The 115,343-nt window shown below is 29.6% G+C and carries 116 protein-coding genes (2 of these 116 cut by a window edge); 79 read left to right on the top strand and 37 right to left on the bottom strand.

Features of this window, described 5'->3' with window-relative positions:
• The 6 genes in view from gyrB to JFY71_RS05080 are tightly spaced (at most 25 nt apart) and all read left to right on the top strand, a layout consistent with a single transcriptional unit that may run on beyond the window.
• Positions 1–1,068: the 3' portion of a DNA topoisomerase (ATP-hydrolyzing) subunit B gene (gene gyrB, locus JFY71_RS05105; protein ID WP_243661967.1), read on the top strand. It extends 846 nt beyond the left edge of the window; only the last 1,068 of its 1,914 coding nucleotides appear in the window; its start codon lies beyond the left edge, outside the window; the stop codon is at positions 1,066–1,068.
• A gap of 11 nt (positions 1,069–1,079) precedes the next feature.
• Positions 1,080–3,515, top strand: a complete 2,436-nt coding sequence (gene gyrA, locus JFY71_RS05100; RefSeq protein ID WP_243661966.1) for a DNA gyrase subunit A — start codon at positions 1,080–1,082, stop codon at positions 3,513–3,515.
• A gap of 17 nt (positions 3,516–3,532) precedes the next feature.
• Positions 3,533–3,841 carry an STAS domain-containing protein gene (locus JFY71_RS05095; protein WP_243661965.1) on the top strand — a complete coding sequence of 103 codons (309 nt, stop codon included), beginning with the start codon at positions 3,533–3,535 and terminating at the stop codon, positions 3,839–3,841.
• A gap of 3 nt (positions 3,842–3,844) precedes the next feature.
• Positions 3,845–4,198, top strand: a complete 354-nt coding sequence (locus tag JFY71_RS05090) for an ATP-binding protein (RefSeq protein WP_243661964.1) — start codon at positions 3,845–3,847, stop codon at positions 4,196–4,198.
• A gap of 4 nt (positions 4,199–4,202) precedes the next feature.
• Positions 4,203–4,973: a SigB/SigF/SigG family RNA polymerase sigma factor gene (locus JFY71_RS05085; protein WP_243661963.1), complete on the top strand. Its 771-nt coding sequence runs from the start codon at positions 4,203–4,205 to the stop codon at positions 4,971–4,973.
• Between the two features lie 25 nt (positions 4,974–4,998).
• Positions 4,999–6,024: a cell wall-binding repeat-containing protein gene (locus JFY71_RS05080; protein WP_243661962.1), complete on the top strand. Its 1,026-nt coding sequence runs from the start codon at positions 4,999–5,001 to the stop codon at positions 6,022–6,024.
• A gap of 40 nt (positions 6,025–6,064) precedes the next feature.
• Here JFY71_RS05080 and JFY71_RS05075 read toward each other — a convergent pair whose 3' ends face one another.
• Positions 6,065–6,760: a CPBP family intramembrane glutamic endopeptidase gene (locus JFY71_RS05075; protein WP_243661961.1), complete on the bottom strand. Its 696-nt coding sequence runs from the start codon at positions 6,758–6,760 to the stop codon at positions 6,065–6,067.
• A gap of 232 nt (positions 6,761–6,992) precedes the next feature.
• Between JFY71_RS05075 and JFY71_RS05070 the strand changes: the two genes are divergently transcribed.
• The 3 genes from JFY71_RS05070 (at position 6,993) to JFY71_RS05060 (ending at position 10,159) form a co-directional block, all read left to right on the top strand.
• Positions 6,993–7,853, top strand: a complete 861-nt coding sequence (locus JFY71_RS05070; protein ID WP_243661960.1) for a D-alanyl-D-alanine carboxypeptidase family protein — start codon at positions 6,993–6,995, stop codon at positions 7,851–7,853.
• Positions 7,854–7,999: 146 nt separating this feature from the next.
• Positions 8,000–8,902, top strand: a complete 903-nt coding sequence (locus JFY71_RS05065) for an ATP-binding cassette domain-containing protein (protein WP_243661959.1) — start codon at positions 8,000–8,002, stop codon at positions 8,900–8,902.
• Positions 8,903–10,159, top strand: coding sequence for a hypothetical protein (locus JFY71_RS05060; RefSeq protein WP_243661958.1), 1,257 nt, complete (start codon positions 8,903–8,905; stop codon positions 10,157–10,159).
• A gap of 147 nt (positions 10,160–10,306) precedes the next feature.
• Here JFY71_RS05060 and epsC read toward each other — a convergent pair whose 3' ends face one another.
• Positions 10,307–10,855, bottom strand: a complete 549-nt coding sequence (epsC, locus tag JFY71_RS05055; RefSeq protein WP_243661957.1) for a serine O-acetyltransferase EpsC — start codon at positions 10,853–10,855, stop codon at positions 10,307–10,309.
• 190 nt (positions 10,856–11,045) lie between these two features.
• Between epsC and yedE the strand changes: the two genes are divergently transcribed.
• From yedE to JFY71_RS05040, 3 genes are read left to right on the top strand one after another with little or no spacing between them, the layout of a single operon-like run.
• The gene (yedE, locus tag JFY71_RS05050; protein WP_243661956.1) at positions 11,046–12,113 is read left to right on the top strand and encodes a YedE family putative selenium transporter; all 1,068 of its coding nucleotides are present in this window, start codon (positions 11,046–11,048) and stop codon (positions 12,111–12,113) included.
• 1 nt (position 12,114) lies between these two features.
• Positions 12,115–12,327 carry a sulfurtransferase TusA family protein gene (locus tag JFY71_RS05045; protein ID WP_243661955.1) on the top strand — a complete coding sequence of 71 codons (213 nt, stop codon included), beginning with the start codon at positions 12,115–12,117 and terminating at the stop codon, positions 12,325–12,327.
• Positions 12,327–12,560, top strand: coding sequence for a putative Se/S carrier protein (locus tag JFY71_RS05040; RefSeq protein WP_243661954.1), 234 nt, complete (start codon positions 12,327–12,329; stop codon positions 12,558–12,560). The genes JFY71_RS05045 and JFY71_RS05040 overlap by 1 nt, the downstream gene beginning before the upstream one ends.
• Positions 12,561–12,589: 29 nt before the next feature.
• Here JFY71_RS05040 and JFY71_RS05035 read toward each other — a convergent pair whose 3' ends face one another.
• Both JFY71_RS05035 and JFY71_RS05030 read right to left on the bottom strand, forming a co-directional pair.
• The gene (locus tag JFY71_RS05035) at positions 12,590–13,975 is read right to left on the bottom strand and encodes an aminopeptidase (RefSeq protein WP_243661953.1); all 1,386 of its coding nucleotides are present in this window, start codon (positions 13,973–13,975) and stop codon (positions 12,590–12,592) included.
• 90 nt (positions 13,976–14,065) lie between these two features.
• On the bottom strand, positions 14,066–14,698 hold the full coding sequence (locus tag JFY71_RS05030) for an HAD family hydrolase (protein WP_243661952.1): 633 nt from the start codon (positions 14,696–14,698) through the stop codon (positions 14,066–14,068).
• A gap of 75 nt (positions 14,699–14,773) precedes the next feature.
• Between JFY71_RS05030 and JFY71_RS05025 the strand changes: the two genes are divergently transcribed.
• The gene (locus JFY71_RS05025) at positions 14,774–15,322 is read left to right on the top strand and encodes a DUF1697 domain-containing protein (protein ID WP_243661951.1); all 549 of its coding nucleotides are present in this window, start codon (positions 14,774–14,776) and stop codon (positions 15,320–15,322) included.
• A 46-nt stretch (positions 15,323–15,368) separates the two neighbouring features.
• Here the strand turns inward: JFY71_RS05025 and JFY71_RS05020 are convergent, their stop codons facing one another.
• Positions 15,369–18,098, bottom strand: coding sequence for a cation-translocating P-type ATPase (locus tag JFY71_RS05020; protein ID WP_243661950.1), 2,730 nt, complete (start codon positions 18,096–18,098; stop codon positions 15,369–15,371).
• A 332-nt stretch (positions 18,099–18,430) separates the two neighbouring features.
• Between JFY71_RS05020 and JFY71_RS05015 the strand changes: the two genes are divergently transcribed.
• The 12 genes from JFY71_RS05015 to JFY71_RS04960 all read left to right on the top strand — a co-directional run bounded on the left by JFY71_RS05015 (position 18,431) and on the right by JFY71_RS04960 (position 31,306).
• Complete coding sequence (locus tag JFY71_RS05015) at positions 18,431–19,813, top strand: NCS2 family permease (protein ID WP_243661949.1); 1,383 nt, start codon at positions 18,431–18,433, stop codon at positions 19,811–19,813.
• Between the two features lie 183 nt (positions 19,814–19,996).
• Complete coding sequence (locus JFY71_RS05010; RefSeq protein WP_243661948.1) at positions 19,997–21,628, top strand: glutathione ABC transporter substrate-binding protein; 1,632 nt, start codon at positions 19,997–19,999, stop codon at positions 21,626–21,628.
• Between the two features lie 69 nt (positions 21,629–21,697).
• Positions 21,698–22,618, top strand: coding sequence for an ABC transporter permease (locus JFY71_RS05005; RefSeq protein ID WP_243661947.1), 921 nt, complete (start codon positions 21,698–21,700; stop codon positions 22,616–22,618).
• Positions 22,619–22,628: 10 nt separating this feature from the next.
• A complete protein-coding gene (locus JFY71_RS05000; RefSeq protein WP_243661946.1) occupies positions 22,629–23,516 on the top strand; it encodes an ABC transporter permease in 888 nt (295 codons plus the stop codon).
• Between the two features lie 9 nt (positions 23,517–23,525).
• Positions 23,526–24,533 carry an ABC transporter ATP-binding protein gene (locus tag JFY71_RS04995; protein ID WP_243661945.1) on the top strand — a complete coding sequence of 336 codons (1,008 nt, stop codon included), beginning with the start codon at positions 23,526–23,528 and terminating at the stop codon, positions 24,531–24,533.
• Complete coding sequence (locus JFY71_RS04990; RefSeq protein ID WP_243661944.1) at positions 24,523–25,512, top strand: ABC transporter ATP-binding protein; 990 nt, start codon at positions 24,523–24,525, stop codon at positions 25,510–25,512. The genes JFY71_RS04995 and JFY71_RS04990 overlap by 11 nt, the downstream gene beginning before the upstream one ends.
• Positions 25,505–26,824 carry an alpha-L-fucosidase gene (locus tag JFY71_RS04985; RefSeq protein ID WP_243661943.1) on the top strand — a complete coding sequence of 440 codons (1,320 nt, stop codon included), beginning with the start codon at positions 25,505–25,507 and terminating at the stop codon, positions 26,822–26,824. The genes JFY71_RS04990 and JFY71_RS04985 overlap by 8 nt, the downstream gene beginning before the upstream one ends.
• 2 nt (positions 26,825–26,826) lie before the next feature.
• Positions 26,827–27,594: a DeoR/GlpR family DNA-binding transcription regulator gene (locus JFY71_RS04980; RefSeq protein ID WP_243661942.1), complete on the top strand. Its 768-nt coding sequence runs from the start codon at positions 26,827–26,829 to the stop codon at positions 27,592–27,594.
• 23 nt (positions 27,595–27,617) lie between these two features.
• Positions 27,618–28,571, top strand: coding sequence for a glycosylasparaginase (locus tag JFY71_RS04975; protein WP_243661941.1), 954 nt, complete (start codon positions 27,618–27,620; stop codon positions 28,569–28,571).
• Between the two features lie 9 nt (positions 28,572–28,580).
• Complete coding sequence (locus tag JFY71_RS04970; RefSeq protein ID WP_243661940.1) at positions 28,581–29,447, top strand: ROK family protein; 867 nt, start codon at positions 28,581–28,583, stop codon at positions 29,445–29,447.
• Position 29,448: 1 nt separating this feature from the next.
• On the top strand, positions 29,449–30,771 hold the full coding sequence (locus tag JFY71_RS04965; RefSeq protein WP_243661939.1) for a Sapep family Mn(2+)-dependent dipeptidase: 1,323 nt from the start codon (positions 29,449–29,451) through the stop codon (positions 30,769–30,771).
• A gap of 19 nt (positions 30,772–30,790) precedes the next feature.
• Positions 30,791–31,306 (top strand): NUDIX hydrolase, encoded by a 516-nt coding sequence (locus JFY71_RS04960; protein ID WP_243661938.1) that lies wholly within the window; start codon positions 30,791–30,793, stop codon positions 31,304–31,306.
• Positions 31,307–31,416: 110 nt separating this feature from the next.
• Here the strand turns inward: JFY71_RS04960 and JFY71_RS04955 are convergent, their stop codons facing one another.
• A complete protein-coding gene (locus tag JFY71_RS04955) occupies positions 31,417–33,441 on the bottom strand; it encodes a thioredoxin domain-containing protein (protein ID WP_243661937.1) in 2,025 nt (674 codons plus the stop codon).
• 197 nt (positions 33,442–33,638) lie between these two features.
• A complete protein-coding gene (locus JFY71_RS04950) occupies positions 33,639–34,745 on the bottom strand; it encodes an RtcB family protein (protein WP_243661936.1) in 1,107 nt (368 codons plus the stop codon).
• Between the two features lie 147 nt (positions 34,746–34,892).
• On the opposite strand from JFY71_RS04950, the gene amrA reads away from it, so the two are divergent.
• Genes amrA through JFY71_RS04935 form a run of 3 tightly spaced genes read left to right on the top strand, consistent with a single transcriptional unit; the run spans position 34,893 to position 38,536 of the window.
• A complete protein-coding gene (gene amrA, locus JFY71_RS04945) occupies positions 34,893–36,278 on the top strand; it encodes an AmmeMemoRadiSam system protein A (RefSeq protein WP_243661935.1) in 1,386 nt (461 codons plus the stop codon).
• On the top strand, positions 36,275–37,102 hold the full coding sequence (amrS, locus tag JFY71_RS04940) for an AmmeMemoRadiSam system radical SAM enzyme (RefSeq protein WP_243661934.1): 828 nt from the start codon (positions 36,275–36,277) through the stop codon (positions 37,100–37,102). Before amrA ends, amrS begins: the two co-directional genes overlap by 4 nt.
• 54 nt (positions 37,103–37,156) lie before the next feature.
• Complete coding sequence (locus JFY71_RS04935) at positions 37,157–38,536, top strand: MATE family efflux transporter (protein ID WP_243661933.1); 1,380 nt, start codon at positions 37,157–37,159, stop codon at positions 38,534–38,536.
• 18 nt (positions 38,537–38,554) lie between these two features.
• Here the strand turns inward: JFY71_RS04935 and JFY71_RS04930 are convergent, their stop codons facing one another.
• From JFY71_RS04930 to JFY71_RS04920, 3 genes are all read right to left on the bottom strand, one after another.
• Positions 38,555–38,782: a hypothetical protein gene (locus tag JFY71_RS04930; protein WP_243661932.1), complete on the bottom strand. Its 228-nt coding sequence runs from the start codon at positions 38,780–38,782 to the stop codon at positions 38,555–38,557.
• A 170-nt stretch (positions 38,783–38,952) separates the two neighbouring features.
• Positions 38,953–40,725: an FAD-dependent oxidoreductase gene (locus tag JFY71_RS04925; protein ID WP_243661931.1), complete on the bottom strand. Its 1,773-nt coding sequence runs from the start codon at positions 40,723–40,725 to the stop codon at positions 38,953–38,955.
• A 68-nt stretch (positions 40,726–40,793) separates the two neighbouring features.
• A complete protein-coding gene (locus JFY71_RS04920) occupies positions 40,794–41,576 on the bottom strand; it encodes an MBL fold metallo-hydrolase (RefSeq protein ID WP_243661930.1) in 783 nt (260 codons plus the stop codon).
• Between the two features lie 82 nt (positions 41,577–41,658).
• On the opposite strand from JFY71_RS04920, the gene ybaK reads away from it, so the two are divergent.
• The 4 genes from ybaK to JFY71_RS04900 are packed head-to-tail and all read left to right on the top strand — an operon-like array spanning position 41,659 to position 45,707.
• Positions 41,659–42,132 carry a Cys-tRNA(Pro) deacylase gene (gene ybaK, locus JFY71_RS04915; protein ID WP_243661929.1) on the top strand — a complete coding sequence of 158 codons (474 nt, stop codon included), beginning with the start codon at positions 41,659–41,661 and terminating at the stop codon, positions 42,130–42,132.
• A 10-nt stretch (positions 42,133–42,142) separates the two neighbouring features.
• Positions 42,143–43,438, top strand: coding sequence for a glutamate--cysteine ligase (locus JFY71_RS04910; RefSeq protein ID WP_243661928.1), 1,296 nt, complete (start codon positions 42,143–42,145; stop codon positions 43,436–43,438).
• Positions 43,439–44,764, top strand: coding sequence for a glutathionylspermidine synthase family protein (locus tag JFY71_RS04905; RefSeq protein WP_243661927.1), 1,326 nt, complete (start codon positions 43,439–43,441; stop codon positions 44,762–44,764).
• A gap of 16 nt (positions 44,765–44,780) precedes the next feature.
• Positions 44,781–45,707, top strand: coding sequence for an AEC family transporter (locus JFY71_RS04900; protein WP_243661926.1), 927 nt, complete (start codon positions 44,781–44,783; stop codon positions 45,705–45,707).
• 42 nt (positions 45,708–45,749) lie between these two features.
• On the opposite strand, the gene JFY71_RS04895 is transcribed toward JFY71_RS04900, so the two are convergent.
• The 3 genes from JFY71_RS04895 to JFY71_RS04885 all read right to left on the bottom strand — a co-directional run bounded on the left by JFY71_RS04895 (position 45,750) and on the right by JFY71_RS04885 (position 47,837).
• A complete protein-coding gene (locus JFY71_RS04895; RefSeq protein WP_243661925.1) occupies positions 45,750–46,640 on the bottom strand; it encodes a type III PLP-dependent enzyme domain-containing protein in 891 nt (296 codons plus the stop codon).
• Complete coding sequence (locus JFY71_RS04890; protein ID WP_243661924.1) at positions 46,576–46,992, bottom strand: type III PLP-dependent enzyme domain-containing protein; 417 nt, start codon at positions 46,990–46,992, stop codon at positions 46,576–46,578. Before JFY71_RS04890 ends, JFY71_RS04895 begins: the two co-directional genes overlap by 65 nt.
• Before the next feature lie 212 nt (positions 46,993–47,204).
• Positions 47,205–47,837, bottom strand: coding sequence for a DUF421 domain-containing protein (locus tag JFY71_RS04885; RefSeq protein WP_243661923.1), 633 nt, complete (start codon positions 47,835–47,837; stop codon positions 47,205–47,207).
• 97 nt (positions 47,838–47,934) lie between these two features.
• On the opposite strand from JFY71_RS04885, the gene JFY71_RS04880 reads away from it, so the two are divergent.
• Complete coding sequence (locus JFY71_RS04880) at positions 47,935–48,471, top strand: GNAT family N-acetyltransferase (protein WP_243661922.1); 537 nt, start codon at positions 47,935–47,937, stop codon at positions 48,469–48,471.
• 197 nt (positions 48,472–48,668) lie between these two features.
• A complete protein-coding gene (locus JFY71_RS04875; RefSeq protein ID WP_243661921.1) occupies positions 48,669–49,163 on the top strand; it encodes a hypothetical protein in 495 nt (164 codons plus the stop codon).
• A 68-nt stretch (positions 49,164–49,231) separates the two neighbouring features.
• On the opposite strand, the gene JFY71_RS04870 is transcribed toward JFY71_RS04875, so the two are convergent.
• From JFY71_RS04870 to JFY71_RS04845, 6 genes are all read right to left on the bottom strand, one after another.
• Entirely contained in the window at positions 49,232–50,083 is an 852-nt protein-coding gene (locus JFY71_RS04870; RefSeq protein WP_243661920.1) for an AraC family transcriptional regulator, read from the bottom strand.
• A 76-nt stretch (positions 50,084–50,159) separates the two neighbouring features.
• Positions 50,160–50,813 carry a DNA alkylation repair protein gene (locus tag JFY71_RS04865; RefSeq protein ID WP_243661919.1) on the bottom strand — a complete coding sequence of 218 codons (654 nt, stop codon included), beginning with the start codon at positions 50,811–50,813 and terminating at the stop codon, positions 50,160–50,162.
• Positions 50,779–52,059 carry a glycosyltransferase family 4 protein gene (locus tag JFY71_RS04860; protein ID WP_243661918.1) on the bottom strand — a complete coding sequence of 427 codons (1,281 nt, stop codon included), beginning with the start codon at positions 52,057–52,059 and terminating at the stop codon, positions 50,779–50,781. Before JFY71_RS04860 ends, JFY71_RS04865 begins: the two co-directional genes overlap by 35 nt.
• 9 nt (positions 52,060–52,068) lie before the next feature.
• Positions 52,069–53,013: an ABC transporter ATP-binding protein gene (locus tag JFY71_RS04855; protein ID WP_243661917.1), complete on the bottom strand. Its 945-nt coding sequence runs from the start codon at positions 53,011–53,013 to the stop codon at positions 52,069–52,071.
• The gene (locus tag JFY71_RS04850) at positions 53,013–54,632 is read right to left on the bottom strand and encodes an ABC transporter permease (protein WP_243661916.1); all 1,620 of its coding nucleotides are present in this window, start codon (positions 54,630–54,632) and stop codon (positions 53,013–53,015) included. Before JFY71_RS04850 ends, JFY71_RS04855 begins: the two co-directional genes overlap by 1 nt.
• 42 nt (positions 54,633–54,674) lie before the next feature.
• Positions 54,675–55,754: an ABC transporter substrate-binding protein gene (locus tag JFY71_RS04845; protein ID WP_243661915.1), complete on the bottom strand. Its 1,080-nt coding sequence runs from the start codon at positions 55,752–55,754 to the stop codon at positions 54,675–54,677.
• A gap of 687 nt (positions 55,755–56,441) precedes the next feature.
• Between JFY71_RS04845 and JFY71_RS04840 the strand changes: the two genes are divergently transcribed.
• The 3 genes from JFY71_RS04840 to JFY71_RS04830 all read left to right on the top strand — a co-directional run bounded on the left by JFY71_RS04840 (position 56,442) and on the right by JFY71_RS04830 (position 59,497).
• Complete coding sequence (locus JFY71_RS04840; RefSeq protein ID WP_243661914.1) at positions 56,442–57,923, top strand: DUF1538 domain-containing protein; 1,482 nt, start codon at positions 56,442–56,444, stop codon at positions 57,921–57,923.
• Entirely contained in the window at positions 57,916–58,575 is a 660-nt protein-coding gene (locus tag JFY71_RS04835) for a P-II family nitrogen regulator (protein ID WP_243661913.1), read from the top strand. Before JFY71_RS04840 ends, JFY71_RS04835 begins: the two co-directional genes overlap by 8 nt.
• A 136-nt stretch (positions 58,576–58,711) precedes the next feature.
• A complete protein-coding gene (locus JFY71_RS04830; RefSeq protein ID WP_243661912.1) occupies positions 58,712–59,497 on the top strand; it encodes a glucose 1-dehydrogenase in 786 nt (261 codons plus the stop codon).
• 42 nt (positions 59,498–59,539) lie between these two features.
• Here the strand turns inward: JFY71_RS04830 and JFY71_RS04825 are convergent, their stop codons facing one another.
• A complete protein-coding gene (locus JFY71_RS04825) occupies positions 59,540–59,950 on the bottom strand; it encodes a hypothetical protein (protein WP_243661911.1) in 411 nt (136 codons plus the stop codon).
• Positions 59,951–60,143: 193 nt separating this feature from the next.
• Between JFY71_RS04825 and JFY71_RS04820 the strand changes: the two genes are divergently transcribed.
• The 12 genes from JFY71_RS04820 to JFY71_RS04765 all read left to right on the top strand — a co-directional run bounded on the left by JFY71_RS04820 (position 60,144) and on the right by JFY71_RS04765 (position 72,154).
• Positions 60,144–60,971 carry an FAD binding domain-containing protein gene (locus JFY71_RS04820; RefSeq protein ID WP_243661910.1) on the top strand — a complete coding sequence of 276 codons (828 nt, stop codon included), beginning with the start codon at positions 60,144–60,146 and terminating at the stop codon, positions 60,969–60,971.
• Positions 60,949–61,395, top strand: a complete 447-nt coding sequence (locus tag JFY71_RS04815; protein WP_243661909.1) for a (2Fe-2S)-binding protein — start codon at positions 60,949–60,951, stop codon at positions 61,393–61,395. The genes JFY71_RS04820 and JFY71_RS04815 overlap by 23 nt, the downstream gene beginning before the upstream one ends.
• A 1-nt stretch (position 61,396) precedes the next feature.
• The gene (locus JFY71_RS04810) at positions 61,397–63,688 is read left to right on the top strand and encodes a xanthine dehydrogenase family protein molybdopterin-binding subunit (RefSeq protein ID WP_243661908.1); all 2,292 of its coding nucleotides are present in this window, start codon (positions 61,397–61,399) and stop codon (positions 63,686–63,688) included.
• 106 nt (positions 63,689–63,794) lie between these two features.
• Positions 63,795–64,271 carry a methylated-DNA--[protein]-cysteine S-methyltransferase gene (locus JFY71_RS04805; RefSeq protein ID WP_243661907.1) on the top strand — a complete coding sequence of 159 codons (477 nt, stop codon included), beginning with the start codon at positions 63,795–63,797 and terminating at the stop codon, positions 64,269–64,271.
• The gene (locus tag JFY71_RS04800; RefSeq protein ID WP_243661906.1) at positions 64,249–64,620 is read left to right on the top strand and encodes an ACT domain-containing protein; all 372 of its coding nucleotides are present in this window, start codon (positions 64,249–64,251) and stop codon (positions 64,618–64,620) included. The genes JFY71_RS04805 and JFY71_RS04800 overlap by 23 nt, the downstream gene beginning before the upstream one ends.
• Positions 64,621–64,624: 4 nt before the next feature.
• Complete coding sequence (locus JFY71_RS04795; RefSeq protein ID WP_243661905.1) at positions 64,625–65,434, top strand: metallophosphoesterase; 810 nt, start codon at positions 64,625–64,627, stop codon at positions 65,432–65,434.
• A 28-nt stretch (positions 65,435–65,462) separates the two neighbouring features.
• Entirely contained in the window at positions 65,463–66,989 is a 1,527-nt protein-coding gene (murJ, locus tag JFY71_RS04790) for a murein biosynthesis integral membrane protein MurJ (protein ID WP_243661904.1), read from the top strand.
• Between the two features lie 163 nt (positions 66,990–67,152).
• The gene (locus tag JFY71_RS04785) at positions 67,153–67,851 is read left to right on the top strand and encodes an ABC transporter ATP-binding protein (protein WP_243661903.1); all 699 of its coding nucleotides are present in this window, start codon (positions 67,153–67,155) and stop codon (positions 67,849–67,851) included.
• Positions 67,844–69,430: a putative ABC exporter domain-containing protein gene (locus tag JFY71_RS04780; RefSeq protein WP_243661902.1), complete on the top strand. Its 1,587-nt coding sequence runs from the start codon at positions 67,844–67,846 to the stop codon at positions 69,428–69,430. Before JFY71_RS04785 ends, JFY71_RS04780 begins: the two co-directional genes overlap by 8 nt.
• 110 nt (positions 69,431–69,540) lie before the next feature.
• Positions 69,541–70,860, top strand: coding sequence for a S41 family peptidase (locus JFY71_RS04775; RefSeq protein ID WP_243661901.1), 1,320 nt, complete (start codon positions 69,541–69,543; stop codon positions 70,858–70,860).
• 42 nt (positions 70,861–70,902) lie between these two features.
• A complete protein-coding gene (locus tag JFY71_RS04770) occupies positions 70,903–71,460 on the top strand; it encodes a GNAT family N-acetyltransferase (protein WP_243661900.1) in 558 nt (185 codons plus the stop codon).
• 100 nt (positions 71,461–71,560) lie between these two features.
• A complete protein-coding gene (locus JFY71_RS04765; protein ID WP_243661899.1) occupies positions 71,561–72,154 on the top strand; it encodes a hypothetical protein in 594 nt (197 codons plus the stop codon).
• 108 nt (positions 72,155–72,262) lie between these two features.
• On the opposite strand, the gene JFY71_RS04760 is transcribed toward JFY71_RS04765, so the two are convergent.
• From JFY71_RS04760 to JFY71_RS04730, 7 genes are all read right to left on the bottom strand, one after another.
• On the bottom strand, positions 72,263–74,305 hold the full coding sequence (locus JFY71_RS04760; RefSeq protein ID WP_243661898.1) for a heavy metal translocating P-type ATPase: 2,043 nt from the start codon (positions 74,303–74,305) through the stop codon (positions 72,263–72,265).
• A gap of 262 nt (positions 74,306–74,567) precedes the next feature.
• Positions 74,568–76,205, bottom strand: coding sequence for a recombinase family protein (locus tag JFY71_RS04755; protein WP_243661897.1), 1,638 nt, complete (start codon positions 76,203–76,205; stop codon positions 74,568–74,570).
• Between the two features lie 72 nt (positions 76,206–76,277).
• On the bottom strand, positions 76,278–76,454 hold the full coding sequence (locus JFY71_RS04750; RefSeq protein ID WP_243661896.1) for a hypothetical protein: 177 nt from the start codon (positions 76,452–76,454) through the stop codon (positions 76,278–76,280).
• Between the two features lie 5 nt (positions 76,455–76,459).
• Positions 76,460–77,407 carry a phage major capsid protein gene (locus tag JFY71_RS04745; RefSeq protein WP_243661895.1) on the bottom strand — a complete coding sequence of 316 codons (948 nt, stop codon included), beginning with the start codon at positions 77,405–77,407 and terminating at the stop codon, positions 76,460–76,462.
• A 141-nt stretch (positions 77,408–77,548) separates the two neighbouring features.
• Positions 77,549–77,749 carry a hypothetical protein gene (locus JFY71_RS04740; RefSeq protein WP_243661894.1) on the bottom strand — a complete coding sequence of 67 codons (201 nt, stop codon included), beginning with the start codon at positions 77,747–77,749 and terminating at the stop codon, positions 77,549–77,551.
• A gap of 111 nt (positions 77,750–77,860) precedes the next feature.
• Positions 77,861–78,262 carry a hypothetical protein gene (locus JFY71_RS04735; RefSeq protein ID WP_243661893.1) on the bottom strand — a complete coding sequence of 134 codons (402 nt, stop codon included), beginning with the start codon at positions 78,260–78,262 and terminating at the stop codon, positions 77,861–77,863.
• A 168-nt stretch (positions 78,263–78,430) separates the two neighbouring features.
• Entirely contained in the window at positions 78,431–80,728 is a 2,298-nt protein-coding gene (locus tag JFY71_RS04730; protein ID WP_243661892.1) for a phage/plasmid primase, P4 family, read from the bottom strand.
• Positions 80,729–81,367: 639 nt separating this feature from the next.
• Here JFY71_RS04730 and JFY71_RS04725 point away from each other — a divergent pair.
• The 4 genes from JFY71_RS04725 to JFY71_RS04710 are packed head-to-tail and all read left to right on the top strand — an operon-like array spanning position 81,368 to position 86,432.
• On the top strand, positions 81,368–81,583 hold the full coding sequence (locus JFY71_RS04725) for a helix-turn-helix domain-containing protein (protein ID WP_243661891.1): 216 nt from the start codon (positions 81,368–81,370) through the stop codon (positions 81,581–81,583).
• Complete coding sequence (locus JFY71_RS04720; RefSeq protein ID WP_243661890.1) at positions 81,576–83,312, top strand: site-specific DNA-methyltransferase; 1,737 nt, start codon at positions 81,576–81,578, stop codon at positions 83,310–83,312. The genes JFY71_RS04725 and JFY71_RS04720 overlap by 8 nt, the downstream gene beginning before the upstream one ends.
• A complete protein-coding gene (locus JFY71_RS04715; RefSeq protein WP_243661889.1) occupies positions 83,309–85,513 on the top strand; it encodes a DEAD/DEAH box helicase in 2,205 nt (734 codons plus the stop codon). Before JFY71_RS04720 ends, JFY71_RS04715 begins: the two co-directional genes overlap by 4 nt.
• Before the next feature lie 19 nt (positions 85,514–85,532).
• Positions 85,533–86,432, top strand: a complete 900-nt coding sequence (locus JFY71_RS04710) for an abortive infection family protein (RefSeq protein WP_243661888.1) — start codon at positions 85,533–85,535, stop codon at positions 86,430–86,432.
• A 372-nt stretch (positions 86,433–86,804) separates the two neighbouring features.
• On the opposite strand, the gene JFY71_RS04705 is transcribed toward JFY71_RS04710, so the two are convergent.
• Positions 86,805–87,380, bottom strand: a complete 576-nt coding sequence (locus tag JFY71_RS04705; protein WP_243661887.1) for a manganese efflux pump MntP — start codon at positions 87,378–87,380, stop codon at positions 86,805–86,807.
• A 157-nt stretch (positions 87,381–87,537) separates the two neighbouring features.
• On the opposite strand from JFY71_RS04705, the gene JFY71_RS04700 reads away from it, so the two are divergent.
• From JFY71_RS04700 to JFY71_RS12090, 3 genes are all read left to right on the top strand, one after another.
• Positions 87,538–89,268 carry a cell wall-binding repeat-containing protein gene (locus tag JFY71_RS04700; RefSeq protein WP_243661886.1) on the top strand — a complete coding sequence of 577 codons (1,731 nt, stop codon included), beginning with the start codon at positions 87,538–87,540 and terminating at the stop codon, positions 89,266–89,268.
• A 79-nt stretch (positions 89,269–89,347) separates the two neighbouring features.
• Complete coding sequence (locus JFY71_RS04695; RefSeq protein WP_243661885.1) at positions 89,348–89,920, top strand: hypothetical protein; 573 nt, start codon at positions 89,348–89,350, stop codon at positions 89,918–89,920.
• A 96-nt stretch (positions 89,921–90,016) separates the two neighbouring features.
• Positions 90,017–90,859: a patatin-like phospholipase family protein gene (locus tag JFY71_RS12090; RefSeq protein WP_275955197.1), complete on the top strand. Its 843-nt coding sequence runs from the start codon at positions 90,017–90,019 to the stop codon at positions 90,857–90,859.
• A gap of 136 nt (positions 90,860–90,995) precedes the next feature.
• Here JFY71_RS12090 and JFY71_RS04685 read toward each other — a convergent pair whose 3' ends face one another.
• Positions 90,996–91,505: a GNAT family N-acetyltransferase gene (locus tag JFY71_RS04685; RefSeq protein ID WP_243661884.1), complete on the bottom strand. Its 510-nt coding sequence runs from the start codon at positions 91,503–91,505 to the stop codon at positions 90,996–90,998.
• Positions 91,506–91,808: 303 nt separating this feature from the next.
• The gene (locus JFY71_RS04680; RefSeq protein ID WP_243661883.1) at positions 91,809–92,336 is read right to left on the bottom strand and encodes a GNAT family N-acetyltransferase; all 528 of its coding nucleotides are present in this window, start codon (positions 92,334–92,336) and stop codon (positions 91,809–91,811) included.
• Between the two features lie 64 nt (positions 92,337–92,400).
• Here JFY71_RS04680 and JFY71_RS04675 point away from each other — a divergent pair, with 64 nt between their 5' ends.
• Positions 92,401–93,672, top strand: coding sequence for a dihydroorotase (locus JFY71_RS04675; protein ID WP_338041872.1), 1,272 nt, complete (start codon positions 92,401–92,403; stop codon positions 93,670–93,672).
• Between the two features lie 10 nt (positions 93,673–93,682).
• Here the strand turns inward: JFY71_RS04675 and JFY71_RS04670 are convergent, their stop codons facing one another.
• Both JFY71_RS04670 and JFY71_RS04665 read right to left on the bottom strand, forming a co-directional pair.
• Positions 93,683–94,657, bottom strand: coding sequence for a biotin--[acetyl-CoA-carboxylase] ligase (locus JFY71_RS04670; RefSeq protein WP_243661882.1), 975 nt, complete (start codon positions 94,655–94,657; stop codon positions 93,683–93,685).
• A gap of 10 nt (positions 94,658–94,667) precedes the next feature.
• Positions 94,668–95,210: a biotin transporter BioY gene (locus JFY71_RS04665; protein WP_243661881.1), complete on the bottom strand. Its 543-nt coding sequence runs from the start codon at positions 95,208–95,210 to the stop codon at positions 94,668–94,670.
• A gap of 145 nt (positions 95,211–95,355) precedes the next feature.
• Here JFY71_RS04665 and JFY71_RS04660 point away from each other — a divergent pair, with 145 nt between their 5' ends.
• The 12 genes from JFY71_RS04660 to JFY71_RS04605 all read left to right on the top strand — a co-directional run bounded on the left by JFY71_RS04660 (position 95,356) and on the right by JFY71_RS04605 (position 104,587).
• On the top strand, positions 95,356–96,495 hold the full coding sequence (locus JFY71_RS04660; protein WP_243661880.1) for a VanZ family protein: 1,140 nt from the start codon (positions 95,356–95,358) through the stop codon (positions 96,493–96,495).
• 202 nt (positions 96,496–96,697) lie between these two features.
• On the top strand, positions 96,698–97,291 hold the full coding sequence (locus JFY71_RS04655; RefSeq protein ID WP_243661879.1) for a TetR/AcrR family transcriptional regulator: 594 nt from the start codon (positions 96,698–96,700) through the stop codon (positions 97,289–97,291).
• Positions 97,292–97,301: 10 nt separating this feature from the next.
• Positions 97,302–97,520 (top strand): hypothetical protein, encoded by a 219-nt coding sequence (locus JFY71_RS04650; protein WP_243661878.1) that lies wholly within the window; start codon positions 97,302–97,304, stop codon positions 97,518–97,520.
• 30 nt (positions 97,521–97,550) lie between these two features.
• Positions 97,551–97,799 (top strand): hypothetical protein, encoded by a 249-nt coding sequence (locus JFY71_RS04645; protein WP_243661877.1) that lies wholly within the window; start codon positions 97,551–97,553, stop codon positions 97,797–97,799.
• A 166-nt stretch (positions 97,800–97,965) separates the two neighbouring features.
• Positions 97,966–98,574, top strand: coding sequence for a sugar O-acetyltransferase (locus tag JFY71_RS04640; RefSeq protein WP_243661876.1), 609 nt, complete (start codon positions 97,966–97,968; stop codon positions 98,572–98,574).
• 1 nt (position 98,575) lies between these two features.
• On the top strand, positions 98,576–99,562 hold the full coding sequence (locus JFY71_RS04635; protein ID WP_243661875.1) for an aldo/keto reductase: 987 nt from the start codon (positions 98,576–98,578) through the stop codon (positions 99,560–99,562).
• Between the two features lie 94 nt (positions 99,563–99,656).
• Entirely contained in the window at positions 99,657–100,649 is a 993-nt protein-coding gene (locus JFY71_RS04630) for a C45 family autoproteolytic acyltransferase/hydrolase (protein ID WP_243661874.1), read from the top strand.
• 10 nt (positions 100,650–100,659) lie between these two features.
• Complete coding sequence (locus JFY71_RS04625) at positions 100,660–101,166, top strand: GNAT family N-acetyltransferase (protein ID WP_243661873.1); 507 nt, start codon at positions 100,660–100,662, stop codon at positions 101,164–101,166.
• A 42-nt stretch (positions 101,167–101,208) separates the two neighbouring features.
• Positions 101,209–102,114 (top strand): haloacid dehalogenase-like hydrolase, encoded by a 906-nt coding sequence (locus tag JFY71_RS04620; protein ID WP_243661872.1) that lies wholly within the window; start codon positions 101,209–101,211, stop codon positions 102,112–102,114.
• A 477-nt stretch (positions 102,115–102,591) separates the two neighbouring features.
• Complete coding sequence (locus JFY71_RS04615; RefSeq protein WP_243661871.1) at positions 102,592–103,554, top strand: P1 family peptidase; 963 nt, start codon at positions 102,592–102,594, stop codon at positions 103,552–103,554.
• Positions 103,555–103,633: 79 nt separating this feature from the next.
• Complete coding sequence (locus JFY71_RS04610; protein ID WP_243661870.1) at positions 103,634–103,993, top strand: VOC family protein; 360 nt, start codon at positions 103,634–103,636, stop codon at positions 103,991–103,993.
• A 222-nt stretch (positions 103,994–104,215) separates the two neighbouring features.
• Positions 104,216–104,587, top strand: coding sequence for a DsrE family protein (locus JFY71_RS04605; protein WP_243661869.1), 372 nt, complete (start codon positions 104,216–104,218; stop codon positions 104,585–104,587).
• Positions 104,588–104,638: 51 nt separating this feature from the next.
• Here JFY71_RS04605 and JFY71_RS04600 read toward each other — a convergent pair whose 3' ends face one another.
• A complete protein-coding gene (locus JFY71_RS04600; protein ID WP_243661868.1) occupies positions 104,639–106,102 on the bottom strand; it encodes a UbiD family decarboxylase in 1,464 nt (487 codons plus the stop codon).
• A gap of 11 nt (positions 106,103–106,113) precedes the next feature.
• Positions 106,114–107,007, bottom strand: a complete 894-nt coding sequence (locus tag JFY71_RS04595; protein ID WP_243661867.1) for a LysR family transcriptional regulator — start codon at positions 107,005–107,007, stop codon at positions 106,114–106,116.
• A 219-nt stretch (positions 107,008–107,226) separates the two neighbouring features.
• On the opposite strand from JFY71_RS04595, the gene JFY71_RS04590 reads away from it, so the two are divergent.
• Positions 107,227–107,787 carry a UbiX family flavin prenyltransferase gene (locus tag JFY71_RS04590; RefSeq protein ID WP_243661866.1) on the top strand — a complete coding sequence of 187 codons (561 nt, stop codon included), beginning with the start codon at positions 107,227–107,229 and terminating at the stop codon, positions 107,785–107,787.
• Between the two features lie 13 nt (positions 107,788–107,800).
• On the top strand, positions 107,801–108,178 hold the full coding sequence (lpdD, locus tag JFY71_RS04585; RefSeq protein ID WP_243661865.1) for a prenylated flavin chaperone LpdD: 378 nt from the start codon (positions 107,801–107,803) through the stop codon (positions 108,176–108,178).
• A 126-nt stretch (positions 108,179–108,304) separates the two neighbouring features.
• Here lpdD and JFY71_RS04580 read toward each other — a convergent pair whose 3' ends face one another.
• The 3 genes from JFY71_RS04580 to pcp form a co-directional block, all read right to left on the bottom strand.
• Positions 108,305–108,949, bottom strand: a complete 645-nt coding sequence (locus tag JFY71_RS04580; protein ID WP_243661864.1) for a hypothetical protein — start codon at positions 108,947–108,949, stop codon at positions 108,305–108,307.
• A 31-nt stretch (positions 108,950–108,980) separates the two neighbouring features.
• Positions 108,981–109,619, bottom strand: a complete 639-nt coding sequence (locus JFY71_RS04575) for a hypothetical protein (RefSeq protein ID WP_243661863.1) — start codon at positions 109,617–109,619, stop codon at positions 108,981–108,983.
• A 111-nt stretch (positions 109,620–109,730) separates the two neighbouring features.
• Positions 109,731–110,378 carry a pyroglutamyl-peptidase I gene (gene pcp / locus JFY71_RS04570; protein ID WP_243661862.1) on the bottom strand — a complete coding sequence of 216 codons (648 nt, stop codon included), beginning with the start codon at positions 110,376–110,378 and terminating at the stop codon, positions 109,731–109,733.
• A gap of 110 nt (positions 110,379–110,488) precedes the next feature.
• Here pcp and JFY71_RS04565 point away from each other — a divergent pair, with 110 nt between their 5' ends.
• The 8 genes from JFY71_RS04565 to JFY71_RS04530 form a co-directional block, all read left to right on the top strand.
• The gene (locus tag JFY71_RS04565) at positions 110,489–111,487 is read left to right on the top strand and encodes a S66 family peptidase (RefSeq protein WP_243661861.1); all 999 of its coding nucleotides are present in this window, start codon (positions 110,489–110,491) and stop codon (positions 111,485–111,487) included.
• A 100-nt stretch (positions 111,488–111,587) separates the two neighbouring features.
• Positions 111,588–111,782, top strand: coding sequence for a DUF4177 domain-containing protein (locus JFY71_RS04560; RefSeq protein ID WP_243661860.1), 195 nt, complete (start codon positions 111,588–111,590; stop codon positions 111,780–111,782).
• Between the two features lie 105 nt (positions 111,783–111,887).
• On the top strand, positions 111,888–112,574 hold the full coding sequence (locus tag JFY71_RS04555) for a CPBP family intramembrane glutamic endopeptidase (RefSeq protein ID WP_243661859.1): 687 nt from the start codon (positions 111,888–111,890) through the stop codon (positions 112,572–112,574).
• An 8-nt stretch (positions 112,575–112,582) separates the two neighbouring features.
• The gene (locus JFY71_RS04550; RefSeq protein ID WP_243661858.1) at positions 112,583–113,260 is read left to right on the top strand and encodes a CPBP family intramembrane glutamic endopeptidase; all 678 of its coding nucleotides are present in this window, start codon (positions 112,583–112,585) and stop codon (positions 113,258–113,260) included.
• Between the two features lie 224 nt (positions 113,261–113,484).
• Positions 113,485–113,817 carry a PadR family transcriptional regulator gene (locus tag JFY71_RS04545; protein WP_243661857.1) on the top strand — a complete coding sequence of 111 codons (333 nt, stop codon included), beginning with the start codon at positions 113,485–113,487 and terminating at the stop codon, positions 113,815–113,817.
• A 51-nt stretch (positions 113,818–113,868) separates the two neighbouring features.
• Positions 113,869–114,534 (top strand): DUF1048 domain-containing protein, encoded by a 666-nt coding sequence (locus tag JFY71_RS04540; RefSeq protein WP_243661856.1) that lies wholly within the window; start codon positions 113,869–113,871, stop codon positions 114,532–114,534.
• Between the two features lie 18 nt (positions 114,535–114,552).
• Positions 114,553–115,200, top strand: a complete 648-nt coding sequence (locus JFY71_RS04535) for a hypothetical protein (RefSeq protein ID WP_243661855.1) — start codon at positions 114,553–114,555, stop codon at positions 115,198–115,200.
• Between the two features lie 64 nt (positions 115,201–115,264).
• Positions 115,265–115,343 carry the start of a hypothetical protein gene (locus tag JFY71_RS04530; RefSeq protein WP_243661854.1) on the top strand. Its footprint extends 743 nt past the window's final position, so 79 of the gene's 822 nt are visible here — the first part of the coding sequence; the start codon lies at positions 115,265–115,267; its stop codon lies beyond the right edge, outside the window.

The raw sequence follows: 115,343 nt of genomic DNA, 5'->3' as shown, positions 1-115,343 counted from the left end.
GTAGGCTTTAGAACTGCTTTAACAAGAACTATTAATGATTATGGTAGAAAATATAATTTAATTAAAGAAAAAGATGATAATTTACAAGGCGAAGATGCCAGAGAAGGATTAACGGCTATTATATCTATAAAATTATCAGAACCTCAATTTGAGGGACAGACAAAGGCTAAATTAGGTAATAGTGAAAGTAGAGGAGTTGTTGAGTCAGCTTTAGGTGAAGGATTATCTACATTTTTAGAAGAAAATCCAAAAGTCGCTAAAATTATTATAGACAAGGCCCAAAGCTCAGCAAGGGCAAGAGAGGCAGCAAGAAAAGCCAGGGATTTAACAAGAAAAAGGTCCATACTGGACAATACTCCACTACCTGGTAAATTAGCTGACTGTATAGAAACGGATATAGGAATTAACGAAATATTCATAGTCGAAGGGGACTCAGCAGGTGGTTCAGCTAAAGGTGGTAGAGATAGTAATTTTCAAGCTATACTTCCACTTAGGGGTAAAATTTTAAATGTTGAAAAAGCAAGACTGGACAGAGCCTTAAGTTCAGACGAAATAAAAAATATGATTACAGCTTTTGGAACAGGAATAGGTTCTGAATTTAATATAGATAATTTAAGATATGGAAAAATTATAATAATGACCGATGCTGACGTTGACGGTGCTCATATTAGAACACTATTGTTAACATTTTTCTTTAGATATATGAGAGAATTAATTGAAAAAGGTCATATTTACATTGCTCAACCTCCATTATATGGTATTTTAAAGGGAACTAAAGTAGTTAGATACTGTTATGATGAAAAGGAACTTGAAAAATCCTTAGATGAATTAGGAAGAGGTAGCAATTTAAAAGTACAACGATACAAAGGTCTTGGAGAGATGAATGCTGAACAATTATGGGCAACTACAATGGACCCGGATAATCGAATTTTATTAAAGGTAACTTTAGACCAGGACGAAATGGTTGAAATAGATGAAACTTTTAATATTTTAATGGGCGATAAAGTAGAACCAAGACGTGAATTTATAGAAGAAAATGCAGTTTATGCAAAGAATATTGATGCTTAGGAGGTTTGGATATGTCAGATGAAATATTAGAACACAGTAATATACTTGATGCGGACATCAAGAAAGAAATGAAAGAATCATATCTAGATTATTCCATGAGCGTTATAGTGTCTCGTGCCTTACCGGATGTAAGGGATGGTTTAAAACCGGTTCATAGAAGAATTATTTATGGTATGCAAGAACAAGGATTATTTCCCGATAGAGGATTTAGTAAGTCAGCAAGACTAGTTGGGGATGTAATGGGTAAATTTCACCCCCATGGTGATACAGCAATATATGATGCTGTTGTAAGACTTGCTCAAGACTTTAATATGAGATATCCCCTTGTACAAGGACAAGGTAATTTTGGTTCAATAGATGGTGATGGTGCAGCTGCTCCAAGATACACTGAACTTAGAATGGCTAAGCTATGTTTGGAAATGTTAAGGGATATTAATAAAAATACTGTGGATTTTGAACCTAACTATGACGGTAGGGAAAAAGAACCAGTAGTACTTCCTTCAAGATTTCCGAACTTACTTGTAAATGGCTCATCGGGTATTGCTGTAGGTATGGCTACAAATATGGCGCCACATAATCTTAATGAGGTTATTGATGGAATAAATGAATATATAGACAACAGGGATATAACTATTGAAGAACTATCTCAAATAATAAAAGGTCCGGATTTCCCAACAGGTGCTCATATAATGGGAAAAGAAGGTATAAAAAATGCCTACAATACCGGTAGAGGAAAAGTAATATTAAGAGCTGTTGCAGAAATAGTAGAACATAAGAACAGAGAAAGAATAATAGTTACAGAAATTCCTTACCAAGTAAATAAATCCAATTTAATTATAAAAATAGCAGAATTGGTTAAGGAAAAAAGAATTGAAGGAATATCTGACTTAAGAGATGAATCAGGTAGAAAAGGCCTTAGAATTGTTATAGAATTAAAAAGAGATGCAAATGCTCAAATAGTTTTAAATAATTTATATAAATATACACAAATGCAGGTAACTTTTGGTATTATAAATTTAGCCTTAGTTAAGGGAGTACCAAAGGTATTAAATTTAAAAGAGTTAATTTCTTATTATGTTGAACATCAAGAAGAAGTTGTAACAAGAAGAACTCAATTTGATTTAGACAAGGCTGAAGCAAGAGCTCATATTGTAGAAGGTCTTTTAAAGGCCATTGACAATATAGATGAAATAATCCATATAATAAGAACATCTTATTCAGATGCCTTAGAAAAATTAATGGATAGATTTGAGTTTTCTGAAATTCAAGCCCAAGCTATTTTAGATATGAGACTTAGAAGGTTACAAGGACTTGAAAGAGAAAAATTACAGGAAGAATATAACGAGTTAATTAAAGAAATAGCCAGGTTAAAAGAAATTTTAGCCAATGAAGATCTTTTATTAAATATAATTAAAACTGAATTAACTGAAATTAAAGAAAAATTTGGTGATAAAAGAAGAACTAAAATAAAACCTGCCTATAATGAAATTAATTTAGAAGAACTAATAGAAGAAGAAGATGTATTAATTACAATAACTAAACATGGTTATGTAAAAAGAATACCTGCTGACTCCTACAAAGTACAAAATAGAGGTGGTAAAGGGGTAATAGGTCTTAACTTAAAAGATGAGGACTTTGTAGAAACCTTATTTATAACCTCAACCCATAGTACGATTTTATTCTTTACAAATAAAGGTAGAGTCTACAGTTTAAGGGCTTATGAAATACCGGAAGGAAAAAGACAGGCTAGAGGTCAGGCTATAATAAACCTACTTCAAATTTCAAAAGATGAAAAAGTTCAAGCAGCAATTCCATTTGATTCATTTGATAACAAGTCATATTTATTTATGGCTACAAAATATGGATTGGTTAAAAAAGTTAGATTGGATCTATTTAAAAATTTAAGAAAATCCGGTTTAATAGCCTTAACCTTGAAAAAAGATGATGAATTAATAGCTGTAAGATCTGTACTAAAAGAAGCTCAAGCTATGATGGTTACTAAAAATGGACTATCTATTAGATTTAAAGTAGACAATATTAGGCCAATAGGAAGATCGGCCCAAGGGGTAAGAGGAATTAGGCTAAACGAAGATGATTTTGTAGTTGCTATGGATATTATTGATGATAATAAATATTTATTGGTAGTATCTGAAAATGGTTATGGTAAAAAGACAAATATTGACAAATACAAGGTACAAAACAGAGGTGGAAAGGGAGTTAAAACCTATAAGATCTCTAAACGTACTGGAGATTTAATATCTGCTAGGTTGGTTAACTTAGAAGATGAAATTATATTAATGTCTGCAAAAGGTGATATAATTAGACTATCTGTAAAACAAGTTTCAACAAAGGGAAGAGACACAATGGGCGTAAAAATTAGAGACGTTCAAAGTGAAGATGATAAAATTGTAGCAGTAACAAAGTATATTGAAGATATTGAAGATTGATTAAATAGGAGGAAATTATGGGATTAAACTATAATATATCAAATAATACAGACAATTTAGTAATAGATCTAAATGGTGATTTAGACGCATATACTAGCGATGATTTAAAAACTGAGGTTATTAAAAGTCTAGATACTCCTAAAGATATAATTTTTGATGCTACTGGATTAGATTTTATTGATTCAACTGGTTTAGGTAGTTTGATTAGTATATATAATAAAATAAAAGAAGAGGAAAAAAACATAACTATAAAGAATATAAAATCAAATGTAAAAAAAATATTCGAAATAACAGAGTTAGATAAAGTTTTTAATATAGTGGAGTAGTAAATGAATAGAACTTATAAATTAATAGTCGATAATATTTCAGAAAATATTTCTTTAGTAAGGTTAAATACTTCCTTTATAGCAAGTAGATTGGATTTTAATATTGAAGAAATAGAGGATATTAAGGTTTCAGTAAGTGAGGCTGTAAATTACCAATTAAATATTTCTGAAAAAACTGAAATTGAATTTTTAATAACTAATAATGAAATACAAATAGATGTAATAAATGAAAACTTACACAAAAAAGAAATGAATGGTACTTCAGATAAATTCGCCAAAATGATACTTGAAACTTTAATGGATAAGGTTGTATTTGGAGAGAAAAAAATACATCTGTCAAAAAAACTTAAGGATTAGTTATATGAGCAATAATAACAGACAAGCAGAACAACAAGAGATTAAAAATCTGTTTAAAATATATAGTGAAACTAGAGATAAGGAAATTAGAGATACCTTAATTGAAAAAAATTTATATATAGCTGAAATATTGGCAAAAAAATATGTAAATAAAGGAATAGAGTATGACGATTTATTGCAAGTAGCCAGTATTGGCTTAATTCTTGCAATAGAAAGATACGATATTAGTAAGGGATTTGAGTTCTCTAGTTACGCTACTCCTACAATAGTAGGTGAAATAAAAAAATATTTTAGAGACAAGGGTTGGGTAATTAGAGTTCCTAGAAGAATTCAGGAATTATCTAAAAAAGTTAATAATGCTAAAACTACATTAAGTCAAAACCTTCAACGTTCTCCAACAATTAAGGATATTGCAGAGTATTTAGAAATAACAGAAGAGGAAGTTATAGAGGCAATGGAGGGAAGTAGAGTTTATGCTCCCCAGTCTTTAGATATTTCCTTTGATTCTCAAAATGATGATAAAGATGTAAATCTTCAAGATTTAATTGGAGAAGAAGACGATGACTTTGCAAAAATAGAGCTTAAGGATTTTATTGAAAAAACCATGGAGAAACTAAATGAAGTTGAAAAGAAAATATTAATAGATAGATATTTTGAAAAGAAAACTCAAGTTTCCATTGCAAAAGAATTAAAAATAAGTCAAATGACCGTTTCAAGAATGGAAAAGAAAATTATAGAAAAATTTAGAAAAGAACTTGAAGAAACCAATAGTTAATTTCTTCAAATTCAAGGAGATTTTTATGAAAAAGAAAATTTTAAGTTTTATTTTAATATTTACTATTTTTTTAGGTCTTACTCCTAAAAATACAAAAGCAGACTCTGAAGTATATCTTTATAGAATTTCCGGTAGTGATAGATTTGAAACATCTGTAGAAGTAAGTAATGTATCCTATAAAAAATCTGAAAATGCAATTCTTGTAAGTGGTAGAGATTATCCGGATGGCTTAACAGGTGGAGTATTAGCATCTGTTTTAAATGGACCGGTGTTACTAACAGATAAAAATTCCGTACCTACATCAGTAAAAAATGAATTAAGCAGACTTGGTGTAAAAAATGTATATATTGTAGGTGGTACAGGAACAGTATCCAAACAAGTTGAAAATTCATTAAGTGGCTATAATGTAAAGCGAGTAAGTGGTAGTAATAGAATTGAAACAGCTACAAATGTAGCTAAACTCATTAGAACATTAACAGATTATAATTCAAATACCAGATACTTTGCTCTAGCAAATGGATATGATTTTCCAGATGCCCTTGCTGTAGGCGGTTATTTAGCAAATACTAAAATACCATTACTATTGACGGATAATAAAACCCTTAGTGCAAATAATAAGAATTTCATAAGTAATTACAATATAGGTAGAGCTATATTAGTTGGAGGAACTTCTTCAGTTTCACCAAAATTATTACCTAGTAATGTAAATTATGCAAGCTATTCAGGTTCAGACAGATACAAGACATCTTTGGATATTGCTAAAAAGGGATTTAGTAATGTAAAAACCGTTGTATTAACAAGTGGTGAAGATTTTCCTGATGCACTAGCAGCATCTACATTGTCAAAATATGTAGATGGACCAATATTATTAACTAATTCTAAATCCATAGATTCAGAAATTGTTAAATATATAAAAAATGGAAATATTACAAGATTAATAGTTGTAGGTGGTAAGGGTAAATTACCTGATAGCCTGTTAGAAATAATAAACAAAGAGCAGATTAAAGGTCCAGAGGAAATAGGAGATATAAACGAACCACCTAAAGGTTAAAAATTTAAGGAGCTAAGGCTCCTTTTTTTTGTTTTAAACATTAAAGTATTAATAATTCTCCAATATAAGACAATAAATTTATAATAATATGATAGAAAATTACTGCTATTAAATTTTTATTTGTTTTTAAATATACAAATACTATACTTATTGTGGTTAACAAGTAAGTAAAAAACGATGTAGTTAATCCACTATGGAAATAGGTAAATATTAAGGAATTTATTATAATGGTTGTTCTATATGGAGTTATTGTTGATAATTTTTTTATCAATAAGTATCTAAAAGTAACTTCTTCTGCCATAGGAATTAATATAACTGAATTTATAAACCATAAAACCGGAAAATCATATATTAATTTAAATATATTCTGTCTGTTTATATCTATAGAGGTCTCTTTATATAAATCCAGTTCAAAAAAACTATTCATCATATACGCTAAGATGTTACTTAATATTATGTATATAAAGTATGTTGACAATATAGTAAAACAAATTTTTCTTAAATTTTGTCTAACCAGCTTTATATCTTTTAATAATTCAGTTTTATATAATATTAAAATTATAATTACGACTATTATATTCATTAATGTGTAAATTATTAAGTTATAATATAATTTTGGTGTAAAGTATTCTGTTAATAAATTTGATAATATGAATATAATAATATTGAGTATAAATAAATAAAAAATTAAAAATAATATATCTTGATATTTAAGACCATCTTTATGATTTTTCATATTATATATTCCCTTCCAGTATTAGAATGTCTTTACCCCTATTTATATAAATTATGCATTTATTTGATTATCTTATAAGAATATCCTTTTTTTGTTTTCAATAAAAACATGCAATTAGTTACGAAAAAGCTACAATTAGGATAAGAAGGTATTTTGCTAAAATAAATATGTTATTATGAAATTAAGAAATTATTTATTTTAATTTATTTAAAGGTAAAGGGGATAATATTTAATGAAGAAAAATAGAAAAATATTACTCATTATAGGAATTTTTTTAATAATAATAACATCATTAATATTAAATTTTAATGTATTTAGTAATAATAAATTTGAAGATTTAACTTTTGAAAGTAAGAATATTTATGTTTATAACATTACAGATGAAAAGGAAGTATTAAATATTAATGGAGAAGAGAAAGTAGCACCTGCTTCCCTTACTAAAATAATGACAGTAATAACATCAATAGAAAATATAGATGATATATCCAAAGTAGCTCCAGTGGATAAGAAAACTTATCAGGAAATGGTGGCGGTAAATGCCTCAATGACGGGTTTTTATGGAAATGAACAAACTACATATAGGGATTTATTATATGGGACAATGCTAGCTTCAGGTGGAGAAAGTGCAAATTCATTGGCTATTAATATTTCAAAAACCACTGAGGAATTTACGAAATTAATGAATGAAAAAGCCAAAGAAATAGGATTAAATAATACAAATTTTACAAATCCGGAAGGATTAGATGAAGAAAATAATTATTCCACAGCCAAGGATATTGCAGAATTAATAAAAAATTCATTAGATAACAGTGAATTTAGGGAAATTTTTACTAAGGAAGAATATGTTTCCACTTCTACCTTAGACCATCCGGAAGGAATAGAAATAAAAAGTACCGTCCTAACAGCTCTTTTTGATTATGAACAAAATGGCTTTAAAATAATTGGAGGAAAATCAGGTACAACAGAAAATGCAGGTTTTTGTTGGGCAACATTGTCAGAAAAAAACAATAGGGAATATATTTGTGTTGTTATGGGGGCTGAAACCAATGAAGGCAGAATAGAGGATACACTGAAAATTATGGGTGAAATTTAATATAAATTTCCATATTAAAAATCCTATTGAATTAATAAAAATGCCTCTATAATTTATAGTTTTAATGAAGAAAAATATTGTTTTTTCCTATTCCAATAAAAAGCATATTTGTAATTATAAAATAAGGTGGAAAGGGAGGAATTTTAATGAATGAACTTAAAATTGAAAATGTATCAAAGATTTTTGATGGAAAAGCAGTAGTTAAAAATATTTCTGCAAATCTATCAAATGGTATCTATGGCTTAATTGGTGCCAATGGTGCAGGTAAAACAACCTTAATGAATATCTTATGTAATTTTATAAATCCAAGTCAAGGAGAAGTTTATTATAATGGTGAATCCATTTTAAAACTAGGTGATAAATATCGAGATATTTTAGGATATTTACCTCAAAATTTTGGATGTGATTCTTCATTTACTGTTGAGCAATATTTAGAATATATTGCAACATTAAAAGGCTTATCTAAAGAACTTACTTACAATAGAATTGATGAAATAATAAGACAAACAGGCTTAATACCCTATAGAAATACAAAAATATCAAAGCTTTCCGGAGGAACAAGACAACGTGTAGGTATTTCACAAGCACTTTTAAATGATCCTAAGGTATTGATTTTAGACGAACCAACATCTGGTCTTGATCCGGGAGAAAGACTTTATTTTAGGAAGATTATTTTAAATATTTCCACAGATAAAATAATTTTGCTTTCAACCCATATCATTTCCGATATTGAAGTAATGCCTATTAAGGAAAATCTTATTATGAGTAATGGACAACTGCTAGCAAAGGGCTCAAATGAAGAGTTATTAAAAACATTATCCGGAAAAATATGGTCTACAATTATTTTTCAACATGACTACTCTTCTTTTTCGGAGAAATTTTATGTTTTAGATAGCCATAATATAGAACAAAATAGGATAAGTGTTCGTTTTTACTCTAAAGAGGATACGAATTTAAAAGATGGAAAAATAAAATCAGAAGAACCAACTCTTAATGATTATTATCAATTTGTATTTCATGAAAATTTGCGAGAGAGAGGTTATGTTTAAATGAAGAAATTATTTTCAATAGAACTTAAAAAAATATTGAGAAATAAACTAACGATTTTTATATTCATTCTTACTTTTTGTACTGCTTTGGCCTTTTCTTATCTTACAACAGGAGGTCTTTATTCTTCGAGAGTTCTCCCGGATGGAACTGTGGAGGATACACAGGGAATACTAGCCTTAAAATCCGCAAAGGAAATAGAGGATGTTGGTTTTAATGAACTTAGCCCAGAAAATTTAAAACCAATTGTTCATAAATATCAAGATATTTTAAATAAATATGGCACAGAAATACCAAATGATATATATGTTAAAGAAATTGATCCATACAGTAATATCCTAAAAATATTTCCACAAATTTACATAAATGAAGATGGAACATATAATTATGATATTTTTAAAACGATAACAGATGAACAAATCGATCAAATCTATGAAACAAGGGACAAGACAGTAGAGGATTATATTCGTTCTCAGCTACCGGGACAGCCTTTTGCTGTAGAGCATGTTTTAGCAATGAATGAAAAAGTAGATACCCCTTTTACATATTATCCTTTATTAAGTAGTTGGCATAATGTTTTGGCACAAATTTCGATAATGCTTTTAATTCTTTTTTTCTATAATAGCATTGTTATTGCTCCTATTTTTGCATCAGAATATCAGTCTGGGTCAATAATGATTACTAGGTCTACAAAACTTGGAAGAAAACCTTTAACAAATGTGAAGATAAAAGTTTCAATATTAATTTCAACTCTTATTTATTTTGTTTTTATGATGGTTTTTACAGCGGTTTTGTTAATTTTATATGGCATTGACGGTATGAAAATGCCTATTCAGATGATTGGAATTACTATTGCAACACCAATGAATTTAGGACAACTTTATATTATTTCAATAGTTGTAGGATATTTATCCATGATTGTCCTTAATTTGGTCACTCTATTGCTATCTTTAAAACTGAAAAATTCTTTTTATACTGTTATAGCTTTTATTGCAATACTTATATTACCAAATATAATATCTTCTTTTTCAGAAAATGGAAGTATATTTTCATTTTTAGTTGATATTTTTCCTACTGCAGGAGTAAATATATATACGGCTTTATGTAGATTAAATTTTTATAAACTTGGGTCAATAAGCCTATGGTCTCCTTGGATTATCATGCTATCTACTTTAATTTGGATACCAATTCTTATTGTTTTAATACAAAAAGATAGCTCAAATAAAGACAAAAGTAAATTCTCATATACAGGGAGATAGAAAATAAATTTACCAATATTGTAAAATGAAAGAGGACAAAGGCATTTACCAAATAGCTTGTAAATTAAGATTAAGAAAAGCATATACTCTATTTAATTTACAAAAATATCTAATAAAAATCCTAGGCTTAGTAAAACCTAGGATTTTTTAGTCTTCTTCAAAAACATAATCAGGACCATGAGGGATAATTCTAACAGGCATACCAACTGCAGTGCTATTTGCCGGAATATCTTGTAAAACCAAGGCACCGGCACCTATTTTACTGTGGCTACCTATTGTTACATCACCTAAAATAGTTGCCCCTGTTCCAATTAAAACATCATTTTCTACTGTAGGATGTCTTTTTCTATTTTTAACTTTTCCTGTACCACCTAAAGTAACTCCGTGGTAGATAGTAACCCTGTCTCCAACAATAGCAGTCTCGCCAATTACAACTCCTGTACCATGGTCTATAAAAACATTGTCACCAATTGTAGCACCGGGATGTATTTCAATACCTGTTTTATGTCTTGAACGTTGAGAAATCCATCTTGCTAATGTTGTATGTCCCTTGTCATAAAATAATTTAGCCCAACGATGAGACATAATTGCTCGTAGAGAGGGATATAAAAACATAGCTTCAAAAAGACTTTTACATGCAGGATCATTTTTTAATATATATTTAGCTTCAAAAATTCTTTTTTTAAAAAAATTCATTTTAATTACCTTTCTTAAAGTAAAAGATTAATGCTTTCACATAAACTTTTATTAGTATAAAATTATAACATAAATTTAGCTTTTTTAAAACAAGGCTAATATATAATTAATTTTAATTTCTCCTAAAATTAAAAAGATTTATTTAAATATGTTATAATTTATTTGAATATACAATAAAAAGGAGGAAAATATGAGAAAAGAAAATATTAAAATTTTCATTGGTGGATTTATAATAGGTATTGTTGGAATTTTATTAATGTACCTAGGAAATCCGGCTAATATGGGAATATGCATTGCCTGTTTTTGGAGGGATATAGCAGGAGCATTAGGCTTACATAGGGCGGAAGTGGTTCAATATATTAGGCCTGAAATAATTGGAATTATAGGTGGAGCCTTTATTTCATCAATAATCTTCAAGGATTTTAAAGGTAGAGGTGGCTCAAATCCTGCCATAAGATTTGTACTAGGTGTATTTATGTCCATAGGTGCCTTAGTATTTTTAGGATGTCCATTAAGAATGATTTTTAGAATTGCAGCTGGTGACTTAAATGCAGTTGTTGGACTTTTAGGATTTGTATTTGGAGTTTTAATTGGAATATTTTTCTTAAAAAGAGGTTACAGCCTTGGTAAATCAGTAAAGGAATCTAAGCTTGTAGGAACGATTATTCCGGCCTTAGGTGTAATTTTATTGATATTTTTATTGATTAAACCTGCATTTATATTTTTCTCAAAAGAAGGTCCAGGTTCAATGCATGCAAAAATAATATACTCACTAATTGGTGGTTTAATAGTAGGAGTAATATTACAAAGAACTAGAATTTGTACAGGTGGAGCCTTCAGAGATGTATTTTTAATTAAAGATATGCATTTTCTATGGGGAATAATAGGAATTTTTGTAGCTGCCTTATTAGGAAGTTTAATATTAACAAAGGGTCATTTAAATATTGGATTTGAAAATCAACCGGTAGCCCATAATAATACATTATGGAATTTTTTAGGAATGACTTTAGTAGGTTTAATAGCGGTATTACTTGGTGGTTGTCCAATTAGACAAACTGTTCTATCTTCAGAAGGAGACGGAGATGCTACAGTAACAATATTCGGGATTATTTTAGGTTCAGCTATTGCCCATAACTTCGGTTTAGCTTCCAGTGCTGAAGGAGCAACAGCAAATGGTAAAATTGCAGTATTAATTTGTTTAGTCTTAACGGTAATTATAGCCTTTACTATGACTAATTTTTCCAATAAGGAGGGATAATATGGCTAAAAAAGAAGTAGATGCAAGAGGACTTTCCTGTCCGGAACCGGTTATATTAACTATGAATGCAGTAAAGGGAAATACTGATGAAATAGAGGTAAAAGTAGACACAAATATAGCCAAAGAAAATGTTACTAGATTTTTAAAGGGAAAAAAATTCAAGGTAGAAATAAAAGAAAATAAGGGTGAATTTTCTATAAAGGGAAAAAAATAATGAAGGAAAAAAGTATTTTTACCTTCCACACTATAAGTCAGGTATTAAAGTTTGAAAAATTACTTAAAAAAAATAAGATAGATGTTCAATTAAGACCTGTACCAAGAAAAATTAGTTCTTCCTGTGGTAATTGTGCCTATGTTAATACAGAAGATGTAGAAATAATTAAAGATCTATCTGGAGAAAATAAAATAGAATTTGAAAATATATACAAGGAAGAAGATATAAAATAGAAAGTCGGAATTTCCGACTTTCTATTTTTCTATTTAAAAAATACATTATAGGCTTTACAGGTCATAAAGGCATCAGCCTTACTTAGTAGTTCTATAGGAGCGTGCATTGAAAGCATTCCTGTTCCCATATCTACAACCTCTGCACCATAGCCAGCTAAAATATAAGCTATAGTACCACCGCCGCCTTGGTCAACTTTTCCAAGTTCACCGGTTTGCCAAATTACATTTTCTTTATTAAATAAATCCCTTAATTCAGCAATAAACTCTGCATTAGCATCATTACAGCCACCTTTTCCACGTGAGCCTGTATATTTTGCCATAGAAACCCCATGTCCAAGTAAAGAAGCATTATTTTTTTCCAATACTTCCGGGAAATTTGAGTCATAAGCTACTGTAACATCTGCAGAAAGAACTTTGGAATTAGCCATGGCTCTTCTTACTAAAATATCGGAATAATCATTTCTTTGGTTGGATAATATTTCAGCTACCATGTTTTCTAAGAAAATTGCACCCATGGAGGTATTTCCAACAGAGCCTATTTCCTCCTTATCTACAAATAGAGCTACAGCAGTTCTACTAGGTGAATCTGTTTTTAAAATAGCTTCTAAAGCAGCATAGGAGCAAACTCTATCATCATGACCATGAGCTGCTATCATTGCTCTATCGAAACCAACATCCCTTGCTTTTGATGCTGGAACTATTTCTAATTCAGCAACTAGGAAATCCTCTTCTACTATTCCATATTTTTTATTTAAATATTTTAATAGATTATCCTTAATAGGATTTTTAGCATCTTTTTCCGGGAATTTTGAATTATGGGCTACAACTACATTAAGTTGTTCACCTGTAATTCCTTCAGCTAGGGTTTTTTTCATTTGGTCAGCTGAAAGATGAATTAATAGGTCGTTTATATAAAATACAGGATCATCTTCTTCATCGCCAATTCTAATATCTATTTTTTTTCCTTCTTTGGTAAATATAACTCCATGTAGAGCTAAAGGTATAGTAGTCCATTGATATTTTTTAACGCCACCATAGTAATGGGTTTTAAATAAAGCTAAATCACCATCTTCATAAAGAGGATTTTGCTTTAAATCCAGTCTAGGTACATCAATATGGGCTCCGACAATATTCATACCTTCAGATAAATCATCTCCAACAATCATCATAACAACTGATTTATCTTTATTGTTTAAATAGATTTTATCGCCCTTTTTTATTTTGTTTTTTAAAGCTTCGTCTAGACTTACATATCCATTTTCTTTAGCTTGTCTTACTATTTCGCTACAAGCTTCTCTTTCGGTTTTAGAACTGTCTAAAAATGATTTGTATCTTTCTCCATAATCATATATTTGGTCTAATTCTTCTTGATTTGCATTTTGCCAAATGTTCTTTTTTTCATAATTTAACTCCATTTTATCACCTCAACTATATTATAGCTTATTAAAATAATAATAATATAGTAATTGTAAAAAAATACATTAATTTTAACAATCTTTTAGAAATTATTTTATTAATTTTAAAATATCTGTAGGTTTATTAAAAGAATGGTCTAAATTTTTAAAGGCATTAGGTGTAGGAGTACCCCATTTAGCCAAACCGAAAGCTATACCTGCTGCTTTAGCAGATTTCATATCATAAATAGAATCACCAATATATATTGTTTTTTCTTTATTAGTAATATTTAAATTATCCATAGCCTTTAAAATAGGGTCCGGATTTGGTTTATGTAATTTCGTATCTGATGCAGTAACAATACTGCTAAAGTATTTGTCTATATTAAATGGGCTAAATTCATTTTTCATCTCTTCATCATTTTTTGAAGTAATTATAGCCAAATTAATTTTATTATTATATAGATTTTGTAAAACATATTCAATATCGTCAAATAATCTCATTTTACTTTGATTTAAAGATATTGTGTGAGACCATTTGTTAAGAATATAATCTAGTTTATCTTTAGGAATATTTAGTTTTTCTAAGGAGTATTTACCGGGAACACCTAAAACAAAAAGTAAGTCATTATAGGATTTTTTAATATTTAATTCTTCCTTTAAAACCTTTTGTAGAGAGTGTATAATTGGTTTTTCAGTATCTATTAAAGTGCCGTCTACATCAAATAATATATTTTTATACATAATATCCTCCATTCATATATAATTATATCAAAAGAATATTATAAAAATTTTAATTATGTAGAAAGAGAGTAAAATGTGAAAAATTATACTTGTTTAATTAGGGGAATAAATGTAGGTGGTAAAAATAAAATAGAAATGAAAAAATTAAAAGAGGTTTTCACGGATTTAGGATTTAAGAGTGTAGTAATTTTAGGAAATACCGGAGTTGTTATTTTTACCTCAGAAAGTAAGGTAAACACAGAAAACATACAGGCTAAGTTAATAAAAATATTTGAAAGGGATTTAAAGATTATTATACTTAGTAGTGAAAAAATAAAAAGACTAGTAGAAAACAAACCCTTATGGTGGAATAGTAATAAGGATTATTTACATAATGTAATTTTTGTATTAGATAATTATAATATAGAAAATATAGTTGATGATTTACAGCCTTTAAATGAAGAAATAGACAAAATAAAAGTAGTAGACAATGTTATTTTTTGGACTTCAATATATAAAGATGGAAGATTGTATAGTAAAAGTCTATATGCAAAACTAGCTAAAAGTAAAGGATACCCATATACTAGTTTAAGAAATGGAAATACTTTTAATAAGATTTATGAAAAAATAGAAAAACTAAAATAAAAAAATGTGTGAATTTTAATTCACACATTTTTCATAAGAATAATTATTATTTTCTTCTTCTAATTAATTTAGACACTTCTCCTATAATAAATGGTAAAAATGATAAAGGCAAGACTATTGCCCAGTCTTTTAAACCTAAAGGAAAAGTTTCAAACCAATCACGTAAGAAAGGTACATAAATTACTATTAAAGTAAGTAGGAAGGAGAATCCTACACCTTGAATTAAGCGTTTATTAGTAAAAATTCCCAATTCAAATACTGTATATTTTGTACTTCTTACAGAGAAGGACCTTAAGAGTTCTGCCATAATCAATGTTACAAAGGCAATAGATCTTGGCTCTCTTAATTCAAATTCAGGTAAAGCTCCTGCAGCATGTAATTCTTGCCAATTTCCTTCAATGTGTAAATTTAAAGAAAGGTAATAAGCAACAAGTACAGCAACGGTTATTCCTATAGATTGAATAGCTATTGAAATAGTTAGGTGTTTATCAATAATAGGTTCAGCAGGGTCTCTAGGCTCTTGCTCCATTATATCCTTCTCACCTTGTTCAACTCCAAGGGCTAAGGCAGGGAAGGAGTCAGTTACTAAATTCAACCATAGTAATTGAACAGCTAGAAGAGGAGTAGGCCAGTTGAAAATTATAGCTAAAAATATTACTAATATTTCTCCAACGTTACAACTTAATAGGAAGGAAACGAATTTTTTTATATTTGAATAAATAATTCTTCCTTCTTCTACAGCGTGAACAATTGTAGCAAAGTTATCGTCTGTTAATATAACATCAGCTGTGTTTTTAGCAACATCTGTACCTGTAATACCCATTGCAATACCAATGTCGGCCTTTTTAATAGCCGGTGCATCATTAACTCCATCACCGGTCATGGCAGTTATTTCTCCATTTTCTTTTAAGGCAGTTACAATTTGTACCTTGTTTTCAGGAGAAACTCTGGCAAATACGGTTTTTTCCTTAACCACTTGTCGAATTTCTTCTTCAGACATGTTGTTAAGTTCTTTACCCATTATAGCTTGGTCATCTCTTTCAGCAATACCTAAATCCTTGGCTATTGCTAAAGCTGTTTCTAAGTAGTCACCTGTAATCATAACCGGAACTATACCAGCAGATCTACATTCTTTTATTGCATCTTTTACTTCAGGTCTTGCAGGGTCAATCATACCGGCAAGTCCTACAAAAATCATTTCATTTTCAATATTTTCTGAATCAATACTATTTGGTAGACTGTCATGAGTTTTAAAAGCTAGGGCTAAAACTCTTAAGGCCTGTCTAGCAAATTTAATATTTTGCTCTAATAGATTTTGCTTTGTAGCCTCATCTAAATCCTTAATTTTACCATCTATTAATATTTTGCTACATTTGTCAATAATAATATCAGGTGCACCTTTTGTAAATGATACAACTTTTCCTTCTATGAATTTATCGTGGAAGGTCGTCATCATTTTTCTAGTAGAATCAAAAGGTATTTCTTCTATTCTAGGGTACATTTCATTAGCTGATTCTCTTGTAATATTTAATTTACCGGCTAAAGTTAAAAGAGAACCTTCAGTTGGATCTCCTGCTAATGAATAAACGCCATTTTCTTCAATAAGTCTGGCATCATTAGTCAAAGTACCAATATTTAAGAAAGTGTATAGACTTCCGGAATTATTTTCATCTACTTTTTTGCCATCAATTAAAAGTTCACCTTTAGGTTCATAACCTGTTCCGGTTATTTCAATTTCCTTATTATCTACAAAGGCTTTAACAACGGTCATTTCATTTTGTGTTAAAGTACCGGTTTTATCGGAACATATAAAAGTAGTTGTTCCTAAAGTTTCAACAGCCAGTAATTTCTTTACAATGGCATTTCTTTTAGCCATTCTAGTCATACCTAAAGAAAGAACAATTGTTACAATTGCAGGCAGTCCTTCAGGAATTGCAGCTACAGCTAGGGAAACAGATGTCATTACCATGCTTAATAATTCATGACCATATAATAAACCTGTAGCAAGAACTATTAAACAAACTACTACAACAATAATTCCTAAAACCTTACTAAGTTGAGCTAGTTTTTTCTGTAAAGGTGTTTGTTCATCGTCGAAAGACTGAATTCGGGTTGCAATTCTACCAATTTCAGTATGCTTTCCAGTACCTATAACTATACCTTTACCTCTACCATAGGAAACTATAGTAGAACTAAAAGACATATTATCCCTATCTCCAATTTCAACAACATCATCAAAAGTTATTTTAGCATCTTTTTCAACAGGAACGGATTCTCCTGTTAAAGAAGCCTCTTCGATTTTTAAATTGGAACTTTCCACAAGTCTTAAATCTGCAGGAACAATGTCTCCTGTTTCCAATTCAACAATATCTCCAGGAACTAGTTCTGAAGAAGGAATAGTTATTATTTCTCCATCTCTAAATACCTTAGCATTGGGAGATGCCATTTTTTGTAGGGCTTCAATAGCTTGTTCAGCCTTACCTTCTTGATAAATACTTAGTGCAGCGTTAAGAACTACTATTAAAATAATTATAATAGCATCTGATATTTCACTAATAACTGCAGAAAGTATTGCTGCAAAAACAAGAATTAATATCATTGGGTCTAATAATTGTTCAGCAAGTTTTGCCCATATGGTTTTTTTCTTACCTTCTTCTAAAGCATTAGGTCCATATTTTTCAAATCTCGCCTTAGCTTCACTAGAGCTTAAACCGTCTGAAAGATTGGAATCTAACTCTTTTTCAATATCTTCAGACTTTTTATTATACCACTCCATTTAATACCTCCTTTAAAATTAGGGTTGGAAGCTTAATAAAAAAAGACCTTTGCTTTCACTATAATGAAGGCAAAGGTCTTGCTACCACTTTGGGTGTTTAACCGGGAAAATTAATAGTAAAAATTCCGTATTGACGATTAAACTTTTATAGCTACTCCCCTTAATAACAAAAATTATAACGTAAAAAAAATAATAAATCAAGGAAATGCATTTTAAAAACATATAAAACTCAACTTTTAACCTATAATTTATTTAAAAGTTTGCTTGCTACATATAATTATAGAATATATAATAAAAGCAGGGAAAATAGTTTAAAAAGAAAGAAGGGATGTATGGAAAGTTTAGAAAGATTTTTTAAATTAAAAGAGAGAAATACCAATGTTAAAACAGAAATTATAGCTGGTATTACTACATTTGTTACTATGGCGTACATACTACCGGTTAATATGAATATACTTTCTGAATCCGGATTAGATTCAGGTGCTGTATTCATGGCAACTGCACTTTCAGCTGTTATAGGTACAATGTTAATGGGATTATTTGCAGGTTTACCTTTTGCTCAGGCTCCAGGCATGGGTTTAAATGCATTTTTCGCATATACAGTTGTACTAACAATGGGTTATGAACCATCCTTTGCACTAGCAGCTGTCTTAGTTGAAGGATTAATTTTTATTTTACTAAGTGTAACAAATGTAAGAACAAAATTAATGGAAGCAATTCCAAAACAGTTACGGTTAGCTATATCAGCAGGTATCGGATTATTTATAATGTTTATAGGTTTTCAAAATGCAAATATTATAGTTGGAGACCCGGCAACATTAGTAGCAGTTAATCCTAATTTAACAGAAGCGGCAACAGCATTAGCTATTATAGGTCTTGCTATTACAATTATTTTATGGATTAAAAAAGTAAAGGGTTCTTTATTAATAGGAATATTTGCTACATGGATTTTAGGTATGGTAGCTCAGGTAGCCGGTTGGTATCAAGTAATCCCAGATGCAGGATTATTTTCACTTTTCCCATCAGGAGTAGTAAGTTTACCACCAAGTCTAGCACCAACCTTTGGACTATGTTTTACAGGATTAAAAACTGCTTTTTCAAGTCCGGAAAATATACTACAATTTGCTATGGTAATACTAACATTTTTATATGTAGATATATTTGACACCTTAGGAACTTTTGCAGGTGTAGCAACAAAGGCTAAACTAGTTGATGAAAATGGAAACTTCCCGGGAGCAGGACGTGCCTTTACATCAGATGCAATAGCTACAACTTGTGGAGCTATACTAGGAACTTCAACAGTTACTACTTTCGTAGAATCTGCATCAGGAGTTGAAGAAGGCGGTAGAACTGGGTTAACAGCAGTTGTTACAGCAATATTATTTTTACTAGCTATACCATTTTTCCCAATAATTGGTGCTATTCCAGGATTTGCAACAGCCCCAGCCTTAATAATGGTAGGTATTATGATGTGTGAACCTATGAGAGATTTTGAGTGGGATAAAGCCGATGTAATAATTCCGGGAGTATTTGCTATTATATTTATGGTTGTAGGATATTCAATTTCAGCAGGTATAATGTGGGGAGTAATGTCCTATCTATTAGTAAAAGTAGTACAAGGAGAAGCTAACAAACCAGGAGCAGTAATGTGGGTACTTGGTGTATTATTTGTTATAAAACTATTTATTTTCCCTATAATTGAAAAATTATTATAAAGATTTAAAAAATAACATAAATTGTTATACATATAAATATAAATTATTAATTAGTATTAATCAATAATTTTTTACAACAAAACAATACAAAACAATTGACAATAATAATATTGGTATAGTATAATCAAGTCAACATAAGAAAACGATTTTATGTTTAAATTAGTACATACTAAGGAGGAAATTATGAAGTTAAAAAAGAGACTAATTTTTGTTCTATTAGCTAGTTTGCTTATATTAGGTTTAACAGCTTGTGGAAACAAAGATGATGGAAAGAAAGCTACAGACAGTGGAGACGGTAAATTAAGCACAGCATCTAATAGTGATGCAAAATCACCGGATAATGATTTAGTAATAGCAATAGAAGGAAGTATAAATTCACTAGATCCAGCAAATATTGGTGATACTAACTCTATAGCGACAACTAGGGGAATGTTTGAAAATCTTGTTAAATTTGATGAAAATCAAAAAATGGTTGGACAATTAGCTAAATCTTGGGAAATATCAGAAGATTCTTTAACCTATACCTTTAAATTAAATGAAGGTATAAAATTCCATGATGGTACAGATTTTAATGCAGAGGCTGTAAAAGCAAATTATGATAGGGTTATAGATAAGGATAATGAGCTACGTCAAAGACGTACATTTGTTGAAACTAAAGATGACGGTACAGAAAGTTTTAGAGTTGAAAGTATAGAAACACCAGATGATTATACAGTAGTATTTAAATTGACAGAACCTTGGTCACCATTTTTAAATAGACTAAGTCAATTTTGTATAGTAAGTCCAAAAGCTATTGAAGAATTTGGTAATGATATAATGAATAATCCAGTAGGAACAGGACCATTTAAATATGTTGAATGGGAACAAGGAAGTCACACTAAGATGGTTAAAAATGAAGATTATTGGGGAGAAAAGCCAGGTGTTGACTCAGTAACTGTAAAAGAAGTAGGAGAAGCCGGTTCAAGAACTGCAATGTTACAAACAGGAGAAGCAGACTTTGTTTACCCAATGACTTCAGACCAATTAGCAGCAGTTGAAGATGCAGAAGATATTAATATATTAAAGAATGACTCTAATATTATGAGGTTTGTTGCTTTAAATAAATTAATACCGGAATTAAGTGATGTAAGAGTTAGACAAGCTATGAATTATGCAATAGATAAAGAAGCATTTGTTCAACTTATGTATTCCGGATATGCAAAACCTGCAACTTCAGCAGTTCCTTCAATAATTGAAGGTTATGTGGAACAAGAAGGTTATGATTATGATTTAGAAAAAGCTAAAGAGTTGATGAAAGAAGCCGGATACGAAGATGGTTTCAAGTTAACTATTTGGGGAGATAATACTACTCAAGAAATTAAAGGAATGACATTTATTAAACAACAATTGGAACAAATTGGAATAGAAGTTGAAGTATTACCAATGGAAGAAGCAACAAGAAACGATAAAATATATGTTGAAAAAGAAGAAGCTGAAGTAAATATGTGGTATGTTAACTGGTCAGCATCAGATTTCACAATGGATAGTTCAATGAGAGCATTGTTATACAGTACTATGATACCTCCAACAAATGCAAACTCCGCATATTTCCAAAATGAAGAATTTGATAAATTACTAGATGAGGGATTGAAAACAGCTGATACAGAAAAACAAAATGAATTATACGCAAAAGCTCAAAAAATTGTATGGGATGAGGCACCTTGGTTATTTTTAGGAAATGATCAAATAATCTATGCAACAAAATCATATCTTTCTGGAGTTTATGTAGCACCAGATGGAGCGTTCAATTTTGCAAATGCAAAATTAGCACAATAATAGAAGATTGCCATCTAATTAATCCAGTATATAGGAAATTAGATGGCTTTTTATTTTTAGGAGGTAATAATGTTACGTTATAGTATAAAAAGAATTTTAAGTATTATCCCTTTATTATTAGTAATATCTTTTTTAATTTTTATGTTTGTACACATGATTCCGGGAGATCCGGCAAAAATGATTACCGGACCAGATGCTACTAAAGCTGAAGTTGAATTAGTGCGGGAACAATTAGGTTTAAATAAACCATTACTAACCCAATATAAAGAATATATGACAGGACTAGTAAAAGGTGATTTGGGAATGTCTGTTAAAAATAACAAAACAGTAGCAGATACAATAGTTCCAAGATTAAAACCAACTATTATGCTTACAATTTCATCAATGATATGGGCAACTATAATAGGAATAGGAATAGGGATAGTTTCAGCAATAAAACATGGGAAGACTTTAGATTATATTGGTATGATAATAGCTATTTCAGGAATATCCATACCGGGCTTCTGGTTAGGTCTTCAACTCATTCAAAAATTTTCAGTTGTTCTTGGTTGGTTTCCAACTGGTGGTCTTGAAAGTTGGCAAAGTTATGTTCTACCATCATTAACAATGGGAGCAGGAATTATGGCAGTTTTAGCTAGATTTACAAGGTCATCAATGTTGGAAACAATGAGAGAAGGTTACATAAGAACAGCAAGAGCAAAGGGACTAAGTGAAAAATTTGTTGTAATGAAACATGCTTTTAGAAATTCACTAATAGAAATTATTACAGTAGCAGGATTACAAATAGGAGGATTATTATCTGGTTCTGTAATGGCAGAAACAGTTTTCTCTATTCCAGGGCTAGGAAGATTATTGGTGGATTCAATTAACTTTAGGGATTATAAGGTAGTTCAAGCATTACTATTATTTTTTGCATTAGAATACATTGTTATAAACTTAGTAGTTGATTTATTATATGGTGTAATAAATCCTAAAGTTAGATACGATTAGGAGGGTTATTATGTCTGAAAATAAAAATGTAATATTATCTGAAAATGAATTACCTAAACCAAAAAGTAAAGCAAAGGAATTCATTAAAAAATTTTTAAGAAGAAAAACAGCGGTTATTTCTTTTGGTGTAATAATCTTTTTGTTTTTAATTGCAATTTTTGGTAAATATATAGCTCCTTATAATGCAGCTGAGGCTGATTATGCAAATATTTTACAAGGACCAAGTGCTAAACATTTATTTGGGACAGATGAATTTGGTAGAGATGTATTTAGTAGACTTGTAACAGGAACAAGATTGTCTCTTTCAAGTGCTTTAATAGCAACGATTATAGGAACAGTTTTTGGTGTAATATTAGGACTTATAGCTGGATTTTATGGTGGTTTAATAGATGGATTTATAATGAGATGTTGTGATGTTTTGTTTTCATTTCCAGATATATTGTTAGCAATAGCAGTTGTAGCAATAATTGGACCGGGAATGGTAAATGTAATGATTGCAATAGCTGTCTTTACAGTACCATCTTTTGCCAGAATAGTCAGAAGTGCAGTTATTTCAGTAAAGGGACAAACTTATGTTGAAGTAGCAAGATCAATAGGGTGTTCAAATGGAAGAATTTTATTTGTTCATATATTTCCGGGAACAATACAATCTTTAATAGTAAACTTTACTATGAGAATAGGTACTGCAATATTAGCAGCATCATCTTTAAGTTTCTTGGGTTTTGGCGCAAATGTAACTGAACCTGACTGGGGAGCTATGTTGTCTCAGGGAAGAAATTATTTAAAGACCGCTCCACATATTGTGTTATTTCCGGGTTTAATAATATTTGTTACTGTTTTAGCCTTTAACTTATTAGGTGATGGCTTAAGAGATACTTTAGATCCAAAAATGAACTAGGAGGCTAAAATGGGAAAATTATTAGAAGTTAAAAATTTAAGTACCGAATTTAAAAAGGATAAAACTTGGACAAGAGCAGTAGATAAAGTTTCATTTCATATAGATAGTGGAGAGATATTAGGATTGGTTGGAGAATCCGGCTGTGGTAAATCTGTAACATCTCTATCTATTATGAGATTACTCGATAAAGATACTAGTAGAAACCCGGAAGGTGAAGTTTTAATGGAAGGAAGGGATATTTTAAAGTTAGATACTAAGGAACTAATGAAAATTAGGGGAAGTGAAATATCTATGATATTTCAGGAGCCGATGAACTCATTAAATCCAAGTATGAGGGTTGAAAAACAACTTACAGAAGCAATACTTCTTCATAATGATATTTCTAAAGAAGAAGCTCAAAAAATAGCTTTTGATTCCTTAGAACTTGTAGGTATTCCTGACCCTAATGTAACCTTAAAAAGCTATCCACATCAGCTATCAGGAGGTATGAGTCAAAGGGTTATGATAGCTATGGCAATGTCATGTAATCCAAAAATACTAATAGCTGATGAACCAACAACAGCTTTAGATGTTACCATTCAAGCACAAATTCTTGAATTAATGGAACAGATTAGAAAAGAAAAAGATATGGGAATACTTATGATTACTCACGACTTAGGAGTAGTTGCAGAAATGTGTTCCAGAGTAATTGTAATGTATGCCGGAAGAATAGTTGAAGAAGCACCTGTAATTGATCTGTTTAAAAATCCATTACATCCTTATACTCAAGGGCTAATAGCTTCTGTACCGATTTTACGTAGTGGAATAAAAAAATTAAATTCAATACCTGGAAATGTTCCGGATTTATCAATGTTACCTAAGGGTTGTAAATTTGCACCAAGATGTAAGTATGTTATGGATATTTGTAGAGAACAAGAACCAGAATTAGAGAATATTGAAGATAATCCAGAAAGAAGATGTAGATGCTATTTAGTTAATAAAACAAATAGAAAGGAAGAAGTTAAAAATGGCAAATAAATTAGTTACTGTTAAAAATGTATCTAAAACATTTGCAGTTAATAAAGGATTATTTGGTAAGAAAAAATTTGTTCATGCTGTAAATGATGTTTCGTTTGATATTTTTGCCGGTGAAACTTTTTCTTTAGTAGGAGAATCCGGTTGTGGTAAATCTACTACAGGAAGGTTAATTAATCATTTAGTATCTCCTGATAGTGGTGAAATAATATTTGATGGAAAAAACATATCAAATATTAAAGAAAAGGAAATGAGAAGTTTAAGGTCTGAAATACAAATGATATTTCAAGATCCATATGGTTCTTTAAATCCTAGGATGAAAATCCAAGATTTAATAGGAGAACCTCTTTTAGTTCATACTAAAATGTCTAGCAGGGAAAGATTAAAAAAAGTACATGAATTACTGGAAGTAGTAGGACTTAGTCCATTACATGGAGAAAGATACCCTCATGAGTTTTCAGGAGGTCAAAGACAAAGAATAGGAATAGCTAGAGCTTTAACTGTAAGACCTAAATTAATAATAGCCGACGAGCCGGTATCAGCATTAGATGTTTCTATACAAGCACAAGTTTTAAATCTAATGCAGGACCTTCAGAAGGAATATGATCTAACGTATTTATTCATTTCCCATGATTTAAGTGTAGTTGAAATGATTTCAGATCGTATTGCAGTAATGTATTTAGGAACTATTGTAGAGATAGCTACAAAGGATAATTTATATGATCATCCAACCCATCCTTATACAAGGGCATTATTATCAGCAGTTCCAATACCGGATCCTGAGCAAAAACAAAAAAGAATTGTCATAAAAGGAGATATTCCAAGTCCGACAAATTTACCATCAGGATGTTTGTTTAGAACAAGATGTCCTTATGCAACTGATAAATGTAAAAATGAAAAACCTGAATATATTGAAATAGAAAAGGGGCATTTTGTAAGATGTCATTATGCAAGGGAAATGGAGGAGAAATTCAATGTATAAATTTAATAGAGAAGAATATAATAGAAGAATGTCTTGGTATGTAGATGCTAGATTCGGAATGTTTATACATTGGGGCCTCTATGCTATTCCTGCAAGAAGTGAATGGGGAAGAAGCTACGAAGAATTATCTAATGAAGACTATCAAAAATATTTTGAAGAATTTAATCCGGTAGATTATAATCCGAAAGCTTGGGCTAAAGCAGCAAAAGAAGCAGGAATGAAATATGTAGTTTTAACTGCAAAACATCATGATGGTTTTTGCTTATTTGATAGTAAATATACCGAGTATAAATCAACAAATACTAAATTGGGAAGGGATATAGTTAAAGATTTTGTTGAGGCAGTAAGAGTAGAAGGATTGAAAGTTGGATTATATTTTACTTTACTAGATTGGTATCATAATGATTATCCTTCATTAAATGATAGATTTCATCCAATGAGAAACAATGAAGAATATAATAAAAGAGAAATAGATTTTGATAATTACTTAGATTACATGCACAAACAAATTGAGGAAATTTGTACAAATTATGGAAAACTCGATTTGTTATGGTTTGATTTTGCTTATGATGATATGCGAGGGGAAGTTTGGCGTGCAACAGAATTAATAAATATGGTTAGAAAATTACAACCAGATGTAATAATAGATAATAGATTAGAGGTAAGTGGAGAAGGATATGGCTCCTTAGCAGAAGGAAATCCTACACCATATCATGGAGATTTTGTTACTCCGGAAAAAATGATTCCACCAAATGGTATTCAAGATGTAAATGGAGAAGACTTGATTTGGGAAGCATGTGTCACAATGAATAATAATTGGGGATATCATGCAACAGATAAATTCTATAAACCGGCAGATATGCTTATAAAAAAATTAGTAGAGTGTGTATCTAAAGGCGGAAATATGATTTTAAATGTTGGTCCTGATGCAAGGGGAAATATTCCAAAAGAAGCGATAGAAAGATTGGATATAATTGGTAATTGGATGAAAGATAATAGTGAAAGTATATATGGATGTGGAAAATCTTCAATTGAAAAACCGGATTATGGAAGAGTAACACAAAAAGGAAACAAAATATATTTTCATATCTATGAGAATTCAATAGGTCCATTACCTTTAATTGGTATTAAACATGAAGAAGTAGACCTTATAAAATATTTATACTCAGGAGCAGAAGTACCAATATCTACAAGTTGGGTTCATAGTGATTATCCTAATATAGTCTTTGCGAATCTAGGTGAAAATCCTATTTTACCGGATAGTATAGATACAGTATTAGAAGTAACCTTAAAAAATGAAAGAGTTGATTAACTATGTTTGCTGAAGAAAGGCATGCAGAAATTGAAAAAATTTTAAAAAAAGAAGGAAAAGTTAAAGTAAAAGAATTAAGTAATATTTTTTCAGTAACTGATGATTGTATAAGAAAAGATTTAAAAGTTTTAGAAAATGATGGTAAATTAAGAAGAACTTATGGTGGAGCAATATTATCTAAAGATTATCCATTACAAAGAGAAGTTGTAGATAGAAAAATGTACCATGTAGATCAAAAAGAACGCATAGCTAAAAAAGCTTTTGAACATATTAAGGAAAATGAGACAATATTTTTAGATATTTCAACAACCAATATTCTATTAGCTAGACTATTGGCAAATAGTAATAAAAAAATATTAGTTGTAAGTAATATGATAGATATATTGCAAATATTAGTAAAAAATCCTTTAATAACAGTTGTAGGAACCGGTGGAACAATGCATTCAAAAGTAAATGGTTTTATGGGAGCATTAACAATAGAGTATATTGGTGATTATAGTTTTGACAAGGCTTTTTTAGGGACCTGTGGAATCGACATTAGAGATAGTACCTTTACTACTTTAGGTGCTGAAGACGGTCTTACTAAAAAAGCAATAATAAATAACAGTCGTCATAAATATGTTATGATAGAAAATGAAAAATTTTATTTTAATGAATCCTATAAATATGCACATTTTGATGATATTAATGGTATTTTTACAGATAAAAAGCCGGAAAAATCAATAGAAAATTTATTTTTAGCATCTGATGTACAAATTTATCATCTTTAAATAAATTAGTTGGAGTGAAATATATGAAATATGGAATGATAGCAACTTGGCGTATGGCCTATGAGGGAATTATAGACACTATTCCTAAATTAAAGGATGGTTTGTCATGTGGAGAAGCCTTAGTTGAATCTATAAAAAAAACGGAGGACTATCCCTTTTTTAAATCTGTAGGTTTTGGTGGACTTCCTAACGAGGAAGGAATTGTAGAACTTGATGCTGCTTTTATGAATGGAGATAATTTCGATATAGGTGCTATAGCAGGAAGTAGAAATGTTAAAAATCCAATTGAAGTAGCTGAAAATCTTAGTCATGAAAGGTTTAATATATTCTTAGTTGGTGAAGGAATTACTAAATATGCTACAAAAAATAATTTTGAAATAAAAAATATGCTTTCCGATAGGGCTAAAAGAATGTGGGAAATTAGACTTGAGGATATTAAAAACAAAGGTTTAACCCCTTATGATGGCCATGACACTATTGGAATGGTAGTTCTTGATACAAAGGGAAGTATGGCTGTTGGAACTTCAAGTAGTGGGCTATTTATGAAGAAAGAAGGAAGAATTGGAGATTCCCCTTTATCCGGCTCAGGATTTTACTGTGATAGTGAAATTGGTGGAGCGGCTGCAACAGGTCTTGGAGAGGATTTAATGAAGGGTTGTTTAAGCTATGAAATAGTTAGACTTATGAAAGAAGGACTTCATCCTCAAGAAGCTGCAAATAAGGCACTGTATGATTTTGATGAGAAACTAAAAAAACTCAGGGGAAAATCCGGAGCAATGTCTTTGGTATGTATGAATAATCAAGGGGAATGGGGAATAGCTACAAATGTTGAATTTTCTTTTGTAGTTGGTACTGACACTGAAGAAGTGGAAATTTATGTTGCTAATCCGGGACCGAATAAAACTACCTTAGTGGAAGTAGCCTCTCAAGAATGGCTTGATGCTTATGAAAAAAGAATAAAAAAACCATTAGATTAGGATAAATATATGATAATTTCAATAGATATTGGCGGAAGCAGTGTAAAAACCGCCTTATGGAATAATAAAAAATTAGAAAATAAAAAATCTTTTTCATCTCCAGATAATTGGTTTGATATGAAAAAAGAATTATTTAGAATAATTTATGAATATAAAAAAATTGAAAATATAGAAGGTATAGCCTTTAGTGTTCCCGGTATTCCTAATTACGATACAGGAAAAATAGACGGTGCAAGTTCATTAAGGTATATTCATAATCCGGAATTTCTTACAATATTTGAAGATGAATTTAAAATTCCTGTAACTTTTGAAAATGATGCCAATTGTGCTTGTATTGCAGAAATTAATCATGAATCCTTAAAGGATAAGAGGGATATGGTATTTGTAGTAATAGGTACTGGAATTGGAGGCTCTATAGTATATAACAGGAAAATCCAGGAGGGCTCTCATTCCTTTGCAGGAGAATTTGGGATGATGTTAATTGACGGAAGAAATGAATGGGCAATTCTTGGTTCAGCGGTTCATATGGCTGAAAAAGTATCTGAAATTAAAAATATGCAGTTATCAGGTGAAGAGGTTTTTAATTTAGCTGATTCAGGTGATGAAATATGTAAAAAGGCTGTAGAGGAATTATTTCACTACCTAGCATTAGGTATTTATAATTTACAATATATAATAGATCCGGAAATTATAGTTCTTGGCGGAGGAATAACAGCAAAGGAGGACCTAGTTGACAATATTGAAAAAGAAATGGATAAAATAATGCAGTATGGTCAAAGATCTCCCTTATATCCGGACATAAGAAAAGCAAACTATGGAAATGATGCCAATTTAATAGGAGCAGGTTATCATTTTTATGAAATGAACGGGAATTAATATGGAAGAAAATAAATTGGAAATATATAATACTATAAAAAAAGAAATAGAATTAATAAAGGAAGAATTTTATAAAACATTAAAAGAAATAATAGAAATACCCAGCGAACTTGGAAAACCTGAAGAAAATGCTCCCTTTGGTAAATATACTAGGGAAGCACTGGAAAAAATATTGGAAATTGGAACGAAATTAGGCTTTAAAGGGAAAATAGTAAATAATGCAATGACTTACATACAATATGGAGAAGGTAGGGAATATATTGGAGTTTTTGGTCATTTAGATGTAGTAAGGGCTGGTGATGGTTGGAATACAAATCCATATGAATTAACCCTAAAGGATGGAGTCTTTTATGGAAGGGGAATACTGGACAACAAAGGGCCGATTTTAGCTAATTTATTTGGATTATATATTTTAAAAAGATTAAAAATCCTCCCTAAAATCCCAATAAGAATTATTTTCGGCTCCAACGAAGAAAATGGTTCAAATGACATTGATTTGTATTTACAAAAAGAAAAGCCTCCAGTATTCGGTTATACACCAGATTGCAAATATCCTGTAGTTTATGGTGAAAGAGGAGTTGTTAGAATAAAAGTAACAACTTTATTTGAAAATAAGGAATTGGATATAATAAAGAAAATAGGTGGAGAGTTTAGTTCCAGTTTCATACCAGATAAGGTAAAACTAGTATATAAAAACAAGGAAGAGAAAATTTACAAGGGAAAAAAATCCCCTTCAAATGCTCCGGAAATGGGAACTAATGCTATACTTTTAATGGCAAGGGATTTAAGGGATTCAGACAATAATAGTTTAAGTAAATATATGAGTTGGCTTTATGATTCATTTTCAGATTATGAAGGAAAAAATTTAGGAATTAGATTTGAGGACTTGGATTCGGGGGTTACTCAAGTTTCCTTAACTAAAATAAAAAAAGAGAATAAGAAAATAGAAATTCAATTTAGTTCCAGATACCCTGTAACTATAAAAGAAGAGGAATTAATTAGAAATTTAAAAAATAACATTCCAAAAAACAGTCAAATGGAGATAATTAAATCAATGCCAAGTGTAATATTTCCAAAAGACGATAAACGACTTAAATTATTACAGGAAGCCTATGAAATATCCACCGGCTTAGACGGAAGTCCTGTAACGACAACAGGAGCGACCTATGCAAGAAAAATGCCTAATATAGTTGCCTTTGGACCGTCATTTCCGGGACAAAAGGGAATAGCTCATAAGGAAAATGAATATATGACTGAAGAAGACCTATTGAAAAACCTTGAAATATATGCCCTAGCCCTATATAATCTATCAAAAGATATATAAAAATTTCTTGAGGTGAAATATGGAAACTTGGGATATTTACGATAAAAATCGAAATATAATAGGTGAAACAGGTACAGACTGTAAAATAGGGTGTGACCAATACCATTTAGCAGTTCATGTTTGTATATTCAATTTTAAAGGGGAAATGTTAATACAAAAAAGACAAGCCTTTATGAAAATAAGAGCTGGTTTATGGGATTTAACAGCAGGTGGTAATGCTATAGCAGGTGAAAAAAGTTACCAGGCAGCTGAAAGGGAAACCTTTGAGGAACTTGGAATAAAGTTGGACTTAAAAAACACTAGACCACATTTAACCTTAAATTTTCCTACCGGATTTGATGACATTTTTCTACTAGAAAGAGAAATAGATATAAGTGCATTAAAATTACAAGAAGAAGAAGTAGAAAAAGTAAAATGGGCAAGTAGGGATGAAATTATAAAATTAATAAAAGAAGATAAATTTTTATCCTACTACCCTTCCTTTATAGAAATGTTATTTGATATTAGAAAATCCTATAGAACTTATTTTAAATAATATTTGAAATCTCGCATATTTATGCGGGATTTTTGCTTTTGTTTTAGTATTTATAAGGGGTAAAATCCAAATAAAAAAAGTGTGAAAACTCGAGTTTTCACACTTTTTTCTTACTCTATTTCTTTTCTTATTTTATCAATATTATTTACTGGTTCTAAGCAGGTGTAGTTTTCACATAAATAGTAGAAAGGCACACTACTATTTTCTAAATAGCTTTCTGTAAAAGGAGCTAATTTATTAATACTGTCCCTTGTTTCTTCTGTAATAACTAAATTAGTAATTTGTGGATTGTAGATATTTGAAAATTCCTTTTTCAATTCGTCTATATCCTTTGATTCTATAACTGAAACCAATTCCTTAGTAGGATAAATATTTAAAAGTAGTGCCTGTAAGCCGAAGGTATAAGCTAAGGGTTGGGCTTCAAATAGGGAAGAATAAACCTTTAGTTGCTTGTCCAGACTATTCTGAACATCGGAATCTCCTGTTAATTTAGAATATTTAGAAAAAACATAGACAAGTATTGAATTAGCTGAAGGAACGGCTCCGTCATAAAATTCTTTAGGTCTATATATTAAATCCCCTGAGTCCTTAGGACTTAAAAAGTATCCGCCTTTAGGGTCAAGGAAGTCTTTTTCCATTTTATTTAAAATATTTTTACAATTAACAAGATACTCAGTTTGGTAGCTAGTATTATATAGTTCTAAATTAGCCCAAGCTAAGTAGGCATAGTCATCTAAAAGTCCATTACCACTTACATTGCCGTCCCTGTAACTTATATAAAGGGACTTATCTTCCTTTGTTAAATTGTTTTTTATAAAACTTAGTCCTTTTTCAGCTATTTCTACATAACTATTATTATTAAAAACCCTTCCTGCAAGAGCATAGGCTGTAATCATCATAGAATTCCAAGAAACGAGTATTTTATCGTCCTTATGAAGTGGATATCTATTTAATCTATAAGTGTAGAGTTTATTTATACTTTCTTTTATTCGGTCATTAGGTAAAAGTTCATCCTTATGAATTAAATTTAAAATATTTTTACCTTCAAAGTTTCCTCTTTTACTTACATTATAAAATTTACAGAAATCTTCACCCTTATCTTTTCCCAGAACATCTATTATTTCCTTGTAATCCCAAGTATAGTATTTTCCTTCTTCTCCTTGACTATCGGCATCTTGGGCAGAATAAAAGCCACCGTCTTTTGAGGTCATTTCCCTGGAAATATATTCTAAGGTTTTTTCTACAATGTATTTATACAGGTCTTTTTTAGTAATTTGATAGGCTTGGGAATATACTATTACCAGTAGGGCATTATCGTAAAGCATTTTTTCAAAATGAGGAACTAACCACTTATTATCTGTTGAATATCTGGAAAAACCATAGCCAATATGGTCGAAAATTCCACCTTTATACATTGAAATCAAGGTTTTTTCTACAATAGGCAGAGCATTTTTACTTAAACCGAGTTTATGACAATGTAGTAAAAATAATAAATTATGAGGTGTTGGAAATTTAGGTGCATTTCCAAATCCGCCATATTTAGAGTCGAAATTACTTTCTAAACCCTCAATAGCGTCAATAATTGAATCCTTATTGTTTTTAACTACCTTATTGATTTTTGATTCTTCATAATTTTTAATGGCTGATGTTATTTCATTACTTGAATTTAAAATAGTTTCCCTGTCCTTTAACCATTTATCTGTAACTGTATTTAAAAGATCTATTAATCCTGTTCTTCCATATTTACTGTTTTTAGGAAAATAAGTTCCGGCAAAAAATGGTTTCTTTTCAGGGGTCATAATAATAGTTAAAGGCCAACCTCCTGACCCTGTTAATGTTTGAGCAACATTCATATAAATTGAATCTATGTCTGGACGTTCTTCTCTGTCAACCTTAATAGATACAAAATTTTTATTTAAAACTTTTGCAACTTCCTCATCTTCAAAGGATTCGTGAGCCATTACATGACACCAATGGCAGGTACTATAGCCAATTGAAAGAAAAATCGGTTTATTTTCGCCAGTAGCCTTTTCAAAAGCCTTGTCACTCCAAGGATACCAATCTACAGGGTTATGTGCATGTTGTAAAAGGTAGGGTGAAACCTCGTCTATTAAATGATTAGTGTAATTATTCATATACAATTCTCCTTATAAAATATATTTATTATAAATATTTCATAATCATTTATACCCTATAAAAGATTAATAAAAAGCAAGTATTTTTATGTAAAATACTTGCTTAATTTAAGACTGTTTTTCGTAGTTTATTTGAATTTTCAATATAATAAATATTTGTAGAAGGATTATTCCTAATACAATATATTCATATTTATTTACTCAACGGCTTTAAAATTATACAAGGGTTTTAAAACCCTAACTATTTCCACAGTATCTCCTATATTTGCAATTATTTCATCTATTGGTTTGTAGGCGAAAGGTGCTTCATCTAAGGTACCTTTGTTTACAGTAGTTGAATAAATATCCTCCATGGATTTTTTAAAGTCGGACATTTTAAAACTCTCCTTAGCTGCCCTTCTACTTAAGATTCTACCGGCACCATGGGGAGCAGAGTAATTCCATTCTTCATTTCCCTTACCAATACACAGTAGACTTCCATCCCTCATATTTATTGGTATTAGTAGCCTTTCTCCCTTTTTAGCGGAAACTGCACCTTTTCTTAAAATCATACTTTCAATATCAATATAGTTATGAATTGTTGTAAAGGAGTCTACAACCTTAAATTTCATCTGCTTTACTATTTCTGAAACTATTGCATGTCTATTTTTTTCAGCATATTTTTGTACTATGGCCATATCATGAAGATAATCATCAAATAGTTTTCCTTCTAAATAAGCTAGGTTTTTATTAATTTTAATATTTTTACCTTTTAAATCCTTAAAAGCTAATTTTTGATAGTATTCTGCAACTTGTTTTCCTAAATGACGGCTGCCGGAATGTACTACTAAATAAAGCTGACCATTTTCATCCTCATTTATTTCTATAAAATGATTACCACCACCAAGGGTGCCTAAACTTAATCTTGCCCGTTTTATATTAATATGGTTTAAACATTTTAAATTATCTAAATCCAGTTCATCGATATAGGGATGAACTGTTTTACGAATTTTAAAACCGGAAGGAATTGAATTATGGACTATTTTGTCTAGTTTTTCAAGTTCTATATTTTTGTTTTTAAGTAGTACCGTTTCAATTCCACAGCCAATATCAACTCCTACTAAGTTAGGAACTATCTTATCTTGAATGGTCATAGTAGTACCAATTGTACATCCAATACCTGCATGAACATCCGGCATAATACGAATTTTACTGTCCTTTATAAATTCATGGTCCAAGAGATTAGTAATTTGTTTTTCAGCTTGAATTTCTAAATCATCTGTAAATACAATAGCGTAGTTATATTTACCCTTTAACTCTATCATTTTCTATCCTTTCTATTAAAATTAGTAACATCCCTAATAATAGTATATCAAAGTATTAAAAATCAATGAAAATATGGAAATTTTACTTTTTAAGTGATAAGGTTATATTAGGGAAGATGTTTTCAAAATTAAAGAAAGGAGAAAAAAATGACCATAAAAAATACTTTTATATTAGCCCACCCACCAATAATAGTGCCGGAAGTCGGTAAAGGAGAAGAAAGAAAAGCAAGAAAGACCATTGAAGGATTTGAAAAAGTAGCAAAAATTATTGCAAGTATTAAACCGGAAACAATTATACTAAGTTCACCTCATGCTACACCTTATGCAGATTATATAAATATATCTTCAGGGGAATTTGGTGAAGGATCATTTTGGAATTTTAGAGTGCCGGAAGTAAAGATGAAAATACCATATGATAATGAATTAGTTAAAAAAATAAGTGAGTTAGCAGAAGAAAAAAACATACCTGCAGGAACTCTTGGAGAGCAAGATGATGAACTAGACCATGGCGTTTTAGTACCTCTTTATTATATTAACAAATATTATAAGGACTATAAATTAGTGAGAATTGGTCTTTCAGGTTTATCCTTAACAAAACATTATGAATTTGGGAAAATTGTTCAAAAAGCATCAGAAGAACTTTCAAGAAAATCTGTATACATTGCAAGTGGCGATTTATCTCATAAATTATTGCCGGAAGGACCTTATGGTTTTGCACCGGAAGGACCTGTTTACGATAAAAAAATAGGGGAAATTATAGAAACTGCTGATTTTTCTAAATTATTTGAATTTAGTCCTGATTTTATAGAAAAGGCTGCCGATTGTGGTCTTCGTTCTTTTGTAATAATGGCAGGAGTTTTAGACAGTAAGGAAGTGAAATCCCAGTTATTTTCTTTAGAAGGACCTTATGGTGTAGGTTATGCAACTGGTCAATTTGAGGTGATTGGCGAAAATAATAACCGTAAATTTGACAAGATTTATGAAGAAAAGGAAATAGACAGAGTTAAGGATTTAAGGAAAGACTCAGACCCATGGGTTGAATTAGCAAGAAAATCCCTTGAAACCTACATAAGAACAAATGAAAAATTAAAATTGCCAACTAATTTACCGGAAGAAATGACCAACACTAAAGCAGGGGTTTTTGTAACTATTTATAAACATGGACAGTTAAGAGGCTGCATTGGAACTATAGAGCCTGTAAAGGATTCAGTAGCAGAGGAAATTTTGGAAAATGCCATATCATCAGGAACAAGGGACCCTAGGTTTCCAAGAGTGGAAGAAAGCGAACTTAATGAATTGGTCTATAGTGTAGATGTACTAGGCGAAGCTGAACCAATATCATCCTTAGATGAGCTAGATACTTCCAAGTATGGCTTAATTGTCACCAGTGGTGTAAAGAGAGGATTGCTTCTTCCAAATATTGAAGGAGTTGACACTCCAGAAGAACAATTAAAAATTGTTAGGAGAAAAGCGGGAATATATCCTCATGATAAACAGACCCTTGAACGGTTTAAGGTGGTGCGTCATAAATGAAAATAAGATGTGATGTTTGTACAAGAAGATGTAACTTAAGCGAAGGTCAATTAGGTTTTTGCCATGCTAGGCAGGCTAAGGATGGGAAAATTATTTCTACTAATTATGGGCAAGTCACTTCAATTTCCTTAGATTCTATAGAAAAAAAACCATTAAATAATTATATGCCGGGAAGTAAAGTTCTTTCTGTTGGCTCCTTTGGATGTAATTTCACCTGTGAATTTTGTCAAAATTATATTATTGCTACTTCTGATGGCAGCAATATAAATAAAAGATATATTTCTCCAAAAGAACTTGTGAAAATGGCAGAGGAATTAGTAGCAGAAGGAAATATAGGAGTAGCCTATACCTACAATGAACCCTTAATAGGATATGAATATGTTTTAGACTGCTCTAAATTAATACATAAACATTCTTTAAAAAATATACTTGTAACAAATGGAAGTATAAATAATGAAATATTTAAAGAGGTAATAGGCCATATTGATGCTGTAAATATTGACCTTAAAGCATTTTCTGAGGATTTTTATAAAAGAGTTGGGGGAGATTTACAAACTACCTTGGAAAATATAAAAATAGCAGCAAAAACAACCCATATAGAATTAACTAATCTAGTTATACCTGGGTTAAATGATAATGAAGAAGAAATGAGAAAAATGGTAAAATGGATTGCAGATATTAATCCTGAAATTCCTTTACATATTAGTAGATTTTTTCCAGCATATAAAATGTGGGACAGTTCTCCAACACCACTGGAAACAATATATAAATTTGTTGGAATAGCAAAGGAATATTTAAAAAATGTATATCCGGGAAATTGTTAGTTTATACAGGGGTAAATTTAATTATCTGGAATAAATAGTCGTTGGGAGGTATAAATGTCGGAAAAGATAGAAGAGAATTCTTTGGCAACAGAGCCAATTGGAAAGTTAGTTTTTAAATTTGCACTACCTGCAATAATAAGTACCTTAGTTGGTGCAATTTATAATATGGTAGACCAGATTTTTGTTGGTAGAGGAGTAGGTGTAATTGGAAACGCTGCTACAAACGTTTCCTTTCCTTTAACAACAATTTTTACAGCTATTTCCTTATTAATTGGAGTAGGGACAGCTGCTAATTTCAATTTAAGAATGGGAGAAAAAAGAGAAAGATTAGCACAAAAATATATTGGAAATGGCGTTGTGCTAATGGTAGTTATGAGTATAGTCTTTTCAGCAGTATCCATTATGTTTATAACACCACTTTTGAAAATATTTGGAGCTACAGAAGAAGTTATGCCCTATGCAAAAACCTATGCTTCAATAATTTGTATAGGTTTTCCATTTTTAGTATTAAATACTGCATCATCTAATATTATAAGGGCCGATGGAAGTCCTAAATATGCAATGGTCTGTGTAGTAGTTGGTGCAGTAATAAATACAATACTTGACCCAATATTCATATTTGTTTTTAAATGGGGAATGGCAGGAGCTGCTTGGGCGACGGTTATTGGTCAAATAGCATCGGCAGCAATTAGTATATATTATTTAAAATATAAATTTAAAACATTTACAATAACAAAGGAAATATTAAAAGTCCATTCTAAATTAGTCGGTAGGATTTTTGCCTTAGGAGCATCTATCTCCTTTAACCAAGTTGCTATGTTAATTATGCAAATTACCTTAAATAATGTTCTTGCTCATTATGGAGCCCTTTCAAAATATGGTCCGGTTATCCCCTTAGCAGTAGTTGGTATTATATTTAAAGTTAACTTTATATTTTTATCTGTTAGTGTAGGTGTAGGACAAGGCTGTCAACCGATATTTGGCTATAACTATGGGGCTAGAAACTATAAAAGAGTTGAAGATACACTAAAATTAACAACAAAAATCAATTTAATAGTTGGAACCTTAGCCTTGATTAGTTTTCAGTTATTTCCTCGAGAAATAATTTCCTTCTTTGGAACGGGAAATAAGGAATATTTTGAATTTGGTACAAGATTTTTTAGAATATTTATGATGTTTACAATAACAAATGGATTAATGCCCTTATTTGGTAATTTTTTCGCCTCTATTGGAAAGCCAATAAAGGGAATATTTGTTACATTAACAAGACAATTTTTATTTTTAGTTCCCCTACTAATAATATTACCAATGATATTTGGCATAGAAGGAATAATGTTTGCAGGACCAATAGCAGATTTTGCAGCATTAGTAGTGGCTTTAGCATTGGCTTTGGATGAAATTAAGAAAATGAGAAAATTAGCTTTAGAAAATTAAGAAAATAAAAAGCACCTCTTAGATTTTATCTAAAAGGTGCATTATTAATATGAAAATTAAAACATCAACTAGGTTAATAAAAAATTTAATTAATGATTTTTTTCTATTTGAATAGTCTTTAATATCTATTTTTTTGATTAATTTTTTTGTAAATTTATTAGCAACAATAAAATATACTATTAAAAGGACAAAAAAGACAAAAATAGATATTAAACTACTAACATCTATCGTTTCCAACTCTTTCATAACAACCTCCCTAGGACTGTACATTTTTATTTTATCCTTTATTTTAATTTTAAAACTAACAAAATACTAACAATTTAGTGAAAATATTAACAAAGAAAATCGAGTAGGAGAGTTTTTCCTACTCGATTTTAATTCATTTATTGTAACTTCTTAAACAATTTAGTTTAATATTATTTTTTTAAGCCTGCAGCGTGAAGTACTGCTAAATGACCATAGGTCATAGCAGGACCAATTGTTGCACCTGCTCCCCAGTAGGCATTTATACCGGAAGAAGCAACACAGTTGCCGGCACCGTATAATCCCTTAATAGGATTATTATAGTCCCTTAAAACTTGTCCATATTTATTTATCATTGGACCTCCATTAGTATCTAAGGAGCCAGGAGCTAAAATTATTCCATAATAAGGACCTTTTTCATCTAAAGGATACATTGCCCTGTTGACTTGGTCCTCAGAAGGCCATTTAACATTAGGAATAAATGGTCTCATTGTAGCATAGTTTAATTCATAATTGGTTTCGCCTCTATGAAAATCCAAGTCCTTACCATTTTTAGCAAATTCATTAAATCTTTTAATAGTCTTACTTAAATTTTCGGTGAAATCTTCTTCTAGAGAAAAATTACCAATTTTATCTTTTAAACTATTCAGTCTATTCTTAATTTGAATTGTTAAATCCTCAATATTTTCACCAACTATTATATGCTTCATTGTTTTAGGGTCTCCAGCAGGGTAAGGTGGAAAGCCCATCCAATAATTTAAAGCCCTGTTATCAAAGATGAAAAATAGATATTCATTAGGATATTCTCCCTTTACAGGATCCCAGACATAATGAATTTGGGTTCTATCGTTATAATTTCTCTTTTCATTAACGACTCTTTTACCATATTTATTTACTTCTAAAAAACTATCTCCTACAAAATAGAAGGTACTACTGGAACCTTCAGGATTTGCAAGATATACTTCCAACATACTTTGAACCCTGTAAGCATTTGTCATATTGCCAAGTTGAGCCCCAAGTTTCTGTGAAATATTTACAAAGTCTCCAGTATTAGTTGGAACTGCACAGCCACCAATTAAAGGATGGGCATGAAATCTTTGAAGTAGGTCTTGGTTATGGGAAAAACCTCCTGTTCCAAATACAACGCCCTTATTGGCTATAAATTCTTCCCTTATACCGTTTACTTCTGCAATAACTCCACTAATTTTTCCCTCAGCATCGCTAACTGTATCAATAACTCTATGACCTATTCTTATGTCGGCATTATGATTTTCAAGCCATTTTAAAAACAAGTTAATTAGGTCTTTACCGCCTTCACCGCTATTTGGATTATCGGTTTTAGCATAAACAGAACGACCTAGTATTCCTTTGTTTTCCGGAAGATTTTCCATATAGTCAACATGGGGTTTTCCCTGCCAATCGTAATCTATTACGGTTTCAAAAACCCCTATATCTTTAAAATACTCAATCATAGGAGCACTTTCATTATAATAGTTTTCCAACATTCCATACTGATATTCACTTAGTCCTAAATTGGGAAGATCCTTATTGAATTTACTTGGAAAGGAATATCTTGCCATGTAAGAAAGAGCATCTTCTTTAGAGTCATGAATATTAGCATCCTTCTGACAGTAATTATTAGGAATCCAATATCTACCACCAGAGCGTCTAGTAGTTCCACCTAAGGTATTTGCCTTTTCCAAAATTATTACAGATAGATTATTGGCTATGGCAGTAGTAGCTGCAGCTAAGGCAGCGGCTCCACTTCCTACAACAATAATATCCGCTTCTTTATTTTCCTTAGTAAAAGTTCTTTCTGGACTTTCTTTGCCATTGTCTTCTAAAAGTATAAATTTATCTTTACTTGCTCCACAAACCGGACATATGTCAGGTGGAGACTCACCTTCATGTATATAACCACATACTGTACATTCCCATTTTCTCATTTTGAACCTCCTTATCTCCAATAAGAAAAAGAGTCTTAGTTACAATAAATTTTAAATGTAGGGTCATGTTATTCAACTTCTATTGTTATATAAAACTCCTGTCCGTCAAAATCAATTTCTTTAATTTCTGTGTAAATATCATCGTAATCCTCTTTAAATCTTTTAGAAAATTTTAAATTATCCCACATATGCATTGGAAATAATATTTCGGGAGAAAGTGTTTCTAAAAAATAGGAAACTCCTAAATCATAATCTTCCTTAAGTCTTGGATCAATTGGGAAAAATGCTAAATCCAACTGATCGGTTTGAATTTTATCGATTTCTCGTCTAAAATCGTTCCTCATTTGTTCTCGTTCCAAATCCGTATCTTCCGGCCATTCCCAGTCATTTAAATCTCCGGCGTGGAAGAAGGTTAAATAAGGTAATTCTACTAATATAGAAAAACCCTTATCGGTAGAACCATAGGTGTAAAAATCTACATCGTGATAGGAAAATTTTTCATCTTTATCTAAAATAAAAACATTATCCTTGTTCCAAATTTTTTTCATTGTATTAATATCAAGGTCTTTGTCTTTGTCGGGACTATCTAAATAAATAATATTTTCATTTTTATACAATTCTGCAATATCTTTTGATAGAATATATATATTATCTTTAAAATTTCCATATTCAAAAATCTTTTTTGAAAAATGGTCATTATGGGAATGTGTAGCAATAAAAATTGTTTTTTTGCCTATTATTGGTTTAGGAAGATTTCCCTTAAAATAATCAATAATAAATAGATAGTTTTTTGTTTCTATTGAAAAACAACTATGATTAATATATGTAACTTTAATTTCGAATTTTTCCATAATACCCTCCATTATTATTATACCTATTGTTCTAGTATATTAAACGATATAATGGGTATATAATTTAAGTGGTGAAAGAATTATGAAGAAAAACAAAACAAATGCAATGAGAATATTAGAATCTAAAAAAATAGATTTTGAAATAATAAATTATGAGGTTGATGAAAATATTGATGGAATTTCCGTTGCCAATAAAGTTGGATTGGATTTAAACATAGTCTTTAAAACCCTAGTAACAATTGGTGCAGATAATAATAATTATGTATTTGTTATTCCGGTAAATAGGGAATTGGATTTAAAAAAAGCTGCAAAATCAGTTAATGTTAAAAAAATAGAAATGATACATGTTAAAGATATTAAAAAAATAACCGGTTATATTAGAGGAGGTTGTTCTCCAATAGGTATGAAAAAACTTTATAAAACAGTATTAGACAATTCTGCAATGGAATTTAATCAAATATATGTAAGTGGTGGAAAATTAGGGGCTCAAATAAAAATATCTCCAAGGGATTTAATAGAAATAACAGATGCAGATATTTATGATTTAGTAAAATAGGATAATAATAATGAAAAAACAAGAAAAAATAAAAAAAATAGCTGACTATATTAAGGCTGGCGAGAAAAAACTGGAAGATTTTACCATTGGCGTTGAAATGGAAAACTTCATTATAAATAAGGACGATTTAAAAACCGTGTCCTACTATGGAGAAAATGGCGTTGGCGAAACATTGGAGTATTTGACTACTAAGGGTTTTATTCCCTATAAAGAAGGAGAATATGTACTAGGTTTGGAAAAAGGGGACCTAACCATTAGTACAGAACCTGGTAGTCAATTTGAGGTTGCCATTAAATCCAATACGGATATAAAGAATTTAGAAAATAAATTTAAATGTTTTTTTAATGAGTTAGTACCTTATTTAAATAGTAAAAATCAAGTGTTAGTTTCTTTAGGATACCATCCAAATATGAAAATAGATGAAATAAAAATACTTCCTAAAAAAAGATATGACTATATGTATGATTATTTTAAAAACAAAGGAAATATGGCCCATAATATGATGAAGGGTACAGCATCTTTACAAGTAACTATCGATTATTTAAATGAAGATGATTTTAGAAGAAAGTATTTTCTTGCAAATGTATTAACTCCTATTTTTTACGGATTATTTGATAATACATACATATTTGAAAAAGAACCTTTAGAAATATATACAATACGACAAAAAATTTGGGAAAATACCGATAAGGAAAGGTCTGGACTTTTTGACATTGCCTTTGATGAGAGTATAAGTTATGAAAAATATGCAGAAAAAATATTAAATACCCCTCCGATTTTTATTGAAAAGAATGGTGAATATATTTATACAAAAAATAGAACATTAGAGGATATTGCAGATGAATACCAACTAGACGAAAGCCTAATATTTCAGGCCTTATCAATAGTTTTTCCAGATGTAAGAGTAAAGACCTATATTGAAATGAGAATGTTTGATTCAATACCGTATCCATTAAATTTTGCTGCAGTAGCCTTGATTAAAGGACTTTTTTATAACGATAATAATTTAAAGGAAATGTGTAAAATGTCAAAAGGAACAAGTTATAAAGAAGCCATAGAAGGAAAAGAAGAGGTTCAAAAACATGGTATTAACGCAGTTTATTTAAATAAAACAATATTAGAACACGGTAAGTTTTTAATAGAATTAGCATCAAAAGGCTTAGATGAAGATGAAAGAAATTATTTAAAGCCTTTGAAAACACTAATTGATTCCGGTAAAACTCCAAGAGATAAATTTGAAGAAATATATATAAAGGAAGGACTTAATACTGCTGTAAACTCGGTAGTATTAAAAATGGAAAATTAAATGTATAACGATAAATACGTAAATGAATATGTAGATATAATAAAAAAAGATGAAAAATTTTATTATAAAGACTATTTAAATATGTTGGACAAGGTAAAGCATTCCAACGCTATATACAAGGGAGAACCAATACCAGTTACATATCAGGGATTATTTTATGACAAGGAAAATAAAAAAGATTTCCAATATATGTCCGATATGTTAATGTCCATTACAAAAAAAATAACCAAAGAATATGTAGAAAACAAGGAATATAGAAAATTATTTAAATTTTCAAAAGAATTAGAAGAATTAATTATCCATGACCCAGGTTATGACATACCTGTTCCAATATGTAGGTATGATGTTTTTTATAATGGAAGGGATAAATTTAAATTTGTAGAATTTAACACAGATGGTTCCTCTGCTATGAATGAGGATAATACCTTAGGTCCAATATTACTTGAAACAGAGGCAATGAAGGAGTTTTCCCAAAAATACAAACTATCAAATATTGATTTAATCAACTCCTGGGCTGAAATATCCTATGAAATGTATAAAAAATATAAGGGAAATACGAAAAAACCCAATGTAGCAATAGTGGATATATTGGAAATAGGAACTTCCTATGAATTTAGAGAGTTTAAAAAAGCCTATGAAAAACTAGGTTTAAACTGTGAAATTGTAGATATAAAAAATCTTGAATATAAAAATGGGAAATTGCTTTATGGTGACTATGAAATAGATTTAGTGTACAGAAGAATTGTTACAGTTGAATTAATGAAAATTCTAAAGGATATAAAGCCCTTTATTGAAGCCTATAAAAATAATGCATTTATGATGTTAGGCTCCTTTAGAAGTCAAATTATGCACTATAAACCAACCTATAAAATATTTAGACTGAAAGAAACAAGAAGAATTTTATCAAAAGAGGAAAATGACTTTTTAGATAAATCAATACCATATACTGAGGATTTTGAAACAGAAGAGGATTATAATATAGTTAGTAAAAATAAGGACAACTATATTTTAAAACCCGTAGATGACTATGCTTCCCATGGAATATATACAGGAAGGGATCATAATCAAGAGGAATTTGAAAAAATATTAAGGGAAATACTGGCAACAGGATATATTTATCAAGAATATTACGATATGGATCCAGTTCATTTTGTAGAATTTAATGATGATGGAAAAATTGAAGTAAATGACTTTGGTGTTGTATTGGGAATGTTTATATATAATGAAAAATTTATAGCACCTTATACAAGAATAGGAAAAGATAACTTAATTTCTGGAGCAAGGGATTACTATACAGCTCCAAATATTTTTATAGAAGAAAAATAACATAGGAGGTGTTTATTTGTCAAGTTTACAAAGTACCATGTTGGTTTTATTTGGTGTAATAATAATTGGTTATGTAGCAGGAAAAATTGGAATTATAAATGAAAATGCTAATATGACCTTTTCCACCCTAATGCTATATATTACATCTCCATTATTAATAATTTCCTCTATTTCTACAAGTGAATCGGGAACTATACCGGTTAATATATTTTTAGTAATGGCAATAGGGGTAATAACCTATATTTTCCTTATAGTTTTTGCAAGAATATATGTAAAAATAATGCCCCTAAATAAATTTGAACTTCCAGTACATGAAGTGGTAATGGTATTTGGAAATGTAGCATTTTTAGGTTACCCTGTATTTCAATCATTATTAGGAGATTCAGCTATATTTGTATCTACAATAATGAACTTACCCTTTAATATTTTACTCTTCTCCTATGGAATGTATTTATTTACAAAGGATATGACAACAGATGGAGCAAAAGGACTAAAAAGTTTAATAAATCCGGGATTCTTAGCAGCAATAATTGCACTAGTAATATATTTAACGGGAATAAAAGTTCCTTATGTGTTAAATGAAATCTTTACTTCAATAGGAAATATTACAATACCATTGTCCATGTTAATGATAGGTTCATCTCTTGCAACAATAGATATAAAATACCTATTTAAGGACTATAAGGTTTTAGTATATTCAGTAATAAAGTTAGTAGTCTTACCAGTACTTGCATTTATAATAACAAGATTGATTGGTTTAGATACATATTTAATAAAAATGATAACCTTAAATGTAGGATTTCCGGCAGCTTCTATGGTTGTAATGCTTGCTACACAATATAAGAAAAGTATTCGTTCAGCTTCCATAGCTGTATTTATGAGTACATTACTGTCAGTTATAACAATACCATTAATAGAAAAATATTTGTTTTCATTATTATAGAATATAAAAGAGGTTTTCCTCTTCTATATTCTTTTTTTTATATTAGAAAAAATCCCTTATTGTAGAAAAATAATCATCTAAAGTTTCAGCTCTTCTTATTAATTTTATGTCTCCATTTTCCTTTAAAAGTAATTCGGCAGAACGTAATTTTCCATTGTAATTGTATCCCATAGAATGACCATGGGCTCCAGTGTCATGAATTATTAAGACATCTCCAATATTAATTTCCGGCATCTTCCTATCAATAGCGAACTTATCGTTATTTTCACATAGGGAGCCGGTAATATCATATAAATTAGTATTGGCTAGGTTTTCCTTACCGGAAATAGTTATATGGTGGTAGGCTCCGTACATGGCAGGGCGAATTAAATTAGCAGCCGATGCATCTAAGCCAATATAGTTTTTATAGGTTTCTTTTTTATGAATTACCCTAGTGACTAATTGACCATTTGGTCCGGTAATATATCTGCCAAGCTCTGTAAATATAGAAATATTGTCAAGATTATGGGGCTTTAAAATTCTATTATATTCATTTTTTACCATTTCACCAATTTTAAATATATTATTAGCTTCTTCATCAGGCCTATAAGGTATACCTATACCACCAGAAAGATTTATAAAGGAAATGGCAATACCTGTTTCTTTTTTTAACCAAACAGCAGTTTCAAATAGCATTGCTGCAAGGGCAGGATAATAATCGTTTCCTAGGGTATTACTGGTTAAAAAAGCGTGTAGACCAAAGTTTTTTACACCCTTTTCCTTAAGGAGTAGAAATCCTTTTTTTAGCTGCTCCTTTGTAAAGCCATACTTAGCATCTTTGGGGTTGTCCATTATATTATTATGTATTTTAAATTCTCCGGGATTATATCTACAACAAATAGTATTTGGAAGGCCGGCATATTTTTTCCAAATATGAAATATGGGAAAAGTCATCTAAGTTAATAATAGCTTCCAGTTCCCTTGCCTTTACATATTCTTCGTAAGGTGTTGCATTAGAAGAAAACATAATGTTATCTTCCTTAAATCCTGTTTTCTCAGCTAAAGTTAATTCAGCCATACTGGAACAGTCAAGTCCACAGCCTTCCTCTTTCATGATTTTTAATATTTCCGGAGTAGGAGTAGCCTTTACAGCAAAATATTCTTTAAATCCCTTGTTCCAAGAAAAGGCCTTATATAAATTTCTTATATTTTTACGTATTCCCTTTTCATCATAAATATAAAAGGGAGTGGGATATTCTTTTATAAGCTCTAATAATTTTTCATTATTTAAAAAAGATTTCTTCATTATTTCTCCTTAAATTATCGGTTAATATGGTAGATGACATAATCTATTTTAATTATACAGTACTGGTTTTACTTAGCAATGTTAATATTTATTTAGCAAATATTAAAGAAATAGAACATGGAAAGCATTTTATTAAAATAATATGATGGAATACAATGACTTCTTAAAAGTGTAGTAGATTATAAAATCACCGGTAAATACCGATGATTTTATTAATTGTAAGGATAAATCCATAATTTTTCCTTAACCCATTCAGCACAAAAAATATCTTCAATTTTTTTGGCATCAGATTTTTCAATTTGTTCCATAAGCCAATCTTTATCCTTACCAATATCTTTTAAAACCTTTTCATCTAATATTCCATTTTCTATTACCAACATGGAAAGTATTTCTTCATTTTTTTTATCATAGGTTAATTGACCATTTGTTTCAAACCATAGGTTCTTTAATTCATTTACACCGAGAATACCTTCATTATGAAGTAATATTTCAACATCCCTAACAGATAATTTGGTTTTTAGAAAATTATCTGTTATTAAAACACCATTTTCAATTAATTGAATTCTTTTACCATTAATAAATTCCTTGACCCTTAAGCTTTTTGCCTTTAGAAATCTAATAAAGAGCAAGATTAGAATCCAGATAATTATAAATATTGCAGAATCCAATATTTTCATTTCGGAATCAAGTATAGTTGCTCCAACAATAGCTCCTATTACCATATTTCCAATTTGATCAAAAGCTGACATTGGGGCTAATTGACTTTTGCCGGAAATTTTAATATAAATAAGTAAAATTATAACTGTAACAATGATTTTTAAAATACTATTTAAATAAAAATCCAATTTTCTCCTCCTTAAATAATGTATATAGTTATTATTAAAATAACATGTCAATATATAGTATAATATAAAACAAATATTATTAGAAAGGATAATATAGATGATAGAGTTAAAATACTTTGAAAAAACTGACTTCCAACAGTTAATTAACTGGATAGATTCTAGGGAGTTTTTACTCCAATGGAGTGGTAACACCTTTAAATATCCATTAACGAAAGAGCAGTTAGAAAATTATATAGAGGATGCAAATTATGAAGATGCAAATAAGTTGGTATTTAAAATTAGAAATAAAAGTACTAATAAAACCATAGGTCATATTGCCATTTTAAATATAGATAAAAATAATAGGATTGCAAGAATAGGGGCTGTTCTAATAGGAGATGAAGAATTTAGAGGGAAAGGCTTTGGACAGATGGCAATAGAGGAAGTTTTAAAACTTGTATTTAAGGATTTAAATCTTCATAAGGCAAGTCTTGGAGTTTTTGATTTTAATAAATCTGCCCTAAGATGTTATGAAAACTTAGGCTTTAAGAAGGATGGTTTAATAAGGGATTCTTTAAAGAATGGCAGGCAGTATTGGAATCTTTGGGAAATGAGTATGTTGGAAGAAGAATGGAAGGAATTGCAACTAAATTAAGACAAGAAGAAAATAAATAAGTTTTTCATGGACCTTAAAATTTAATTAAGAATAGTAATACAAAATTTACCTAGCTAATAAAAGAAAGAAAATACAGATTATAAATTTAGAAACCTTTCTTAATAAATTTGTAATAGTTTTTTAATCATTCCTTATAAATCTTTGGCTATAATAGATTTAAGAAGGGAAGTGAAATTATGAAGAAAGGAATTAAGGCCTTTATTGTAATTATAATAGTATTGGCAGCAGTCTTTGCTTTTTTATACTTTAAGATGGGAAGAACTTGGCTGGCAAATTCAAATGATGTTTCTATAACCTATGAAAAGATTGAAAATACTGTAGAATTGACTTTTAAGGCAAAAAAGGACGGATTTTTAATATCACCACATCCTTTATTTATAGAAAAAGGAGAGGTAAGAAGTGATGAAAGTGGTGACATAGCAACAGTATATGAAATGAAGAAAAACTTTATTAATTCAATCTTAGGTAGAAATTCAGATGAAAATCGGAAATTACGATATGAATTTAAAGATGAAAATAATTTATTAACGCCTGAAGGAAAGGTTAGGCAGTTATCGGAAGATGATGTTTTAATGCTAAAATTTAAAAATAAAACCGAGTATATAAAGTTTAAGGATTTGTATAAGGGAGACATTAATTCAAATATAATTGAATATAAGGATAAAAAATAATCATAATATAAAGATGTTAAAAATTATTAAAAAAAGATGAGTTATGTAGACAACCCATCTTTTTTAATTTATTGCTTTTTTATAACAGGAATCCAAACTTCATATTTGGCATTATTTGGGTCCGGATTTATATAGACTTCTATGTCTGGTCCATTGGCATATTCATAGCCTGATGTTGGAAACCATTCTGTAATAATTCTTTCTTCTAATTTTTGAATGGATTGTCCTGTGCCGGAGCCGGGAAAAATAGCCCAAGTAAAAGAGGGGACAATATATTCTTCAAAATTATTTTCAATAGGTTTTGAACTGGAAACAGCTATGAAGTATCTCCATTCTTGGTCATTATTACAGGCGGAAACTCCTAACATTCCACTTGGTTCCTCGTTCATTAAGGATACTAATGTTGGAATGGTTCCGTTTATAGAGGCCTCTTCCCACATTTTAGGAACTATTTTAAAGTTTTTCTCTATATTTTTATGTAATTTTTCTGATATTCCAACAATGCGAAACTCCGCTTTTTCTTCAATTCGATAATTCATTTCTTCTACCCCTTTAATAGTCATTTTAAAACTTATAGGTGGATAGGATTTTATAGAAGTGCCATGTTTTCTTGCTTTTGTTGGACTTATTCCATGTATATTTTGAAAGGCTCTATTGAATGCCGTTGGAGATGTGTAGCCATATTTTAATCCTATTTCTATGATTTTTTCGTCACTATTTAATAAATCTACAGCAGCCAAGGACATACGTCTTCTTCTAATATATTCAGCCAAAGAAACACCCGCCATATATCCAAACATCCTTTGAAAATGATATGTAGAACAACAGGCTATTTTTGCAAGTTCTTCATAGTTTATTTCTTCTGTAATATTATCTTCAATATAGTCTATTGCCATATTTAGATTATTTATCCATTCCATTATCTACCTCTTTTCATAATTATTATAGGAAAAACAAAAAATATATTCTGCTCTTTTTATGCACAAAAAAGAGAGCTTATTTTAAATATTTAGAACCTTCTTTTATACTTAGTTTATCCATAAAATTTTTATTATCTTCAATAAAGTTCTTAACCCATTCTAAATCGGTTTTACTATAATCCCTTAAGGCCCAGCCAATTGCTTTATTTATAAAAAATTCATGGGAGCTAAAATTGTTCTTTAATATTTTCTCTAATAACTTCGTATTGGTCTTTTCTTTTCTATGGAGTTGATGAATTATTGAAATTCTTCTAATCCAAAGGTTTTCGTCTTTTGACCAGGAAATCATTTCATTATTAATCTTATAATTAAGTCCTATTTCACTTAGAACACTATAGAAGTTGTCAACGGAATCCCACCAAGCTTTACTTACTATATATTTTTTTATTGTAGGTAAATCGGAACTATTTAATTCTTTCTTTTTAAGTTTTAAATAATCTATGGCAATATATTGAAACTCCCTTTCTTCCTGTATCCAAAGGGAGTTAAAAACAGCCCAGGAGAAATTCTCCTTTCTTAGTTTTTTCAAACATTCTTTAGAAATTTCTCGTCTTTCAATGGATTTTATTCCTAGGAATTTAAATTTATTTAACATATATTTTTCCATAGGAATAATATTCTCTTCATTTTTATTTTTATGCATTTCCAAGATTAAGTTTTCTATACTCATTTAATTCCTCATAAGATTCTCTTGTAATTTCATTAAATATTTCATTTGCAATATTTTCCCATGAATGTTTAGCAACGGAATTTAAAACTTCATCTGAAATTCTTTCTTTATTTTTAACTCTTTGAACCTGTATGTCAATAGCCTTTGCTAGTCTATTTACAAATTCAGGAATATCTTTTTCATATGGTGTATCTACATTTTTAAGTCTTGGAAGGTCAACATATTCTATGGCGTTGGAATTATTAACATCATCTCCTAAAACTTCCATTAAGGCATCCAGTTTTGTAGAAACTATATACATTCCACTAGCTAATGCTTCAATTGCAACAAGGCCAAGTCCCTCATAATAAGAAGGAAGTATAAAAATACTGGAATACCTAAAAAGATGGGCTAAGGATTTTTGGTTTTTTGCATTAAACAGTTTTATATTTTTCGTGTTATCTAATTTTTTATGAATCCTTTCAATATTTTCCCCTTGAGGAGTTCCTATTATATTTAATATTATAGTATTGTCATAATCCAGTTGTTTATAGGCATCTATAAGTTCAAATACACCTTTTGCATCGGCTATTTTCCCGGCGTAAACTAAGTTTATAAATTGATTATTTTCATCGTATCGAAGTTTTTCATCTTTATAAAAATAATCCTGGTTATATCCACCACCGGAAACATGGATTTTGTTTTTGTCTATGTTATAGGTAGTTACTATTTCAGAAACCTGATTTTCACTTAGTGCAAATACCTTGTCCAATCTATTTAAATTTTTTACATATCTATTTTTTAATCTAGGATTTTGTAAGGCCTGCCTAATATCTGTACCATGGCAAATACCAATTATTTTGTCACATCTATCCCTTAATAAATCCAAGGTTAAGGATGTTAAAATCCAAAGGTGATGACAAATAATAATATCCGGCTTAATTTCGTTATAGGCATTTAGTATTTGGACCTTAAAATTATTAAGCCATGTGTTTAACATTTTAGGAGTCATGTCCTTATATCGAGTGCTATTATATGGCATTACATCACTCATTCCTACAATATGAAAATCCAGTTTGCTATTATTGAAGTTTATTGGAAATTTATTTTCATCAGGTATAACATCAAAATCATATTCAACACAGTCCTGATGACCATAAATAGCATAGTTTTCATTGTTTTTGTTTAATTCTTTTATTAAGTTTGAAAAGTAAACCCCGCTTCCGGTTTTAGAGGGAAGTTGAGCAATAATATGCAAAATTTTCATAAATTCTCCTTAATTTATTATATTTAAATTATAGTCTATATAGACATTGTCACCTATTTTAAAGTCTTTATTATTTAATGTTGTAACTTTTAGTAAATTACCCTTCTTGTCCTTTACTTTATAATTAATAATTTGACCTGTAAAATATTTTTCCAAAATTATAGCATTAGATTTATCTGTAGGTTTTTCTATTGTTATTTTTTCAGGGCGAGTGTAATAATTTGTACCATTTTTTTCTATTATATTAGATGTTCCAATAAAATTTAAGGTAAATAGATTGTTTGGTTTAAAGTAAATATCTTCAGCTGTTCCCATATCGGCAATTTTTCCCTTATCCATTAATATTATTCTATCGGCAATGGAAAAGGCTTCTTCTTGGTCATGGGTTACAAAAATTGTTGTTAAGCTTAACTCATCATGGATTCTTTTTATTTCGGAACGAAGTTCAACTCTTAGCAGTGCATCTAAATTTGAAAGAGGCTCATCTAAAAGTAGTAATTTTGGCTCTACTACTAAACTTCTGGCCAAGGCTACCCTTTGTTTTTCACCACCGCTTAATTCGTTGATTTTTTTGTTTTCATATCCATGTAGTTTTACAAGTTCCATCATTTTAATAGCCATTGAAGAAGCTTGTTTTTTAGCTATATTTTTAAACTTAAGTCCATATTTTATATTTTCAATTACGGTCATATGAGGAAATAGACCATAGGATTGAAAAACAGTAGACACTTCCCTATCTTCAGGAAAAAGATTTGTAATATTTTTATTATCTAGAATTATATTCCCACCATTGATTTTAATAAAACCGCCAATACAATTTAGTACGGTGGTTTTTCCACAACCACTAGGTCCAAGTAAACATATTAATTCCTTTTTATTTATTTCTAAATTAAAATCCTCTAGAATGGTATTTTTACCATAACTCTTTTTTAAATTATCGATTTTTAAAAACATTATTTCTCCTTTTTGGAAATTATTTTATAATAAAGTCCATTTATTAATAGACAGGTTAGTATAATTAAACAGGATAAAACCGAAGCAACTCCATATTTACCACTTTGAACTACATCAAATAAAACCAAGGTTATGAGTTTTTGTGCAGGATAAACTAAAAATATAATAGATCCTATTGTTGTCATCGATGATGTGAAACCATTGACAAAAGTTAAAAATAAACTTTCCTTTGCCATTGGAAGGACTACGTCTTTAAAATCATATAGTCCAAAACCACCTAAATCCTTAACGGAGTTAGTAAGTTCTTTGTTAATTTGAGAAACTGTAGTTAAATTGGTTTTAGTTGCAAAGGGCAATACCTTAAAAATCAAATTAAGTACTACTATGTACACGGTTCCCGTTAACTTTAAGGGTGCCTTGTTAAAGGCTAGAATATATCCTATTCCAAAAAAAGTTCCAGGTACTATATAGGGTAGCGTTGCAATAAAATCTATAAATTTAAAGAACTTTAATTTTCTTATCTGCATATAATATACTATGAATAAACCAAGAAAACTACTTGTAATACCGGCTATTAAGGAATAGACAATACTTCTTACATAGGTAGTGGTAAAATATTGTTTACTGTTATTAAAATGCTCTAAGGTAAAATGTTTTTTTCCACCTATGGATTTAGTAAAGGCGGAAATAAAAATTGAGCTATATTGTATTATTAATATTCCTAAAAATAAAATTGTAATTATTTTAAAAATATTAAAAATTAATCCACTTTTGTTAATTACTATATTATTATCTCCATTGGAAAAACTATTAGTGGAAATATTTTTGAAATTGTTTCTAAAAATAATAAATATAATTATTGCAATTGAAAATAAAACTAAATTTATTAAGGCAGATCTATTAATATCTCCTGCAGAAATAATACTTAAATAGGCTTCTGTGGCTAAAACATTATAGGAACCACCTATTATTGCAGGTGTGGAAAAGTCGGCTAGGCTCCTAACAAAGGTCAGCATAAAAACAACGACTATTCCGGACTTTAAATAGGGTATAATAATATCGGTTATAATATTGTTTGTTTTTGCACCAAGGGATCTTGCACTATTAATTGTTGAAGAATCCATGGTTTTTAAAATACCAATCAAAATTAAAGCATTAAGGGATATAAACCCAACACTTTGCATAAATACAATTCCCGGTAAACCGTAGGGGTTAATTCTTAAATGTAGCAATTCGTAAGTAATAAATCCTCTTCTTCCAAAAAGATTTATGTAGGATAAGGAAGAAATAAACGGTGGCGATATTAAGGTTAAAAACAAGGTAGCATTTATTATTTTTTTAAGTCTTTTTCCCGATATAAACCAATAAATCGCTATTGCTACAGTTACAGTAGTTGTTAATACTGCTGTTAATATAGCCATAAGCAACGAATTATATATTAATTTTTTTTCAGTAATAATAAAGTTAAAAAGTTTAGATAAATTTATACTTCCATCTTCAAATAAAGATTCAATAAAAACAGCTATAAAGGGATATAAAATAAATAAAATTACTACAATTGAAATTGTTAACATGATAAATTTATCTAGGGTTTTATTAAATAATTTTTTATTAAACATATATTCTCCAAAAAAATAAGATGGCAAAAGCCATCTTATTAGTTAGTCATTACTTGCCTTACTTCCAGCAATTTCTTTCCATTTATTTAAAATAGCTTCTCTATCAGAGCCAAAAGTTGATAAATCTTCTTCAATTAATTTATCAGCAGGTAAACCTAAATCAAATCCTTTAATTCCAGGTTTTATTATTTGTGCTGAATCTTTTCCGTCTAATTTAGCTAACTCTTCTAAGTTTTCATCCTCTAACATAAAATCTATAAAAGCTTTAGCAATATCAGCATTTTCACTTCCTTTAAATACAGCTACTCCTTCTGGAACCCAAGGAATCCCATCTTCAGGATATACAACTGTTAAATTTTTTTCTTCAGCTAAGTCAAAAGCTGATTTATCTGCAGGAATTATTCCAACAGCAAATTCACCTTCGGAAGTTTTTTCTTGAGGATCCTTTCCTCTTTTACCGTAAAAGTCTATATTATTATTTAGTTTTTCAATATATTCCCATCCTTCTTCTTCTCCAAACAAATCAAGCAAGCCTTTAAGTGCTGCATAATTTGTTCCTGAAATGGAAGGGTCACTCATAATAACTTCACCTTTTAATTTTTCATTGGTTAAATCTGCCCAAGTTTTAGGAATTTCTATATTTTTTTCCTTCATAACGTCGTTATTAACTAAAAATCCTACAACAGTAAGACCTTTTGAGTACCAGTATCCTTCCGGATCCTTATATTTACTGTCTACTTCTTTAGTTAAGTCTGAATTATGGGCTTCCAATAAGTCGTCGTTTTTAGCGTCCATAAATGCATCAAGTCCGCCACCAAACCATAAATCAGCCATTGGTGTACCACCTTCAGCCCTTACTTTTGCCAAAACTTCTCCACTGGACATAGATAAAAATTCAACTTTTGAATTTGTTTCCTTTGCAAATTTATTAAATAAATCTACATATGCGTCTGAAGTAGTAACAACATTTAAAGTTCTTCCTTCAAAGTCTAAGGAGCTAGACTCTTCAGTGTTTTTTGTAGTAACTACATCTGTTTCTTTAGTATTATCTTTTTGGCTACAAGAAACTAAAAATAAAGAAAATACTAATAAAATAATTAAACTTAATTTTGATTTTTTCATAAACCCTCCTAATTAGCTATATAATATAAATCTACCATTAGAGAAAATATAAGTCAATAAAATTTATTAAAAATCTTAGCAATTTATACAAAAAATCAATTTATACTAGTATGGATTGAATATTTTGAAAAATAAAATACATAATATTTTTTTTAAAAAAATCTTTATGATACAATATTATACAGGAATAAAATTTAAGTAGGTGATTTAACAAGGGTTAAATAGACAAATATATAGGTTTTATTATTTTTATTGCCTGTGACATAAATATATTAAAAAAATATTTTACTTCTTAATAATAGTATATTTATTATTAAAGTAAGTAGTTATTAAATAAAAAATATTAGTGGTATAAATTTATTTAAAGTTTGATTTTTAGTTGTAATAAAGGATTTATAGTTAATTTTTAATCTTATAATTTAGAGTAATTCTAATTTCTTTTTTCGTTAAATAGTTTCGAGAAATAATTTATGTTCATAAGCAATATTAAAATACTTATAATTTAAGTATTTTTTTGTATTATTATTATAAGTAAATACAGTAGGTTTTAGGCTTTATTTTCAAATATATAATTAAATTATAGGGCTGATTTGTAAATATAAAATTTATTTTGTCTTATGTCTGTAATAAAATAATTACCTACATTAGATTTAATATTCAAAAATTAATATAGAGAGAGGGTGACATATGAAAGTTTTATTAGATAAATTCAAAGAGGTTTCTTTTTCTGTGCTACCAATTACACTAATAGTTGTTGTATTGAACTTTACAGTTGCACCGGTGGAAACGGATTTGTTTTTAAGGTTTTTATTAGGAGCATTTATAATAATTATAGGTTTAGCTGTATTTTTATGGGGTGCTGAAATCGGTATTTCGGCTATTGGCTCTTTAATGGGAGAGTATGTGGCTAAATCAAGGAGTATAAAAAAGGTGTTTATAATAGGTTTTGTTTTAGGCTTTCTAATAACTGTAGCAGAACCGGATTTATTGATTTTAGCAAATCAAGTTTCATCAGCAATGGGTGGAGCAATAGCTCCCAACTTAATAGTTGGAGTAGTGTCTGTTGGAGTAGGAGTTTTAGTAGCAGCAGGATTTTTAAGAATATTATTTAATGTAAAGTTCAGTAGGGCATTTGCAGTAATATATGGAATAATTTTTTTAATATTCGCTTTTGTATCTGAAGAATTTCAAGCAATTGCCTTTGATGCATCTGGAGCAACAACTGGGGCAATGACAACTCCTTTCATTTTAGCAATGGGTTTAGGAGTTTCAAAACTCAAAGGTTCAAATGCAGGAGAAGAGGACAGCTTTGGATTAGTAGGAATGGCATCAGCAGGACCTATTCTTGCAGTTATGATAATGAGTTTGGTTTTTGGTGCCGATAAAATTCAAGGTACAGCAGAGATTTTTGAACCAACCAGGGGAATCTTTGGACCGCTTGTAGAAATTTTAGGAAGTACCTTCCTAGAGTCCTTAGTAGCACTTTTACCTATTACATTGTTATTTATAGTCTTTAATTTTGTAGTTTTCAAATTGAGAAAAAGAGAATTTCTTAGAATCATGATAGGAATGATATACACTTACCTAGGTTTAGTTCTCTTCTTAACAGGAGTTAATGCAGGATTTTTAGATGTAGCAAGGCTTATAGGGGCAAAAGTAGCAGGACTGGATAATGCCTTAATATTTCCACTACTAGGGCTTGTAATAGGAATGGTTGTTGTATTAGCAGAACCGGCAGTATATGTATTGTCAAATCAAGTAGAAGAGGTAACAACAGGTTATATTCCTAGAAAGCTTATATTGGCTACCTTATCTATAGGAGTATCTTTAGCAGTATTTTTATCTACATTGAGAATAACTATTCCTGAATTAAAAATCTGGATGATTTTGGTTCCAGGGTTTATAATAGCTATAATACTTAGTTTTTTTGTTCCTCCATTATTTGTAGGTATAGCCTTTGATTCCGGAGGTGTAGCGTCAGGGCCAATGACTGCAACTTTTGTTTTAGCATTTACTCAAGGAGCAGCAGATATGATACCTACAGCAGATGTTTTAAGAGATGGTTTTGGAGTAATAGCCATGGTTGCTATGGTACCAATAATAGCAATAATGATATTAGGTTTATTATTTAAATTCAAAACCAAGAAAGAAGGTGTAGAAAATGTATAATAAAGATATTTCATACAGTGCCTTTTTCGTAGTAGTAGATAAGGGAAAAGCAAGTAAAATATTAGAAGAATCAAAAAAAATAGGTGTAAAAGGTGGTACCATAATCTATGGTACAGGAACAGCAAGTGGCGGACTATTACATTTATTAGAATTATATGAAATAAAAAAAGAAATACTAATAATGGTAATACCAAATGATTTATCAGATAGACTTTTTAAATTATTAAAAGAAGTATTTCATTTTGAAAAACCAAATAAGGGAATTGCTTTTAACATACTTTTAAAAGAAGTAATGGGAAATGTTTGTCAGGAAAATATAGCTAATATTACTAATAGGAGTGAAAAAATGGGTTACGAAGCAGTGTTTGTAATAGTTGAAAGAGGAAATGCTGATGATGTAATAGAATCTGCAGAAAAATCCGGAGCAAGAGGGGCAACAGTAATACATGGACGTGGTTCAGGAATACATGAAAAAGGTTCACTATTTAATATAGTAATAGAGCCTGAAAAGGAAATAGTATTTATGCTTGTTGAATCCAGTAAAACAAATACAATTGTAAGTAGGATAAAAGAAGATTTGGAAATAGATAAACCAGGAAAAGGAATAATCTTTGTAATGAATGTAGAAGATGCTGTTGGTTTAGTAGAATAAAGGAAAATGGATATGTTAGGGCATATCCATTTTTTATTGTCGAATAAAAAAATAACCTATTCAACAATAAAACAAAAAGTTTTAACTAATTAAAGAAATGGGTATAAATGATTTACATTATCAAGGAGGGGTTAAATTGACAAAAATTCATGAAGGTAAAATAGCTCTTATTACAGGAGGTAATTCCGGTTTAGGATTGGCTACTGCAACAACTCTTGCTAAGGAAGGAGCAAAAATAGCTATTGTTGGTAGAAAAGAAGATTCTTTACAGAAAGCAAAAGAAAACATTATTTCAAATGTGCCAAAGGCAGAAGTATTAATTATAAAGGCTGATGTATCCAGTGAAAAAGATACAAAAAAATATGTTGATGCTACAGTAAAGGAATATAGTAGAATAGACTATTTTTTCAATAATGCAGGAATTGAAGGATTACAAGAGCCTATAACGAAATATGATATGGATGTTTATCGTTCAGTAATAGATATAAACTTAATGGGTGTTGTTTACGGTTTAAAATATGTTATAGAGGTTATGGAAAAGCAAGCGAAAGGTACAATTGTTAACACGTCATCAGTTGGTGGATTAAGAGGAGTTGTTAATCAGTCAGCCTATGTAGCATCAAAACATGGAGTGGCAGGTATTACTAAAAATATGGCATCTGAATATGCAGATAAAAATATTAGAGTAAATGCAATATGTCCGGGAGCTATAAAAACACCTATGGTGGAACAAGCTTTTAAAATGATGAATCCTGAAAATCCCGAACAGGCTGAAAGGGAATTTGCTGCAAATAATCCAACTAAAAGACTTGGTGTACCGGAAGAAGTTGCAGATGTAGTTTCATTTTTATTTTCAGAAAAATCCCGGTATATTGTTGGACAAATGATAGTAATCGATGGTGGACAATCAAATCAATATTAATATTAAGAAAAAATAGAGTAAAAGTCTAAATGACTTCCTACTCTATTTTCTTCTTTTTTCAATATAGGACATAATTAAAGATATCATTAATGCGATAAATGCCACTATTAATAGAATATATATTATATAGTCAAAGGTATCAAATTTTTTAAATATGAATTTACGAGTTTTTTCAATAATAATATATAGACAAAAAATAACTCCAGTTACGGATTCTGCAATATCCTTTGATGGAACAAATTTTGTAGTTCTATTATTTTTTAATATTTTTATACTATAAACTGCATAAGCTAAACCTATTCCACATAATAATGCAATTGCAATATAAAAAATTATTTGTGTGTTAAATTGCTTAGTAGAAAAAACAAAATAAATAGATTCTACTAAACTCATGGCAAATAAAATAGAAAATACTATTAATAATCCTATCTTTACTTCTTTTTTCTTTTCCATTACAATCCTTTCTATAAATAAATTAAATATTTAACAAATAATATTGATTTTACTGTATATTATTTTATATATGATGTCAATATTTTATTTTTTTCAAATACTGAAAAATGACGGTTTGCATATTTATTACTTATTAAATATGATATAATTTCATTGTTAGAGAATACTTTTTTTCAATTTTAAGGGGGAACTATTGTTTACTTTAAGGGAATTTTATGAAGCTGATTCCATAAAAGACGCTTATGATATTTTGACTAAGTCAAAAAGGAATATGGTCTTAGGTGGAAATATGTTTTTAAAGATGAGCAATAAAAAATTAGGTGTAGGAATAGATTTATCTAACTTACATTTAAATAAAATAAATATTAATGACAGAATTATTTCAATAGGTACATCAGTAACTCTATCTCAACTAGAAGAAAATAGCTTTTTACAAAGTTATTCAGGTGGAGTTATAAAAAAAATGATAGAAACTATATCGTCAAAACAATTACGTAATATGGCAACTGTAGGTGCTTCGGTATATGCCAATTATGGATTTTCTGATATAGTTCCTGTTTTTTTGGCCTTAAATGCAAGGGTGCATCTATATAATGGCGGTTGGATGAATTTATCTGATTTTATAAATAGAAGGAAAACATCTGGAAACAGAGATATTTTAATAGAAGTGGAAATCCCTATTGAGGAGAGCTTTGCATACTATACAGGTGTAAGGGCTACTGCTGGGGATTTTTGTATTTTAAATTTAACTCTATCAAGAATAAAGGACGAATTTAAAGTAGTTGTAGGAGCCAGACCTATGAAAGCAATAATTGCAGAAAGGACTTCTGAATATATTACAGAACATTACGATATTTTAACCTTCGATGAGCTTGTAAAAAATGCGGGAGAAATTCTTGTTAATGAAGTTGAGTTTGGAACAAATATGAGAGCTTCAAAGGAATACAGAACATATTTATCAAAAGGGTTACTTCAAAAAGCATTAAAGGAGGTTTTAAATGAAAATATCGCTTATGATTAATGAAAAAGAATATGTTACCCATGTAAAACCTGAAGGAATGCTAATTGATGTATTAAGACATTTAGGATTTACAAGTGTAAAAAGAGGGTGTGACTCATCAAGCTGTGGTCTTTGTACAGTTTGGGTTGACGGTCTTCCAATTCTATCCTGTGGATATTTGGCTTTAAGGGCTTTAGGGAAAAATATTACTACAATTGAAGGTGTACAGGAAGAAGCTAAAAAATTCGGAACTTTTTTAGCGGAAGAAGGTGGGGACCAATGTGGTTTTTGTAATCCCGGTTTTATAATGAATGTTATAGCCTTGAAAAGACAGAATAAAAAATTTACCGATGAGGAAATTAAAACATATTTAATGGGAAATCTCTGTAGATGTACAGGCTATGCTAGTCAAATGAGAGCTATACAGAAATATTTAGAGGTATAATATGGGGAATATAGGAAAAAAGATTAAAAAAATAGATAGTGAAGCTATAACTTTAGGAAAACCTATATATACAGAGGACTTGGCTATTAAAAATACATTATGTGTAAAGCTTTTAAGAAGCCCGCATGCTAATGCAATAATAAAGAGTATAGACAAATCCAGAGCTGAAAGAACTGTTGGTGTTGAAGGGGTTTTCACCTATGAAGATGTTCCTAAAAACAGGTTTTGTATGGCCGGGCAAACCTACCCGGAACTATCTCCATATGATAGGTTATTATTGGATAAACATGTTAGGTATGTTGGAGACCCTGTGGCTATTGTAGTTGCTGCAGATGAAAAAATATGTAATAGGGCATTAAATTTAATTAAGGTAAAATATGAGGTTTTAGAACCATTACTGGATTTTGAAAAATCAGAAACAAGTCATATAAAAGTACATTCAGAAGAAGATGGAACTTTTTTTAAAGGCTCTAAGGATTTTGTAAAATATGATCTTTCAAAAAATATTGTTGGAGAAATAAATAAGGTCTTTGGTGAAGATCCGGAAAAAACTTTTGAAGATTCTCCGGTAAAAATAGAAGAAGAATATACCATGCAAGAACAAGCTCATAGTATGATGGAAACCTATAGGTCCTATTCATATTATGATCATTTAATGCGACTTACTGTTATAACATCAACCCAGGTTCCCTTTCATATAAAAAGACAGTTATCGGTGGCTTTGGGAATTCCTGCCTCTAAAATTAGAATAATAAAACCTAGAATAGGTGGAGGCTTTGGTGGTAAGCAAACATCTGTAACTGAAATATACGCAGCCTTTGCAACTATGAAAACCGGAAAACCATGTATGATTAAACTATCAAGAAAAGAAAATTATATAGCTTCAAACACAAGACATAAAATGAAAGTTAAGGTAAAAATTGGAGCAGAAGAGGATGGAAGAATAAATGTAATTGATTTAGATGCCCTATCTGATCAAGGTGCTTATGGAGAACATGGTTTTACTACTTTAGGCCTTGTTGGTGATAAGTCATTACCTCTATACAATAAGTTAAAATCTGCAAGATTTCATGGAAAGGTAGTTTATACCAACAAGGTTCCGGGAGGAGCTTTTAGAGGTTATGGGGCAACACAGGGGTGTTTTGCTGTTGAATCGGCAGTAAATGAATTAGCTAAGAAAATAAACATGGATCCAAGTAAATTAAGGCTTAAAAATATTACAAAAGAAGGGGAGACAACCCTTGCCTATAATCAAAACATTTTAAGTTCAAAGTTGGAAGAATGTATTTTAAAAGGTAGGAAATTAATAGGATGGGAAGAAAAATATCCATCTAAGGTTTTATCAAATGGAAATATTCGTTCTGTAGGAATGGCTATTACTATGCAGGGGTCGGGAATTGCAAATATTGATACTTCAACGGTAAATATTAAATTAAATGAAGAGGGGGATTTTTCTCTTTTAATCAGTGCAACAGACAACGGTGCCGGAGCCGATACGGTTTTAAGTCAAATGGCAGCAGAGATTTTAAAATGCAATATAGATGATATTATTACAATTTCCGCCGATACGGACATTACTCCCTATGACCCAGGTTCTTATGCATCAAGTGGTGTATATGTAACGGGAGGAGCAGTAGTTAGAGCAGCTAATAAATTAAAGAGAAATATTTTAAAAGAAGCTTCAGAAAAAACAGGTATTTATTTTGGAGACATGGACCTTAATAAGGGAATGATTATGACTAATACAGGAAAAGAAGTTATGTCATTAAAAGATCTGGCAGAGGAATTAAGTTCCGGTGCTGAAGGAAAGACCATAATGGGCTCAGGTTCCTTTGGTTCAGACACATCTCCACCACCATATGTAGCCGGCTTTGCAGAGTTAGAAACGGATATTTTAACAGGCCAAGTAAAAGTAGTAAATTATGTTGCAGTAGTGGATTGTGGTACAGTTATTAATGAAAATTTAGCAAGAGTTCAAGTTGAAGGTGGAGTTGTACAGGGAATAGGTTTAGCCTTATATGAAGATGTTGTTTATTCAAAAGAAGGAAGACTTCTAACTGATGAATTCCTACAATATAAAATTCCAACAAGAAAGGATATTGGTGAATTAACAATAGATTTTCAAGAAAGTTATGAGCCTACGGGACCTTTTGGTGCTAAATCCATTGGAGAGGTAGTAATAAATACACCAGCTCCTGCAATAAACGGAGCCTTATTAAATGGTATTGGAACACAGTTTAGTAAATTACCGATTAAGGCAGAGCATGTATTAAAGAAAATAATAGGATATTAATATTAGGCAGTCATATATATGGCTGCTTTTTGGTATAATAAGTAAATAGCATAAATATCTTGTAAAATAATAAAAAAGTACATATAAATTTCGAAAGGAATATAAAATGAAAAAATATTATAGATATAATACGGATTTATGTGATTTATATATAGCAGAGGAAAATTCTCGTATAACAAATATTAGTTTTACAAAAAAATTTGAAGGGCAGCTTCTAGAAACAGAACTTACAAAAGAGGCCTTTAAACAAATAGAAGAATATTTACAAGGTAAAAGAAAGGAATTTGATTTACCTTTAAAAACCAAGGGGACAGATTTTCAAAATAGGGTTTGGAACTCTTTAAAGAAAATACCCTATGGAAAAACCTGTTCCTATGAAGATATAGCTAAGGATATAGGTAATGAAAAAGCTTGTAGAGCTGTTGGTAATGCAAATAATAAAAATCCCATAGTAATAGTTATTCCATGTCATCGGGTAATTGGTAAAAATAGAAAGCTTGTAGGATATGGTGGAGGACTTTCCATAAAGAAAAGATTATTGGAATTAGAGGAAAAATATAGTGAAAATAAAGGTACTAAATAGGGATTTTCTTGTTTGTAAAGTGGAAAATTATGAATATGTAGATTTAAATGATGATTTTATATTTATTGGAAAAACCAATGAGGAAAAATCTTTAGTTTGTGAAGAAAAAAATCTTCCTTCAAATGCCACAGAAATTGAAAAAGATTGGAAATGTATGGTAATAGAAGGAGTTTTAGATTTTTCACTAGTTGGAATAATAGCTAAAATTTCACAGTTGTTATCGAAAATTAAGGTGTCTGTATTTGTTATTTCCACATTTAATACAGATTATATTTTAATAAAAAAAGAAGAGCTTAATAAATCTATAGACGAATTAGAAAGAAATGGTTATGAAATTACAGAGGAATAAAAAAATGCCAGTAAAGTATTTATTATTATTTGTTTTACTTATTTTTATAGTCTTTACTATATATGAAAACTTTAGCCTTGGTATAACAGAAATTACCTATGAAAATAAAAAAATCCCCAAGAGTTTTAATAATTATAGAATTTTACAAATATCTGATTATCATAATAAAAAATTTCTCCAAGAAGAATATTTTTTAAACAAGGTAAAGTCTACAAAACCGGATATTATTTTAATTACTGGAGATATTATTAACAGTAGAAATCCTAAATATAAAGTAGTGGAAAAAACCTTAGAGGAAATTATAAAAATTGCACCTGTTTACTATGTTACAGGAAATCATGAATCAAGATTAGAGGAATTTCCACAATTTATAGAAAAAATGAAAAATATAGGAGTAGAAGTTCTTGAGGATTCCTCTTTAGAAGTGCAAAAAGAAAATTCTAAAATAAATATTATTGGAGTAAATGACCCGGCATATTATGGGAAAAAGCATTTATTTAGTAAAGTAAGGGACTTAATAAAAGAAGATGACTTTAACATATTATTATCTCATAGACCTGAATATTTTAAAGAATATGTAAAACTTGGTGTAGATTTAGTGTTTTCCGGTCATGCCCATGGTGGTCAAATAAAAATTCCCTTTATTGGAGCAGTATTAGCACCAAATCAAGGGTTTTTTCCGGATTATGCAGAAGGTTTACATAGGAAGGATAATACAAGCCTAATAATTAGTCGGGGAATAGGCAGTAGTTTAATACCAATAAGGGTATTTAACCAAGGGGAATTAGTCGTTGTAGAATTAAGGAGTAAGTAAATTACTCTGGAATAAATTGGAGTAGAAGATGAAATCAACAGCATTTATATTAATGATTATAACAGTAGTTTCAAAAGTTTTAGGATTTTTAAAAAGTGTATTATTAGCCAAGTATTTTGGAACTGGAATGGTAGCGGATGCCTTTAATTTTTCATTACAAATACCAACAATTATATTTGCATTTATAGCATCAGGAATAGCAACGGGGTTTATTCCAATTTATAAAAAATTGGAAAAGGAAGAAGGCTATTTAATAGCAAATAGATTTACCAGTAATTTAGGAAATATTAGTATTGTAATAGGTATAATACTTTTGGTTTTTTCTGAAATATTTGCAGGTGTCTTAACAAAAATATATAAATTTACTCCTGAAACCCACAACTTAGCAGTTAATTTTTTAAGAATTACCTTAATTAGTCTTGTTGCAACATCAATTTCTACTGTATACCAAGGTTATTTACACGCTAAGAATAAGTTTATAGTTCCTGCCTTACAAGTATTTATTTTGAATACTTTTATTATAATAGCAATAATACTTGGTGCAAAAATTAATATTTATCTACTTCCTATAGGACTTTGTATTGGTACTATTGTGCAGTATGCTCCCTATATTCCGGCTGTAAAAAATACAGGCTTTAAGTGGACAGCAAAAATCGACTTAAAAGATGAAAATATAAAAAGGATGATCTATCTGGCCTTACCGGTAATATTTGGAGTATCTATTAACAGCATTGGAAAATTAATAGATCAAGGTCTAGCTACCTATTATTTATCAGATGGCGGACTGTCCATTATGTACTATGGTTCACAGTTAAGTGAACTTGTAAATGCAGTTGTAATAGGGGCAGTGTCAACTGTAGCCTACACTACCTTAAGTTCAAATGCTGCAGACGGAAAAATAAGTAAATTTAAAAATAGTATACTATCATCTTTAAACTCAATGAATATTTTAATATATCCTGCAATAGTAGGTTTAATAATTTTTGCAAGGCCTATTGTAAATGTAGTTTTTAATAGGGGGGAGTGGAAACCGGAAGCTACTCCATTAACAATTTTAACCCTACAATTTTATTCTTTAGGGTTAGTTGGAATAGCCTTTATGAATATATTTTCCAAGGCTTTTTTCTCACTAAGGGATACAAGAACGCCAACTGTTAATTCCTTATTTACCTTAGTAATAGATTTGGTTTTAAGTGTATTAGCAGCAAATGTTATTGGACTACCGGGGCTGGCATTAGGTACATCCTTAGGCTCTATAATTGGAGCTGGAATGTTAATAATAAGACTTAGGAAGAAAATTGGAAAATTTAATGGAACCAAAGAATTTATTATAGAAAACTTAAAAATGCTAGCAGCAAGTTTAATAATGGGGTTAATATCTTACCTTGTATATGGATTATTAGTAGATAAATTAGCAACAATACTTAGTTTAATAGCTGCTATTATTGTAGCAGTAGTAGTTTATTTTGTTTTAATTCATATATTTAAAGTAGAAGAGTTGGAAAATATAATAAGTGGATTTAAAAGTAAAATAAATAATATTTTAAAGAAATAAAACTAAGAGACGTAGAGTTAATCTGCGTCTTTTTAAATTTATTTAATACTGCTTGTTGAAAAATTATATTTAAAAACATTACTTTAGTCATTAAGTGTGAAAAAGCATTGAAAAAGCAATTGATATAGTGTACTATTAAATAGATACAAAAGGGAGGTATAATATGTTAGATGTTATTGGACTTAGTAAAAAATATAATAAAACACTAGCAGTAGATAATGTTAGTTTTGATATACAAAATGGTACAGTTGGAGTTTTAATTGGACCAAATGGCTCAGGTAAATCTACAATAATAAAGTCTGTAGCCGGGCTTTTAAGATATACAGGAGAAATAAAAATAAATAACCTACCAAATAAAGACATAGAGGCAAAAAAGGTTTTTGGTTATATTCCGGAAATACCGGCAATGTTTCCACTATTAACAGTAAGGGAACACATAGTATATATTTTAAAGGCCTATGGATTAGAAATAGATAATGAAAAAATTGATTCTCTTTTAAAAAGATTTGACCTAACGGATAAACAGGACAAATTAGGGGATGAACTTTCAAAAGGTATGATGCAAAAAGTTAGTATATGTTGTGCCTTAGCAGTTGAACCGGAAGTAATAATGTTAGATGAACCAATGGTTGGTTTAGACCCTAAGGCAATTAAAGAATTGAAAATCATAATAAAAGAATTAAAGGAAAAAAATTGTACTATTTTAATAAGTACCCATATGCTGGAAATGGTTGAAGATGTTTGGGATATGATGATACTTATGAAAGAAGGAAGAAAAGTAGGACAATATTATAAAAATCAAATGGGAGATAAGGACTTAGAGGAATTATTCTTTGAATTAACAGGAGAAGAAGATGAATAAGGGATTTTTATATTATTATAAGAGAACTTTTATTAACAGGTTAAAGAACTTTAAAAGAAGGCCTTTAAAGAGCATAGGAATGATTTTTCTTGTACTGTATTTTATTATGATACCATTCTTTTTCAAAGATATAATTAAAACCTTTGGTTTAGATAATGTTAAAGGATATATTTCAATATATGCCTTGTTATTAATATTTTTAGAATTACCTTCAAGCTTAACCTATTTAAAAAGAAAGGGCCTTGTATTTAAAGAAGCGGATATTAATTTTATTTTTTCAGGCCCCAGTTCACCAAAATCTATAATAGTTTATGGAATGGCAAAATATTTACTGATATATATTGTTGAATATATAATTTTCTTTGTAGCAGCTGTATTTATTTTTAATATTCCGCTTTTAAAAGCTTCGATAATTGCAATAACAGGATTGATATTTTCAAATCTTATACAAATATCCTTAGCAGTAATTATGTATGGAAATGAAAGTTTAACAAACAAGGGAAAGAATATTATAAAGTATATTGTATTTGGAATACTTCTAGTCATATTAACTTTATTGGCCTATAAAATAATACAAGAGGGTTTTAGTGTAAAAAATATTATGAATTTCCTAACAGGAGATCTTATATTAATAATTCCTATATTCGGCTGGGAAATAGGATTTTTAAAATTTGTTTTAATAGGACCTAGTACTTTTAATGTTATAGCCAGTATTTTATACTTTACTTCAGGAATAGTATTATTTACCATAGCTAAGAAAATGAAATCCACCGGACAATTTTATGAAGATGCCATGTCCTTTTCAGAGGAATATGAAAAAGCTATGCAGAAAAGCAAGGATGGCGGCATTCATGTAGTGGGAGAAAAAACAAAAGCTAGAAAAATAGATTTTTCAACAAAGGGGAAATTATCAAAGGCAATTTTTTATAAACAAGTAGATGAATTTAAAAAGATTTCCCTATTAAGCAGGTATGGGAAAGCTATAATATTTTTAACCATAAGTGTAATTTTTGGAATAATATTTAAAATGGAAGATGCAAAAATCGATGTAAAAACTATGGCAATTGTTATTTATGGAGCATCAGCATATATGGCAATATTTTTCAGAAAAATGAATTCTTGGAGAAAAGAATTTGATAATTACTATATATATTTAATTCCGGACACTACAAAAAACAAGGTGTTTTATGCTACACTACTACAAAATATAAAGAATTTAATACAGGGACTTGCCTTGGTGCTACCAATTAATTTAATATTTGGTCTACCCTTATACCTTATTCCCTTAAATGCAATACTGTATTTTATGGTTCACGCTACAATACTATATGTTGACTTAATATTACGGGAGGTAATTGGTGGAAAAATCGGTAAGACAATTGCAGAATTTATTATGCTAGGAATAGATATGCTAGTTCTAGTACTGGGAGGTTTCCTTTTAGGTCTTTTCCTTAGTATTACTAAAAATATTTTCATCGTATATTTAGTAGTATTAGCATTTTTATTTATTATGTCCCTTATAGGATTAAGCTTAAGTTCAAAACTATATGGAAATATGGAATTTGTAAACGAAGAATAGTCTATGGCTCTGCCATAGGCTTTTTTTATTGTATATTTGCAGAAGTTCATAAGAATAATATATATTTAATTGGTATAATATATAATTAACAAGTTTAATAGGAGTTAAATATGAAAAAGAAAAGAATAGCATTTGGAATTATTATATTTATAATTGTAGGAATTTTAGGGGTATTTACATACAAAATCATTAGAGATCCCAAAATTGAAGATTACAATTATTTTTGGGAAACTTTAGAAGAGGCTTTTCCCTACTATAGTTTTTTAAATGAGGACAATAGATTAGAGAAAATAAAAGAAGAACATAAAGTTAAATTAGATGACTTGGATTATGGAAATAAAGATAAAATTATAAATTTTTATAATAATATTATTTATAATATTACAAATGGTAGAACTATAGCCCATTTAGGAGCTTATGAAAAGGGACAGTATATGAGTCTTTTAAAATATTCATATTTATATGAAGAAATAAATAAACTTCAAAAAGAAGAACAAATAGAGTATTTTTATAAATCATTTGGAGGAGATAAAAAATCTATAGAAAAAGATTTAGAAGAAATATTACAGTCTTTAAAATATGAAGAGAAAAAACTAGATAGTATTGTACAAAACAAAAGGATACAAGCTTTTTATAATATTACAGAAGAAGATACTAAATATTTAAGAAATACAGTAAAGAAGGAACTAGGATTAGAAGCTGAAAATAATAGTACTTTGAAAGCTGCAGAAGCTTATATGAATTCTAATATTGAAAAATCAATTTATATAAGATTATACAGTTTTGATCCCACAGCTACAGATGATGATTGTTATAATAGGATTATAAATTTTATTAAGAGTAATAATGAAAAAGAAAATTTAATTATTGATATACGGGGAAATGGTGGAGGGGATTCTCAGTATTGGATGAGAATTATGAAATATTTAATTAAAAAACCTGAAAGTGCTAAAAGTATTAGCTTATTCAAAGAAAATAAAATATTAGAAAAATACTACAAGGTGCCTAAAGATTATAGAAAATATATTAGGGATTTAGATGAAAAAGATATTGTAAAATTTAAATACAGTAAGGACTTTGACTTTATTTTAGAAAAGACAGGAACAAGTTTAAAACCCTTTGGCGAAGAACCAATATTTAATGGTAGAATCTGGGTTTTAGTAGATGAAGGTGTATATTCAGCTGCAATGGATTTTATGGATTTTTGTAACTCCATAGACTATATAACAACAGTAGGAAGAAATGCCGGCGGTGGTATGAATGTAGGAGATTGTTATTTAGCCTTACCTAATTGTGGGCTGGTTTATATATTTGATTTGTCTGTAAGGCTAAATAAGGAATTTCTACCTACTGATATTTATGGAGTATCACCGGATATTTATACAGAAGATGATGCTTTAGAATATGTGAAAAAGGAAATAGAAAAATGATTTAAAGGTGGATATACGAATATTTTAAAAAAAGGAGCAACTATGCTAACTCATTGTGGGACTAGGAAAATAAATACAGATAGGTTGTTGTTACGACCATTTAAATATGATGATTATAGGGACATGTCGGATAATTGGATTGGTGATATTAAAATACAGTCCATGCTTTCAGAGCCGGCATATACTACTAAGGATGAGGTTATTTCCTTACTGGATAATTATATTTCATCTTATGAAAAAGAAGATTATTACAGATGGGCAATAGTGGAAAAGGAATCACAAAGTTGTATTGGACAAATTGCAATTTTCCTTGTTGACAATAAAAATCATTTTTGTGAAATAGAATATTGTATTGGCAGCTTATTTCAAAGAAAAGGCTATTGCACTGAAGCTGTAAAGGAAATAATAGACTATGGTTTTTCCAAAATTAATATGCATAAAATACAGGTATGTCATAAGGAAAATAATATGGCTTCTAAAGGAGTAATTGAAAAATGTGGTTTCAAATATGAAGGAACACTAAGAGATTATTTCTTTATAGATGGGAAATATGTAGACAGGTTTTATTACTCTATGTTAAGAGATGAATGGAAAAATTAAGTAAATGTTAACATAATATGCATTTTGTAAGGTAAATGTAATATTTAAAAAGTCTAATGTTATATAATTTAATCAACAAGTCTTAGTATGGGAGTTAAAAATGAAAAAGAAATTTATATTATTGACTTTTTTAGCTTTTGCTGTAATGGTGTTTTCTAGTTGTAATAAAAATAGTAATAAAGAGACAGAAAATAATTGGGATATTAGTAACGAAGAGAAAATTAAGCAATTGGAAAGTTTAAATAAAGACTATGAAGAAAACTTTAAAAGTCTCGAAGGGTTTATTGAAAAAACCTTAGGTTATTTAACAGAAGAAGAAATTAAAGAGTTAGCTAAGGATGAAGTTAAGTATAATATACTTATTGATGATAAGGAAATTAAAGATAATTTTATTACAGTAAGTAGAAAGGATTTTAAGCTTGTATTTAGTGAGAAGATGACAGGCGGAGCTATTATAAATACAAAAATTAATAATTTAGGTCTACTTGAAGGCAATAGATATGAAGAACATATGAAAATAGTTGGTACAGATAATTATAAAACCAACTATGGTTCAGGAACTATTGTTAATGCTGTAGAATATGATTTTAAAGATATTGCATCTGAAACGGAATTTCAGTTGGAATTGACTAAGGAATTACAAGAAAGACTTGGACTTGAAAATAATATTATTAAAGTTTCTGTAAAATATTAAAAAGTAGCCATGGCTACTTTTTAATATTTTATTTTTTATAAAAATCTAATTTATTCGGATGTTATTACTTCAATAATAAAGCTTAAAATAAAAATAATATATATTTTCTTATTCCATTTTCAAGGTCATAGCATTAATTGCTACAATAATTGTACTCATTGACATTAGTATTGCGCCGACAGCTGGACTTAACAATATTCCGACAGGTGCTAATATACCGGCGGCAAGAGGTATAGCTATAATATTATAACCTGCTCCCCACCAAATATTTTGAACCATTTTTCTTTGAGTGTTTTTTGCTAAAGTAAGAAAATGTAAAATATCTGAAGGATCACTTTTAACTAATATAACATCTGCTGATTCTATGGCAACATCTGTACCTGCACCTATAGCAACTCCTATATTGGCTCGGGCAAGACTTGGAGCGTCATTTATTCCGTCACCGACCATCATTACAGTATTTCCTTCTTCTTCATATTCCCTTATTATTTTTTCTTTGTCCTCTGGTAAAAGTCCGGCAAAAATATCTTCTATACCAAGTTGCTTTGCAACGTTATTAGCCACTTGTTTATTGTCACCTGTTAACATAACAGGTTTTATTCCTAAGGATTTTAAATCATCTATCATTTTTTTAGCACCGGATTTAATATTATCTCCTTGAGCTACAAGTCCAATATTTTTATTGTCAATTAGTAAGAAACTTATTGAATTACCTTGTGAGGACAATTCTTCGAATAAGTTATAATCAAATTTGATTTTATTATTTACCAGATAATTAGAACTTGTAATTTTAATATCTTTTCCGTCAATTTTTCCTTCCAAACCTATTCCCGGTAGATTTTTCACATTGTCAACTGTTGGTAATTTTAAATTAAGTTCTTTAGCTTTATTCATTATTCCAATGGAAAGTGGGTGGTTGGAGTTTTGTTCCAATGCAGCCATATATTCCAATATATTTTCATCGGTATAGGATTTATTAAAGGAAATATATTTATTTACAGTAAAATTACCTTCTGTTAAAGTTCCTGTTTTATCCATTACAATTATATTAATATTTTTTGCTATTTCCAGTGCTTCTCTATTTTTTATTAATAGACCGTTTTTTGCAGCTAGGGAGGTAGACTTAGCTGTAACTAAAGGTATTGCAAGGCCAAGGGCGTGAGGACATGCAATTACCAACACTGTAACAGTTCTTTCCAAGGCGTTGTTAAAGTCCCTTGTAAGAAAAAACCATATTATTAAGGCCAATAGTCCAACTATTACAGCTACATAAAAAAGTATTTTTGCAACCTTGTCCGATAATACCTCTACTTTTGATTTGTCCTTTTGTGCGTTACTAACCAGGGTCATTACCTGGGATAGGTAGCCGGATTCCCCTGTTCCTGTTACTTCAACTGTAATTGTTCCTGAACCATTTATGGAACCGCCAATGACCTTGTCATTAATATTTTTTAAAACATCTTTTGCTTCACCGGTAATCATAGATTCATTTACTGTTGTCCGTCCTGTAATAACTATTCCGTCAACAGGAATTTTATCGCCGGACCTTACTAAAACCCTTTCTCCGATTTTTATATCTTTAAGGGGAATTTCTCTTGTATTTCCATTTTCATCAATTACCAGTGCAGAACTTGGTAGTAGTTCAGCCATTTTTTGTAAGGCATTACTTGCATTGTCAACAGCGTTCATTTCTATCCAGTGACCCAGTAACATAATAACAATTAAAGTAGCCAGTTCCCAAAAAAAGTCCATTACATGGGTACTGCTTTTTAAAATATTATTTAAAATGAAGGCGTACAAACTGTATATATATGAAACGGTAATACCTAGGGAAATTAAGGTCATCATTGCAGGGTTTTTCATTTGCAATTCCATTTTAGCTCCCTTTAAAAAAGGCATGCCTCCATAGAAAAACAAAATAGTTGCTAAAATTAGAACAACCCACTGAGAACCATTAAAGGTAAACTGAAAAGGTAAATTAAGTCCCATCATTGGAGATAGGAAAATAATAGGAATTGTTAGAATTAAAGAAATAAAAAACTTGATTTTTAAATTCCCCATATGCATTGAATGGTCCATACTACTATGTTGGGAATGATTATGCTCTAAATGGTGGTCTTTTTCATTTTCGAAATTATTTTTTTTAGACATTTATACCTCCATAAGTTTTATATTTGTAACATTTATTTCTTACCCATGAAAATAATCAATTAACAATTTAATAGGTTAAAAAATCAATAATAGAATATATGACCTTTCTATTTAATAACAATATAAATAGTGATAGAAAAATAAAAAACAAAACGTATTAATTAATAGAGAAGTAAAAAAAGTAGCCATAAGGGGCTCTTAATTAGGGATTATATTCCTTAATATTTAATCGGCATGAAGGTATTAACCTTTGTGCCGATTTTTATATCTCTACTTTCCCTATGAAGTTCCAATATATCCAAATTGTTTGTTTCTTTAGTTTTGAACCTGGTATCTTTTCTGATTGCTCTACATAAATCTTATCTACAAATATCCTAATTATTTCAGGATCAAGTTCTTTTATATCTGTGTACTTTCTTATAAGTTTTAGGAAGGATTCCACATTGATTTCTTTTTCTTCTGAATTAGAAATCATTTCCTCAAGTTCGGCAATTTTCTTTTGAAGAGCATTTTCTTCTTCATCATAAGACCTAGCCATTTTTTCAAATCTTTGGTCAGATATTTTTCCTTCCAGGTTATCTTCATAAAGATTTTGAACAATGGTGTCGAGTTTTACGACCTTATTTTTTGCATCTTCCAGTTCTTTCTTTTGGCTTCTTAAGGTCTGATTAAGTTCGCTTGTTTTCTTCTTTAAAACCAGATCAACAAACTCATCTTCATGGTCTTTTGCAAAAGCTGTAATCTTTCTAATTTCTCTTAGAAGAATTTCTTCAACCTGTATATTTTTAATCTGATGAGAAGTGCATTTGCCTTTTTGCTTTCTATAGGATGCACATACAAAGTATTCTTTATCATGAGACCATCCTTTACCTCGTACTTGATAAAGTTTAGCACCACAGTCTGCACAAAATAGCATACCTGATAGTGTAGGCATTTCACCTAGGTTATTTCTAACCCTTCTTGTTTTTCTTATCCTTTTTACTATATCAAATGTTTCTTCATCAATAATCGGCTCATGAATATTATCAAATATTGCCCATTCAGACCTTGGATTGTCTACACTTTTCTTAGTCTTATAGGATTTTCTTTTAGTCCTAAAGTTTATGACCTTCCCTAGATACTCCTCTCTATCAAGAATATTGGAAACAGTATCTGGATTCCAATTTCCTTTTATTTCAGGAACTTCTACAGGAAAATTGAGTCCTATAGACTTAAAGTGTTCAGCAGGAGTTGGAATTTTTCTACTCTTTAGTTCACTTGCTATTTGACTTGGACCAAAACCTTTAATACAAAGATTAAAAATCAGTTTTACAGTTTCGGATGCAACCTCATCAACTATCCACTTATTTTTGTCTTCTTTATCTTTTAAATAACCATAAGGAGGATTAGTTGTCAGTGGTTTTCCACTTTGACCCTTAGCCTTAAAAACAGCCTTTATCTTTTTACTTGTGTCCTTAGCATAGAACTCGTTGAAGATATTAATAAAAGGTGTAAGGTCATTTTCTACTTGGTTATTTGAGTCCACACCATTATTAATGGCAATGAATCGTATATCATTATCTGGGAATAAGACTTCAGTATAAAATCCTACCTTTAGATAATCCCTGCCAAGTCTACTCATATCTTTTACTATAATATTTTCAACTTTTCCATCCTCAATTAAACCATTTAGTTTATTCCAAGAGGGTCTATCAAAGTTAGTTCCTGAATAACCATCATCTACAAAGAACTCTAGGTTTTTAAATCCCATATCAAGAGCATATTTTTCTAACATGTCCTTTTGATTTCTTATTGAGTTACTTTCCCCTTTAAGTTCATCGTCTCTTGAAAGCCTACAGTAAAGAGCTGTAATCTTTTCATTAGCTGAAAAGTAAGAAGACTGTCTATTTAATTGTTCCATATTTTCCTCCTTTCGGACAGCCTTCAAGTGGCAATTACATATTCCCGTACCTTTCAGACTATATCAAGTTAATTAGGCTGATAAATTGGCTCTATTCAAAGTATCCACATTGTTTAATATGAGCTTTCTTATGATTTGCTCTACACTCTTTTTTGCATTTTCACTTTTAATAGAGTGAACTGTAAAAATCGTACCAGATACTTCGATATTCTCCGATTTCTTAATCTCATTCTTTTTAGCTTCTAACATAGGCATTATCCTTCAATGGATAGGGTAAGGATTGAATCCTTATCCATTAGCTTTGCATCGAGGTATTCTCTCATAATAAAGCCTTGATGTTGTTTAAGAATAAACATCTCAGACAATCTTTTTATTGTTGGATTTTGTCTTTCAACAATCCAGTAGTTTGAAAAGTCTCCAAAGGCGATAGGCTTTAAACCTGCATCAATATCTGGCATAAAGTTTGAGATTAGAATATCTTTTCCCATAAAAGTGCCATCATATTGACTCCACAAGAAGTTACTTTGATTATCTTTTAAGCTTTGAAGATAAAGAGCAGTTTTATCATTCATTATCCATTTTGCATTTTCCCTGTATTCACTATCTAAAGAGAAAAATAGTTTTTTCAAGTCATCAAGCTTTAGTTCTTTTGTAGCAAATAGGCTTTTAATATCTTTGTCTACCAAAAGTCCTAATGGTTCTCCATTACCAGAGCCAGTTATAAATGCTTTATCTTCAGCTTTGGCGAAATTATTAGCAAAAGTATCTAGGATTATTTTTTCAATCTTAGCTTGAGGATCATTTAGAAAATCTTCGTGGATTGTAATTAAGTTAGATAATGTGCTGTATTCTAAATTCACATCCACATCTTTCATTTCTAAGGCATCGGTAAATAGGTCATGTTCGCCTGCTTTTGTCCAAGTAGCAATTGATTTGTTTGGGAAAGTTACAATAGAAGATGAATCTACATCATTTTTTAAAACTGTAGCTTCTTTTCTAACTACGCTCTTTTCTGCAAGTTTTTCTCTAAAGTATTCTTTGCTTTCTGCATCCATAAAAGGTGAGCCATCTTGGAAAAGTCCAAGAGCCTTAATATTTGAATAAGATGATTCATCCCTGTTTCTTAAATAATTCCATAGATTAGTTTTATAGGAATTAGCAGACAATATTTCGTTTCTTTTTGATTTTTCTTTAATTAACATAAATTTCTCCTTTATATTTTAAATTTGGGGTTAATACCCCCTTTGAACCTAACTTTTTGTGCGTAAGAGAGCGGCACCGTTGATAGGAAAAAGTCTCCTGGAGATTAGTATGCCCCCTGGGTCACAAATTATTTTTTACTCTCAATATATTCTTCGGCTTCCTCTAAAGAAGTGAAAAAACATATTTTTAAATCTACCATCAATTACAAGATAAGACTTGTCTCCTTTAGCAAGGATGATTTTGTCCTTATCTTTGTTAATTACATTTAGGACTTCATACTTAGTGCTCTTTAAGTCCACAGCTGTAATTTCATCTTTTTCAAAAATATCTCCAATAATCATTTTTGTTCCTTTCAAAATATCTGGGGCAGTGTGGCAGGTGAAAACTAAACTTCCCATAGAGAATAGAAGTTTTAAGTCCTATATATTTACCTGCCACATTGCCACCTTTATTTATAGGCTAAAATTATTTTGCTTTAAAAAGTCTACAATATTTTCTGTTCCTTTAAATGGGATGACTGTGTCTTGATTATCCAGTGTGTAATTATATATTTTTTCTTTAACTACTTTTACAGGTGTCTTGTCTTTCTTATGAAGAATGATCGTATCTCGTAGCTTAAAGGCATTCTCCAATAAGTCTTCAGTGACTTTTTCATTGTTTCTGCAAAGGCACATATCCTTACAATATTCAGTTAAATCTTTTACGTCATTCAGCTTGATTTCGCTTTCATCTTTTTTAATTACATACTGAGATGCTTTTTCTCTTTTTAACACTGTTGATATTCCCTTAGGTGTTGTAACTACAATCTTGTTTTTTAAAGTAAACTTTCTTTCTAATTCATCTTTTGTAAGCATTTAATATTCCTCCTTGTATTTTTATTTTTGCTTAGTAATTTCTAATTACACACAAACATAAGCACCACCTCCTTTAATGAGGGCAGGTGTGGCAAGTAAAAAAGTATTCTCTAATATAGATATAAGATTTCTAAATTAAATTTTTCATCTGCCACATTGCCACAGACTTTATAGAAATTCTGAAATTAACCTATATCCAATTAGGACTGTGGTCTTGTGTTTTCCATCTTTAGGTCTTTTTCTTTTGATGGTTGCTTTAGACTCAAGAGATTGTTTAAAGGTCTTCATGCTCTCAAGATAGTAGCCATTTTCTAAAGACCAAGACCTATACCTTTCGTAAACTTCAGAAGTTCTAACTTCATAGTCCTTTCCTTCTTCTAAGCAATCTTCCATGAATATAGCAATCTTATCTGATTCCTTTTGGTATTTAAGAGTTGCATCTTTTACTGAATTAGGAATAGTTAGTCCTTCTTTTTGTAAAAGTTTGTAGCCTTCAATAAGCCAGTTAAGTATTGCAGACTTTACTTCTTCTTTTGCAAATTCTGACTTTAATGTTTTGTCTTGCTCTTCTTCAGTAAAATGTCTATCAAAGGGAATAATGAGCATCCTTCCACTGGTAAAAATAGTGACATCGTTGACTATGGGTAGGTAGTTTGTATTGATGTATATTTTGAACTGTGGTCTAAAGTCAAAAGAGTTCTCATGAAGAAACCTTGCATTGATGGTGTCATTTCCCGTCATGCTTTTAACTTGAGCGACATTTAGCACTAAACCTTTACCAGGTTCAGGAATATTTACAAATCGCACTCCTGCAAGTCTTGCTATATCCTCACTGGGACCTGAAGAGCTAACTTTGTTTTTTAATGCTAGAGTTTCCGGTCTTGATGCACAGGCATAAGTTCCTAGAACTTTAAGAATAGATTCGCACAGAGTACCTTTTCCATTTCTCGTTGTCATGCCATAGAGAACCATCATGCATTCATGCCTTGTGTCTCCTGTAAGTCCGTAGCCTAATATTTTCTGTAAAAATTTAGCTTTCTCCTGATCGGCACTCATAATTTCATCAATGTATCTATTCCATCTATCATTTGTTGAATAAGGATCATAGATCACATCTGCCATTTTGCTTAAATAGTCTGAACTTCTATGGTCGTAAAATTCCATGGCTTTTAGATTTAAAGTTCCATTCATGCAATTTAGAAGATAGGGGTCTTTATCAAAGTCAGATACATTTAGTGGATGATGAACTTCTGCATCTTTTAGGACACTTACTCGATATCCTCTAGCTTGCCACCTGTTAGAAAATTTAACGTAAGCCTTTCTTTTATGCTCATCTTCAATATCAAGGGCAAGGATATGAAGTAAGTTTGCTAGTTTCATACAAAGTTTCATAGCTTTTAGGTTTCCAGTATCTTGAATCCAAATTCCATCTTCATAGAAGTACCAGGACTTTCTTTCAGGAACAAAGCGAAGTTTATCTTTGTAGAAGTCGGCAAATATTCTTCCAGAACCTATATCTGTCCATGAATATTTAGAAGATAAGGGTAGTCCCATTTCTTTTAGCTTTTCGATTCCAAATTCTAAACTTGCATCCAGCTTCGGTAGAGTAGAATAAACTTCTTTTAAGGATGAAATTGCTTTTTCTATGGTTATCTCTCCATAGGTTTTTGAACCTCTTTGTTCATCCCATTTTTCTCTAAACAACTTGGATTTTCTAAATAGCCTATCTATCTGTCCATAATCTCCACCTGCGTAAAAGGCGAGGATAGATGTTAAAGCTAGATCTGCCTCACTAGTAGAAGTGTAGTCTTCAATATTTCCTGTCCACAAACTAAGGAACTTTTCTTTATTTGTCGCATTAGATGCTTTTTCAATTATCTCTTCATCTGTTAGATAGCTTTTAAAGTCTTGTGTGGTGGTTGTATTGTCTTTTTCTCTTTTTAGATATTTTTCTAAAAGCCACATTAGTCCTCCACTTTCTTCTACAATTTCACCATCTTGATAGAAATCGCCTGTAACTGTTACAAAGCGATTAGTAAAGCCTGCAACATAGACTTCAACCTCTTTTGTCTTCATTTTGTAGAGGTCGGTGTTGTAGGTAATGGTGTTCGGCAAAAAGGTAAAAATTCTAAGACCCTTACCACTTGGACTAAACTCAATGTATGAATTTGGAAAGTGGTTCACTATTTCTAGTGCATAATCATTTAAATCTCCATTTACAACACAATCATCTACATCAATTGCGACTAAATTTCCATCTACTCGTATGCCTAAGCCATCAAATGAGCCTAGATTGTTTACTGCATTGTTAAAGCTAGTAAATGTACTTGGATTATTAACAGATGCATAGCCTTTAGTCACTGGACTAATTGGAACTTTGGTGACTTTTCCATTTCGTACCTCCTTTTTCCAAAGACACCAGCTTGCGTTTTCTTTTAAATACTTTGGTATATTATCTAAATTCACATATCTACTCCTTTCATATTTTTGAAGAAGAAAAATCCCTCCATATTCCTTAGGACAATTAGAGAGGTTTTGAGTAATCCTTTCTTCCTAAATCACAGGCGAAGAAAAATTACATATTTTTAACCTCATAGGAAAAATCTCCTCTCAATAGACTCAGGACATTTTAGGTTATTTTGATTAAATATTTCTCCCTCTATTAGCCCTAAGACAAAATGAGTAGTCTTGAGTAATATTTCCCTTCACTAGCCCTAGGACATTTTTAGGTGGTTTGTTAGGTTTTGTTTTTCCTCACAAATCACAGGCAAAGAAAATATACGGATTTTTAACCCACTATGAAAATTCTCCTTTCAATATACTCAGGACATTTTAGGTTATTTTGATTAAATATTTCTCCCTCTATTAGCCCTAAGACATTTTTTATGTGTTTGATTAATGATTTTTCAATATTTATAGAAAAGTTTCTAGATTTTAAGTAGCATATTTTATCTTCACCTAGACATAAGAAAAAATATAATTTTATTAGGCAATAAAAAAGACGGAAATTATCCGTCTTAAGAAATTTGTAAATACTAAGCTGTAAAATATGGTATAATATTATAGAAAAACTGTATAAAGTAGAAGATTAACAAGAGGTGCTTTATGGGATTTTCCTATGATAAATTATGGAAAAAATTAATTGATGAAAAGATGAATAAATTAGACTTACAAAATGCTATACATACTACTCCTCACACTATCGCAAAAATGGGACGAGATGAGAATGTGAGTATGGAGATACTTGGTAGAATTTGTAAGTATTTTAAATGTGATATATCGGAAGTTTTGGAGTATAAAGTGGAGGAAGACAATGAGTAATTTATCTCAAAAGAAAAGAGAAGAAATGCTAAGCTACTTAAATCAGCTGAAGGAAATTCATACAGATGACGAAAGTAGAATAGCACTTGAAAAGATTGAGACAGCCTTAACTGAAAAGAAATATGGACTTGTATGGGAAGAGCACGAAGAAGAAGTTGATAAACAACTTGTTCATAATATCCCAGTGTTTAGAGAAGTAGAAGAGCGAAAAATTGTATCAGATGAAATTGAAGGCTTTAACTTTCTATTAGAGGGAGATAATCTACATTCGCTTAAACTACTAGAAAAAACTCATAGAGGAAAGATTGACGTTATCTACATAGATCCACCATATAATACGGGGAATAAAGATTTTATTTATGATGATAATTATGTTGGAACTGATGATGGATATAGGCATTCAAAATGGCTATCTTTTATGAATGAAAGGCTTGTTATTGCAAAAGACCTTCTATCCGAGGAAGGAATCATATTCATTTCTATTGATGATAACGAGCAGGCCCAATTAAAACTTTTATGCGACCAAACATTTGGTGAAAACAACTTTATTAATAAACTTACAATTAAAACAGGCGATGTTTATGGAAGTAAAGCTGCTCACATAGACAAAACATTTGTTAAGACGAAAGATTATGTTTTAATATATAGAAAAAGCGAGGAAAACAAAAAAATAAAAAAAGTGCCTTTATATGATTCACTAAGTGATTTATATGATACTCACTACACACATATTATCGATGATGGAGTTAGATATCCAATAATGGATTATTTAAAGGAAAATATAGATGTAAGTAATGAGTTTAAAAAACATGGATTGTACTTAAATAAAAAAAACATTAATAAGTTACTAAGTTTAAGCGATTCATTTAAAAAATTGTTTCTGAAAAAAATTGCTCCAAAACTTTATAAAGATAGTCAGTTTAATCAAAAATTACCAGATGAAATTAAAAATGAAGTGATTAGAAAAGGAATTCTTAATTATAATAATAAATTATTAATGAGTACTTCTGGAGACAAAATTAGACACTTACAGGCTTTTACAGATGTTTTAAGATTTTCAGACGATTCAGAATCTATTTATTGGAGAACAATTCCAAGGGGAGATTGTTGGACTGATTTTGCAAAAGATATGGGAAATGTCGGTAAAGAAGGTAAAGTTTTATTTTCTAATGGAAAGAAACCATTGAGATTGATTTTACAACTTCTGAAATGGGCTAATACTAAAAGTTCAATAGTTCTAGATTTCTTCGCAGGTTCTGGCACAACAGGTCACGCTGTAATGAAATTAAATAAAGAAGACGGTGGAAATAGAAAATATATTCTCTGTACAAACAATGAAAATAATATTTGCGAAGAAATAACTTATCAGAGATTAAAAAATATACAGGAAGATCTGCCTCACAACTTAAAATATTATAAGACAGATTTTATACCAAAACTTTCAGAAGAAGAGGATATATTATCTTCCAAACTTCTGGATTATATCAAAGAAATGGTAGAACTTGAAAATATGTGTGAAATTGATGGCAAGAGTCGAAGGATCATTTTATCCGATGAAGAGTTACAATTAGCCGTAAAAGAAATGAAGGAAGAAGGCTTTTTATATATTCCGTCATTTATTCTTTTAACTAATGATGTGAAAAGTAGGTTAGATGATAAAAATATAGAAGTTATTCCTATACCCGACTATTACTTCATGGAGGAATTAAGGGAGGTAAACGAATTATGATGATAAATTTATTTGATTTTCAAACGGATGCTAAAAACTATCTTTTAGATAAATCGACAGACCCAAATTCTAAAAGAAAAATAATCATGAAAAGCCCAACTGGTTCAGGTAAAACCATTATTTTACTCTCCTATATTTATGACTATCTTCTTTGGAAAAGCCCAAATAAGATCTTTATATGGCTCACTCCAGGTAAAGGTGACCTAGAGGAACAGTCCAGAGAAAAAATGGGAAAAATTATTCCAAATGCAAAAACAGGAAATATTCATGATGCCCTTCTTCAAGGATTTCAAGGTGGATATACTTATTTTATCAACTGGGAAATGATTACCAATAAAACAAATAACGCCTTGAAGGATAGTGAAAAGAAAAATCTCTTTGAAAGAATTGCTGAGGCTCACAGAGAACAACTTTCTTTTATCACAATTATTGATGAAGAGCACCTAAATAATACATCAAAAGCTGACGATATTTTAAATGCTCTTAATGCTGATAGAGAAATAAGAGTTTCTGCAACTACAGTTAAAAATCCGATGGCTGAATTTTATGAAATACCAGAAGAAGAAGTAATAAATTCAGGATTAATCACCAAAGCTCTTTTCATAAATCCAGATGTAGATGCTACAGAAATGGATGATTTAGAAAGTGAAACTATATATCTTTTACAAAAAGCTGATGCAAAAAGAAAAGAAATAAAAGCAGAATATACAAAAATTGGAGAAAAAATTAACCCCCTAGTTATAATTCAATTCCCTGATATGAGCGAAAGTCTCGTTGAATATGTGGAAGATTTCTTATCAAATATGGGCTACACTTATAAAAATAAAATGCTTGCTAAATGGTTGAGTGAGGAAAAAATAAATATTGAAAATGTAACAGATGATGATGCAGAATCAAACTTTCTGATAATGAAACAAGCTATATCTACAGGATGGGATTGTCCAAGAGCAAAAATACTTGTAAAACTTCGTGAAAACATGACAGAGACTTTTGAAACTCAAACCATTGGTAGAATAAGAAGAATGCCACGTGCAAAACATTATGATAATGATGTACTAGATTTTTGCTTTCTTTATACTTTTGACGAAAAGTATAAAGAGTCTGTTATCCAAGGTGGAAATGCCTATGAGGTTAAGAGGGTATTCTTAAAGGGAAAATGCAAAGATTTTGAAATGGTCAAAGAATACAGAAACAAAGATTACCAATATGTTGATGAAGTTTTAGTTAGAAATAAAGCTTATGATTTTTTTAAGGATAAATATAAGCTTAACAATATAAAAAAAGATAATGAAAAGTTATTAGAATCTTATGGTTTTATAATGGGAACAAAGGTTATAAGCACTTTTAGAACAGGAAAGTTTATTAAGCTTAAAGATTTAGTTGATGATAAAATTGGAGAGCATAGAGAAATTGCTTATGAAGTATCTACCCATGATCATGGAATAGACTGTCTTCACGCAGTGGATATGATAAAAAAAGTTACAGGAGTTCCTTCAAATAAGATGAGAGCGATACTTCAACACTTATTCCATAAGAACATTCCATCTTCTAAAAAACTTTTGTCACTATCTAATCGTGAATGGTATGCATTTATGATAAATAATGCTTATAAACTTCGTGATGATTTTGTAGAACTTGCAGCACTTCCTGATGAAAGACAAATGCAAGTCTTAGAAAAAAGAACTGAAAAGTGGAAATTACCATCAGAAGATTTCTATAGGTATCTTCCATATGAAACAAATGTTGTAGAATATAAGAATAATGCTTATAAGGAATACAATACTTCCATGACAACTTCACAATTTAGATCTACCTCTGAACAACTTTTAGAAAATTATTTAGAAGAAAGAAATGATGTGGATTGGTTTTATAAAAATGGAGACATAGGACAGCAGTATCTTTCAATTATTTATGGAACTAATCTAGACAAAGAATACCTCTTCTATCCTGACTATATAGTGAAAAAGAGAAATGGCGAAGTTTGGATATTAGAAACTAAGGGTGGAGAAAGAAAAGGAGTAAGTAAGAATATAGATAAGCAAATAGAAAACAAATTCTATGCTTTTAAGGACTATGCTAAAAGATATAAAATTAATTGGGGTTTTGTGAGAGATAAAGATACAAGGCTTTATATCAATAACACAGTTTACAATGAATATATGAGCGATGTTGAATGGAAAAGAATCGAAGATGTATTTTAGATATTTGTAGAGGGCTGAAATGAATAGCAAGTATTGTTTATTAAAGGATAAATCAATTTTAGGAATATTAAATGGTGACACTAACTTGGGGGATTATACTTTATCAGATGGAACTTTAATAGAGTTAAAAATGCCTTATTTAAGTGGACCAGTCTTATGCAACATTTCTAAAAGATTTGGGTTTCCTGTGGAATATGGTTGGAGTGGTGGAGCATTAAGCAGATGGCAGTATTTATCAAATTTGATAGATCATTGTATAAACAACAACAATTGTTCACAATTATTAGCTTATATCTTTAGAAAAGAAGCTTTTTCTAGTTTGTTAAGCAATCAGTCTGTTGAAGATATAAGCTACTGCTACAATGAGACTATTAATGCAGCCATAGATAAAATTAATGGTATTTTATATTTTGGGAATAATGAATTAGTTAAAGTTGGAGATAATTACATTATAAAATCAACAGATACAGAGATATTTATTAATACTCCTGAAATAAAAACTATTGACAGAGATTATATTAAAAGTATTTCTTCTAGAACATTGACTGATATTAATAATGGAAACTATGATAGTGCCATTACTAAATCTAGAACATTACTAGAAGAAGTATTTTGTTATGTGATAGAAAAGAAAAATATAGTTCCAGACTCAAGTGGTAATATCCAAAAGCTTTATAAACAAGTTCGAGAATTATATAATATGCATACAGATAAAAATATGGATAAAAGAATTAACACACTATTATCAGGATTGAGTAGTATTATTACCGCTATATCTGAAATGAGAAATAAAAATAGTGATTCCCATGGAGTAGGTTCTGCAAGAATTAATATTGATAACTATCATGCATTGCTTTTTGTCAATTCTTCAATTGCTATGGCAGATTTTATTCTATCAATGCATTCTAAACAATTATAATATATAGAATACTGTGCAAATTTTAGTCTTATAATTAAACCATAAGACATCAAAAAGGCTATGAGTTTAAACTCATAGCCTTTCACTTTGCCACCTAAAGACTCATCAAATCAGTTTTTCTAAAATCCCTAATTCAATGAGCCTTATAGCTACTTTTTTTCTTTACTGATATTTAAATTTAAGCGTTAGAAATCAAAGATTTCTGTTAGGTCATAAAACAACTTTGTTAACCAAAACAAGTTTTGGACAAGACTGTATCTTAAGAACCTAGTTCTAATCTTGATTTGCTAACAGGTTCTATGCAACTCATTGCCCAAATTTTATATTTGGTTACAAGGATCTGCTGACCTACAACGAAATCAAAGATTTCTGTTAGGTCATAAACACTGTATGGTCAAGTAGGATTTTAACTCCTATTAGTATAAGTATTATTCCGCCGGAAATTTCTGCGTATTTTTGAAAAATAGATCCAAATTTAAAGCCTACTATAACTGCTAGAAAGGAAAATAGAAATGTTGTTATACCAATTGTAATAGTTGGTAAAAATATTGCTATTCCAGCAAAAGCTAAGGATATTCCAACAGCTAAAGCGTCGATACTAGTTGCAATTGAAAGCATAAGCATTTCTCTAATATCTATTTTCAAATCATCTTTATGACATCCACAATCTTCTTCTGTTTGAAAAGATTCGTATAGCATTTTACCACCTAAAATTGCAAGTAATATAAATGCAATCCAATGGTCTATACTTTCTAAAATATGACTAAATTGACTTGCCAAGGCCCATCCAATAAATGTCATCATAGCTTGAAAACCACCGAAGAATAAAGCAATAATCAAGGCAAATTTAGTTGAGAATTTTTTCAAACTTAAACCTTTGCAGACAGCTACAGCAAAAGCATCTGCAGATACTCCTACACCTAATAAAAGTATCGCACCAAAACTCATAATATCTCTCCTTAATAATATAAAAGAATAGTGTGTTGATATTATCACGAAGACAGGTTGTAGTCAATATATGGCAGGGAAAGATAAGAAATTGTATTTGTATATTTATTTAAATAAGTTACAATATATAGGTTGTGTTAAGGAGGTATATGAAAAAATGAAAAGAATTTTGTTTATTTTAATATCTGTAATTACTCTTTTATTTACAGGATTAAAATCTAGTGCAAATGAAGAATTTACAGAAATAAGGAGAATTAGTGGTGATAATAGATATTTAACATCGGTAGAGTTTTCTAGAAAGAATTTTTCTAGTTCTGAATTTGCGGTTATTACAAGTGGTCAGGATTTTCCCGATGCTATTTCAAGTGGAGCATTAGCTCAAATATTAAAGGCACCTATTTTATTAGTGGAAAATAACAATATATCCAATGAAGTAAGAGAAGAAATAGGAAGATTAGGAGCCGATAAAGTATACATAGTCGGTGGGGAAAGTAAAATTAAAGAGAGTTTAATTAAAACTTTAAATATTGATTATGAAATACTAGCAGGAAAAGATCGTTATGAAACAAGTGAAAAAGTTTTAGAAAAATATGAGGAAATAAGTGGAGTAGAGGAAGAGAATATAATAATAGCGGGAGGAAACAACTATCCGGATGCTTTGTCAGCTAGTTATTTAGCTAAGGAGTTAAAGAAACCAATACTTTTAGTAAATGGTGAAAATAATTATTTAAATAGGGCTAAATATGCTGTTGGCTCTTTAAAATCTTTGAACTTAAAAGAATTTAACGGGGAATTAATCTATGGCCCTGACAGATATGCAACGTCTTTAGCTGTTATGAAATATTTAGGAAAAGAAAATAATGAAATCCTAATTAGTAGTGGAATAGAATATGCAGATGCTTTAGTAGCTTCTTCCATTGGAAAACCAATACTATTGTCGGATAAGGAAGGATTTTCTCGAGAAATTATAGAATATATTGGAAGTTTGTCTCCAAATAATATAATTTTTATGGGTGGAGAGAAGTTATTACCAAAATATTTAGAGGATCAAATTATTGGTAGTATAGACTATAATTTTGAAAATGCAGTTTTACCTGAGCCGATGAAGTCAAATACAAGTGGTAAGGTTATGATATTTACCTATCATGATGTAGGAGATAAAGAGCATAGGTACCAAAGAACTCCGGAAGGATTTAAATATGATATTTTAAATTTATACAAGAAAGGTTATTTACCGGTGTCCCTAAAAGATTATATGAGGGGCGAAATAAATATACCTAGTGGCTACACTCCCTATGTTATAACATTTGACGATGGTAACAAGAATAAATTTAATATTTTGGATAATGGTGAAATTGACCCTAATTCATCCTATGCAATTTTAAAGGAATTAGAAGGTAAGTTAGAGTTTTTTAATCCTTATGCAACATTTTTTGTTAGTGGAGAAATTCCATTTGGACAAAAAGAATATATTGAATATAAATTCAAACTAATGATAGAAAGTGGAATGGATATAGGAAATCATACAAAAAATCATGCGAATTTAAAAGAAAATCCTAGAAAAATTGAAGAAGAAATAGCAATACAAAAATCTAATTTGGAAAAATATCTACCGGAAGATTATGAAGTTAACACATTTGCAATACCTTTTAGCAGTGTTTTTAGTGGAAGGGAATACAAGAGGTTAATTAGTGGTACATTTAATGGAATTAAATATAATAATATTGCAATTGGCATAGGAGGATGGGCTCCGGATTATTATCCTAACAAGTCAAACTATAATTTAGTTTCAAGAATTCCTGGTACTAGAATTGGTGTTGATGGCTATGGAATGTATGATTTTATAGATTATTTCGATAAAAATCCTAATGAAAGATATGTAAAATAAAAGTTACAAAATTATTAAGAATGATATTTTAAAACCTATATTATATAATGTATAGTATAATATATACGAGGTGAATAAAATGATAAAGAATAAAAAAATAAAAATATTAGCTCTTGTAACAATCTTAGCCATAGCTTTAGTAGGCTGTAAAGGAAAGGAAAGTAAAAAGCCAGAAGAAACTGCAGCAACAGAAAAACAAACGGATATTGTTGAAACCAAGCCCTTGGAAACAAATCCTACAGTATCTAATAATGTAACAGGTAAAATGACAAATGACGATATTGAAGATTTGCTTGATCTATTGGAAGATACTGGCGATATTGATAATGATGAAGTAAATGATGAATTAGAATTAGTTGATTTAGCAGAAGACTGGATTTCTGAACTAGCAGAGATGAATATTAATATAGATGAAATAAAACAATATACAGCTGATTGGCTAACAAGAGGAAAAGAAAGTGAAGTATTGAGATTTAAAGAAATATTTCCAAAACTAAATGATTATGCAGTAGGATTAATTAACGGTGATTCTGCTATGCTGGAATTATATAGTAGAACAGATGATGATGGCGATGAAAGATTAGACGATAGAATAGTAACACAAGAGCAATGGACAGAAGTTTATAACGCTATAATGTCAGTTATAGAGTAGGAAAAAGCATTTGATTTAATCAAATGCTTTTTAAATTACAGTTTTTTATTATATAATAGGATACATAAAAAAATTTATTAATTTGGAGAAGATTAAATGATAGGAATAATTGATGTTGGCGGAGGAATGAAGGCTATTTATAGTGCCGGGGTTTTAGATTATTGCCTAGATAAAAAAATATATTTCGATTATGCACTAGGAGTATCTGCTGGAAGTGGAAATTTAACAACCTATACAGCAAGGCAAAGGGGAAGAAATTATACCTTTTATATTGACTATGTATTTAGAAAAGAATATATGAGTATTAGGAATTTTCTAAGAAAGGGGGAATACTGTGACTTAGACTATCCCTACTCTGTTTTATCTAATGAAGATGGAGAAAATCCCTTAGATTATGATACTTTTATAAATTCCAAAACGGATTTAAATGTAGTTGCAACAGATGCGGAAACAGGAAGTCCTGTATATTTTAATAAAAAGGAAATGAAAAGAAATGATTATTGGCTTTGTAAGGCATCAAGTACAATTCCAATAGTAAGTAAGCCCTTTGTAAGAGATGGAAAAAGATATTACGACGGTGGAATAGCTGATCCAATACCAATAAGAAAGGCATTAGAAGACGGGTGTGAGAAAGTTATAATAGTATTGTCCAGACCAAAAAACTTTAAAAAATCATTAAGAAAATCCGATAAAATGTCAAAGATAGTATTAAAAAAATACCCTGAAACAGTTAGGGCTATTTATAACAGGGCAAATAAATATAATGGGGTTTTAAACCACATATTAACCGATGAAAAATTAAAAAATAAGGTTTTAATTCTAGCGCCAACAGATAATTTTGGAGTTGATACCTTATCAAAGAAAAAAGAAGAATTAAATAGGCTTTATGAAATGGGTTATGATGTTGGTGAAAAAATAGAAAGATTTTTAAATAATTAAAATTATAGTATACCTGTATTTTATTTAAGAATTATTTTAGAATATTAATTATATTTAGACATATTAAAAACACTTTGAAAATTAGTTATTTGACTAATATTTCAAGGTGTTTCTATTTATAAGAAGTTTAAATTAGCTACTCAAAAAACTCATCTGCAAGTTCAATATAGTCTTTTAAGATAGTTGTACTATTATCTAAATCTATAGCCATAAAAACATCATCTGGTATAAAAAAAGGTGGATTAACTCCAAAATATGATGCCGGTAAGTATCCAAATTTAGGAAAATAATCTTTATATCCTACTACTGTTATAAAAGTATAATCTAAACTTTTTGCTATTTCATGGCCTTTCTCAATTAAAGCTTTACCGATTCCCTGCTTTTGAAAGTCAGGATGTACAACAATAGGTGCTAAATTTAAAATTTTCTTATTGCCAATTTTTGCTTTAGTAAAAAGTATATAGCCGGCAATTTTATTATTAATTTCCGCCACTAAAGATAGTTCAGGTATATAAGATTTACCCTGTCTTAATGAATTTACTAATTTATGTTCATTACCTTGACGATAAGAAGCCTTTTCAAATGTAAATTTTATTAAATCATAAATATTTTTATAATCGTTATTGTTTTCTTGTCGAATAATCAATTTTATTACCCCTTTTTAATTTTTTATATAATTGCAGGAATTATTACTATTATAACATTAAAAAATATTTTAATTATAATAAAAATATAATATATAATAAATAAAAAATAGATAGATAATATAACTTTAACAAAGCCAATAAAATCACAGACTAAGAGTTAAATATAAAAAATAGTAGATAGTGTAATTGATAAAAATATGATTTAGGGAAATGATAATTAGAAATAAAAGGGCTAATATAAAACTAATTATAAGTAAGCCCATTTAAAATAATTTAAGGATTTTATTAGTATATTAAGAGTTTTATAATTCAAAAAACTCTTTTGGATATTTTACAGTTTCATTAATTTTTATGTTTTGCTTAAGAAAATCCACTACCATAAAATTTTCATCTGGCACATTAAAAGGCGATTTTATTCCTAATTTTGACGCAGGAATATAGCCGAATTTAGGATAATAGTTTTCACTTCCAAGTACAAGGCAATATTCGTAGTTTAATTCTATGGCTAATTTATGGCCTTCTTCAATTAAGGATTTCCCAATTCCTAAATTTTGATATCCAGGTGCTACAGCCAATGGTGCTAAGGCAAGGGCATTTTTATTTCCAAGTCCTACTTTTGTAAACATAATGTAGCCGACTATTTCCTTATTATATTCTGCAACTAAGGATAGCTTGGGAATGTATGCCTTGCTGTCCCTTAGGGAGTTAACTAATATATGTTCTTTTCCATCGGATAAAGGAGCAGTTTTAAAGGATTTTTTAACCAGGTTATATATATTGTTATAGTCTTTTTTATTTTCTTGTCTAATAATAATATTTTTAATATTCATAATAGAAGTATTGTATCATATTCATGATAAAATAATAGTAATAAAATAGGGAAAGGATAAACTTATGATTTTAATAAAAAACGGTAAACTAATAGATCCAAAGTCAAATATAGAAGAAGTAGTAGATATTGTAATCGATGAGGACAGAGTTAAATATATTGGAAAAGTCAACAATGAAAAGGAATATGACTTAATAATTGATGCTACAGATAAGGTAGTTGCACCAGGGCTTATTGATGTTCATGTTCATTTTCGTGACCCGGGTTTAACTTATAAAGAAGACCTTTTTACCGGTTCTGCAGCAGCTGCAAAAGGTGGCTTTACTACTGTTGTTTGTATGGCAAATACAAATCCTGTAATAGACAATGAAGAAACATTAAGAGAATTTTTAGAAAAGGCTAAAAAATGCCCAGTAAATGTTAAAACCGTAGCAACTATAAGTAAGGGTTTAAAGGGAAAAGAACTTGTGGACATGGGAAAACTTTTAAAGCTGGGAGTTGTTGGTTTTAGTGACGACGGAATTCCAATTATGAACGCAGGTTTTCTCCATAAGGCTATGGTAAAGGCAAAGGAATTAGATGTAGTTTTAAGCTTACATGAAGAAGATCCTAGTTTAATAGGCTATCCTGGAGTAAATGAAGGAGAAGCTTCAAAAGAATTAGGAATTAAAGGAGCTTCAAGGGTTTCAGAAAGTTCAATGGTAGCTAGAGATAGTATGTTAGCCTTGGATACAGGAGCAAAAGTTCATATGCAACACTTAAGTTCAAAAGAGGCTGTAGAAGTAGTAAGATTTGCTAAAAAAATAGGTGCTAATGTAACAGGGGAAGTAACGCCTCAACATTTTTCTTTAACAGATAAGGAAGTAATTAAAAAGGGAACTGTTGCAAAATTAAATCCGCCACTAAGAACAGCAGAAGATATAGAAGAAATAATTAAAGGCCTTAAGGATAAGACAATAGACATGATAGTTACAGACCATGCCCCTCATAGTGAAGAAGAAAAAGCTAAGGATATTACCAAGGCTCCAAGTGGACTTATAGGGCTGGAAACTTCCTTAGCAGTAGGAATAAAATATTTAGTAGAAAAAGGTCATTTAACTTTAATGGAATTAATTGAGAAAATGACAATAAACCCAGCAAAACTTTATAAATTGGATTCAGGCTATTTAAAAGAAGGCTCCAAGGCCGACATTGTAATTTTTGATGACAAGGAACAATGGATAGTGAAAGAATTTGCATCTAAGTCAAGTAATTCTCCCTATATTGGTGAAAAGCTAACTGGAAAAATAAAATATACAATCTGTAATGGGAAAATAGTCTATAAAGATGAAAAATAAGGCAGATGCCTTATTTTTTTCTTATACTGACCTCTCCGGAAGAAAGGTATTCAATTTCGCCGTTTTTCTTTAAAACCTTTAACCTAAATTCATTGTCAATATCTAAAGCTGTAGCTTCTTCAGTCTTAGCCCCTCTAAAAATATAAATAGGCTTATTTAAAATCAAGGATCTTTTTTTATAGTCCTTTAAAAATTCCTTGTTTTCTATTGTTGGGTAATATTCAAAAAAATTATTTATTATTTCAGCAATTACCTTGTTTTTATAATCCTTTGGTAAATTGTCATTATGGAAAATATATCCTGCAATATCCCTTATATCCTCTGGAAAATCATCGGAAGGCCTAGTTAAATTTAAACCTATTCCTAAAATTGCATAATCCATGGAGCCACCTTCTAAATCAAAAGAGGCTTCTGTTAAAATTCCACAAACCTTTTTATTGTTTAAAAAAATATCATTAACCCATTTTATTTGGGAATTTTCACCTGAAATTTTGTCAATGGCCTTTGATACGGCTACTGCAGCACAGGTAGTTATATACAAGGCCTGACTAGCGTGTAAATTTGGCTTTAATAAAATACTAAGATAAATTCCTGAATTTGCAGGGGAGTAAAAGGATTTGCCTAGTCTACCCTTACCTTGAGTCTGCTCTTCAGCTATAATTATTTTACCTTCCTTAGAGTTTTTTTTAGCATATTTTTTTAAAAAATCATTAGTAGAATCTAGGGTTTTATTAACTTCAATATCCAAATTATAAGTATTTAAATATCTACCTATACTCTGTTTAGACAAAATAAAGTTCTCTTCCAATAAACAATAACCTTTGTTTTTTACAGAGTCAATTTCATATCCTTCCTCTCTTAAAGAATTTATGGCTTTCCAAATTGCATTTCTACTTACATCTAATTTATTAGCTAAAAGATTACCGGATATAAACTTACCCTTATTATTTTCTAAAAACAAAAGAACATTTTCTTTAACAGTCAAAATTTTCTCCTTATAAATTTATTTTTCCCTTTAATTTATTAATTATTATACTAGCTAGACCGATTTTAACCAAATCGGGAATAATAAATGGAAATACGCAAAGGGACAGGGCCCTATATATTGAAATACTTCCAGAGCTATTTGTATATACTAAAACAAACCAAATAGTTCCTAAAAAATAACAGGTTAGTAGTCCTGTTAACATTGCTATTATTAAAAAAATATTTTTCTTAGGAAGTAAATCTATTAATTTACCTGTAATAACAGATGTAAATAAAAATCCTAAAATATACCCACCAGTAGGTCCAAATAATATTCCAAGGCCGCCGGTAAAATTAGAAAAAATAGGTAGGCCTATAGCTCCTAAAAAAACATATAGTAATATAGCTATAAAACTTTTAAAAGTTCCTAAAAGACCTATAGTAATAAAAATAGCAAAAGTTTGTAGGGTAAAAGGAATTGTCATTGGAATGGAAATCCAAGAACAGATTGCAATAATTGCAATAAAGATGGATATGTAGGTTAAATCTCTTGTTTTTAATTTTATTTTCATATTAATATCTCCAGTTTTTTTAAAAGTATACCAATAAAAAACCATATAGTCAACTATAAAATAAGTTAGGTTGACTGTTCGTAAATTGCATTATAAAAAAATAGAGTATAAAATTATATAATAATATAATTAAAAGGAGATTTAAATGGAAGTTTATTTTACACCAATAGTTAGCGGTATAGTAGTGTCTTTAATAATAATTTATATTCTAATAATACCTATAGCTATTTTTCAATATAGAAAATACGATGGAATAATGGTAAGAAGGAATATAGTTCTTTTTTCCTTTATATTATATATGATTACTGCATGGTTTATGACATTATTGCCCTTACCTTCATTTGATGCAGTTGCACAAATGCCCGATATTGAACCGAATTTAAAGCCTTTTCTATTTGTAGAAACATTTTTAGAAAGAACTAATTTTAGTTTAGCAGATAGAAGTACATGGATACCGGCATTAAAATCATCAAGTTTTTACACAGTTGCATTTAATGTTTTATTAACAGTACCCTTTGGAGTTTATTTAAGAAAATATTTTAAGGTGTCCTTTTGGAAGACAATTTTATTTGGTTGTTTACTTAGTTGTTTTTATGAAATAACTCAATATACAGGTATTTATGGAATTTATCCTAAAGCTTACAGATATGCAGATATTGATGATGTAATAGTAAATACCTTAGGAGCCGGATTAGGATATGCAATAACTCCAATTATAAGTAGATTATTACCTAGTTTAGAGAAGGAGAAAAAAATTTATAAATTAGGTGAAAGGGCAGGCATAATAAGAAGGGCTGTTGCATTAATAGTGGATTTTTTCATAGTAAATATAATATATTCCATTTCCATATTTACCATAGGACTGTTTTTATACTTTGTCTTAAGAATAAATGTAGAAGGAGAGCTATTACAGAATCTAGTAAGGATATTTTCCTATATTATTGTATTTATTCTTATTCCAATTATTAAAGACGGAAATACTTTTGGAATGGAAATATTAAAAATTCGATTATTGGACAAGGATTCTAACTATCCTAAAAAAAGACAAATAATAACAAGAAATATTATATTGATTTTACTATGGAGATATGATGAAATATTGGATAAATTTAATATAACTTCCAACTCATCTAATATTACACTTGGAATTAATGGAATTCTAGAATTGATTTTTATGGTGTTTTTTGTAGTTTATATAATATCCATTATTATGGCAGGAATAAAGAAAAAGGATTTAATAATATATGATAAAATTACAAAGACAAAGGTTATAATTGAGGAATAAGCTTTAAAAATGCTCAGTAAAAATTGAATTTTTCAAACTAGTAAAGCTAGAAAGCCGTAGGGCTTTCTAGCTTTTTTATTTAACTTTAAGGATTTATTTAAAGCATAAAGCTTTACTTGACAATATTTAAATATCGTATAGGATTATATATGAATATATTATGTGAATATTCATATATAATATTTCGAAAGGAGGAATTCAATTGACAACTAGTCGGAAAAATTTTACTTCAGATGATAAGAGGAAGTTAAAAGCAAAATTACGTAAAATTTGTTCAACCTTTTGGGTAGAACGAGGTTATAAGGAAACAAGCATAAGTGAATTTTGCAAATATGCCAATATTTCAACAGGGTCATTTTATAATCTATATTCATCAAAGGAGAAATTATTTTTTGAAACATTACAAGAAGTACAATTTAAGGTAAATGAAAAATTTATTAAGGATGTAAAGAATACTCCATCAAAGGGAGGATTTGCAGAAGCTTTGGAGAATTTGTATTTTGAATATGAAAGTAAGCCTTTTCTGTATGATACAAAGGCCATAGATTTTCAAGCCTTTTATAATAAATTATCAATAGAAGAAAAAACAAAACTTGAAAGTGACAATAGTGATTTCTTTAGACAAGCCATTAACCATGCAAAATTAAAACTAAAATGCTCTGAAGAAGTAGCTTTTTCTGTTTTTAGTATATTATTATCGACAGTTTCCTCAAAGGAGATGCTATCTAAATCCTGTGATTTTGAAGCAGCCTTTAAATTTATGGTTCAAAATCTAGTAGAGGATATTTTTATTTAAGGGAGGAAATATGAAAGATTTATTTAATAGCATTATAAAGATGTTAAAAAGTACTGCACCTATATCCATAACAATAAATATAATATTAGGAATTATTTTACTAATAATAGGTATATGGATGTTTAAAACACAGTCAATAAGTAAGACTAAATATATAATTTGTTTTAGCTTGTCCGGTCTATTCTTTGTAGGAGCATTATCTACAACAGTTGTTAATTATTTAATTTAAACTGATTGAAAATATGAAAAGAGGAAAATTATGATGGAAAAAATGTTTAATATTATGGATACTTCGTGTGACAAGGCAAATAGCGCTTTAGGTGTAAATATAAAATTTCCAAGGCCTAGTAAAAGGCAGTTAAAAGCTACTCAGCTATTAAATATAACTACAGGGGCTGCCTGTATTGTTGCAGGAGTGGTTACACCTTACAAAAAAATTGCAATATTAGGCGGACTTAGTCTTTTAGGGGCTTGTGTTGTTGGCTCCCAATTAAAAAATTTTGATTAGTAAATAGAAATTTACCCTTATTTTCAGATAAAAAGTTTTATCTATAAAAATGTATTTATATTTAAGATTCAATTATTTTTTTAACATATTTTATTTTACATATAAAAGACCACCTATATTTGATAAAATATATAGTATTGTAAGATATGGAAATTTGGAGGAATATATGAATATGGAAGAAAGAATGGTAAATGGCTTACCATACATTGCTGAAGATGAAGGATTAAGAAAAAAATATAATTATGCACAAAAGAAAATATTTGAATTTAACAGATCATTACCTCACGATAAAATATACAGGGAAAATATAATTAAAACATTATTTAAAAAAACAGGAGAGAATTTTAAAATAACACCTCCTTTCTATTGTGACTATGGTTGTAATATAAGTATAGGTGAGAATTTTTATTCCAATTTTAATTTAACAATACTCGATGTTGCTGAAGTAAAAATTGGAGATAATGTTATGTTTGGACCAAATGTGGCTATATATACAGCAGGACATCCTATACATCCGGAAAATAGAAATACCGGGTATGAATATGGAATATCCATAGAAATAGGTAATAATGTATGGCTAGGCGGTAATGTAGTAATAAATCCAGGTATAAAAATAGGTAATAATGTAGTAATAGGTTCCGGTTCCGTAATAACAAAGGACATACCGGACAATGTAATTGCTGCAGGAAATTCTGCTAGGATTATTCGAAAAGTAACAGAAGAGGACAGGAAATACTATTTTAAAAACAGAGAATTCGATATAGGGGATGTGTAAAATGATTTACAAAAAAACTAAGAGAATTTCAGAAGAACTTTCGGTAATAGGACTAGGAACTTGGAGATTTGGTGGAACTTGGGATAATTGGGATGAAAATGAATATATTAAAATTATCCATACAGCTGTAGACAAGGGAATAAATATGATAGACACGGCACCTCTTTATGGAAATGGGGTTTCAGAGGAGATTGTAGGAAAGGCCTTAAAAGGAAAACGAGACAAGGTGTTTTTAGCTACAAAGGTAGGAAGAGTTTGGGACAAAACAGGGAAATCTTCATCCTATAATCTAAAAAAAGACAGTATTTTATGGGAGATGGAAAGAAATCTTAAAAGATTAAAAACAGATTATGTAGACCTAGTTCATCTTCATTGGCCGGACCATAGTACCCCGTTGGAAGAAACGGCAGAAGCATTAAAAATATTAAAAGAGTCCGGGAAAACTAAATATGTAGGATTAAGTAATTTTTCAGCGAAAGATTCAAAAAAAATGATGGAATTAGTTGGAATAGACAGTCAACAAAATCTTTACAATATGTTAGAGAGAAATACCATAGATTATAGGAATCATAAGTTGGAATATAGGACAGAAAAAGAAATCTTTCCAATAGTAAGAAAATATGGACAAGCATTTTTCCCATTTATTCCTTTATTCCAAGGTCTTTTAGCAGGACGTTTTTTAGAAGAAGGAAGATACTATTCTAAAAATGATGAGCGTTATGGTAATCCAAAATTAACTGATAACAATATCTATCCAAGGTATTTAGAAGCAGTGGAGAAATTAAATGAAATTGCTAAGGAATTAAACAAGCCTTTAGTTCAACTTTCTTTAAATTGGTTAAGACAAAAAGAAGAAATAACCAGTGTAATTGCAGGTGTTTCATCAGTAGAGCAACTAAATATTAATTTAGGATGTTTAGATTGGGAAATAGATGAAGAAACCAATAGGAAAATAGAAGAAATAATAAAACCCTTTGAGAATATTTAAAAAGAAGTCGGTATTTATACCGGCTTTTTTATATTGAATATTATTTCATTGACATAAATTTTTTATTAAAAGACAATGAAGAAGAGGTGAGTAAATGTATCATTCAAGGTGGAAGGGAAATCATTATGAAGCCGGATTTAAATACGGCCAAAAACTATATAAAAACAAGGTAGATTTAAAGTTGGGAAAAAGAGTAACTTATGAAAAAATAGACTATGGAAAAAGGGTTTTACAATACTATGAGAGATTTTATCCTGAAATAGTTGAGGAAATAGATGGGTTTTCTAAGGGATTAGAGGAAGAGTTTATTAAGGTATTTTCATTTTTAACAACTATGTATATCTTCACCTATGAAAATTTTTGTTCAATAATAGGAATTAAAAACGAAGATGAAATAATTTTAGCTAGAAATTCGGACTTTAATATTGCCTTGGAAAAACTTACTGACAGTGCCTTTTATAATTTAAATGAGGGATATTCCTTTGTTGGAAATACAACTGCCATGATTCAAATAGAAGATGGAATAAATGAGCATGGACTAGCTTGCGGCCTTACTTTTGTCTATCCGACTGTGAAGGATTATGGATTTAATGCAGGTTTTATTATTAGGTATTTATTGGAAAAATGTAAAACTGTTGAAGAAGCTGTAGACTTTTTAGAAGAAGTTCCCATAGGTTCTTCTCAAAATATTATAATTGCTGACAAATATGGTAAACTGGCCTTAATAGAATCAAATCCAAAGAAAAAATATATTGTATATAATAAGGGTGAAGACATGGCTTTATACAGGACCAATCACTTTGCTAGTGAAGCTATGGAAAAATATAAACATAAAGCAGTAGATGATATATACTCCCATAGAAGATATGAAACCTTAAATAATCAGGATTATAGCAGGTATAGAGTCGATGATTTAGTTGATTTACTTAAGGGAAATAGGGGATTTTTATGTCAATACAATAGAAAATTAGGCATGGATACAATTTGGTCTTCAATTTATGATGTAAAGAGAAAAGAAATTTATAGATGTGAGGGAAATCCTAGTAGGAAAAAATTTAAAAAGGATAGGAGAATTGAATTTAAATAAGAGGAAGATTATGCATGTAGAGTTAATAAATAGAAACAATTTAGATAAATTATATAAATTTGAAGTGGATAATAAAAAATATTTTGCAGAAATTGGATTTCCAAGAAAAAAAGAATATTATGAATATGAAAATTTTTTATTATCATCCTATGGCTTAATAGATGAACAAATAAGAGATTTAGGTTATTATTATTTGTTAATGGATAATTGTCATGTTATTGGCAGAATAAATATCTCACAAATAATTAGAAGGCCATTAAATAAGGGAGAGCTTGGATACCGGTTAGGAAAGAATATTCAAGGTAAGGGGTATGGAACTAAGGGAGTTTCTTTAGTAGTAGACTTAGCAAGAAAAAAACATAAATTACATAGGCTGGAAGCAGGAACTTCTTCAGAAAATATTCCATCTCAAAGAGTTTTGGAGAAAAATGGCTTTCGGAAAGTTGGAATTTATGAAAAGTATATTTTAATAAATGGGATTTGGTTAGACAACGTGCTATATGAAAAAATACTATAATAGTAGTATAGTTAGAAGTATTTATTTTAATTGGAGGTGACTATGTCTAATATAATTGCAGTAATATGGGATTTTGATAAAACCTTAGTAGATGGATATATGCAAGAACCGATTTTCAATGAATATGGAGTTGACAGTAAAAAATTTTGGGATGAAGTTAATAAAATGCCGAAAGAAATTTATAATGAACAAGGGGTTAATGTTAATAAGGAGACCATTTACTTAAATAAATTTATTAGAGAATCCCAAGAAGGTGGAAAATTTGCCGGTTTAAATAACAATAAGTTAAGGAAATTAGGGGAGAAGCTTAATTTTTATCCGGGTGTTGAGAGTTTTTTTAAACAAATTGTAAACCTACCTAATTTAGAAGAAAATTCCACTTGGAAAGAATATGGTATTTCCATTGAAAATTATATTATAAGTACAGGTTTTAAGGAAATAGTTAAAGGTTGCAGTCTTATGAAGTACACTAAGGAAATTTGGGGCTGTGAAATTATTGAAAAGAATAATATTTTGGCAGAAATAGGATACACACTAGACAATACTACAAAAACAAGGGCTCTCTTTGAAATTAATAAGGGTGTAGGCTTTGTAGATAATATTGATGTAAATTCTAAAATGCCGGAAGAATTGCGAAGAATTCAATTTAAGAATATGATCTATATTGCAGATGGGCCCAGTGATGTACCGGCTTTTTCCTTAATGAAGAAAAATGGTGGAGCAACTTTTGCAGTTTATCCTAGGGGAAATAAAGATGCTTTTAGACAAGTGGAAAATTTAAGAAAAGATGGTAGAGTCGACATGTTTGCAGAGGCTAATTACGAAACTAACAGTACGGCAAGTATGTGGATTATTAATAAAATAGAAGAATTTGCAAATAGAATTATAGATAATTCTAAGAAAAAATTGGAAGAATCCATTGGCGATTCACCAAAGCATTTAACATAAAAAATTTTATATACAGTTATTTTTACTATAAAGATACAAAAAGCTAGTTAAATAAAAATATTAATAGTAGAGCAGACTGTTTCAACCAATGGCAAAGCTCTTGGGAAACAGGTTGCATTTGACTTAGACAGCTTTCAAAAAACGAAAGCTGTGTTAGGAAATAGTTTATGAAAAATTGAGTTATAGTTATAAAGCTAGTTAAATAAAATATTAAGAGTAGAGCAGACTGTTTCAGCCAATTACAAAGCTCTTGGGAAATAGGTTGCATTTGACCTAGACAGCTTTCAAAAAACGAAAGCTGTGTTAGGAAATAGTTTATGAAAAATTGAGTTATAGTTATAAAGCTAGTTAAATAAAAATATTAATAGTAGAGCAGACTGTTTCAACCAATGGAAAAAGCTCTTGGGAAACAGGTTGCATTTGACCTAGACAGCTTTCAAAAAACGAAAGCTGTGTTAGGTCATAAGGGAGAAAAATATGTATTCAGGATATTTAACAGATATTAAGGGAATAAAGGTTGGACATTATTCCGACTACGAAAATTTAACAGGTGTTACAGTTATACTTCCACCGGAAAAAACTGTTTGCGGTGTAGATGTTAGAGGAGGAGCACCTGGTACAAGGGAAACGGATTTATTAAAACCTGAAAATTTTGTTGAGAACATTCACGGACTTGTTCTTTCAGGTGGCTCAGCCTATGGACTTGATTCAGCTTCAGGCGTTATGAAGTACTTAGAGGAAAAAAACATAGGTCTTGATGTTGGAGTCGGGAAAGTTCCTATAGTTCCTGCAGCGGTGATTTTTGATTTAGCCTGCGGCAATCCCAAAATAAGACCTAATTTAGAAATGGGTTACTCAGCTTGTGAAAATGCAAGTGAAAAAGAAAATAGACAGGGAAATATTGGAGGAGGAACAGGGGCAACTGTTGGTAAAATCTTAGGAATGGATTTTACAATGAAGTCCGGACTGGGTTCAGCAACTATAAAAGCAGGAGAGCTAGTAGTTTCAGCCTTAACAATTTGCAATGCCTTTGGAGATATTTTCGACTATGAGAAAAATGTTCAAATAGCAGGTTGCTACGATAAAAATACAAAGAAATTCAAAAATACTATGGAGATTTATAAGGAAGTAGTAAACCAAGGAGTTGGATTTTCTAAAATGACCAACACTACTATATCAGTAGTAGCTACTAATGGAATTTTTAACAAAGCAGAATGTATGAAAATTTCATCAATGGCCCATAATGGATATGGTAATAGTATATTTCCCGTTCATACCCTAAATGATGGAGATACTATTTTCACCTTAGCAACAGGGGAGATAAAAACAGACGTTAGTCTTGTTGGCGCCTTGGCCAGTCAAGCTATAGCAAGAGCTGTTGCCAATAGTATATATGCTGCTAAGTCGGTAAAGGGATTTATTTCTTATAATGATTTGTAAAAGACGGATTGTAAAATCAAATTAGAGATTTGAATTCATTGTATTGAGAGATGAATTTGAGGAACTACTAGGAGGAATTATGAAATTAAAATGGATTACATTATTAGTTAAGAATTTAGATGAGAGTATTAAATTTTATAATGAAGTTTTAAATTTACCAATTTATAGTAAATTTAGCGCCGGTGCTAATAAAATAGCTATGATGGGAGATGTGAATAAGCCTAAAATAGAATTAATAGAACAAAAGGATAGAAGATTTGTAAATTTTGGAGAAGGGGTTTCAATAGGATTAGGAGTAGAGAATTTAGATAAAACAATTAATGAATTAGAGAAATTAGGTATAGAAATATCTAAAATAATATCTCCTATGGAAAATGTTAAGTTTTGCTTTATCAATGATCCGAACAATTATAAAATTCAGTTAATCGAAGAAAAATAATTGAAATATAAAGCCATCATATGATAATTTTTATATTTCTAAATGGATTAATTTATTTTTAGGAAATGAGAATACAGAAAGTTTAAAATAATTTTTTCTCTGATTTATTGTTTTACAGAGACTGGAAGAAATTAGCATTATATAAAACTCCATAGAATAATAATGTTTATCAACACCTTCCAAGGGTATCTATTTTATGAATAGAAAACTAGGAGGGATTTTATGCATAATATAGATTTAGTTGTAACCTTAACGGCTCATGAAAGGGATTCAAACAATGTTACAATTGCTTTTACAATGGGGCTTACTGCAGCACAAAAGGGATATGATGTAGAATTACTACTTCTTTCAGATGCAGTTCATTTAGCTTCAAAGGGATATGCTGAAAAAATAGATATAGGTGAACCGTTTAAACCTATTAAAGAATTATTACCGGCATTTTTAGAAGCTGGTGGAAAAATAAAAGTATGTTCAGCTTGTATGAAACATAATGGAGTAGCTGAAGATAGTCTAGTAGAAGGTGCTGAAATTATTAATGCAGACTATGTAGTAGATGCAATAATGGAAGCTAAAAAATCCTTACAATTAAATTAATAAAAAAGCTAATGATTTAATATGTTTAAATCATTAGCTTTTGTTTATTAGTTACTTAATCCATTTTTTTATATCGACTTCTTTAAAAACACTTCTTTGAAATTTGTCTTTTAAATGGAAGGGCACTGTACAATCAAATATGGTTTTACAGGATATTCCAACTTGAGAAATTGAATTGCTATATTCCGGTGTTTGGGAAGGATCTAAGGGATGACAACTTACTCCGGGAATGGTAATTATATCTTTATCTCCTTGAAATCTTGTATTCATAGCCCACAGTACGTCATTTGAGTCAAAAATATCCACATCTTCATCTACTAAAATTACATGCTTCAATTCTGAAAATGCTGTAAAGGCAAGTAAAGCAGCTTGTCTATGTTTACCTTCATCAGAAGGACTTCTTTTTATAAACTGGATAATAGCCATATATTTACCTCCACCGGAAGGATGGGCATATACATTCTTTATATTTCCGGGTAAAGCTTTTTCCAGTAAAATTAAAATAGAGGCTTCAGTAGGAATTCCGGCCATGTTTACATGTTCTTCAGAAGGGCCAATACATGATTGCATTATTGGATTTTTTCTATGGGTAACGGCTTTAACTTTTATTACAGGTAGCTCCGGCTTGCTTGAACCAGTATATCCCGGAAATTCCGGCATGGCCTTTCCGGTGTTTGTATTTATATCTTCTCTAATTCTTCTATTTGGAATTAATTCTCCTTCAATTACGTATTCTGCATTAGCTATAGCCTTTTCATTTACAGTTAAACAATTTACTAATTTTACAGGTTCGTTTCTTAATCCGCCGGCAATTGAAAGCTCATTAAAACCTAAGGGAGTTGTTGGAGGTTCAAAACAAGAAGCAATTTCTATGGCAGGATCAACTCCTATACTTATGGATATAGGCATAGGCTTATTGTCTTTTTCATACATCATTCTTAAAGCATCTAAATGTCTACCTGGAACAAAATACATGGAAATTTCATCTTTACTTTGTAAACATAACCTATGTATGGTTATATCGGACAATCCATTTATAGGATTAGTTCCGTAACACATCCCCATTGTTATATATGGACCGGCATCTTCTTCAGTATTAGTTGGTGCAGGAATAAGTTTTCTAATATCAAATCCACTATCAGAAGCTAAGTGAACAACTTCTTGGCATTTAGCCTCATTATTGGATACGGCAATAGGATCTATTGGATTATTTAGAGATTCTTTTAATAAAAAACCAAGTTTTTCAGGTTTTTCATTTAACAATAAGCCAACTCTTTCCCGACTAGCTAAAAGTCCTATTAATACTTTGGAATTTTCGTGTCCCTTAACATTGTTAAAAATCATAGCAGGACCTAATTTTGTAGGTCTTTTTACCGTACCGCCGGCTCCAACGTATCTATATATTCCCGATATTTCAGCAAAAGGATCAACTTCTACATCTGTTTCCAATATTTGATTCGGAAATGTTTTCAAATATTCGATAGATGTTCTTAAATCATTGATTTTAAAATTCATAAATTCACTTCCTAATCTTTGATATTTTCTTTACAAAATTGCCAAAATCTTTTTGTAGTAGCTGTATGATTTTTATTGTTTTTTATCAAAAGAATAAGCTTATTTTTCAAAGGTTTTTCTAAAGGTATACTAACAATATTATTAATGTTACTTGTTTCCAATAATTTTTTTGGTAAAAGACTAATACCAATATCCTTAGAAATCATTTCTAATATAAGATTATGTCTTGAAACTATATTTTTAATGTTTAGCTTCAAATTTCTTCTTTCCAGCTCATTAATAATAATATCATTTAATGTAGAAGTTTTATCCATGAGAATAAATGGATATTTTACTATTTCCTCATAGCTAACAGTATTTTTATGGGCTAGTTCATGATTTTTATTACAAACTAACAAAAATTCATCTTCATAATAATTTATAAAATTATAATTGGACAACACTAAATTGGAATTATCTCGAATAAGAGCAATATCAACTTCATCATTATTTAAAGCCTGCATTACATATTCTTGGTTCATTTCAATAATATTGAAATATATTTTTTTATCTAAATTTTCACTGCTAAACTTTGCTAATAAAGAACTGGTTCCATAATAAGATAGTATTGGAATAGAAGCAAAACGAATATAAGTTTCAGAGACGGCCCTATATTGGTCTAAAGATTTATTTAATTTATTGTATTCCTTGAAAAAAGATTGTGCAAAGTCGTATACCTCTTTTCCGGCATGAGTTAATTCTATTATGGATTTTCCTCTATTTAGTAACTCAAGGCCTAGTTCATTTTCTAATGCCTTGATTTTTTTAGATAGCGATGATTGAGAAATAAACATTTCATTGGCAGCTTTTGTAAAGCTTTTATATTTTACAATAGCTAAGAAGTATTCCAGTTGGTCAGTATTCAATTAATTACCTCCTTAGAAACTTTAGCTTATTTGTTTAGCTAAAGTGTATAAAAAATAAAGTTGTATATCAATTCTATTTTAGCAAAAGGTTATTCCAAAAAGAAATTGTTGCTATAAATAATAGCTGATATTATTTATTTGCAATTATATTGCTTATTTTAATTCTAATATCAAATAGAATTATTTACCATTAAAGAATTTAATAAATAGGAGATATTTATGAAAATTATAGTAGGAGTGACAGGAGCTAGCGGTGTGGCCTTAGCCTATAAAATTTTAGAATTTTTGAATAAAATTGAAGAAGTTGAAGTTCATTTGATTTTATCTAAAAATGCCAAAGAAAATTTTAAATATGAAACATCATTAGATTATGAAAATGTATATAAATTTGCTGATTTTGTATATGACAATAATGATTTATCAGCCAGTATAGCCAGCGGTTCAAATGATTTTAATGGAATGGTTATTATTCCATGCTCAATGAAAACTTTAGCAGGAATTGCTTCCGGTTATGCTGAAAACTTAATTTTAAGAGCAGCAGATGTTTCATTGAAAGAAAGAAGAAAGCTTATAATAGTCCCTAGAGAAACGCCGTTAAGTGTAATTCATTTAAGAAATATGAAATATCTAGCAGAGCTTGGAGTAACAATAATTCCACCAATGCTTACTTTTTATAATAATAGTAATACCTTAGATGAGCAAATGGACCATATTGTAGGAAAGGTTTTATGGCAACTTGGAATAAAATACGATAAATTCAAAAGATGGAAGGGTATGTAAAGTGGATTTTATATTGGAAAAAGGAGTAGGAAAATATAAAATAACCTGTAAAACAAAATTAATAGGTGAGGATTTAGTAATATTTATACAAGGTGGAGAAAAACATCACATTGGAGCTATATCAGTAGGACTACCAAGAGAGAGCCTAAATAAAAAAGGAGCAATCTCATCAGATGCGACTACAGTGGCTATTCCATATCATAAAGAGGATATGATAGCTAGAGAATGGGCAAAAAATACCAGTAAAATTATAAATAGAGTAACAGTAGCAATAGTAGGAATACATATAGACGACGCTACCTCAAAAGATATTGAAATATTAATGGACAATAATAATAAGCTGTTAGATGAATTTATAAAATTAATAAAGGATAAGATTAACAAAGCATAGCCAATATTATAGTAGTATAAAATTAAATTTTTATTAAGATTATTTTAAATTTAAGAAATAAAACCATTTTATTAACAGAAAAGCTAATGATTTTAAATATCTAAATCATTAGCTTTTCTTTTATTATTAGTTACTATATAGGCTAGTACATTCTTTTTTAGAGTAGTGTTTGGACACAAAGAAAGTTATTAAAGAAACAATTGTAATTCCTATAAAAACATAAAAATCTATAAATATATTTAAGGGAAAAATTATATCTAAAAAGCTTTCCAGGGCAAGTGGAATGACAAACAGTATTACACCTAGAGTATTTTTTTTAATTTTCAAAGGTGTAAATTTCTTTGTGATTGAATGTACTATAAATAATGAAACAAACCAATATATTAAATAAAGTCTAACTCCACTTTTAATTATATCATTGTCATTTGATAGGTTAATAGTAAGAGAGGCTAGGGATATAGCTAGAAGGATTAAGGAAAAAAATTTTATTAAAGTCAAAATCCTATATTTATAATCTATTTTAGGAGTGTTTTTATATATTCCTATACTATTATTTAAGAAAGACGACACTTCTTCATTATTTACATCTTTTCCTTTTTCTTGAAAATTTAAAAGTTTTTTCAATATAGTATTTTCAGTAATAACTTTTCTAAGATTGAAACTATCGTCAAAATCTATATAATTATAAATTTTAAAATATTCCTTCTTATATTCATTTTTTAACTGCGGTAAAATTCTTGCATTTTCTTTTTCATATTCTTTTAAATTCATTCTATAACCTCCATTTATAATATATAAATTCTTATTCAGCTGGAATTGGCTCTGATAGTTTTTCATTTTCAAAAAAATCAGTACCATCATCGGTATTTAAGTTATTTATTGAAAGCAGTGAAATATATTTTTCCTTATCTACTTCATAGAGTACCTCTATTTCAATGTGTTCAAGAATATATTTTTCATATTGATTATGGTATCTTTTAAAAGCATAAGTGTAGTAATCATCTTCTTGGACAAAATTATCTTCAAAATCCAATCTTGTTTCAGGACTATCATAGTATGAAGGATAGGCCTTTATTTTTATTACAGGTAAATTATCAGGTTTTATAATTTTGTCATCTTTAAAAAAGTTCATGTATATTTTATTATCCCCATCTAAATATATAGCGGGAATATCACCTTCTACCTTTCCACCAATTTTATCGAAAATTTTTTCCTTTTCCTCCTTGGAAAAATTGTTAAACTCACTTTCTTTGTAACTATATATAATAGGAGTTCTTTCATCATCTCCTACTTTACCACTCATATAAACATTAGTGGAGGATATATTTCTTTTATTATCTTGTGTTGGTCTAAAAGAAAAATACATAAATACCAAGAAGATAATGAGTAGGGTAGCTATAAATAAAGCTATTAATCCAATTATTTTTAATTTTTTTTTCATACAAGCCTCCTAGGAAAATTATATCATAGTGATTTTTATAAAAGATAACATAATCCTAACAGTATTGAGATAATTTAATAATTGGAAAATATAATATTATTTAGAATGTTTTTAATGTATTGTTCCACCAATTGTAGTAATATCCTCTTTTGTCCTTACAGCTGTTTCAATGCAAATTTCCAAGCCTTCAGCAATTTGTATTAGGGACAGGGACGGTGTATTTACCTTATAGAGAATTTGTTCTGTTGAATAGGGAACATGAATAAAGCCACCTTTGATTTTCTTGAATTCAGGTATGGTATTTAAAAGGTAAAGTAGTCCATACATTAGATTGTTGCATACATAGGTTCCGGCACTATAGGAAATTGATGCGGGAATATGGTTCTTTTTCATGTTTTTAACCATTGCTTTTACAGGTAAGCTTGTAAAGTAAGCATTTTCTCCATCTTTAAAAATCTTTTCATCTACAGGCTGCTGCCCCTTATTGTCAGGAATTACAGCATCATTTAAGTTAATGGCAACTCTTTCTGGGGATATTGTAAATCTTCCTCCTGCCTGTCCTACACATATAACTATATCCGGCATATTCTTTCTTATTGCATCTTCTAAAACCTTTATGGAATCGTTAAAAATTGTAGGAACTTCTAATTTTATTATTTCAGCATCTACAATTTTATTAGGAAGCAGTTTAATGGCTTCAAATGCCGGGTTGATTTCTTCCCCTCCAAAGGGGTCAAATCCTGTTATTAATACTTTCATAAATCCCTCCTATATAAATAATATTATAACTAAATAAAATGAATTACAATTATAAAAATAAAAAACAATTAACATATGTTATAATAATTGGAAAACACTAGGAGGTAAATATGTTACCAGAAAAACTTAAACAAGGGGACACTATTGGAATTTTTTCGCCTTCGTCTCCCTTTACCTATTTAACACCAAAAAGATTTGAAAGAGGAAAGAAGTTTTTAGAGTCAAAGGGATTTAAGGTGCTAGACGGGAAGCTTACAGGAAAATATGATTATTATCGTTCAGGCAGTATTAAGGAAAGGACAGAAGAGCTAAACGAATTAATTAGAAATAAAGAAGTAAAATGTATAATGGCCACTATTGGAGGGTTAAATTCCAATTCCCTTTTACCCTATATTGATTACGAGGCTTTAAGAAATAATCCTAAAATAATTATAGGTTATTCTGATGTAACAGCAATTTTATTGGGGATTTATGCAAAAATTGGACTTACTACTTTTTATGGCCCTGCCTTAATAGCCTCTTTTGGAGAATTGTCACCATTTGTAGACTTAACCTACGAATATTTTAAAAATATATTAGTAGATGAAAAAGAATTACCCTATGAAATGCCAACACCTAGTTATTGGACTGAGGAATATATAGATTGGGAAAGGCAAAATAGAAGTAAAAAGAAAATAGAAAATAAATTACTTACATTAAATCCGGGAGTTGCAGAAGGTAGGCTTATTGGTGGAAATTTAAATACCATGTTAGGAATTTGGGGTAGTCCCTATATGCCGGAAATAGAAAAGGGAGATATTCTCTTAATAGAGGATTCTTTAAAGGATATTGGTACAGTCGAAAGAAGCTTTGCTCATTTAAAGATAAATGGAGTTTTCGATAAAATAGGTGGAATAATTTTAGGCAAACATGAACTATTTGACAATAAAGAATCAGATAGAAAGCACTATGAAGTTTTAAAAGAGGTAATAGGCCATACAAATATACCAATTTTAGCAGAATTTGACTGTAGCCACACCCATCCTATGTTAACAATGCCAATAGGTGTAAAGGTTAGGTTAGATGCCGATAGGCAAAAAGTAGAACTACTGGAAAAATATATAGATTAAAGAGAAAGTGACAAAAGTAACTAGAAATAAATTACCTTAGTAACTTACTTCTTCCTTTAGTATTTGATATTCTTTCTATATAAAGAAGGGGGAATAAGTCATGAAAAAATTTGAGTATAAATTAATGAAAACCGATGCTAAGGGAATATTAGGTGGAAAGGTAAATGTTGAAGAGTTAGAATATGAACTTAATCAACTAGGTCAACAGGGTTGGGAACTAATGGAGAATATAGGGATGAATCAAGATTATGGTTCTACTCGTTATTTGATTTCTGTATTTAAAAGGGAAATATAAAAGTATAAAATAGACGGCTTATAGCTGTCTATTTTCTTATGATATAATAATACAAAATTAGTTTATTTACAAATTATAGAAAATAATTTAAATATTGGAGAATATATGGGGAAAGATAAACTTGAAAAAAATACTTATAATGGGATTGAAAGACATGATATTTTATTTCTTTTAACATATTTTTTTATATTTGAAATAATAGGATTATTTGCTTTTGTTCTTGTTTACATGTTCATACCATTAAGTGATTCTTATGTAGATTTGCTATATGAACTGTCATTTTATGCTGTTTTAACAGGAATGGGAATATCCTATTATAAGGATGATTTAATTGAATGTTTTAATAAATTTAAAAAGCATTGGTTTAAAATAATACTAATTCTCTTAGGGATAACTATTATTGATACCTATTTGGAATATTTTATGGATATTATTTTTAAACTACCAATTCCGGAAAATCAAGAGGGATTAAATGAAGCCTTTATGGAATTTCCAATATTTGAATCTATAACAACGGTTATTTTTGCCCCTTTTATAGAGGAACTGGTTTTTAGACATATATTAATAGGTAAATTATCAGGAAGGATTTCAACTATTAGTGCAGCAATTATTAGTATTGTGCTATTTGCCTTTGTCCATAGTGGATTTAGTATTTCATTTTTATCCTATATAACCGGCAGTATAATCTTAGCTCTTATTTATATAAAATCAGGGAAAAATGTAGTGGTTTCAATTATATATCATATGATTTGGAATTTATTAGCAACAATAACTATGATTAGTTTAATGTAAAGGGAAAAATGGAAAATAACAATTTAGAAAATAAAAAACAAAATAGAAAAACTTTAAAAAATATAGTCTATATCTTCTTGTATTTTATACTTTTAGATGAAATTTTAATAAGGGTATTACCAAATTTTATCGATATTAGTAATATAATATTAATAAATACCGTATATAATGAGTCAAAGTTATTTATAATGTCAATTTTTGGAATTGTATTTTATTGGCAGGAGCTAAAAATAGGAATGAAAAACTTTGCAAATAAATGGTGGAAGAAAATAATACAATTTATAGTAGTCTATATATTATTTATAGCATTATCGGTACTTATTGGTTTATTAATTGAAATTCCAACTTCTTCAAATCAATATAGTCTGGAAGAAATGATAAATTCATATCCTATAATGATATTTGGAACAATAATACTAGCGCCATTTGTTGAAGAAATCATATTTAGGCACATATTAATAGGGGAATTGTCAAAAACTATACCAAAATTTCTAGCCATAATAATAAGCTGTATTTTATTTGCCTTAATTCATAGCGAATTAACCCTATCCTTTATAGTATATTTTTTAATGGGCATGGCTTTTACAATTATTTATATATTGAATAAAGACAATTTTATAGCCTCGTTTTTTTACCATGCAATTCACAATTCAATAGCCTTACTGGCAGTGTTGGGTATTTTATAGATCGTTTGTTAAACAAATGGTCTTTTTTATTTTATATTAAAATAATTTAATATTTTATTTAATCTAACAATTTTGTTAGATTGGCATTGTTTATAGATAAATAGCTAAATTTCAAGGAAAACACAAATGAATTTAAGCAATAATATATTGACAAGGGGACTACTTGGCATTACAATGTAGTTACTACTAGGTAATACAAAGTAGACTAGAAAAGAGGTGATTAAATGATTCCGTCCCAAATGCTAAAAGGGGTATTGGAGGATTGTGTATTGGAAATAATATCAAAAGATGATTTATATGGCTATTTAATAGTCCAGGAATTAAGGGACTATGGATTTGAGGACATGGTAGAGGGAACAATTTATCCTATACTTTTAAGATTGGAAAAGAAGAATTTAGTCACTGCAGAATATAGGGCTTCAGAGTTAGGACCAAGAAGAAAATATTACCATATAACAGAAGAAGGTTTAAAACAGTTGGACAACTTTTACGAAAACTGGAAGGAACTTTCCCAGATTATTAATAGAATTTTAAATAGTAAAGAAGAGGAAGAATAATTTTATAAGGAAAGATATAAACCAACAAATAGATTAAATAAGGAGTTTGTTATGAAATATAAGGAATTAAAAAATCAAAATGAAATATACTTTGAAAAACTTCCAAAAGAATATAAGGAAAAACTTGTAGAAATAGGAAGATATTTAGAAGTTAATAATATTTCTGTTTATAATATTGAGAAAATCAAGGCGGATATTATAAATATTATGCTTGAGGGAGCAAATAGGGGAGAAAAAGTAGAAAATGTTATTGGTGAAAATAATAATATTTTTGCCAAGGAAATATTAGACAATGTTCCAAAAATGAATTTTATAGAAAAAGTTTTTAATTTTATTTATATTGCAAGATTTGCAGTATTAGGCATTTTAACTGCTTATATATTTGGAGGAGTATCTGAAATATTAGATGATAAAAGTATAACTGAGGCAAAAATTAAATTTGATTACTTAGCATTTATAATAGTAGTGGTATTTGCAACAATTATGTATAAGCTAAATAAAAAAAGAGGAGAAAATATATTCAATAAAAAAAAGAACACTAGATATATTTATCTAATGATTATAAATACAGTCGTATTAATAATAGCTGTGTTACTGCACCAACAATTTAAAAACTTAACATATTTTTATTACCCTGAAATAATAAGTTGGATAATTATTTTTATACTTATTATCTTAAGTATTATATCTACTTTCATTGTTAATAGAAATAATTAGAATACCTAGGAGTTTGCTATGAAATATAAGGATATAGAAATAGAAAATAACAGAGTTATTACAAAATTAAATAAGGAAAATTATAGAATATATGACATCTTGTCCATATATTTAAATTTAGATGAGGAAATAGATAAAACTAAGATTTTAATTAAAAATGATATTGTTAATATGCTATATGATGGGCAAGTCCGTGGGCAAAGTTGGGAGGAAGTAATAGGGAAAGATTATAAGAAATTTGCAGATGAAATAAAAAATAATAGAAAAAAAGATATAGGAAAATCATCTGTTTTATATTATCTATATAATATTTTTCTAATAATTTTTGTGACTTTAATAATAAATTTATTTTTTAAATTAGATGACGGCATAGGAGAAAATATTATAGTGGGTTCAGAATGGCTTATGATGGTATTAATAATTATTCCTTATTTATACCTATATAATAAATTTGCAACTAGAATTAAAAAAGGTGGTTTCATTGGATTTTTATTAATGTTTTTAATATTATTACCTATTAATTTATTGGATAATTTTGTATTATTTGAAATTAAAATTAATGTTAAATTGTATTTTATAGCAATAATATTATCAATTATTCTTTTCATATATTTTCATAGAGCTTATAAAAAGAATTTAAATGATTTACTTAGTGGGAATAAATAAATTTTTTAATTGTTAATATTGAATATAAAAAGGAAATGAATAGATTATTTAGGGAGAGTTTGTAGTGAATTTTAAGAAAACAGAAATAGAGAATAACAAGATAATAAATAAATTAACAAGGGAAAACTATGCTGTCTACAAGA

It is taken from the genome of Miniphocaeibacter halophilus, assembly GCF_016458825.1.
Taxonomy (GTDB): domain Bacteria; phylum Bacillota; class Clostridia; order Tissierellales; family Peptoniphilaceae; genus Miniphocaeibacter; species Miniphocaeibacter halophilus.
The sequence above is the reverse complement of the archived record's forward strand: the minus strand, read 5'-3'. Positions and strand labels throughout refer to the sequence as shown.

Excerpts from the sequence above, each read along its gene's own strand:
- gyrA (WP_243661966.1), top strand. The coding sequence starts at position 1,080 with ATGTCAGATGAAATATTAGAACACAGTAATATACTTGATGCGGACATC.
- JFY71_RS05095 (WP_243661965.1), top strand. The coding sequence starts at position 3,533 with ATGGGATTAAACTATAATATATCAAATAATACAGACAATTTAGTAATA.
- JFY71_RS05090 (WP_243661964.1), top strand. The coding sequence starts at position 3,845 with ATGAATAGAACTTATAAATTAATAGTCGATAATATTTCAGAAAATATT.
- JFY71_RS05085 (WP_243661963.1), top strand. The coding sequence starts at position 4,203 with ATGAGCAATAATAACAGACAAGCAGAACAACAAGAGATTAAAAATCTG.
- JFY71_RS05080 (WP_243661962.1), top strand. The coding sequence starts at position 4,999 with ATGAAAAAGAAAATTTTAAGTTTTATTTTAATATTTACTATTTTTTTA.
- JFY71_RS05075 (WP_243661961.1), bottom strand. The coding sequence starts at position 6,760 with ATGAAAAATCATAAAGATGGTCTTAAATATCAAGATATATTATTTTTA.
- JFY71_RS05070 (WP_243661960.1), top strand. The coding sequence starts at position 6,993 with ATGAAGAAAAATAGAAAAATATTACTCATTATAGGAATTTTTTTAATA.
- JFY71_RS05065 (WP_243661959.1), top strand. The coding sequence starts at position 8,000 with ATGAATGAACTTAAAATTGAAAATGTATCAAAGATTTTTGATGGAAAA.
- JFY71_RS05060 (WP_243661958.1), top strand. The coding sequence starts at position 8,903 with ATGAAGAAATTATTTTCAATAGAACTTAAAAAAATATTGAGAAATAAA.
- epsC (WP_243661957.1), bottom strand. The coding sequence starts at position 10,855 with ATGAATTTTTTTAAAAAAAGAATTTTTGAAGCTAAATATATATTAAAA.
- yedE (WP_243661956.1), top strand. The coding sequence starts at position 11,046 with ATGAGAAAAGAAAATATTAAAATTTTCATTGGTGGATTTATAATAGGT.
- JFY71_RS05045 (WP_243661955.1), top strand. The coding sequence starts at position 12,115 with ATGGCTAAAAAAGAAGTAGATGCAAGAGGACTTTCCTGTCCGGAACCG.
- JFY71_RS05040 (WP_243661954.1), top strand. The coding sequence starts at position 12,327 with ATGAAGGAAAAAAGTATTTTTACCTTCCACACTATAAGTCAGGTATTA.
- JFY71_RS05035 (WP_243661953.1), bottom strand. The coding sequence starts at position 13,975 with ATGGAGTTAAATTATGAAAAAAAGAACATTTGGCAAAATGCAAATCAA.
- JFY71_RS05030 (WP_243661952.1), bottom strand. The coding sequence starts at position 14,698 with ATGTATAAAAATATATTATTTGATGTAGACGGCACTTTAATAGATACT.
- JFY71_RS05020 (WP_243661950.1), bottom strand. The coding sequence starts at position 18,098 with ATGGAGTGGTATAATAAAAAGTCTGAAGATATTGAAAAAGAGTTAGAT.
- JFY71_RS05015 (WP_243661949.1), top strand. The coding sequence starts at position 18,431 with ATGGAAAGTTTAGAAAGATTTTTTAAATTAAAAGAGAGAAATACCAAT.
- JFY71_RS05010 (WP_243661948.1), top strand. The coding sequence starts at position 19,997 with ATGAAGTTAAAAAAGAGACTAATTTTTGTTCTATTAGCTAGTTTGCTT.
- JFY71_RS05005 (WP_243661947.1), top strand. The coding sequence starts at position 21,698 with ATGTTACGTTATAGTATAAAAAGAATTTTAAGTATTATCCCTTTATTA.
- JFY71_RS05000 (WP_243661946.1), top strand. The coding sequence starts at position 22,629 with ATGTCTGAAAATAAAAATGTAATATTATCTGAAAATGAATTACCTAAA.
- JFY71_RS04995 (WP_243661945.1), top strand. The coding sequence starts at position 23,526 with ATGGGAAAATTATTAGAAGTTAAAAATTTAAGTACCGAATTTAAAAAG.
- JFY71_RS04990 (WP_243661944.1), top strand. The coding sequence starts at position 24,523 with ATGGCAAATAAATTAGTTACTGTTAAAAATGTATCTAAAACATTTGCA.
- JFY71_RS04985 (WP_243661943.1), top strand. The coding sequence starts at position 25,505 with ATGTATAAATTTAATAGAGAAGAATATAATAGAAGAATGTCTTGGTAT.
- JFY71_RS04980 (WP_243661942.1), top strand. The coding sequence starts at position 26,827 with ATGTTTGCTGAAGAAAGGCATGCAGAAATTGAAAAAATTTTAAAAAAA.
- JFY71_RS04975 (WP_243661941.1), top strand. The coding sequence starts at position 27,618 with ATGAAATATGGAATGATAGCAACTTGGCGTATGGCCTATGAGGGAATT.
- JFY71_RS04970 (WP_243661940.1), top strand. The coding sequence starts at position 28,581 with ATGATAATTTCAATAGATATTGGCGGAAGCAGTGTAAAAACCGCCTTA.
- JFY71_RS04965 (WP_243661939.1), top strand. The coding sequence starts at position 29,449 with ATGGAAGAAAATAAATTGGAAATATATAATACTATAAAAAAAGAAATA.
- JFY71_RS04960 (WP_243661938.1), top strand. The coding sequence starts at position 30,791 with ATGGAAACTTGGGATATTTACGATAAAAATCGAAATATAATAGGTGAA.
- JFY71_RS04955 (WP_243661937.1), bottom strand. The coding sequence starts at position 33,441 with ATGAATAATTACACTAATCATTTAATAGACGAGGTTTCACCCTACCTT.
- JFY71_RS04950 (WP_243661936.1), bottom strand. The coding sequence starts at position 34,745 with ATGATAGAGTTAAAGGGTAAATATAACTACGCTATTGTATTTACAGAT.
- amrA (WP_243661935.1), top strand. The coding sequence starts at position 34,893 with ATGACCATAAAAAATACTTTTATATTAGCCCACCCACCAATAATAGTG.
- amrS (WP_243661934.1), top strand. The coding sequence starts at position 36,275 with ATGAAAATAAGATGTGATGTTTGTACAAGAAGATGTAACTTAAGCGAA.
- JFY71_RS04935 (WP_243661933.1), top strand. The coding sequence starts at position 37,157 with ATGTCGGAAAAGATAGAAGAGAATTCTTTGGCAACAGAGCCAATTGGA.
- JFY71_RS04930 (WP_243661932.1), bottom strand. The coding sequence starts at position 38,782 with ATGAAAGAGTTGGAAACGATAGATGTTAGTAGTTTAATATCTATTTTT.
- JFY71_RS04925 (WP_243661931.1), bottom strand. The coding sequence starts at position 40,725 with ATGAGAAAATGGGAATGTACAGTATGTGGTTATATACATGAAGGTGAG.
- JFY71_RS04920 (WP_243661930.1), bottom strand. The coding sequence starts at position 41,576 with ATGGAAAAATTCGAAATTAAAGTTACATATATTAATCATAGTTGTTTT.
- ybaK (WP_243661929.1), top strand. The coding sequence starts at position 41,659 with ATGAAGAAAAACAAAACAAATGCAATGAGAATATTAGAATCTAAAAAA.
- JFY71_RS04910 (WP_243661928.1), top strand. The coding sequence starts at position 42,143 with ATGAAAAAACAAGAAAAAATAAAAAAAATAGCTGACTATATTAAGGCT.
- JFY71_RS04905 (WP_243661927.1), top strand. The coding sequence starts at position 43,439 with ATGTATAACGATAAATACGTAAATGAATATGTAGATATAATAAAAAAA.
- JFY71_RS04895 (WP_243661925.1), bottom strand. The coding sequence starts at position 46,640 with ATGACTTTTCCCATATTTCATATTTGGAAAAAATATGCCGGCCTTCCA.
- JFY71_RS04890 (WP_243661924.1), bottom strand. The coding sequence starts at position 46,992 with ATGAAGAAATCTTTTTTAAATAATGAAAAATTATTAGAGCTTATAAAA.
- JFY71_RS04880 (WP_243661922.1), top strand. The coding sequence starts at position 47,935 with ATGATAGAGTTAAAATACTTTGAAAAAACTGACTTCCAACAGTTAATT.
- JFY71_RS04875 (WP_243661921.1), top strand. The coding sequence starts at position 48,669 with ATGAAGAAAGGAATTAAGGCCTTTATTGTAATTATAATAGTATTGGCA.
- JFY71_RS04870 (WP_243661920.1), bottom strand. The coding sequence starts at position 50,083 with ATGGAATGGATAAATAATCTAAATATGGCAATAGACTATATTGAAGAT.
- JFY71_RS04865 (WP_243661919.1), bottom strand. The coding sequence starts at position 50,813 with ATGAGTATAGAAAACTTAATCTTGGAAATGCATAAAAATAAAAATGAA.
- JFY71_RS04860 (WP_243661918.1), bottom strand. The coding sequence starts at position 52,059 with ATGAAAATTTTGCATATTATTGCTCAACTTCCCTCTAAAACCGGAAGC.
- JFY71_RS04855 (WP_243661917.1), bottom strand. The coding sequence starts at position 53,013 with ATGTTTTTAAAAATCGATAATTTAAAAAAGAGTTATGGTAAAAATACC.
- JFY71_RS04850 (WP_243661916.1), bottom strand. The coding sequence starts at position 54,632 with ATGTTTAATAAAAAATTATTTAATAAAACCCTAGATAAATTTATCATG.
- JFY71_RS04845 (WP_243661915.1), bottom strand. The coding sequence starts at position 55,754 with ATGAAAAAATCAAAATTAAGTTTAATTATTTTATTAGTATTTTCTTTA.
- JFY71_RS04840 (WP_243661914.1), top strand. The coding sequence starts at position 56,442 with ATGAAAGTTTTATTAGATAAATTCAAAGAGGTTTCTTTTTCTGTGCTA.
- JFY71_RS04835 (WP_243661913.1), top strand. The coding sequence starts at position 57,916 with ATGTATAATAAAGATATTTCATACAGTGCCTTTTTCGTAGTAGTAGAT.
- JFY71_RS04825 (WP_243661911.1), bottom strand. The coding sequence starts at position 59,950 with ATGGAAAAGAAAAAAGAAGTAAAGATAGGATTATTAATAGTATTTTCT.
- JFY71_RS04815 (WP_243661909.1), top strand. The coding sequence starts at position 60,949 with ATGAAAATATCGCTTATGATTAATGAAAAAGAATATGTTACCCATGTA.
- JFY71_RS04810 (WP_243661908.1), top strand. The coding sequence starts at position 61,397 with ATGGGGAATATAGGAAAAAAGATTAAAAAAATAGATAGTGAAGCTATA.
- JFY71_RS04805 (WP_243661907.1), top strand. The coding sequence starts at position 63,795 with ATGAAAAAATATTATAGATATAATACGGATTTATGTGATTTATATATA.
- JFY71_RS04795 (WP_243661905.1), top strand. The coding sequence starts at position 64,625 with ATGCCAGTAAAGTATTTATTATTATTTGTTTTACTTATTTTTATAGTC.
- murJ (WP_243661904.1), top strand. The coding sequence starts at position 65,463 with ATGAAATCAACAGCATTTATATTAATGATTATAACAGTAGTTTCAAAA.
- JFY71_RS04785 (WP_243661903.1), top strand. The coding sequence starts at position 67,153 with ATGTTAGATGTTATTGGACTTAGTAAAAAATATAATAAAACACTAGCA.
- JFY71_RS04780 (WP_243661902.1), top strand. The coding sequence starts at position 67,844 with ATGAATAAGGGATTTTTATATTATTATAAGAGAACTTTTATTAACAGG.
- JFY71_RS04775 (WP_243661901.1), top strand. The coding sequence starts at position 69,541 with ATGAAAAAGAAAAGAATAGCATTTGGAATTATTATATTTATAATTGTA.
- JFY71_RS04770 (WP_243661900.1), top strand. The coding sequence starts at position 70,903 with ATGCTAACTCATTGTGGGACTAGGAAAATAAATACAGATAGGTTGTTG.
- JFY71_RS04765 (WP_243661899.1), top strand. The coding sequence starts at position 71,561 with ATGAAAAAGAAATTTATATTATTGACTTTTTTAGCTTTTGCTGTAATG.
- JFY71_RS04760 (WP_243661898.1), bottom strand. The coding sequence starts at position 74,305 with ATGTCTAAAAAAAATAATTTCGAAAATGAAAAAGACCACCATTTAGAG.
- JFY71_RS04755 (WP_243661897.1), bottom strand. The coding sequence starts at position 76,205 with ATGGAACAATTAAATAGACAGTCTTCTTACTTTTCAGCTAATGAAAAG.
- JFY71_RS04750 (WP_243661896.1), bottom strand. The coding sequence starts at position 76,454 with ATGTTAGAAGCTAAAAAGAATGAGATTAAGAAATCGGAGAATATCGAA.
- JFY71_RS04745 (WP_243661895.1), bottom strand. The coding sequence starts at position 77,407 with ATGTTAATTAAAGAAAAATCAAAAAGAAACGAAATATTGTCTGCTAAT.
- JFY71_RS04740 (WP_243661894.1), bottom strand. The coding sequence starts at position 77,749 with ATGATTATTGGAGATATTTTTGAAAAAGATGAAATTACAGCTGTGGAC.
- JFY71_RS04735 (WP_243661893.1), bottom strand. The coding sequence starts at position 78,262 with ATGCTTACAAAAGATGAATTAGAAAGAAAGTTTACTTTAAAAAACAAG.
- JFY71_RS04725 (WP_243661891.1), top strand. The coding sequence starts at position 81,368 with ATGGGATTTTCCTATGATAAATTATGGAAAAAATTAATTGATGAAAAG.
- JFY71_RS04720 (WP_243661890.1), top strand. The coding sequence starts at position 81,576 with ATGAGTAATTTATCTCAAAAGAAAAGAGAAGAAATGCTAAGCTACTTA.
- JFY71_RS04715 (WP_243661889.1), top strand. The coding sequence starts at position 83,309 with ATGATGATAAATTTATTTGATTTTCAAACGGATGCTAAAAACTATCTT.
- JFY71_RS04710 (WP_243661888.1), top strand. The coding sequence starts at position 85,533 with ATGAATAGCAAGTATTGTTTATTAAAGGATAAATCAATTTTAGGAATA.
- JFY71_RS04705 (WP_243661887.1), bottom strand. The coding sequence starts at position 87,380 with ATGAGTTTTGGTGCGATACTTTTATTAGGTGTAGGAGTATCTGCAGAT.
- JFY71_RS04700 (WP_243661886.1), top strand. The coding sequence starts at position 87,538 with ATGAAAAGAATTTTGTTTATTTTAATATCTGTAATTACTCTTTTATTT.
- JFY71_RS04695 (WP_243661885.1), top strand. The coding sequence starts at position 89,348 with ATGATAAAGAATAAAAAAATAAAAATATTAGCTCTTGTAACAATCTTA.
- JFY71_RS12090 (WP_275955197.1), top strand. The coding sequence starts at position 90,017 with ATGATAGGAATAATTGATGTTGGCGGAGGAATGAAGGCTATTTATAGT.
- JFY71_RS04680 (WP_243661883.1), bottom strand. The coding sequence starts at position 92,336 with ATGAATATTAAAAATATTATTATTAGACAAGAAAATAAAAAAGACTAT.
- JFY71_RS04675 (WP_338041872.1), top strand. The coding sequence starts at position 92,401 with ATGATTTTAATAAAAAACGGTAAACTAATAGATCCAAAGTCAAATATA.
- JFY71_RS04665 (WP_243661881.1), bottom strand. The coding sequence starts at position 95,210 with ATGAAAATAAAATTAAAAACAAGAGATTTAACCTACATATCCATCTTT.
- JFY71_RS04660 (WP_243661880.1), top strand. The coding sequence starts at position 95,356 with ATGGAAGTTTATTTTACACCAATAGTTAGCGGTATAGTAGTGTCTTTA.
- JFY71_RS04650 (WP_243661878.1), top strand. The coding sequence starts at position 97,302 with ATGAAAGATTTATTTAATAGCATTATAAAGATGTTAAAAAGTACTGCA.
- JFY71_RS04645 (WP_243661877.1), top strand. The coding sequence starts at position 97,551 with ATGATGGAAAAAATGTTTAATATTATGGATACTTCGTGTGACAAGGCA.
- JFY71_RS04640 (WP_243661876.1), top strand. The coding sequence starts at position 97,966 with ATGAATATGGAAGAAAGAATGGTAAATGGCTTACCATACATTGCTGAA.
- JFY71_RS04635 (WP_243661875.1), top strand. The coding sequence starts at position 98,576 with ATGATTTACAAAAAAACTAAGAGAATTTCAGAAGAACTTTCGGTAATA.
- JFY71_RS04630 (WP_243661874.1), top strand. The coding sequence starts at position 99,657 with ATGTATCATTCAAGGTGGAAGGGAAATCATTATGAAGCCGGATTTAAA.
- JFY71_RS04625 (WP_243661873.1), top strand. The coding sequence starts at position 100,660 with ATGCATGTAGAGTTAATAAATAGAAACAATTTAGATAAATTATATAAA.
- JFY71_RS04620 (WP_243661872.1), top strand. The coding sequence starts at position 101,209 with ATGTCTAATATAATTGCAGTAATATGGGATTTTGATAAAACCTTAGTA.
- JFY71_RS04615 (WP_243661871.1), top strand. The coding sequence starts at position 102,592 with ATGTATTCAGGATATTTAACAGATATTAAGGGAATAAAGGTTGGACAT.
- JFY71_RS04610 (WP_243661870.1), top strand. The coding sequence starts at position 103,634 with ATGAAATTAAAATGGATTACATTATTAGTTAAGAATTTAGATGAGAGT.
- JFY71_RS04605 (WP_243661869.1), top strand. The coding sequence starts at position 104,216 with ATGCATAATATAGATTTAGTTGTAACCTTAACGGCTCATGAAAGGGAT.
- JFY71_RS04600 (WP_243661868.1), bottom strand. The coding sequence starts at position 106,102 with ATGAATTTTAAAATCAATGATTTAAGAACATCTATCGAATATTTGAAA.
- JFY71_RS04590 (WP_243661866.1), top strand. The coding sequence starts at position 107,227 with ATGAAAATTATAGTAGGAGTGACAGGAGCTAGCGGTGTGGCCTTAGCC.
- JFY71_RS04580 (WP_243661864.1), bottom strand. The coding sequence starts at position 108,949 with ATGAATTTAAAAGAATATGAAAAAGAAAATGCAAGAATTTTACCGCAG.
- JFY71_RS04575 (WP_243661863.1), bottom strand. The coding sequence starts at position 109,619 with ATGAAAAAAAAATTAAAAATAATTGGATTAATAGCTTTATTTATAGCT.
- pcp (WP_243661862.1), bottom strand. The coding sequence starts at position 110,378 with ATGAAAGTATTAATAACAGGATTTGACCCCTTTGGAGGGGAAGAAATC.
- JFY71_RS04565 (WP_243661861.1), top strand. The coding sequence starts at position 110,489 with ATGTTACCAGAAAAACTTAAACAAGGGGACACTATTGGAATTTTTTCG.
- JFY71_RS04560 (WP_243661860.1), top strand. The coding sequence starts at position 111,588 with ATGAAAAAATTTGAGTATAAATTAATGAAAACCGATGCTAAGGGAATA.
- JFY71_RS04555 (WP_243661859.1), top strand. The coding sequence starts at position 111,888 with ATGGGGAAAGATAAACTTGAAAAAAATACTTATAATGGGATTGAAAGA.
- JFY71_RS04550 (WP_243661858.1), top strand. The coding sequence starts at position 112,583 with ATGGAAAATAACAATTTAGAAAATAAAAAACAAAATAGAAAAACTTTA.
- JFY71_RS04545 (WP_243661857.1), top strand. The coding sequence starts at position 113,485 with ATGATTCCGTCCCAAATGCTAAAAGGGGTATTGGAGGATTGTGTATTG.
- JFY71_RS04540 (WP_243661856.1), top strand. The coding sequence starts at position 113,869 with ATGAAATATAAGGAATTAAAAAATCAAAATGAAATATACTTTGAAAAA.
- JFY71_RS04535 (WP_243661855.1), top strand. The coding sequence starts at position 114,553 with ATGAAATATAAGGATATAGAAATAGAAAATAACAGAGTTATTACAAAA.